This window comes from Kitasatospora sp. NPDC097691, assembly GCF_040302665.1.
Lineage (GTDB): Bacteria > Actinomycetota > Actinomycetes > Streptomycetales > Streptomycetaceae > Kitasatospora.
Map to the genome: position 1 here is coordinate 1 of NZ_JBEORY010000030.1, position 92,081 is coordinate 92,081.

A 92,081-nucleotide genomic window follows, 5' to 3' on the forward strand; every position below is an offset into this window, starting at 1 on the left:
CTGGTCGGCTGACACGGCGATGGGTCGAACGGCGGCGACCATGCGCTCGAGGACGTCGCCGCTGCGTCCGACGGGGAGGAAGTGCTCGGGGGTGAGCCGGCTGGTGGGCAGGTGCAGCAGCATGGCGTTCGGGCCACCCGCGAGGTTGACGGCGGTGTTCTGGTAGCCCAGGACGTGTATGAGGCCGTGCAGGGGGTGGTGTTGCCGACCGCAGTACACGATCGTGCCGGAGAACGCGGCCTCACTCGTCGAGATGCACATGCCCGGCACGGTAGCGCCCGTCCGCGGGCGGGAGACGGGGAGGGCCTGCACGACGGCGCGCTCAGTCGTGCCGGAGTGCGTGGACACCCGGATCACCAGGTCCGGGTGGACGGTCATGGTGATCCGGGCGGAGCTCGGAGGCACCACCCCCGTGGCTGCCTCCGAGCTGCGCCGGCTGCTCAGGCGGTACGGGACGTCGGCGGCGGGCCTCCGCGTCGTCCTGCTGCCTGTGGGTCGGTCAGTTGGCGGGTTCGGCCTCCAGTTTGTCGACGATGGTCGAGGTGAGGATGGCCGAGGCGTACTCGTAGCCCTTGCCGTCGCCGGCGCCCAGGGACGGGTTGCCCGCGGGCGGGAGGCCGTCGGGGCCGGCGGGCGGGAGGTCGGAGAGGAGGACCTCGCGCACACCGAGGAAGGCGCCGGTGGTCTTGTCGAAGATCAGGGCCACGCGCATGGTGCCGTTGGTGCCGACCACCGCGACGCCGTGCCGGCCTGCCGCGTCCGCCTCGTCGGCGACCACGGCCGTACCCGGGATCTTCGCGGCCGCCTCCATGAGCGCTCCCGCGACGGCGGGCGGCGCCGCGATGTTCTGGAAGATCATCTGGACGTCCGCGAAGGCGAACTGGTTGGACAGTTTCGGGGTCATCGGCATCCCCGACACCCGCTTGGCGCGGTCGAAGGAGAGCAGTTGCTGCAGGAGCTGCTGCGGGTCGGTGGGCAGGGAGGCGACGTACTCGTAGGTCAGGGCCTCGAAGCTCGCCGTCCGCGGGGCGCCGGGGATCTCCGACAGCCTGGCGGGCCACGGACTGCGTCCGTTGCCCATCGTCGGGTCCAGGATCAGGCCGCCGGACCTGCCGTCGACCGGGAACCAGGACGTGCGTTCGTGCTTGGTCTCGCGGGCGCCGTCCTGGACCTCCCGCCGGTAGACGAACTGGTCGGCCCGGGCCCCGGGGTCGGGGCTGCTCGCGACGGCCTTGGCGGCGTGGGCGAGCAGGCTGGCAGGGTCGGCCGGCCCGGGCGCGGGCGAGGCCGACGAGGTGGGCGACGCCGACGGGGTGGGCGACGCGGACGGGGTGGGGGTGGGGGTGGCCGGGGCGGACGAGGCCGACAGGGTCGGCGCCGCCGGGGCGGCGTTGCCGTGGTCGCGGTCCGGGATGGCCACCACGGTGGCGGCCGCCAGCGCGCCGACCGCCAGCGGGCAGGCGACCAGCCACACCAGCCTGCGCCGCGGCCGCGCCGCGTTCGTCTCGGCGGCGATCTCACTCATCAGATGCTCCTTCAGCAACCGTTGGCGGCCGGCGGGGAGCATCTCGGGCGAGTTGTTCATCGGGTCTCCTCCTGCAACGACCGGGCGGCTTCGAAGCCGCCACCCCGTACCTGTCCGGTGGCGGGAGCGGGTTCCCGGAATGTCGCCGGCTCGTGGAGCTCGTTCTCGGCGAGCGCGCGCAGCCGGGCCCGTGCCCGGGACAGGCGCGAGCGCACGGTGCCCACCGGGACGCCGAGCGCCTCGGCCGCCGACGCGTAGTCGAGCCCCACCCACACGCAGAGCCGGAACACCTCGCGCTCGGACCGGCGCAGCGCGGGCAGTGCGCGGCGCGCGGCGGCCAGTCGGTCGCCGTCGTCGATCCGGGCGACCAGCTCGTCGGCGAAGTCCGGTACGGCCTCGCGCTCGTTCAGGCGCGCCATCGCCGCCCGGTGGCGCCGGGCCGCCCGCGCGGTGTTGCGCAGGACGTTGGTGGCGATCCCGAAGACCCAGGGGCGCAGGTCGTCGTCGCCCGCGTGCAGTTTGGCGCGCAGGCGCCAGGCCTCGAGGAAGGTCAGTGACACCACGTCCTCGGCGGCCGCCCAGTCCCCCAGAGTGCGCAGCGCGTAGCCGTACACGGCCTGGGAGTGCGCGTCGAAGACCTCGCCGAGCGCGCCCTGGTCCCCGGCGCGTAGGCGCGCCCGTTGTGACAGTTCCATGTCCTCCCCTGTCCGCAGGCCGTGCGGAGTTCCGTGTGAGCCGCGTCACGTGCGGGTGGCCGGCGGGCCGTCGGCCCGCTGCTGCTCCCGGTGATGAGCGGCGCCTGCTGTCGGTGGTGCACCGCTGTCAGTGGTGCACCGCTGTCAGGGGTGCACCGCGCCGGTGCCGGCCGTCACCCGTCCGACCGGCGGCGAACACCGTTGAAGTGTCAGGGGGCGGCGGTCACCACGTCGTAGACGTACTTCGCCATGTCCAGGCCGCGCGGTTTCGCGAGGGAGGGATCGGGCGAACCCGCGGTCTGCATCTCGTAGGACACCTGGACGAGCAGGTTGTCGATGCGGAACATCACGTGGGCGTACCCGTAGTCCTTGCCCCTCGGGTTGGACAGGCAGAGGTCGTCAGCGAAGTCGTGCAGCCGCGGGGCGCTCCCGTAGAAGTCGCTCGTGCGCTCCTTCTCGAAGGCTGCTGATCCGTTGGCGGCGGACGAGAACCGGATCATCTGGACGTCCACATCGGCGGCCCAGGGATGGTCGGACCAGTAACCCTGCGTGCTCCACCGGCATCCGTGTGACTCCAAGGTGCCGGTGAGGAGACCGGCACCGGGTACTGCGTTGTCCTCGCTGCCGGTGTCCATATCGGGAATGATCGTGCCGGATCGGCTTCCCACCTTGTCGCAGATCTTGGGGACCAGGTCGTACCGCACAGCGGCCGGCGGCGGGCTCGCACTGGTCGGCGTGCTCGGGCCGGGGGTCGGGCTCGCACTGGGAGTCGCGGACGGTGTGATCGCGGAGGGCGTGATCGGGGAATTCGCCAAGCCCGGCTGCTGCCCGGCGTTTCCTCGGCCCTGCGAGAGCACGTACGGAACAGCGACGACCGCCGCGAGCAGAAGGGGCGTCACCACGAACACGACTGTCCTGCGCTTCAGGAGCGGCCTGGACGGCGGGTCGAGCACCTCGGTGGGTAGAGCTTCTGTCCGTGCGCGATCGCCAGGCGGCGCGTTCTCGGCAGTGGCAGTGGCAGTGGCAGTGGCAGTGGCAGTGGCAGTGGCCGTGGCAGCTCGCAGTCCCGCGGCGGCGCCGGCCGCGTCGAGGCGCACGCCGGGATCGCGTGCCAGCAGGCCGGCGATCGTCGGCGCCAGCACCCCGGCGCGCGTCATCGGCTCGGGGTCCCGGGTCACGACCGCCACGAGGGCGGCTGCCACGTTGTCGGCGGCGTACGCCGGCCGGCCTTCGACGGCGAAGTAGAGCGTGGCGCCCAGGGACCACAGATCCGCTGCCGGACCCGGCTCGGAACCGGCCAGCCGTTCCGGGGCGACATAGCCGACGGTGCCGAGCAGCGCCTGCGTCTGGGGCACGGTGGCGTCGGTGACCGACGCGATCCCGAAGTCGGTGAGCACCGCTCGGCCCTTGTCGTCGATCAGCACGTTCTGCGGCTTGACGTCAAGGTGCAGGACACCCTCGTCGTGCGCTGCCGACAGTGCGTCGAGTACCTGTGCGCCGACTTCGGCGGCCTGCTGCGGACTCAGCGGTCCGCCGGCCTTGACCTCCTGGTCGAGGGAACGCCCGGCGATGAAACGCATGACGATCCACGGCTGCCCGTCCTCCTCGAGGACGTCGTGCACCGCCACGATGCCCGGGTGCTCAAGGCGGGCAATCGCCCTGGCCTCGCGCATCGCACGCGCCCGCAGTCTGGCCTGCTCCTCGGCGTCGACGCCATCCGGGATGTGAAGCGCCTTGACCGCGACCGTGCGTCGCAGTTTCCGGTCGTAACCCCGCCAGACGGTGCCCATCCCGCCCGCGCCGATCGGCTCTGACTCCAGCACGTATCGACCGTCTGCGAGGCTCCGTCGTCTGCTCACGGCCAAACCCTACAACGGCCAATTCATTGAGGTGAGTTGTCGGTGTGCCGATGGATCAGGGCGGCCATGTCCTCGTCTGTCGGGACGTGGGGGAGGTGCGTGCCCGGGCGCGAGGGGTGTCGAGTTCTCGCGTCCGGGCACGCACCCGTCTTGGGTCACCTCGTTCAGACGGTGAGCAGGGCGGGGGCGGCGGCCTTGTCGACGGGCAGGAAGTCGTCGGGGACGGGGTACTGGCCGAGCACGTAGTTGAGGACGGCGGCGTGCATGGCCTCGACGGGGGCGATGGTGGCCGCGGTGGCGACGCCGCCCGGGCTGGTGACGTTGTAGGTCGCGAACAGGTAGGTCTGGGCGGCCTGGTCCTCCAGGGACAGGGCGAGCCTGGCGACGGTGGCGACGTCGGTTGCCGCGCCCAGGGCCTGGAGCGTGGCGGGCTGGTTGGACAGCGGGACACCGGTGATGGCGGGCTTGCCGGCGCCGGTGAGCACCGCGTTCCACGCCTCGGCGTGGTCGGCGTGCTGGCCCATGGCCGTGGTGATGAAGTTCGCCACGGCCGGCGGGACGGTGCCGAGCTTTCCGGCCTTCGCGGCGTCGAGGGCCATCTGGTAGGCGCCGACGGCCTGGTTCTCCAGCGCGGTGGCCAGCGCGACGACCCTCAGGTCGCCGGTGTACCGGCCCGAAGCGGAAGCCGCCGTCGAACCGCCGGTGCTGTCGGAAGCCGGCGGGGCGCCGGTCGACTTGCTGCCGGAGCAGGCCGCCAGGAGCAGCGCGGCCGCCGCGCCGCCGGCTCCGAGCACGAAACGGCGCCGGCCGGCGTCGCGCGGCTCCCCGGCCTGCCGGGCCCGGATCTCCTCCGTCAGATCGCGCGCCGCCGTGCGCATGGCGGGCAGCGTCTCCTGGTGCGCCTCGTGCATCTCGCGCGTCAGGCCGGCGAGTTCGCCCTCGCCGATCGGCAGGTTCCAGCCGCTCCGGGTGGTGGTCACTTGACGGCCCCTTCGCTGATCGGGGAAGCGTTGTCGGTCTTGTAGAAGGCGTCGGGGAAGCCGACGCCGCCGGCCGCGGCGGGCAGCTTCGCCGGGTCGACCGGGATGGTGATCAGGTCCGCGGCGTTGCCCGCGAGCAGGGCCTGCACCGCGAGCAGGGTGGCCCGGTGCTGGGCCTCGACGGGGGCGACCGAGGCGAACAGCTTGCGCAGGTCGAGGTTGCCCACCTGGCCGACGTTCCTGGCGTACGTCTGCGCGGCGACGTCCTCCAGGGTGATCGCCAGCTTGACCACGTCGGCCGGGGTCCTGATGCCCGGCAGGGCCTGGTCCACCACGGCCTTGTACGTCGGGTCGGGGCCGTTCTGGGCCCGGCCGCCGGCCTGGGTGGCGGCGGCGTTGAAGGCCTTCGCGTGGGCCTGGTGCTGCTGGGTGGTCTTGGCGATGAACGCGGCCACCGTCCTGTTGCCGTCCTTGATGAACGGCAGGCCGGCGGCGGTCTGGTAGACGCTGATCACCAGGTTCTCGATGGAGGCGGCGGTCTGCAGCGCCATGATGTCGTCGGCCGTGGAGCCGGACGGCGAGGGGGTGTCGGCGACGGCGCGGCTGCCGCCGAGGAGCGCGACCGTGCCGGCCGCCGCGGCGATCAGGCCGCCGCGCTGCCACCAGCGGCGCTGCGCCGGCTCGGCCGCCTGGCCGAAGTCGTCCAGCGCGCCGTGCGTGATCCGCAGCGCGTCGCTGTTCAGATCCTGCGACTGCTCGGTGAGTTCCTCAAGCAGCCGGGTGTCGATGTGCTCTGAAGGCATCGTTTTCCCGTCTCGGGCGGAGCCCGCCGCTCGCGGGCTCGTACGTCTGGCCTTCGGGGCCGCTGGGGGACCGGCTTGCCCGCTGAGTGCGGGATTCACCCGGGAGAGTGACCAGGCCGTGAGTGTCCGGATCCGCCGTCGGCGACGCCGGTCGCGCACCGGTTGCCCGGCCGGCGGCGGGCCGACCGGGAGACGGCTGGGCGCGCTGGGCTCAGGTGAAGGGCAGCAGCAGTACCGGTGTCGTGCTGGGGTGCGGCGAGCCGCCGGCGGGTTCCACGGTGACGCCGACGCCCCTGGCCTCGTCCAGCGGACCGGTGAGCAGCAGGGTGCCGTTCCCGCCGGGGAGGAGCCCGGCGGGCCTCATCGTCCCGGCGTCGTCGAACCACAACTGGTAGGTGGTGCCCGGAACCGGGGCGGGCAGGCCCGCGGCGAGGAAGGCCGCGCGGTCGCGGCTGGGCGACCACACCACGGTGCCCACGCCCCCGCCGGCGGTGGCACGGCCGGTGGTGGTCCGGGTGTCGGGCGCCGTCAGCAGGTCCGTGACCCGGTCCTGCCGGAGACTGAGCGCGGTCGCCCGGGCCCGGGCCCGGTCGGCCTCCTGGTGCTGCTGGACGGCGAGACCGCCGGCCCCGGCCGCGACCGCCAGGCAGGCGGCGAGCGCGAGCTTGGTCCAGCGGGGTGCCCTGCGCCCGGGGCGGGGGTCCGGCCCGGGGGCGGGCGCGGTGTGCGGGGCCTCCTGCCGGATGGTCGGCAGGGCCGCCATCACGTTCGCCTTCAGCGTCGGCGGCGGCACCTCGGACTGCGCGGTGCCGAGCCGTGCCAGGGTCGCGGCGAACTCGGCGACCTCCCGGGCACAGGCCGGGCAGCCGGCCAGGTGGCGTTCGAACTCGGCGTTCTCGGCCGGGTCCAGGGCGTGCGCGGCGTACGCTCCGGTCAGGGTGTGCGGGTCGGTGCTCATGCTTCCACCCCCAGGCAGTCCCGCAGCCGGATCAGTCCGTCGCGCATGCGGGTCTTGATCGTGCCCAGCGGCACACCGAGGACCTCGGCGACCTGCGGGTAGGTGTAGCCGCGGTAGTAGGCCAGCGTCAACGACTCCCGCTGCAGTTCGGTCAGCATCCTCATGCACCGCCGGACCTGCTCGCGTTCGAGCCTGCCCTCGACCTGCTCGGCGACCTCGTCGAACGCCGGGGTGTGAGAGGCGTCGGCCGCACGCCGGTCACGGTCGGCGGCGGCCTGCGCCGAGCGGACCCGGTCCACCGCGCGACGGTGGGCGATGGTCAGCACCCACGGCATCACCTCGCCGCGGTCAGCCCGGTAGCGGGCCGCAGTGCGCCACACCTCCAGCAGCACCTCCTGGGCGACCTCCTCGGACTGCGCCGGGTCGCACAGGACGCGCCGCACCAGGCCCAGCACCGGTCCGGCCACCACGTCGTACAGGCGGGAGAACGCGTCCTTGTCCCCCAGGGCGATCCGGGTGAGGAGGTCCTTCAGATCGGGTACCGGCCGGCCCGGGCCGGTCAGGTGGACGACGGCGTTCATCCGACCACCCCGCGGACGTGGTGGGCGGGCGGCGAGCCCGGCGGGCGGACGGCGGACATCACGGGCCTCCCATGACCACGGCCGGGGCATCCCGGCGAGCTGAACGGAACCGCTGACACCTGTCGTTCGAAGCGGCCGGGCCACCGGATTGGTCCCGGGCGGTCCGGGCAGCGGTAAGTGCCCCGCCGCCGACGCCGCGACCCTCCACAACGGCACGTACGACAACGTCCTCGGGCCCGGCGAACTGAACCCCGCCCTGCCCCAGGAAGCCACCGCACCCGCCCTGTGCGGCGCGCTCGACTGACCACCTGCCCCAGCAGCCGGGTCTCCGGCCGCACCGGCTGCCGCGGACGACCCCCGAACTGCTTCGCAGTCGGAGTCGGACCGGGGGCCAGGACGATCGGGGGACCGGACTGGAAGGCGAGCGCGTGCCCCGAAGCGGAAGCGAACCCCCGTCGAAACCCTGGAGGCTGCCGCGTGGCACGACAGGAACCCGCGCGCCGAACGACCCTGGAGAGAGGGCGTTCGGCGCGCGGGTTCGGCGAGTTCGGCGAGCTGAGCCGCTCCGGCTCAGCTGTCCAGACGGCGCTTGCTGAGCCAGGCGACCATCTCGGGGTCGTGGTGGTCGAAGAACAGGGTCCTGCCGGTGTCGAGTTCGGCGATGGCGGTCAGCTGGTCGTCGGTGAGCCGGAAGTCGAAGACGTCGATGTTCTGCGCCATCCGGTCGGGGTTGACGGACTTGGGGATGGTGACGACGTCGCTCTGGATCAGCCAGCGCAGCACGACCTGGGCCACGGACCTGCCGTGCGCTTCGGCGATGCCGGCGAGGACGGGGTTGGTGAACAGGCCGTTCCTGCCTTCGGCGAAGCCACCCCACGCCTGGTGCCGGACGCCGTGCTCGCGCATCAGCGCGTGGAACTCGGCGCGCTGGAAGAAGGGGTGGGTCTCGATCTGGTTGACGGCCGGGACGACCTCGTTGTTGAGGATCAGGTCCAGCAACCGGTCGGGGTAGAAGTTGGCGACGCCGATCGCCCGCGCCAGGCCCTCGCGGTTGGCGGCCTCCATGGCGCGCCACTGGCCGTAGACGTCGCCGAAGGGCTGGTGCATCAGGTACAGGTCGACGTGGTCCAGTCCGAGCTTGGCCAGCGAGGTCTCCAAGGCGCGGCGGGTGTTGTCCTGAGCCGGCGCGTCCTGGACCCACAGCTTCGTGGTGACGAACAGCTCCTGGCGCGGGATGCCGCTGGTCCTGATCGCGCGTCCGACGGCTTCCTCGTTGCCGTAGGCGGCGGCGGTGTCCAGCAGCCGGTAGCCGGCTGCGAGGGCCTCGGAGACGGCCTGCTCGGTCCTGTCCGCCGGGATCTGGTAGACGCCGAAGCCGAGGATCGGCATCCGGACGCCGTTGTCGAGGGTGACGTGCTGCACGGGGAATCTCCTGGAGGAGCTGGTGGTCGGGAAGACGGCGGAGCGATGGAACCCGGATCGGTGGATGCCGGGGAGGTGGGTGGTGCTCACGGCGTCATGAGCGCTCCATCATCCGCATGCCGGCTTCGTTGTGGGTGTCGCCGGCGGCCGGGGGGAGGGCGCTGAGGCGGGTGAGCTGGTCATCGGTGAGGCGGACGGTGTCGCTGCCGGCGTTCTCCTCGACGCGGGACACGCGGCGGGTACCGGGAATGGGTGCGATGTCGTCGCCCTGGGCCAGCAGCCAGGCCAGCGCGACCTGTGCCGGGGTGACGGCGACCTCGGCTGCGACGGCGGCGACCTGGTCGGCCAGGCGCAGGTTGTGCCGGAAGTTCTCGCCAGTGAAGCGCGGGTTGTCGGCGCGGAAGTCGTCCGGGTCGAACTGACCGGTGGAGCGGATCGCGCCGGTCAGGATGCCCCGCCCGAGCGGGGAGAAGGGCACGAAGCCGATGTTCAGTTCCCGCAGCACGGGCAGCACGTGGGCCTCGGGGTCACGGGTGAACAGCGAGTACTCGGACTGCACCGCCGTGACCGGGTGGACGGCGTGGGCGCGGCGGATGGTGTCGGGTCCGGATTCGGAGAGGCCGATGTGCCGGATCTTGCCCGCGGCGACCAGGTCGGCGAGGGCCCCGACGGTCTCCTCGATGGGCGTGCCCTGGTCGACGCGGTGCTGGTAGTACAGGTCGATGTGGTCGGTGCCCAGGCGGGTGAGGGAGCCCTCGACGGCGGCGCGGATGTTGGCCGGGCTGCTGTCGGTGGGCCCGGGGAGGCCCGTGTGGGAGACGAGGCCGAACTTGGTGGCGAGCACCGCGCGGTCACGGTGGCCCTTGAGGGCGCGGCCCACCAGTTCCTCGTTGGTGTAGGGGCCGTAGACCTCGGCGGTGTCGATGAGGGTGATGCCGAGGTCCAGGGCGCGGTGGATGGTGCGGACGGACTGGTCGTCGTCGGTGCCGGCGCCGGTGTAGCCGTGGGACATGCCCATGGCCCCCAGGCCGATGCGGGAGACGTCGAGGTCGCGCAGGTGGATGTGCTTCACGGGGGAGTCCTGTTCGTTCGCTGGTGGGGTCGGTTGCCGGACGCCGGACGCCGGACGCCGGACGCCGGTCGCCGGGTGCCGGCGGGTTCCATGTCCTTCAGCCAACACCGATCCACGGGTCGGTGGGGCCGCCAGGCAGACCCTGACGAGGTCCCCCACGCCCGGGTCCCGCGGGGAGCCCGGTCGTAGGGTCGGAACATGGACCGACGCAGCGAGATCCGCGACTTCCTCACCACCCGCCGGGCCCGCGTCACCCCCGAGCAGGCCGGCCTTGTCCTCTCCCCGCTCTCGGGCGCGCGCCGCGTACCGGGCCTGCGGCGCGAGGAGGTCGCGCAGCTCGCCGGCGTCAGTGTCCCGTACTACACCCGCCTGGAACGCGGCGACGCCCGCGGGGCGACCGACGCCGTCCTCGACGCCATCGCCCGCGCGCTGCTCCTCGACGACGCCGAGCGCGCGCACCTGTTCGACCTGGTCCGTGCGGCCAACGCCGCTGCCGCAAGTGCCGCCGCCCCGCCCCGGCCCGCCCGGCAGCCCGTCCGCCCCGGTCTGCGCAACCTTGTGGAGACGATCAGCGGCGTCCCGGTCTACATCCGCAACGGCCGCCTCGACCTGCTCGCCGGCAACACCCTCGCCCGCGCCCTGTTCGCCCCCGTCTTCGACAGCCCCGCCCGCCCCGCCAACTCCGCCCGCTTCACCTTCCTCGACCCCGCCGCCCCCGCCTTCTACCCCGACTGGGACGCCGTCGCCGACCAGATCGTCGCCACCCTGCGCGCCGAAGTCGGCCGCAACCCCTACGACAAAGCCCTCTCCGACCTGATCGGCGAACTCTCCACCCGCGGTGACACGTTCCGCCAGCGGTGGGCCCGCCACGACGTCCGCCACCACCGCGCCGGCGCGAAACGCATCAACCACCCCCTGGTCGGCCCGCTCACCTTCAGCTACGAGACCACGCAGCTCACCGCCGACGACGGCCTGTACCTCATCTTGTGCAGCGCTCCTGCCGGCAGCCGCGACGCCGAAGCCCTCGACCTCCTCGCCAGCTGGAACACCCCGCACCCTGCGGAACAGGAACAGGCCACACAGCCCTGACGCCTGCGCCTCGCTGAGCCGGACACGGCTGTTCGAGGGTTCCGCGGGCGAGGTTCAGGTCGACCGACCACGCGTGCGGCTCGGCCGCGGGATGGCCGAGCAACAGAGGACGCCTTCCTCGCAGTCAGGCCTGACGGGCGTAGGACGCGAGGCGTTCGGCGAGCGCGGTGACGAGGTCGCGCAGTTCGTCGGGGCGCTCGATGACGAACGGCCGGTCGAGTGCGGCGAGCAGCGGGGGCAGCCAGTCGAGCCGCTCCGCCCGCAGCTCGACGCGCAGCCAGCGCTCGGCCGTCCGGTCCTCGCCCGCCACGGGCGCGTGCTCTTCCAGGGTCGCGACGCTGGCGGGAAGGTGGGCGCGGACCTGTTCGACCGTTCCGTGGATCCGCAGGGTCACCTCGTGCCGGTACTCGGCCGTGGCGAACGCCGACAACACGCGCTGGGCCGGATCGGGACCCGCGGGCGTTTCGAAGGAGCCGGGCAGGGTCCGCACGTCCGCGATGCGATCGAGCCGGAAGGTCCGGTCCTGGTCGATCCGGGTGTCCTTGCCCGTGACGTACCACCGGCCCGAATGGGCGACGACCCCGTACGCGTGCAGCGTGCGTTCGCTGAGCCGTCCGTCGCGGTCGGTGTAGCGGATCGAGACCGGTCGGCGGTGGCGCACCGCGTCGGCGATGGTGAGCAGGACCTCGGCGTCCGGGGTGTCGAAATCTCCGGGCTGGTCCGTGAAGGCGAGAGCTTCCAGGAGGGTGTCGAGCCGGCGGGCGATGTGCTTGGGCAGCACCCGCCGGATCTTTGCCGACGCCGTCTCGCTCGCCGCGCGATCCGTCGTCGTCAAGCCTGCTCGGCGGCCGGCGATCAGGCCGAGCAGCACGGCCAGCGCCTCGTCGTCGCTGAGCATGAGCGGAGGCAGGCGATGCCCGGGGGCGAGCCGGTACCCGCCGTAGCGGCCGCGCACCGATTCCACGGGTACGTCCAGGTCGATCAGCTGGTCCACGTACCGCCGCACGGTGCGCCCTTCGACGCCGAGCCGGTCGGCGAGTTCGGCCACCGTCCGGATGCCGCCCGACTGCAGGAGCTCCAGGAGTGTGAGGACGCGGCCGGTGGGTCGAGGCATGTGCAGAAACCTACCGTGAATAGAGGACCGATTCTGTCCACTATTTCTCCTAGCCTGCGTTGTGCACGCCTCCAGTACAGCCAAGGAGATTCCGATGGACTTCGTCTCGATCCGCATCATCACCAGCGACGTCGCACGCCTCGTTGAGTTCTACGAACGAGCCACCGGGGCGCAGGCGACGTGGGCCACCGAGGACTTCGCCGAACTCAGGACCACGGGCGCCACCCTCGCGATCGCCGGCACCCGCACCGTCCCGCTGTTCGCCCCGGGCTCCGCCCGCCCGGCGGACAACCACAGCGTGATCACCGAGTTCCTCGTCGACGACGTGGACAGCGTCTACCAGAACCTGACCGCCTTCGTCACCGACTTCGTCACCGAGCCCACCACGATGCCCTGGGGCAACCGGTCGCTGCTGTTCCGCGACCCCGACGGCAACCTCGTCAACTTCTTCACCCCCGTCACCCCGGCGGCCATCGAGAAGTTCGCCCGCTGACGCCACGCGCGGCCACTCACCGGGAGTCCTGAGGTCCCAGGGCTCCCGGCGAACACGGCCTTCGGCAGCGGTTCGATCGGCTGCGTGGCTGATCGCGCGGCGATCGCGACTCGATGGGCCCTCCGATGCCGGCGCAACGCCGGACCGGCCGAGCGATGAACACTCGGCCGGTCCGGCGTTGCGCCGGGTTCTGGCTCAGGCAGGCGGACCGGAACTGCTGGCCGACGAGTTGACTGGGACGGATCTGACCACGCTGCTGCTGGAGGTCTTCCGTCGCCGCGCCGACCGGCTCACCCCGGCCGAGGTGATGCGGCGCTATCGCACCGACCGGTTCGTGACCCCGGCCCCGACACGGTTCGAGCACGTGCGACGAGCCGAAGACTTCCTGCTCTCGGCGCTGCCGGATGACTTCCAGATGCTCACCCTGGCTCCGCTCGTACCCCTGGCGGCGCATACGGCGGTGGCGACCGTCGACCCGCGCAAGGTCGTCGCCACCATTCGCGGCAGCGAGGTCGCGGCCGACCCGACCAACGCCCTGGCCCTGGAGGCAGCCCAGCGGTGGTCCCAGGCCCTGGCCGCCGATCCCCGCTCGGCCGTGCCGGTCCGGATAGCCGCCAGCCAACGAGTCGTGCGTGCCCAGCACTTCGACGCGCCCGGCATGCTCGCCCACTTCCAGCTGTTCGCCCTGGTGACCAGCGCCTCACCGGAAGCCGCAAGGAACGCCTCCTGATCAGCGGATTCGGCGTCGACCGACTCGCCACCACGCTGACGCCACCCACCGACACCGAAGCATCGTCTCCGGGCCGGGCCGATTAGCCGCGCCGGTACGCCGGTACGCCGGTACGCGACATCACGTGCCGACCGTGGACGGACCCGCTTCGCCGGGGGCTGCAGGCCGGAGCCGGGCCGTGGCCTGCCATTCACGCGGGGACATGCCGTACGTCGTCCGGAAGGACCGGCTGAAGTGGGAGGGGCTCACGAATCCCCACTGGTGGGCCACCGCCGACACGGCCCGCATGGTCCTGGCCGGACGGGACAGTTCGCGTCGGCAGCGTTCCAGCCGCTCGCGCTGTACCCAGCGGCTGACCGTCGTTCCCTCGGCGTGGAACAGCTTGTGCAGGTAGCGCACCGAGATGTGATGGGCTTCGGCGATCCGGGTGGGCGAGAGGTCGGGCTCACCCAGGTGACGCAGGATGTAGTCCTCGATACGGGCGAGCATGCCCCGCGCGGCCTGCGGAGCATGCTGGTCCGGCGCGCCCCGCAGGCCCTGACGCTCACGGACCAGTACCGCCAGCAGGTCGGCGGTGGTCAGGGCGAGCCGGTGTCCGGTGCCGGGGTCGAAGTCCGCCGCCTGTGCCGCGAGCCGGTTCAGGTAGCCGGCGATCAGTCCGGAGGTTCCCGAACTGCCGTTGAACACCGTCCCCGTGATGGCCCGCAACTCGTCGTCCGTCACACCGAGGGCGGCCTTGGGCAGCCGGAACGCGGTGAAGCGGACGTGTTCGGGCTGGTCCCGCTCGTAGGGACGGCCCGCGTCCGAGCAGGTGAAGCTGCCCGGTCCCACCAGCGCCTGCCGCCCGTCCTGAGTGAGTCGGGCGGTGCCCAGGTGCTGGAGGGTGACCGTCAGGAACTCCGCACCGCCCTGGGAGATGCGGCGCCTGCTGCGTGACACGGTCTGCGGGCCCGCCTCGACCTCGGATATCTGGAGCGGTCCGAGCCGCCGGCTGGTGATCGTTCCGACCGGGGAGACGCCCTCGTGCGCGATGAGGTCGAGCGGGACGAACGTGCCGGACACCAGTGCATGCCAGTGTCCGGCACGGTCGCGCGGTGACATCGCGGGGGACGGGTGCCGGGGCGCGGACGGGGACGGGTGCTGGGGCAGGGTGACGGACATGAAGGGCTCCGGGCGCTGTGCGGGTGGTTCCTCCACCCACTCTCGGGCCGATCGGTGCCTCAGCCATCCGTCACATGACTTGCGTCGTCACAGGCCGGGCCCGGGGCCGGTCTCCCGCTCCACGACGTCGCGCAGCTGGCTGCGCGAGGTCACGCCGAGGGCCGGAAAGGCCTGGTAGAGGTGGGTCCCGACGGTCCTGGGCGACAGGAACAGCCGCTCGCCGATCTCCCGGTTCGTCAGACCCTGCGCCGCGAGCCGTACGATCCGCTGCCGCTGGGCGGTCAGGGAGCGCAGCGCGCTGTGCCGGGGCGTGTCGACGGTGATACCCGCCGCCCGTAGTTCCGACTCGGCACGCGCCGCCCAGTGGCCGGCGCCCAGACCGTCGAAGATCTCACGGGCCTTCGTCAGGGCCGTCCGGGAGTCCGTGATCTGCCGCTGCCGCCGCAGCCACTCGCCGTACTCCAGCCAGACCTGGCCGCGTTCGAACGGCCAGCGCTGGCCGGCCGGATCCTCCAGTGCGTCGCGGAAGTGCGCCCCGGCGGCGTCCGGTTCGGCCAGGAGCGCGGTGGCCCGGAGCAGGATCTGCCGCAGCCGCGCCGATGCTCCGGCGCCGACCGCGGCGGTCACCTCCGTCAGGGCGGCCCGCGCCTGCCCGGCGTGGCCGGTGAGGACGGCGGCCGCTGCGTGGTCGGCGACCGCGTAACAGGACAGGTGATAGTGCACCGGTGCTCCCGAGCTGTCGAAGACGGAGCTCAGGTGCAGGTGGGCGGCGTGGTGGTCACCGAGGGCGGTGGCGGCGAGCGCGGCCGCCCGGCGGGCGCGGACCACGGTGGCGAGCGCCCGGGCCGGCTCGGTGACGGCCAGGGCCGCCGAGGCGTGGCGCAGCGCCGTTTCGGGTTCGCCGGTCACGGCGCACACGGTGGCGAGGGCGGTGAGCGCCCGCGCCGAGCCGAGGTTGCGGTGTCCGGCCAGGAAGCGTTCCGCGAGCCGTTCGACGCCGAGGCGCGCGTCGGCCCACCGGCCGCAGTCGAAGTTGGCCCAGGCCAGGTCCGCGGCGGTCATTCCCCCGTGGAAGTCGGCCGCGTCCTCCCACTGCGGGTTGACCATGTCGCCGAGCAGGCTCACCGCCGTCTCGGTCTCGTCCAGCAGCATGCCGAGGACGCCGAGGGTGTGGGTCTCGGTCGGGATGAGGCCGGGTGCGGCGGCGACCGAGGGCAGCAGGGCGCGTACGGCGTTCCCGTGGACGAAGGGGTCGGTGACGCCGATGTCCCACAGGTGGAAGGGCCGGCCGGCCGCGTCACCGTCGTCCGCCGCCCGGGCCGCCAGCATCGGCCGGATCCGCTCCCGCTGGGCGGCGATGCCCGAGTGGTAGACGATCCCGGTCGCGATGGTGGACACGTCCTCGGCGAGCCGTCCGGTGGCCGGCGGTTCCTCGCCGACGACGAGGGCGAAGGCCCGTTCCAGGCGCAGCATCAGCATGGCGATCAGCCCGTTCAGGGCGGTGATCCAGCTCGTCGCGGCCGGATCGAGAGCGAGGTGCGAGGCTTGCGCGCCGAGGGCCTCGGCCCGGTCCAGGTCCCCGACCAGGACGGCGGTGTAGGCCGCGGTCGACAGGAGTCTGGCCCGTTCGCCCGCGTCCGGATGGAGCTGGGCGGCCCGTTCCAGACCGGCCAGGGCTTCGGCGACGGCGCCCCGTCCGAACGTGCGCATGGCGGTGGCCTCCAGGGTCGCGGCGACCGCGGCGTCGGGGGCGACGGTCGCCGCCGACAACTGCCAGGCCCGCCGGTCGGGGTCGCCGCCGAGCGCGGCCGCCAGTGCCAGGTGCGCGCGCCGCCGCTCGGCGAAGGGGACGGCGCCGTAGACGGCGGAACGGACCAACGGGTGGCGGAACTCGATCCGGTCCGCCCGCACGTGTATCAGCCCCGCCTGCTCGGCCGGCAGCCACACGTCCAGGTCCGAGCCCGGCGGCAGTGCGGCCAGGACGTCCGACAGGGCCGCGCCTTCCGCCGCGGCCGCGATCAGCAGCGCCTCGCGGGTGGCCTGCGGCAACCCGTCGGCCTGGGCGGCGAAGGTGCTCTCCAGCAGGTCGGTGACCGGCACCGGCCCCACGGGCGGGAGCCGACCGTCCCGCGCCGTCTGTCGGGCCAGCTCGATGAGGGCGAGGGGGTTGCCGGCGGCGGTGGCCAGCACCTGGCGCCGGGCCGGGCCGACGGGCGGATCGGGTTGCGCACCGAGCAACTCCTCCGCCTCGGCCGAGGACAGGGCGGCCACCACCACCTGCGGCACCGTCGAGTCCAGCCAGTCGGGCCGGCGGGTGCCGCGGACCGCGACGAGCAGCCCGATCGACTCGCCCGCGAGCCGTCGGGCGAGGAAGCCCAGAGCCTGGCAACTTCCCTGGTCGAGCCACTGGGCGTCGTCGACGACGAGCAGCAGCCGACCCGCGGACGCGATCTGGGAGGCGAGCGTCAGCACGGCCAGGCTCACCATCATGGGGTCCGGTGGGGCGAGGTCCTCGCCGAGCCCGAAGGCACCGAGCAGTGCGGCCCGCTGGCGGGCGGGCAGGCCGTCGACCCCGTCGTCGAGGACGGGCAGCAGGAGCTGGTGGAGGCCGGCGAAGGCGAGTTCGCTCTCGGCGACGCTGCCCCGCACCCGCAGGACGCGGGAGCGTTCGCGTTCGGCCTCCTCGACCGCGGTGTCCAGCAGCAGGGTCTTGCCCACCCCCGCTTCCCCGAGCAGCAGAACGGCGGGCGACGCCGACCGAGGGGAGAGCGCTTCGGCGATGACCGCCCGCTCCTGTTGACGACCGATCATCATGGAACTCCTGAAACCGTGTGACGAAGACGAGACCGTCGGCCGTTCGAACGAACGGACGGGGTACGTCACCGCCGGAGCATATCCGCAGCACGGCGGCGGCGGATTCGGCACGAATAGCGGCCCCGTGGACCGGACGGCCACGGTCCGACCGAAGTCAGCGCGGCGTCACGGGAGTTCGTCGGACGGGTGCCAGCTGGTCGAAGCAGTAGTAGACGGCGAGGAGGGCATGCGTGGCGAGCATGGCGACGGGGCTGAGGAAGGCGATCCCGATCGTGGCCAGGTAGGCCAGGCCGCCGAGGCTGAAGCGGCGCATCGCGGCGTTCACGTCGGCTCGGGGGACGGGGGTGTGGAGGGCGCGGGCGTCGCGGGTGAAGGAGAGGAACAGCAGGCTGAAGGCGAGGCCCATGGCGACCATGGTGGCCGCGTAGACGGCGGCGGCGGTGTGGGCGTCGGTGTCCCCCGCGGTGAGGTAGGTGGCGAGCAGGCGGGTGGGGTAGGGGATGACGGAGACGGTGAGGAGGAGGAAGAGGTTGGCGAAGAGGGTCCGCCGGTCGACGCGGCGCGCGAGTGCGCACATCGCGTGGTGGTTGATCCAGATGATGCCGATGACGAGGAAGCTGACGAGGTAGGCGAAGTAGGAGGGCCACTGGTGGGCCAGGGCCCCGGCGAGGCTCTCGCCGTGAAGGCTGTCGGGTTCGGGAACGTTCAGGTCCAGGACGAGCAGGGTGATGGCGATGGCGAAGACGCCGTCGCTGAAGGCCTCCAGGCGGGCGGTGCTGAAGCCGGTGGCGTCCCGGCGGGACGGATCGGGTGCGGTGGTGTTCATGGGCTCTCCGGTGGAAGTTCGATGACGCCGGTCGGTGACAACTCTCCCGGTGGGGCGGGCGCACGCCCGCCGGGGTGATGTCGGCGGTGTGTCAGGCCACGTGCCACCGACGGCCCTCGCCGCCTGGCACGGGGTGAAGTCGGCGCCCTCCTGCCGACAGGTTCCCCCTCCTCTTCAGGGAGCAGATTGTGACGTCCACACTGCCGCCCTCCGGCGGTCTGCCGCCGCTCCCTTCCGGCGGCGGCGCCCGGGCCGAACCTCCCGTCCGTACGGTCCGAGGCCGCCGGGATGATCCGCCTCCGACGGGGAAGGGGACCGCCATGGACACCACCGGCACCTCCGCACCGATCTCCCTCGTCACCGGCGCCAACCGCGGCATCGGCCGCGAAACCGCGCGCCGACTCGCCGAACTCGGTCACACCGTGCTGCTCTGCGCCCGCGCCCCGCAGGCCGCCGAGGACGCCGCCGCCGACCTCTCCCGCAGCCGCGGCCTGCGCGGCACCCTCCTGCCCCGCACCCTCGACGTCACGGACGCCGCCGGTGTCCTGGAGCTCGCGCGCTCGGTCGACGCCGAGTACGGCCGCCTCGACGTACTGATCAACAATGCGGCGATCAACTACGACCCGGGCCGCCGGGCCGTCGACGTCGACCTCGACGAGGTGCGCCGCACCATGGAGACCAACCTCTACGGCGCATGGCAGGTCGCACAGGCGTTCGTCCCGCTGCTCCGCCGCTCCGCCCACCCGCGGATCGTCAACGTCTCCAGCGAGAGCGGCTCCCTCGCGTCCATGGGCGGCGGCACCCCGGCGTACGGCGTCTCCAAGGCCGCCCTCAACGCCCTCACCCGCACCCTGGCCGGCGAACTCCGCTCCGACGGCGTGCTCGTCAACGCGGTCTGCCCGGGCTGGATCGCCACCGACATGGGCGGCGCCGGTGGTGCCCCCGTCTCCACCGGCGCCGACAGCGTCCTGTGGGCGGCCACCCTCCCCGACACCGGCCCCACCGGTGGCTTCTTCCGCCACGGCCGCCCGATCCCCTGGTGACCACCCCGTCGGCCCGTGCGCCGCGGCCGCCGGATGCGGCAGCCGCAGGCCGCCCGGCCCCTCGGCCCTTGCGTGGGACAAGGAACGCTCGACGGCCGGCGGGCGCACTACCGGTCGGGCATCAACCGTCGAAGTTGGACCAGAAGATCCCGACGCCCGTACCGTGCTCGTCCCGGCCGACCAGGATGCTGTTCGACGTGAAGTCACAGGTGGGGAAGACCAGGGCGTTCGCGCCGCCCACCGGGTCGACGACGACGTCGATCACGGGGGTCCGGGAGCCGCTCTCCTGCTGCGCCGCGAACTGGGCCACGGCATGGGCCTCCGGGCTGTCGGCGTCAGTGAAGCCCGCGGTCTGGTGAAGAGCCCTGCCGATGGCCAGGTTGTCCGGGGTGCTGGAGTAGATCGCCGAGGCGTCCTCGCTCAGCATGTTGACGTCGTCCGACGCCTCGTCCCAGCTCGCATCCACCAGTGCCTGTGGGGTGGTACCGCCGGCGACCAGCGCGACCGCGGTGACGGTGGCGCCCCGCTCGTCGTCCCAGTCGTACGCCAGATAGACGTCGTGCAGCCCGTCGGCGATGACGGAGAACGTGTAGAACTCGGCGCCGTCGAGCCCGGCCACCGCCATCCCCCCGCGACTCGACAGCCGCCCCGCCAACGTGAACTCGCCCTGGTACCCGGGCCCGCCATCCGGATCGTTCGCCGTCAGAACTGCGTCGATCGCTTCGATCATCATCATGCCGGGAAGTGTGTCACCCACCCCTGACAGGCCGGTCGTACGGTGCCGTCCAGCCGCACGGCCACCCGCCCCCGCTGCTGAGCGCGTGCCGCAACTTCACGGGCCACTGGCGTGCTTGCGCCCGGCGTTCAGGTGAGTTCGCCGGGCCCGGGGTTGGGCGGTCGGCGTGTCGGGCGATTCCTTCGGGTGCGACCCGATATGGAGGTGGCGCGAGATGCCCGTGGCACCGGACCAGGCGTCCTGGGAGGCCGGGAACCACGGTCCGACGGATCGGCGGGACGGTCCTCACCGTGATGCCGGCCGACGGCGGGCGACCTCAGCTGCAGGGTGCAGCGCCGGGTCGTGAGGGCTGCCGGCGCGGCTGCCACGGCGGCCGGTGCCGTCCGCGTTCACCGGCCGCGTCGATGCTCAGGTGGACAGCGCTGCGTCGACGACGCCGCGCGCGCTTGCTGCGTCCCGCTGAGGGCCGGGCACCCGCCGAGTCCGTCTGCCGGCGGCCGGCCCGTGCGCTCCCTCCCACCTGCTCACGAAAGGAACAAGAGAGCCCGATGACCGACGACATCGCCTACGCGAAGATCCACCCCGCGATCGGGGTGGCCCGCATCGGCAACAGCACCCGCGCGGACGGCTGGTACTACGGCCCCGAGACACCCGCGCCCGAACCCGCCCCGGTCGGCTTCTACAAGGACGAGACCGGCGCGATCAAACGCCAGGCCGCCCGGTTTCGGATCTACGGCTACGACAGCTCCGGCCGGGTGGTGCGCGAGCTGAAGCCGTCCGAGGCCGGCGTGGAGGTCGAGTGGGCCGTGCACGTCGCCAACCACAAGGCGGCCTGGTACAACTTCGACCTCGCCCTCGACATCCCCGACATGAAGGGCAAGGCGTCCCTGCGCCGCAACAGCAAGATCGGCGGGGCCGACCGCCGGCGGCTGGTCATCGACCCCGGCCGCAAGACCCTCGCCCCCGGGAGCAAGGAGCACGTGGAGTTCAGCGGAGGCACCTTCCTGGGCGTCGACGTGCCGCTGGGCCGCATGCAGGCCGACGAGGAGGGACGGCTGGTCGTCCTCGGCGGCAGCGGCACCTCCGGTGCGCCCGGCGGCGAGGAACTGCACTCCTTCGGCAACAACGACGGCTGGTACGACGACACCTCCGACGGGCCGGTCACCGCCACCCTCAAGCTCAACGGCAAGGCCGTCGAGGTCAAGGGCGCCTGGGTGGTGGTCGGCCCGCCCAACTACGCCCCCGACGTGAAGACCCCGCGCACCCTGTGGGACCAGCTGCACGACGTCTTCCGGCCGCAGAAGCCGGTGGGCGCGACCGAGGAGGTGCTGTTCGAACGCGACATCAAGCCCATCCTGCACCGCTTCTGCGAACTCCAGTGGGTCAACAAGGGCTACGCCACCCACCACGGCTTCGGCGGACCCGAGGACTTCATGGCCCCCGCCCTGCTGGCGCGACTGGCCAGCACGGCCGAGCGCAACCGCGAGCTGCGCCGGCAGGTGTACACCGCGATGCGCGACCACGAGCGGGACGGGCTGTCGCCGCAGCCCTGGCCGTGGTTCTACGGCGACGGCATGGCCAGCAAGCCCAAGTCGCCGCTGCAGTACATGACGCTGTCCGACACCCAGATCGAGCAGTTGGAGAAGTGGGCCGCCGGGGAGTTCGGCACCACTGCGGTGCCCGACTTCCCGCGCCGCGTCGAGGACGCCCCGGTACCCGAGCAGCCCGGGCTGCTGGACCGCGCCGCCCTGGACTTCTGCCTCGCCGACGCCTTCCACCCCGGCTGCGAGGTCACCTGGCCGATCCGGCACACCACCATGTACCAGGAGCCGCTGCGGATCCTGCACCGCCCCGAAGGCCAGAGCGAACCCGACTACGGCCCGCAGCTGAGCGCCGAGCGGGCGCTGGGCGCGGACGGCCCGCTGCACGCCCAGGGCCCCGGCGACCTGACCCGCTGGATGGCGATCCCGTGGCAGACCGACACCGCCAGCTGCCGCTCCGGCTACGAGTTCAACGCCCTGCCCAAGGGCCGCTACGACCCCCACCTGCCGACCTTCTGGCCGGCCCGGGTGCCCAACCACGTCCTCACCGAAGCGGACTTCCGGATCGTCAACAAGGACGGCGGCGAGGCCGGTTCGGAGGAGGAGCGCCAGGACGCGTTCGCCCGGCGGGCGTCCTGGCTGCGCGGCCTGCGCGGCGAGTACAAGCAGCAACTCGCCCAGGCGGCAAAGGAATGGCACCTCTTCGGCATCGTGGAGACCCGCCGCTACACCGTCGGCGACGGCAGGTTCCCCGAGTTCGTCCAGGTCGAGTCGGTCCCCGGCTTCCCGCTGGAGGGCGTCTCGCCCGACCGCAACCTGGTCACCGTCCACGTCCCGGAGACCACCGCCCTGGACGCCGCCGCCTACGGTGGCGTGCTCGCCGAGGTCGTCGACCGGACCGGCTACAGCGCCGAGGAGATCACGGTCGGCTACATCGACAAGCTCGACCCGTTCGGCGAGGAATCCGCCAACGGCGGCGGCGCCCGCCCTGCCGACGGCACCACGTGAGGTCCGCCGTACTCGCCGCACCCGCCGTACTCGCCGCGCCGGCCGCCCCCGCACCGGCCGGCGCCCGCTACGACGTGGTCGTGGCGGGCGCGGGCCCTGCGGGTGCGGCCGCCGCCATCGCCCTGGTCAGGGCCGGCCGAACGGTGCTGCTCGCTGACGCCGGGCGCGGCCCGGACCCGGTCGGCGAGGCACTGCCCGCCGCCGCCCGGGTACTGCTGCGCGACCTCGGCGCGGACCGCGTCCTGGCGGAAGGCCACCTGCCCTGCCAGGCGAACCGGTCCGCCTGGGGTGGCCCCGCACTCGGATCGGTGGACAGCATCCTCGACCCGCACGGCCACGGCTGGCACCTCGACCGCAAACTGTTCGACCGTCAACTGCGGGAACAGGCAGGGGCGCAGGGCGCGGAGCTCGCCGCCGGAGCGGTGGCCCGGCCGCCGGACCGCGCGGCGGACGGCGGGTGGTCCGTGGAGCTGCGAAACGCGGCGGGCAACAGTACGGTCCGCTGCCGGTGGATCGTGGACGCCACCGGCCGACGCGCCTCCGTCGCCACCGCGTGCGGAGCGCGACGGCTGGTCCGGGACCGGCTGGTCGCGGTCCACCTCACCCTCGGACCCGCTCCGGCAACCGCCGACACCACCACCACCGTGGAGGCAACCCCCGACGGCTGGTGGTACACCGCCCCACTGCCCGACCGCCGCCGCCTGCTGGCCTGGTACACCGACGCCGACCTGCCCGCCGCCCGGACCGATCTGCCGACCGGCCTGACCGCCACCCGGCACATCGACTCCCTGGCCGCCCGGCACCCGTGGCCCCCCGGTGCGGCAGCCCGCCGCGCCCCCGCGCACACCGCCCGCCTCGACACCGTCCACGGTGACGGCTGGACAGCCGCCGGCGACGCCGCCGTCGCCTTCGACCCGCTGTCCTCGCAGGGCATCCTCACCGCCCTGTTCACCGGCCTGAGCGCCGGTCAGGCCGTCCACGCCCACCTCGGCGGCGACCCGCACGCCCTGGCCGGCTACGCGCACACCGTCGCCGCCGTCCGCACCACCTACCTGCGCAACCACCGCACCCACTACGCCGCCGAACAGCGCTGGCCCGAGCGGCCGTTCTGGCACCGCCGGCACAACCCGACCCACGAGGAGACCCCGTGACCACCGCACCCATGCCCGACACCGTCAGCGCCACCGCCGACCGGCACGGACACCGCTTCCTGCTGATCGGCAAGAAGACGATCTTCAGCTACCACCTGGGGCTGTACTACGTCCCGATCCACGCCTTCCAGATGATCACCAGGTTCGGGCTGCCCGACGGCCTGCGCGACACGTACCTGGCCGACCTGGCCGCCCACGAGGACCAGCAGGTCTACTACTCGCTGTTCACCGAGGGCCACTGGCCCCTCCAGGACATCGTCGACGGCAAGCGGACCTCGCTGCCGGTCGAACTCGAACGCGTCACCGTCGACGCCCAGGGCAACCGGACCTTCACCCCGATCCTCGATGCCGTCGACGTGACCTGCCGCAAGGAGGACGTCGTCCACTACCGGCCGCTCGACCCCGAGGCCGGCTACCCCGACTTCGTGACCGCCCTGTCCTTCGGCCAAGGCGACGAGGTACACCTCACCCACCGTCTGGCAGGCGCCCCGAACTGGGACGAGGTCATCACCACCGTCAACCCCCAGGGCTTCCAGCCCGGCGACCTCACCCCCGCGGCGACCGTCACCACCACGGTCAAGGACCCCCACGGAGCCGCCCCGAAGAGCCCGCTGACCACCGGCACCCGCTACGAGGGGAAGATCGGCGACCGCACGGTCGCCTTCACCGCCGGACGCCAGGGCTGGTGGAACAACACCTCCCTCAACAAGAAGTAACCCCACGGCACCGCCCGCAGGAGCCTCACCGGCTCCTGCGGGACCCGGCCGGCGCCACGCCGCTCCGCGCCGCCTCGAACCACCGGCGGATTCGGGCGCCGGGTGCCCCGGTCCCGCCCGAGTGTTTTTCATCGACCACGAACGGATGGAGTCCACCATGACCACGTGTCACCCCGCTGTCTGGACCCGCACGCACGCTGTGGCAGCCGCCTCGGCGGCGGCCCTGGTTCTTCTTGCGCCCGCAGCCGCGCACGCCGACTCACACGAGCGGACGGTCGGCCAGCACCGTCAGGGGCTGCGCTTCGTCTGCAACACCGTCAGCGCAACGTTCCCGGAGGGCCGGGCCGTCGGTTCCGGCAACTGCACCTCGCCCGTCGGCAATGGCCCCATCTATGACAGCTTCGTCCTCGCGGACAGAAGCGGCGAGATGGCGGTGTTCTGTTCCAACGTGCTCGTTCCCTCGGGGCAATCGGATGCCCCGGCCCGCATTGTCGGCTACCAGTGCGTCCCCATCGATGAGTGACAGGCTCGCAGGGCGCCGGGAGCGGGACTGACTGTCGCGACGCTCGGTGGCGCTTCCGTGCAGATTTCGGGCGGTCAGGGGCGGGGCGGTTGCTGCGGCGTCCTGTGCGAGGCCGCGGTTGGCGGGGCCCGTGTCGCCGACTGGCCCGGGCGCGGAGGGAGCTGTGCGGCGGCGGAGCGGCTGCGTTCGGACGGCGCGGGGCGTGTCGTGACGGGTGCTGCCGGAGCGCGTCCGGGCCCGGCCTGTATGTGTCGTTTGAGCCCGAAGGGTCGGGCGCCCGCGTGAGCGGGGTTCTTGGAGAGGAAGACGCAGATGCCGAACGGACTCGACCTGTGGAGTCAGAACAACCAGCTGGGGGGCAACTTCTCGGTGGAGACACCGGACGGGCACGGACGCGTGACGCTGGAGTCGCCGTTCAAGGCCTATGGTGCCACCAACCTTTCGGCGTACGACGCCGAGCTCTACGCGGGTCAGGACCAGTCCGGTGAGCCGCTTGAGACCGTCGGCCGCGGGCAGACCGCGCTCTTCCCGCGAGGGCAGAACATCGGATCGGTCAACTTCGTGCAGGACTGAGCGCCCCGGCCTGTGTCCGCCGGCTCTGCCGGGCCGGTGCGGCCGAGCGACTCGGCGGGCAGCGGGCAGCGGGCGGCGGGAAGTGGGCTGGCCGGCCATGCGGCCCGCGGTCCTTGACATCATCCCCCGGGCCCGGCTCCACCGGTCCCGGGGGATGATGTCATGTCATCGTGGCCGTCGCCGCGGAGAGTCGGGGCACCGGGCGGGAGTCGGTAGGCGGTTACGTCAACGGCGTTCGGGCGGGCGCCGCCCGAATCACCCTCGCTCTTTGTCGCCCGCGACGAACCGGCCGACCCTCCGGCGTGCACCCGCGTCCGTACTGTCGCCGGATCATCGGGCACCGGAGTGTGGCGCGGGGTGGCGTGGACGCGCCGCCCGGCGGCCTTCAATCCGCTGTCGGCCGATTGAAGTCCGAATGGGCCACGGGTTCCACCCGGGGGTGGGGATTCGGGGGCGATTGGCGGAGCATCGTCCGGAGTCGCATCTTTCGTGCACGCACTCTTGGGGTGGGTCCGACGGGCCCGACACATTCCAGTACTCAGGAGTACACACGATGCCTTTCCTGACGCCGACGGCCCGTATATCCGGATCGAAGACCGGAGCATTGTTGATGTCCGCCGGCTTCTCCTCTCCCGCCCGGTGCTCCCGCATGGCGGGCGTGGGACTGACTTGCGGCGCCGTCCTTATGGGCCTGTCCGCACCGCCTGCGCATGCCGCAGGCGGCCAGGGCTTCGGCCCGGGCGGGCAGTCCTTCACCGTCCCCGCCGGTGTCACCCGGATCGTCGTCGACCTCTGGGCCGGCGGCGCCGGAGGTGGCGGCGGTGGCGGCGGGAGCGCAGGAGGGGGCGGGGGCGGCGGAGGCGGCTCGCTGCTCAGCGGTGGCGGCGGCGGCGGGGGCGGGGGAGGGGGCGGCGCCGGGGGCAACGGTGGTGGCTCGGGAGGCGGGGGGCCCTATGTGCGGTGCCGTCTGGCGGTGAAGCCGGGCGAGAAGCTGACGGTCCAGGTCGGCAAGGGCGGCAAGGGCGGAAGCGGCGGCAGCGCCGGGAAGGGCGCGAATGGCGGGGCGGCAGGGTCGAGCCTCGGCACCTCGGGGGACGACGGCGGCAAGGGAAGGACCGGGGGCGCCGGCACGGCGGGAACGAACGGCGTCGAGACGGTGGTCAAGCGCGGGGGCGCCAAGATCGCCGTCGCGACGGCCGGCGTCGGGAACATCATCACCTCCAGCTGGGCGACCACCACCAACGCAGGCCACGCCGGGAACCCGGGCAGCGGCGGCCGGCACGGGACCGGCAACACGAAGGTCAGCGGCGCCGGAAAAGGCGGAGCGGGCGGTGCCGGGGGCAAGATCGGCCGGACGATGCCCACCGGACGGACGCTCGGACTGTTCGGATGCCTGGGGGCGTCATCGGAGCAGCTGGCTGCGGCCCTCGGTCCCATCAACTCGGGGAGCAATGCCGCTGCGGGATCCCAGGGAAAGTTCGGCGCGGACAAGGATGACCTCGGCGGCGGTTCCGGTGGGGCCGGTGGGGCGGGCGGGTTCGGCGGGGGCGGCGGAGCCACGGCCGTGACCCCGGCCAAGGGCGCGAGCGTCACACCCCCGGCCGGGACGGGCAACGGCGGCGCCGGAGGAAACGGCGGTGCCGGCGGCGCGGGAGGCCCGGGCGGCCGCGGAGGCGGCAGCATCACCAACAGCGGCAGCAACGCCGGTACACCCGGGGCCGCATCCCGCCAGGCCGCGGCGGGCGCCAACGGCTCCGCCGGCGGACCCGGCTATGCGTACATCAGCTGGTGATCCCACCCGGGACGCACGTCCATCGCGGCGATCACCGAACCGGTGGTGAAGTGGTCGCGCGGTGGCCCTGCCCGGCGGACGGCGACTGGCGGCGGTGTTCGCCGTGGCAACCGGTCCTGCTGCCGATGGTGCCGCCCGGCGCTGGCGAAGGGGTCACGTCGGCGACTCCGTACCGGCTGTGACGGGCAGTGGTACGGGAATCTGGCCGGTTCGGGGTCGGGCGTGTACGGCGCTTATCCGCTACGGCCGGATACCGCTGATCCGCACTCGGAGCCGGCGGTGCTTGCATAGCCTCTGCCCATGGAATGGTCACCGTTTGCGAGCACTGCCCTCGGCGCTGTCATCGGCGTCACGTCCACGCTCATCGCGGACCGGGTCAGGTGGCGGCGTGACCACCAGGACCGGCACCAGGACGCCAGGCGGGTGCTGTACGCGGAGTACCTCGCAGCGCTGTCGAGGACCTGGAACGAGATCCGCCAGGCCGCACGGAACGCCACGGCGCCCGCGGACGAGCGTGCTCGGGCCGCGGCGGAAGCGTTCAAGGCCGGGGGCGCCTACGAACTCCGGTACCAGGTGTCGATCACCGCGTCGGACGGCGTCGAACAGTCCTCCGTCGCAGCCTTCAGAGCACTGCGGGACCTGCGTGACCTGGTCGAGTCCGGCGTCGCGTACACCGAGCCGGAGTATCGGGAGGCCCGCCGGCACTGGGACCGGCTCTTCGGCGAGCTACGGCTGCGAATCCGCGCCGACCTCAACGGACCCTGAGCGCAGCAGGCCGGCGCCGCCCGCGTGCCCGGCGCCCGCGGTGCCGGCCGGGATCATGGGCAGCGGCGGGGAGGACTGCGAGTGCCGCTCCCGCTCCCGCGCCCGGCTGTGGCCGTTCGTCCGGGGCTTCTCGTCGGTGCTACCGGTGGGCCGCTTCCAGTACCTGTGTGACGAGGGAGACATCGGCCTTGGGGATCACGATCACGTGCTGCTCGTCGCCCGCCGCCAGGTCGAGGCGGGCCATCTTCGGGTGCGGTGTCTTCTGCTCCGACGGCGACAGCCGGAACGGACCCCGGAGGACGACGTTCTCGCGGGTGCGCTGGTTGCGCCAGGTCACCGTGTCGGCCGTGAGGTAGAGGTGGCCGGCCGCCGCGTGGGGAATGGTGCGTCCCTTGCCGATCGACAGCATCTTGACCGTGCCCAGCGTCGGGCTTGAGCAGAACACCTGCAAGGTGGTGCCTGCCCGGAGATCGGCCAGGTCCTTCTCGGTGCTCAGCCGCCGGATGCCGAACATCGAGAGAAGGGTGTCGGAGAGGGTTCTGGTTCCCGCGGCGCGGCGGATTTCGGTCGTCATGGCGCAGATCCTCTCAGGGACTGCCGGAAGGCTTGTGACCAGGGTGGTTCCCGAGATGCGGTGGAGCCGGCTGCGGGCTGCGAATCGCCCCCCGCCGGACAGCGTTGACCGGAACAAAGAACAGCCGTAGGACGGTGTCCGTGTTCGAGTGACGGGCAGCGTGTTGTGCCCGATCAGGCAGTACGGTCTGCCTTCAGGTCTCTGGTAGTGCCCTTTGCCGATCTGTTATTCAGGAGAATGTCCGTTTGCCGTGCGAGAGGGAGACCATGCACGCCCAGCACAGCACAACAACCAATGACGCCGAGAAAAGCCGTTCACCGGCCGGCAAGTCTGCACACCGGGCCGAATCTTCTCTCCTGGCCCTCCAGCGCAGTGTCGGCAACGCGGCGGTCGTCCAGATGCTCCACCGAGCCGGACCGCCAGGGGCCCAGGGGCGGCACCGGCAGGGCGACGACCACGGCCGCCGGCGGACCGAACAGGCCGTTCAGCGCTCCACCGTCCAGGAGGTCCTGCGCGCCCCGGGGCGTCCACTCGACCATGACACGCGCACCGAGATGGAAAGCCGGCTCGGCGCGGACTTCTCGGACGTCCGAATCCACACGGACGCGGCTGCGCAAGCCTCAGCAGCCGAAGTGGGCGCCCGCGCCTACACCTCCGGCCACCATGTCGTCATCGGTGACGGCGGAGGCGACAAGCACACCCTCGCTCACGAGCTCACCCACGTCATCCAGCAGCGCCGGGGCCCCGTCGCCGGAACCGACAACGGTACGGGGTTGAAGGTCTCCGATCCGTCCGACCGTTTCGAACGCGAAGCCGAAGCCAACGCCACCCGCGTCATGCAGCGGTCGGTCCTCCAGCCGGCGCGGACCGGGGGCGGAGCCGGCGGCGGCGCCCGCACCGGCGTACCGGTGCAGCGCGCGTCGGAGGAGGAGGACCGTCAGGCCGCCGAGGACCTCGCGAGCGCGGCACGCGAGCGCACCGAGCCTTGGGAGCGTGCGGAGTTCGAGCCCCACGACATGGAGATCGGCGCGGAGAAGACCGGTGTCCACATCGCCGGAGTCCAGGCGCCCACGGACGAGGTGATGGCGGACGGCGCCGCGTGGTCGGCCGTCGAGCTGGAGGAGAAGAAGAAGCTCCTGGGCGAGGCGATGGACACCGCGTTCCTCGAATGGAGTCGGCGGTACGACCCCGAGCACGTGTATATCTTCACCGCGCCGGAGTACTACTTCAGCGGCCAGGGCACCCACTTCCTGAGCGCGGACCAGGCGGCCGACGTGGACGAGTGGCTCGCCGGTCGCCTGGCGAGGCTGCCCAGCAACTACCTGGTGGTGCCGGGAACCATCGGCCGTCGGCGCGACCTCGACGAGCCCGAATCGAGCCGGGCGCGCACCGACCAGCGGGAGGGCCGGGAGCAGCTCCGGAACGAGGCGGAGGACGACGACAACTACTACGCCCTGGACATGGCAGAGGAGTTGCAGGACATCTGGGACCAGGGGCCTGCACTCGACGAGTCGGGCAACGTGACCGTGTTCGACAACTACGCACGTGTCTTCCAGGGCGGCCAGGATCCCAAGACCTATACGAAGCGTTTCGAGGCGCCGAGCCAGGGAGGCGCTCCGGACCGTTCGAAGGAGGAGATGAAGCAGGGATTCTTCGCCATCGGGAAGGAGAAATTCGAGACCACGGTGAAGGGCGTTCAGGTCCGGCTCGAAATATGCTCGGACAACGCTGCGGCGAGCCTGTGGACCGAACCGTACGAGGGTGTCCACATCCTGGTGGCGGCGAACTTCGGCAACGCGGGGGAAAGTCAGGCCGACATGCACGGGGACACCTTCGTCGTGGCCGACTCGGGAAAGGCCGAGCTGTTCGAGTCCGACAAGCCGCTTCCGCAGGCCAAGAACATCAAGGACGCCCGGTACAGCGCCGCCGAGCATCGGAAGATGACGAACAAGAGCGCGGAGGCGACCAGCAGGAAGGGCCCGGTTTCGCTGAACTTCTACCGCACGGCGACCCGGAAGCCCACCGCCCAGTAGCCGCCGCAGCCAAGGCGGTTCGGGTCGGGGCGCGTTGCTCGCCGGTGGCCTCGATCGCCGGTGGCCTCGATCGCGCCGACCCGGACGCTTGGCGACGGCGCTGCTCAGCGTGCGGGCTCGGGCTGTTCGGGGCGGGCGTCGAACGCGGCGCGGGCGCTGTGGATCAGGGCGGCGTGGTCGACGGCCCAGTCGGCGACGGCGGTGGTCAGCCGGCCGACCGAGTGCCCCAACCCGGTGAGGGAGTACTCGACTCGCGGGGGGACGGTCGGGTAGACGGTCCGCTCGACCAGGCCGTCGCGTTCCAGGGACCGCAGGGTCTGGGTGAGCATCTTCTGTGTCACCCCGTCGAGCTGGCGCCGCAGTCGGCCGAACCGCAGCGGCCCGTCCGAGCGGCGCAGCGCGGCGAGGACGTACAGGGACCACTTGTTGGCCAGCACTTCCACGACGGTGCGCGAGGGGCAGTCGCGGCGGTACGTCGCGAGGAGGTCGGCGGGGTCGCGACGCGAGACGGTATCCATGAGGTACCTGAATACCATTCAGGTACCTACTTCACAAGAGATACCGCCGGTGGCCAGGATGAACACGCCGCGAGGCGCCGGGAGCGGCCCGGTGCCCGCCGCCACCGACCTCAGGAGGTCCCCATGGACAGCGGTATGCGTACGGTCGTGGTCAGCGAGTACGGCGGCCCGCAGGTACTGCAGCCGGCCCGGCTGCCGGTGCCGGAGCCGGCCGCCGGCGAGGTCCTGGTCCGGATCGAGTACGCCGGCGTCAACCCGGCCGACTGGCGGATCCGCTCGGGAGAGGTACGCCGGTTCGGGACACCGCCGTTCACGATCGGCCTCGACCTCGCCGGCACCGTCGAGGCGGTCGGCCCCGGCGCCGACCGGTTCCGTCCCGGCGACCGGGTGTTCGGGGTGACGATGCCGCCCCGCGGCTCCTACGCCGGGTACGCGGCCGTCCCCGAGTCCCAGCTGGCCGCCGCTCCTCGACTCGGCGGCCTGCGCCACGCCGCGGCCCTCCCGGTGGCCGGCCTGACGGCCTGGCAGGCGCTGGAGCGGGCCCGGACGGTGCGTGAGGGCGCCCGGGTGCTGATCCACGGCGCGGCGGGCGGCGTCGGCCACCTGGCGGTCCAGCTGGCCAAGGCGCGCGGTGCCCACGTCACCGCCACCGCCCGCGCCGCCAACCACGCGTTCCTGCGCGCACTCGGTGCGGACGAGATCCTGGACTACACCACGGCCGACGTCGCCGCCGCGCTCGCCGCCGCCGACCGGCAGGTGGACGCCGTGATCGACCCGATCAGCGGCGGCCTCGGCCTGCGGTCACTGGAAACGCTCCGGCCCGGCGGCGTCCTGGTCGACGTGCGCGGCACCGGCCCTGACCGCACCGCCCTGCGCGCCCGCGCCGCCCACATCGGCCGCGAACTGGTCGAGTTGGCCTTCACCCCGTCTGCCCCGGACCTGGCCGCCCTCGCCTCACTCGTCGACCGGGGCCTGCTCCGGGCATCCGTGGCCCGCACCCTCCCCCTGGAGCAGGCCGCCGAGGCCCACCGCGCCGGCGAATCGGGCCGCAACCGCGGGAAGATCGTCCTGTCCGTCGGCCCCGGTACGGCGGGCGCCTGACGGCCGGGCCGACGCGGACACCTTGGCGGCCCGCGTGGCGGCGGGTCAGGCGTAGTCGGCGGTGGGCTGGGAAAGGCCGGGGCCACCGGCGTGCGGGGTCTGGACGTAGCCCTCCGGCGGCTTGGGAAGGGCCTGCAGGCAGGATGCGGAGCAGGCGTTGACCAGAAGCGGCAGGACGTCGGTGGCGACTCGCAGGGAGATCCACGCCTGGTGGATCTCGGCCCCTTCCAGCGATCGGTCACACACGCTGCAACCACGAACTGCCGTGGTACCCCAGTGCCCTGGGTCGACGTCGTCGAGGCCGAGATCCGTGGTCACCACGCGGGCGGGCTGGAGCGGGGGGAACGGTGGGCGGAGCTTCTCGTTGCCGTACAGTGCGCGCGTGCTCACGGTGCTGCGCTTCAGACTCGCGCATCGCGTCAGCTCGTACGGGAACCAGTGCAGCCGGTAGGACGTGTACGGGGTGAACTCCTGCAGGCTTTCCATGGCGCCGATCTCCGGAGGGATCCGAACCAGGTTGCTGCCGTAGAGGGTGAACTCCTTGACGGCGGTGAGCTTGGCGATGCTGGGAGGCAGGGTGACGATCTGGCGCCGCTCTTCGAGGCTCATCTCCGCCAGCGGTCGGAACACCTCCCGTCCGTCCGCGGCAGCTTCCTCGATCAGCGCAAGGAGGTGCTGCCAGGCCTGCGACGACGTGTCCTGCCGCTCATGGTGGAAGCGCACCCGCCGTCGGTTGCTCACCCGGCCCTGGTCGAAACAGGTGCACACGCCCCGGTAGGAGGCGCTGCCGCCCGGGGCCGGGTTCGACGTGTCGTTCCACCCGGTGGTGTGGTGGCCCGGCTCTGCTTCATTCGTCATGGCACACACGATACGAAGTCGCAGGCGAGCCGCATAGGTTGGGGTTACGGCTCCCGGGGCCGCGGCGGACGAGCGGGTGCGGACCACCGGTGCGGCTGTCCGGCGCGTCCTGGGTGAACAGGGCGATGGGGGCGGTCATGGGCGGGGCCTCGGAGGTGGTGCGGGCCGGGTGGTCGGGTGTCGGCGTGGTGGCAGGGGCACGAAGCCGCTGGTGCGGGCGGCGTAGTCGGCCCATCCGGGGCGCTCCGCGCCGAGTTGGCGTTCCAGCATCGGTTTGCCGCTGCCGAAGGCGAGCAGCCAGGTCATCAGGAGTGGGCTGAGGACGAAGGCCCAGCCGACGGGGGTGTCGGCGGCGAGCAGGAACAGGCCCCACCAGACGCAGGCGTCGCCGAAGTAGTTGGGGTGGCGGGTGTAGCGCCACAGACCGCGGTCCATGATCCGGCCGTGGTTGGCGGGGGCGGCCTTGAAGCGGGTGAGCTGCCAGTCCCCGACCGCCTCGAAGAAGAGGCCGAACGTCCACAGCGCGGTGCTCGCCCAGGCGAGCGTGCCGAGCGGGCGGGGAACGTACTGGGCGGCTTGGACGGGCAGGGAGACGAACCAGACGAGGGCGGCCTGGAGGAGGTAGACCATCCGCAGGGCGTACCGGGTGCGGGCGGGGCCTTCGGGTGCGCGGGAGAGCATCCGGGCGTAGCGAGGGTCCTCGGGGGCACCGCGGGCGCGCCACCAGATGTGCCCGGACAGCCGCAGGCCCCAGACGGTGACGAGGACGGTGGCCAGCAGTCGGCGCCCGGGGGCCCCGTGGCCGTCCGAGAGTGCGTAGCCGCTCAGCGCCACAGCGGTGAACGCGAGGCCCCAGGCGACGTCCACGCCGCGGTGGCGCCCGGTGCGCACGCCGACCGCGAACGCGGCGAGGAGGACGGCGAGGGCGACGGCGGCGGTGACGGCGAGGTTGAGTGCGAAGGCGGCGGCGTTCACGGGATGTCCTCGTACGAGTGGGTGGGCCGGACGGTGGGCACGGTCATCGGGGCGTCGGGTGAGGATCCGCTCCACGCCGCTGCGCCCGCAGGTGGTCGGGGGGTGTACGGCCGGGGGCCGTGCCGGTCAGGGCCGCCGCGTCCGTGCCGGCGCCTCGTCGCGGGTGAGGAGGATCTGGTGGACGTCGAGGTAGCCGGTGCGGAACCCGGCCTCGGAGTGGGCGAGGTAGAGCTCCCACATGCGCCGGAAGACCTCGTCGAAGCCGAGGGCCGCGACCTGCGGCGACCGTTCGGTGAAGCGTTCGCGCCACAGGCGCAGGGTCTCGGCGTAGTGCGGCCCGTAGGCGTCGGCGCGGGTCATCCGCAGCCGGGTGTGGCGGGCGGTGCTCTCCTCGATCGCCCGCAGGGACGGGATGAGGCCGCCGGGGAAGACGTACTTGAGGATCCACGTGTAGGTGCGGCTGCTCGCGAGCATCCGGTCGTGGGGCATGGTGATCGCCTGCAGTGCGACCCGTCCGCCTGGCGCCAGGACCCGGTCGAGGGCGTGGAAGTACTCCGGCCAGAAGGGGCGCCCCACGGCCTCGATCATCTCGACGCTCACCACGGCGTCGTACTCGCCTTCGGCGGCTCGGTAGTCGCACAGCCGGACCTCGGCCCGGTGGGCCTGGCCGGCGTCGGCGATCCGGCGCCGGGCGAGGGCGAGCTGTTCCTCGGAGAGGGTCAGGCTGACGACCCGGGCGCCGCGGGCGGCGGCGCGCAGGGCGAGTTCGCCCCAGCCGGTGCCGATCTCCAGCAGCCGGACGCCGGGGCCGACGCGGGCCAGGTCGAGCAGCCGGTCGATCTTGCGGTGCTGGGCGGCGGGCAGGCCCTCCCGGGTCGCGACCGGTCCATGGCCGGGGCCGGTGGGGAAGAGCGCCGAGGAGTAGGTCATCGTCGGGTCGAGGAACAGGGCGAACAGGTCGTTCGAGAGGTCGTAGTGCCGGTGGATGTTGCGCCGCGCGTTCGCCGCGGTGGACAGTTCCTCGTCCGGCGGGCGCCGGACGTAGAGTCGGCGCAGCCAGTGTGTGCCGCTGGGCACCAGGGTCTCGGGGGCGGTGGCGAGTTCGGTGAGGAGCGCGACGAGATCGGGGCTGTCCCAGTCGCCGGCCTGGTACGCCTCGCCGAAGCCGATCAGGCCGCCCTCGCCGACCCGGTGGAGGAAGGCCTGCGGGCGGTGCAGGCGCAGGACCGGTGCGTCGGGCGGGGCGGGCTGCAGGGTACGGCCGCCGGGGAGTTCGATGCGCAGGCCGCGCCGCGAGGCCACCCGGCGCAGCAGGCGTGCGGCGACGGCCGCGCGCAGCGGGGCGTTCGGCACCCGGGCGACGTCCGGCCAACGCGCGGGGTCGACGGGGAGGGCCGGCGGCGCTGCCGGGGGGACCGTGGTCGTCATGGGGTGGGCACCTCTTCCGTGGGCGTGGGGTTCTCGGCGGGCCGGGACGGACCGGTGGTCGGACGGGGGTGGACGGGCAGTCCGCTGAGCCACAGACGGGCGCCCTGGTAGCGGATGTGCAGGCTGACGGCCCAGGTGGCGAACGGGTGGGTGGCCGCGGCGCGCAGCAGGGCGGCGGGGCCGGCCGGCCGCGCGGTGCCCCGGACGGTGGCGGTGAAGGCGCGCCCGCCCCGGCGTTCCAGGTGGATGGTCAGGTGGAGCCGCTGCCCGGGTTCGGGCAGCACCATCCGGTAGCGGCCGTCGACGGGGAAGAAGGGCGAGACGTAGAAGTCCTTGACGCTCTCGCCGCGGCCTTCGGGGTCGGGGGGCAGCAGGTAGCGGTGCCGGCCGCCGTAGGTGTTGTGGACCTCGGCGACCGTGCACAGCGGGCTGCCTGCCTCGTCGCGGCACCAGTACACGGTCAGCGGGTTGAACACGTGGCCGAGCGAGCGGGCCTGGGTCAGCATCAGCACCTGGCCCGGGCCGAGCCGTACGCCGTGGCGGGCGAGGTAGCGCTGCAGGTCCTGGCGGATCGTCGGTGCCCCGCCGGTCGGGTCGAGGGTGTGGTCGTGCGGCCGGAACCGGGCCAGCGGCCGCAACGGCCTTGGAACGGGCGGGAGTCGGTCGAGGTCGACCAGCCACAGGTAGCCGCGGTGCCGGAACGACCGTCGCCGGGGTGTGGTGCGTACGTGCGTCGTGACGGTGTCGTAGAGGACCGCGCCCCACGGTCCGGGCAGGGTGGTCACGGCACGCTCACCCCGAGCAGGGCGTGGGCGGCCTCGACGCCGGAGCGGCAGCCGTCCTCGTGGAACCCCCAGCCGTGGTAGGCACCGGCGAACGCGGTGCGGGCGGTGGTGAGTTCGGGCAGCCGGCGCTGGGCGGCGACCGTGGCTGCGGTGTAGACCGGGTGCTCGTAGACGGTGCGGGAGAGCACCAGCTGTTCCGGGACCGGGTTGCCGCGGTCCTCGTTGAGGGTGACCAGGTAGTCGTCGGCGGTGTCCAGGTGCAGCAGCCGGTTGAGGTGGTAGCTGACCCGGACCCGGTCGGAGGGGGCGGTGCAGTGGGGCATCCGGTAGTTCCACGATCCGCGCGCCGCCCGCGCGGAGGGCAGCACCGTCGGGTCGCGGTGCAGCACCGTCGGATTGCGCGAGTAGGTGAAGGCGCCGAGGACCTCGAGCTCGGCGTCGGTCGGGTCGACGAGCAGGCGCAGGGCCTGGTCGGCGTGGGTGGCGACCACCATCGCGTCGGCCTCGGTACGGCGTCCGTCCCCGGAGACCACGGTGACGCCGTCCGGGTGCCGGCGCACCGCACGGACGGGGGTGGACCGGTGGACGACGGTGAGCCGCTCGGCGATCTTGTCGACGTAGGTGCGGGAGCCTCCGACGACGGTGCGCCAGGTGGGTGAGCCGGTCACGGAGAGCAGGCCGTGGTTGTCGAGGAACGCGAAGAGGTAGCGGGCCGGGTAGTCGCCCGCCAGGTCGGGGGCGCAGGACCACACGGCGGAGACCACCGGGGTCATGAAGTGGCTCACGAAGTACGGCGAGAAGCGCTCGGCGGTGAGGAAGTCCCGCAGGCTCGGGTCGCCCGCTCCGGGGTCGGCGAGCAGGCGGCGCGCCCGCCGGTGGAAGCGCGGCACCTCGGCGAGCATCCGCAGGTACCGGCCGCGCGCCAGGGCGTCGGGCCCGGCAAGCAGGCCGGCCGGTCCCCGTGCGCCCGCGTACTCCAGACCGCAGCCGTCACAGCGGACGGACATGCTCATCTCGCTGTCCCGGGTGCGGACGCCGAGCTCCCGGAACAGCCGTACCAGGTGGGGATAGGTCCGCTCGTTGTGCACCAGGAACCCCGTGTCCAACGCCAGTGTCCGCCCGTCCCGAGCGGTCGCGTGCTGGGTGTGGGCGTGGCCGCCGAGCCGTCCGTCGGCCTCGAACAGCTCCACCTCCACGCCGGAGCGCGACAGCGTGTACGCCGCGGTGAGTCCCGCCACGCCGGAGCCCACGACGGCCACCCTGCGCGGACCTGCGCCGCCGGCAGCCGCGGCCACGGACCGGTCGGTGACGACGGCCGGGGTGGTCGTGAGGGCCGGGTCGGTGGAGATGGCCGGGTCGGTGGAGACGGTGTCGAACATGGTCACGAGAGCCCTCCCGAGGGGCCGCGGCGCGGCCGCAATGTCGTTGCACCCAACCTTCGGAACCGGCTCGGGCATGGATTGGCCCCGCTTCCGGTGTGAGGAACTCGGTGTGAACGGACTCGGTGAGAACGGTGCGCGGTGACCCCGATGTTCAGCCCGTGACCGCCCGTTCCAGGAGGTCGACGGCGGCTGCGAGGGTGCGGGGAGTGGCAGTACCCGCCGGCGGCCGGGCGCGGGCCCAGCCGGGACCGGCGCACACGACCAGCGCCCGGCTGCGGGAGCCCTGCGGACCCCACGTGCTTCGGCACACCCGGCGCGCCAGCTCGCGGTCCGCGGTGTCCCGGCCCTGGGACCAGATCATCACCGCACCCGGGCCGATCCGGTGGACGGCGTCGAGCAGCGCCCGCGGCGGGACGGCCGCGCCCAGCATCCGGAAGGGAAGGGCGCGCTCCGTGAGCGCGGCGGCCGTGGCCTCCAGCGGAAGGGTGTGCTGCTCGGCGGGCGTCGCCACCAGGAGAACGGGCCGGACGGGCCGGGTGGCGAGGGCCTTCACCGCCACGCCGCGCAGGGCGCTGGAGACGTGCCACGACAACAGGTGCTCGACCTCCACGTACTGCTCGCCGTCGGCCGCCCACTTGCGGCCCGCTGCCCGCAGGGCGGGCATCATGACCTCCGTCCATGCGTCGATCACCCCGAGTGCCCCGACCGCTTCGCGCAGGATCCTGTCGACCTCCGGCGCATCGAGGCGTACCGCCGCCCGGGCCAGGCCCCGGCACTCGGGGCGTACCGTGCCCACCCGCAGGGCACGGCTTCCGCCCGGTCCGCGACCGGCGAGGACGCCGCCCGGCTCTGCCGTTCCAGGCTCCGGACCGGCGGCGGACCGGCTGCTGTCACGGCTTGCGGCGCGGCGCCCGGCCAGCGCGGCCCGGGCGGCTTCGGCCGGCGGTACCCCGCGGGCCGTCAGGCGGCACATGGCCTCCAGGACGGCGATGTCCCCGCGGCTCCAGCGGCGATGGTGCCCGGCCTCACGGTCGGCCGGGCCGATGCCGTAACGGCGTTCCCAGGAGCGGACCGTCATGGGTGACACGCCCAGGCGCCGGGCCACGCCTCCGGTCGGCAGGCCCACGTCCTCCATGGGGTCCTTCGCTCCCGGTGGGCCGCCGCCGCGCGGTCCGGCATCGAGAGTCATGGCTTCCTCCCGCGTTCGGTGTGGCCCGGGCTCATGCGCAGGAGGGTTCGACCCGGGCCAGGAGCGGCACGAGCCGACCTGACGTGAACTCACGACCGCGCTCCGGGTCGTGACCGCGTTCCGGCTCACGACCGCGTTCCGGCTCCGTCCCGGTCCCTCCGGCGTTGCCGGTGGAACGATGCCTCCATGGTCGCCCTCCCGGCGCCTTCCGCCCAGTCGCAGCGTTTTCGCACCGTCGCGCGAGACCCCCGGCCGTACGTACCGGTTCGGTGCTCACCAGCCTGAGGTATCCGGGCCGCCCTTGAACGCAATGCCGTTGCCCCAGACAGGCGGTGGGAGGCGAGGACGTCCGCAATGGCCAACCGGCGGCGACTGTGAAAATCGCTGGCCGATCACCGGAGCACGGTGATAGATATCCGGCGTGGAAAAGAATCTTGAGTTCCCTGACCTGCTGCGACTGATCGATGAACGGTCGAGCGCTTTCCGCGACGCGGTCGCCGCCGCGCCCAGTCTCGACGCACCGGTGCCGACCTGCCCCGGCTGGACGCTGTTCGATCTGGTGAAGCACCTGGGTGGGGGAGATCGTTTCTGGGCCGCCATCGTCGGCGCCGGGCCTGCCGACGCTCCCCCGGCCGAGGCCGCCGCTGCGCGCGCCGCTCTGGAACTGCCGCGGGAGCGTGAGGCCCTGCTGGCCTGGTTGGCCGCGTCGACGCAGGTTCTGCTGAGTGCTCTGCGCGAGGCAGGACCGGAGGGCGGCTGCTGGACGTGGTGGCCTGCGTCGCAGTCACCGCAAACCTCGGGCGGAGTCGCCCGGCACCGGGTCCAGGAGAGCGCGGTGCACACCTACGACGCGCAGCTCGCCGGGGGCGCCCCGCAGCCGCTGCCGGTCGAGGTGACACTCGACGGTGTGGAGGAGTTCCTGTTCACCGTCTGCGGAACGCCGAGTGCCTGGCCGCACAAGCCCACGGCCTTCGACTTCCACGCTGCCGAGGGCCACTCCTGGCGCCTCACGGTCGACGGCGACGGCGCCCGCTCCGCCCGCATACCCGCGCCCACTGCCGCGACCGGCGAGGACTCGGACGCAGCCGGCGCCTCCGTCCATGGCACGGCCAGTGAGTTGGTCCTCTACCTGTACGACCGTATCCAGGCCGACTCCTTGCGCGTTGACGGAGACGCAGGACTGCTCGACCTGCTCCGAGCCTGGGAGCCGGAGGAAAAGTAGGACGTAGCGGGGGTGGTCGGCCGCGCCTCGAGCCGGTAGGACGCGACTCTTCGCCGGGTTCGTCAGTCGCTGCGCCGGGCTCAAACCCGCGAGGCGGCCTGGGCGTCACCACTATCAGGTGCTACTTCCTTGATCAGGAGTTGCACCGAAGACCGTTCAGACGCCGTCCCGGACAGTCGTCACGCCGTGACGCCTACCGGGACGGCTCCTGAGTGGCCTCCAGGCGCTCGCGCCACGCACTGGTGCGGCAGGCCGGAGAGCAGAACCGAGAGTACAACCGCTTGCGGACGCTGATGATCCCGTTGCACTGCTCGCACCGGCCCGCGCCGAACACGGTGTCGCTGAAGATGACCGCGGTGCCCCTGCTGATCAGCAGGTCCCGGCGCCGGCGCCGGCGCCAGGCCCGCTTGCGGCAGTCCGGCCCGCAGAACGGCTTCCGGGCGGGCGCGTCCTTCGGAGCGCCGTCCGGCACCACGGGCAGCGCCGAATCCGTCGGGTCACGCCACCAGGGTCACAGCCCCACCGTGCAGCGGCTCGACCACGCAGGCCCAGTCGAACCATCACTGCCTCGGACCGGCCAGGTCGACCAGGACCTCCCGGGCGGCCCGCGCGCCCGAGGCGAGCGCCCCCTGCACCGAGCCCGTGGCCCGGTGGTCCCCGCACACGTAGCGCCCCGGCGCGAACCGCGTGGCGCGGCTGAGCAGGAGCGGTGCCGGCCCGGCCGGCAGCGCCTCGGCGATGCGGTACTCGGCCAGCTGCTCCCACGCCGAGGTGTCCGCCCGGAACATCGTGCCGGCCCGCGCCCGGGCCGCCCGCTCGTCCGCGCCCGTCCCCAGGACCGAGGTCGACACCAGCGCCCGCCCGTCCGGCGAGCAGCCGGGGACGACCTCCGACAGCACCACCGTGTTCAGCACCTGCCGACCCGCGTCCACGACCAGCGTCGGCTCGCGCAACGGGCTGACCGGCGCCGCGTGGTAGAAGGTCGTCACCGCCCGTGACGCCGGTACCTCCAGGCCCGGCAGCAGCCGGGCGGCCTGCGCCATCCCGGTCGCCACCACGACCGCGCGGGACGCCAGCACCGAGCCGTCCGCGAGTGCCACCCCGTCCGCCGTCACCCCCTCCACCCGCGTGCCGAGCAGCAGCCGGTCCTGCGGCAGCCGGGCCGCCAACTGCCGCGGCACGGCCCCGATGCCCTCCTGCGGCAGGCACAGACTCCCGCGGATCATGCTGCGCCACACCAGGTGGAACAACCGGCTGGAGGTCTCCAGCCCCTCCTCCAGGAACACCCCGGCCAGGAACGGGCCGAGCACCCCGTCGACGGTGCGCCGCGACACCCCGGCCCGCCGCAGCGCCCGTGCGGTGCTGGTCTCCGGCAACCGCTTGAGCAGGGCTGCGGGCAGCGCCGCCGCACCGACCCCCAGCAGCCCCAGCGCGGCCAGGTCGCGCAGCGGCAGCAGCGCGCCGGGCAGCAGGTCACCGGCCTGGCCCGGGCACCTGGTCGGATCGACCACGCGGTGCGAGCCCCGCGCGTCGGCCAGCAGGAACCCGGGCGTGAACGGGCGCAGCCCCAGCGCACGCAGCTCCAGACGGCGCCTGACCTGCGGGTAGGCGGTGTTGAACACCTGGAAGCCGCGGTCGAGCCGGAACCCCCGGACCACGTCGGTGCGCATCCGCCCGCCCACCTCCTCGGCGGTTTCCACGACCAGGACGTCCCGGCCGGCCGCCGTCAGGTCCAGTGCGCAGGCCAGACCGGCCAGGCCCGCGCCGACCACGACGACCTCGGTCACTGCACTCCGGCTCATCGCACTCCACCTTCCCGACCCGTGTCCGATCCCGGCCGGCACGCGGCCCGGTGGGCGTGCGCCGGCGAGCGCAGGCCCGCAGTCAGGCCCTGCAGCGACCCGCCGGCCGGCAGCCGTCCGTCGACGTGGTGTGTCATTGGTCTTCCTCGGTCTTCCTCCCGAGCCGCCGTACGGTCCCGATCCATTCGGAGCCCGGCGGACGAACGGATTGGACCCGGTGCGCCCGCCGCCGCGGAGCCCTTCGGTCAAGAAGGGGCCGCAGGCCTCCGGCGGGGGCTGCCCGTCACGGCGCAGGCGCCGGAAATCGAGGATCGTGCTGCCGTCGGCGGCTTCCGTGTTTCCCCGGATTTCCCTGCCGACAGGACTCGGCCTCGGTTGTCCGTGGTTCTCCGGCGGGACTCAACGGCCAGGCGTACCAAGCACCTTGCCACTCGTCATCGCCGGTCGCACACTGCTCGGTATGGGGGACTCGTCATGGCTGATCGCTGCCATCACCGGTGCGACCGCGGTCACCGCAAGCTGGACGACGGGCCGCCTGTCGGCCAGGTCGGCCCGCCAGACGGCCGAGCTCAATGCTGCCGAAGACCGGCGCGGACACACCAGACAGGCCCGTCGCGCCGCGTACCTGGAGTTCATCGCCTCCATTCACGTCACGGGAAACCTCCACGGCAACGCGATGGCACTGTTTCGCGGGGCGACCCATCCCGAGTGGCGGACCGTACTCGCCGGGATCCACAAGGACCTCCGGGGCAACTACCACGACCGGTTCCTTCCCGCACTCGACATCGTGTGCCTGGAGGGTCCCGATGATGTCGCGGAAGCCGCCACGGCCGTCCGTCCCGCTTCGACCAAGGTCTTCAAGCTCGTGGAGAACATCCTGCGAGGCCCCGGCGACCCAGCCGAGCTCCCCGCGAGCTGCGCGGACCTCTGGGACATCGTGGAAGCGTTCACCGACACCGCACGACGCGCCCTGAACACGTAGCCCCGCGCGGGCCCGCCACGAGGGCAGGCCGGGGCGAGCCGGCCTCGGGTGGGAGCCCGGTGCACTCGACACACGCTGAGCCGTCGACCACCGGCCCCGACGCGGCCGGGGTTGGGGCCGGGGCGCCGAACCCCGGTATCGAGTCCCGCTGTTCGTCCCGATCGTGCCGGTGGCGGGGAGGGGCGTGCGGTGCCGGCTGGTGCCCGGTGTGGAACGGGCCGAGGCGGTCGGGTCGTTCACGGCCGTATGCGCCTCGGCCTTCGTGGTGCGGAAGGTGCGGTGGACCCGTTGTCCACCCGGTAGGTCCGGGTTTCGCGGAAGGGCGCGAAGCGGGACGCTTTTCGGGGCCTCCTCAGGCGGTCGCCTCGAGGGTGTCGTCGAGCCAGTCGTAGATGCGGGCCTGGGTCAGGCGCATGGCGCCGGGGTGGCAGTGGGCGCCGGCGCCCTCCTCGGCGGTGAAGACCATCAGGGTCTTGGGGCAGGTGAGGTGGTCGTAGAGCTGTTCGGGCTGGCCCTGGAAGAACATGTCCTCTTCGGCGTCGCAGACGAGGGTGGGGCACTGGATCCGTTCGGCGATGCCGCCGGCGAGGCTGTAGTCGAGGTAGGAGGCGTTGAAGGCCCGCGGGGTGTCGACGCCCATGACGTACATGCCGTGGTTGATCGCCCAGCGGGCGATCGGGTCCCTGGTCATGATCTCGTCGAGGGCGGCGTCGAGTTCGGGAGCGGACTGGGCGCGCAGGAGCCGCTCGGCCTCCTCGCGGGTGCCGGGGACGTTGCGGACGGAGGTCTGGCCGAGGTCGTAGAGGCCGTCGACGGCCACCAGCGCGGCCAGGCGGTGCTCGAACGCCGCGGCCCTGGGGGCGAGGACGCCGCCCATGCTGATGCCGAGGAGCGCGATGCGGTTGTTGTCGACGTCCGGGAGGGTCTCGGCGAAGTCCACGACGGGGGTGATGACGTTCTCCCAGTCGGGGCGGAAGACCAGGCCCTCGTGGTGGCGCGGCCCGGGCATGCCGGGGCCGTCGAAGACCAGCACGGTGTAGCCGCGTTCGACGCCGGCCATCGCCCCGAAGAAGTGCAGTTCCTCGGCGGTGCCGTCGAAGCCGTTGTGCATGATCAGCGTCGGCCGCGGCGTCCCGGAGTCGTCGACGCGGTACAGGTAGCCCGGCAGGGTGGTGTCCTCGTACGGGATCTCGACGGGCTCGATGACCGGGGTGAACAGCGCGGCCGCCGCCCGGAAGCACGCCACGCTGCGGTCGTAGGCGTGGTCGTGGCGGGGGTCGCAGGGGTGGCCGTGCAGGAAGAACTCGGCCGACCGGTAGTAGTTCGACGCCCGCAGGAACCCGTCCCGGGCGCTGATCCGGTGACCGGCCGCCAGCGCCTTGTCGGCCTCGCCGGCGACGCGGTCGGCGGTGGCCATCCACTCGGTGTACCAGCTGGCGTAGTCGCCCTCGACGATCCGCTCGCCGGTCGAGACGACCTCGCCGAAGTCCGCGCCGCCGTAGGCGATGTGGCTCATCGACCGGAGGGTCTCGTACCAGAACTGGATGTTGTTCGGGAACAGCAGCTGCTTCATCACGCACTCTCCTTCGCTCACAAGCACAGATTTGTGCTTGTGAGTGGAACTGTAGACCCCGCGGGCCGCGGAAGCAAATATTTGTGCTTACGATGGGGGCATGCCTCAGAAACAAGAGTCCGAACGAGTCCGCAGGAGCCCTGAACAGGTCCGCGCGGCCGTCCACCAGGCGGTCGTCGACCTGCTCTCCGACCCGCAGGGCGAGGAGCTCAACATCCCCGCGATCGCGCAACGCGCGGGCGTCAACCACACCAGCGTCTACCGGCGTTGGGGCAGCCTCGACGCACTCCTGGCCGACACGGTCACCACCCGCCTCGAACGCAACTCACCGCTGAACGACACCGGCTCGCTGCGCGGCGACCTCCTCGCCTGGGCCCGAGCCAGCGTTGCGAGCATCCGCACGTCCGAAGGGCGCGCCCTCGTGCGCGCCGTCGTCCTGTCCATGCCGACCGGCGCCCAGGCCCCCGGCGAGCGTGCGCAGCAGTTCCAGCGCCGAATGCACTCCATCGAGCAGATCCGGCAACGTGCGGCGGCCCGCGGCGAGGACCCGCCGCCCCCGGAGCAGATCCTCGACCAGCTCGTCGCACCGTTCTACATCCGGGTCATCTTCGGCATCGACCTGCCGGCCGACGGCTACCCGGAGCTCCTCGTCGACAGGTTGCTCGGCAGCGGCGAGGGCAGCGGCAGCTGACCCGGGCGCCGGGCCTGCCGGCGCTGTCGGCTCAGCCCTCAGCCCTCAGCCCTCAGCCCTCACCCTCGGCCCCGGCACCGGGTGCACCGTCGCGCCCCCGCAGCGCGGCGCGGGCCGCCTCCGCGAGGCGGCGGGCGTCCTCCAGTGCCTCGTCCAGTGCCGGCAGCCGGGGTCGCACGTGCGGGCCGACCGCCTCGATGGCCAGCTCGGCGTCCTTCGCGGCCCGCGCCGGATCCTCGGCGAGGAGGGACTCACCCCGCAGGACGCGCAGCAGTGCCACGGCGTGGCGCCCCGACAGCGTGCTGTCGTCGTGCGGGCCGAAGACGCGTTCCTGGTGGGGCCGCAGGGCCTCGGCGAGCTTCAGGGCCCGGTCCAATTGGCCCGCCGTGGCGTAGGCGTTGACGAGGTTGCCGGCGGAGATCAGGGTGTCCGGGTGGTCCCGGCCGAGGATTCGCGACCGGAGCGGCAGGACGCGCTCCGCGATCTCGACGGCCTCGTCGTGGCGCCCGGTCCGCCGGTACGACACCGCGAGGTCGGCGAGGGCCTTGAGGGTGTCCGGATGCTCGGGGCCCTGGACCCGTATCCGGTCCATCACGACCTGCTTCCGCAGGGTGAGGGCTTCCTCGTCCTGCCCCGTCGCGGCGTACGAGGAGGCGAGGGAGGCCCGGACGGCCATGGTGTCGGGGTGGTCGGGCCCGAGGATGCGCTCGGAGACCTCCAGCACCTTCTCCTCGATCTCCATCGCGTCCGTCAGGCGCCCGGCCTGGGCGTAGCTGGAGGCGAGGCTCGCGAGTGCGATGAGCATGCGGGGGTGTTCGCCCGTGCCGAGCAGGTTCAGGAGTTCGACGACGACCCGTTCCTTCAGGGCGAGTGCTTCCTCGTACCGTCCGTTGATCTCGTAGGTGAGGGCGAGGTTGTTCCGTGAGTTGACGGTGTCGGAGTGCAGCGGGCCGAGCACCCGTTCCCTGGCGGCCAGGACGTGTTCCTTGAGCGTCACCGCGTCGCTCTCGTAGCCGACGTCCGTGTAGGAAGCGGCGACGGAGCTGAGCGCCGTGAGGGTCCTGGGGGCGTCGGGGCCGAAGAGGCGCTCGTGCTCGACCGCGACCCGCTTCCGGAGGGCGAGGGCCTCCGCGGCGCGGCCGGCCAGCGCGTAGGAGGCGGCCAGGTTGCTCTGGGAGGCGAGGGTGCGCTCGTCCTCGGGACCGAGTTCGGCCAGGTCGGCCTCGACGTCCCGCGACCAGTGCTCGACGGCCTCGGCGTGCAGTCCGGCACCGAGGAGACTCAGCCCTGCTCTGTCGCGCAGCGCGAATCCCGGGAAGAGCCGGAGGACCTCGGTCCCGACCGTGTCACGCAGGATCCCGGTGTTGGCCCGGAGGCTGGCGGCGAGGCGGTGGTCGAGGTGGTCCTCGTGCGGCCAGAGCTGGTGCATCGCGAACATCACCGCGGACTGGACCGGGGTCGGCTTCGGGGTGGTGTCCCTGGCGGCGCGGGCGGTCAGGGCGTGGATGGAGACCTCCCGGTGGGCGGCCACCGTGCCCCGCCGGGGGACGTCGACCCCGGCCGGGTAGCTGCTGATCAGGTTGTAGGTGTGCAGGACGGCGAGGGCGGTGAGCGCCTCGTCGGCGGTGACCGGCGGGGGTTCTCCCGGTTCGGCCGGCTCCGCGTCCGGCGCGCTGCCGGGTGCGGTCGAACCGGGCACCGCCGCTCCGGCGGCGCGCTGCTTCGCGAGGTACTCGGTCACCGCCCTGGTGGTCCAGAGCTCGCGTGGGTGTCCGGCCGGGTCGAGCAGGGCCGCGAGCCGGACGGCCGGGACGGCGAGGCCCTTGGGCTCGGTCTGCTGGGCGGCGTCCAGCGAGATCAGCAGCGCCGCCGTGACGGGCCGCCCGTACAGTTCGGTGTCCGCCTCGGGCGGCAGCACGGCGTCCAGGGCACGGGTGCGCTCCCGGAAGAGTTCCAGGTAGGCCCTGCAGGTGCGCTGCTGATTGACCATGTAGGCGGCGGCGTGGGCGAGGGCGAGCGGCAGCCGACCGAGCGCCTCGGCGAGCTCCTCGGCCTGCGGGTCGAGCAGGTAGGGGTAGCCGGCGGTGGTGAGGCGTTCGCGGAGGTAGGCGACGGCCTCGGCCGCGTCGTAGACGTCGACCGGGACGACGGCCCGCCCTCCGCCGGAGGCGTGGGCGCCGCGCTGGCGGGTGGTGGCGAGGACCCGGCCGTTGCCACGGCGTGACCGCCCGGGCCACCGCGGTCCGGTGGCGGTGAAGTCGGTGACGTCGTCGAGGACCACCAGCCAGCTGCGCTCCGTGCTGCTGAGCCAGTTGAGGAAGCGCTGGGCGTCCTGCGCGACGCGGTCGGGGGCGTTGGTGGCGCCCGGCAGCTGGACGGCGGCCGCGGCCTCGGCGTACGCGAGGAGGACGGAGACCGGGTCGGTGGCGGCCGCCCAGACCACCACGTCGACGCCGTCCTCCAGGGCCTGCCAGGCGTAGTGCGCGGCCAGCTGGCTCTTTCCGACCCCACCGCCCCCGGCGAGGACCTGGGAGAGCACCACGGTCTCGTTCCCGGCCCGCACGCGGTCGATCGCCTCGCGCACGGCGGTGCGCGGCTGGAAGGCGCTGGCCAGGATCGGGATGACGCCGACGGACACCGGCCATTCCGGTGGCGCGGGTGGCGGCAGGTGGACGGTGACGGTGTGGCCCTGGACCACCGGACCGTTGACCGTCGAGTTGTCGATCCGGTTGACGACGACGTTCACGTCGCCATCCGCCTCCGCGCCGTCCTGCGACCGCTTCGACGGCATCGCTTCGTTCATGATCTGATCCTCCGTCAATCATGTGACGGCGCACATCCTTGCGCGGGACACCGCCGATCGGCACGGGTTCGGCCGAACTCGCCCACCGCATCCCGCCCGCCGGGCACCCGCACGTCCGGGAACACGGCAGCCCCCGCCGGGCGCGATCGTGCTCCGGCGAGGGCCGCCACCGCGTGCGACCGGATCCTGTGCTCCGGGTCGTTGGCGAAGGCCTTGCGCTGGGCGGTGGTCCGGGTGGCGGCGCCGACCGGCGGGGAGCGTCATTTCGGGCGCGCGATATTCGGAGGCATGTGGCGGCCGTGACTCGTATCGTGTGCGCGCGACGATCGTCCGTTGGTGGGGAGAAGTGTGCGGTCCGAGGAACACGTGGCGTGGGGGCGGGACTTCCCGGTCCGGTACCTCCTGGTGCGGGAGTACTACGACGACGATGACGAGAAGGCGGGGGAGCTCTGGGGGCGGTGCGCGGAGGTCGAGGGACTGTTCATGGACCCGCCGCCGCTGCCGCGTGAGGTCCTGACGCTGCGCGGTTGCCCACGCGAGAGCGGGCTGTCCCGGGCCGTCCTCCGGTCGTCCGATCCGGTGCGGCTGCTGGGCGACGTGAACCTCTTCATCCACCCCGAAGATCCCATGACCGACAGCCCCCGGTTCTGGGAGCTGGAGAACGTGGCCGTCCTGGCCCACCGGCCCACGCTCGGTGATCCCGATCGCGTGGACATCACCGTCGGTGCCGGCGTCGAGGACGACTGCGGCCCGCAGCTCGAGCCGGCCCCGCAGATCGACCTGTGGGCGAGCGCTCTGGTGGCCGCCGATCCGGCCGGTAGCTGCCTCTCGATCGACGGCCTGTCCGGACCGCGTCCGCAGGGGCAGATCCAGCCGCTGCATCTGATCGGCTGCGAACCCGCCGAACCCCTGCTGGCCGAACTCCGCTCGCCACGGCAGGAGGGCGACCAGGTCCTCGCGTTGTGGGCGGTGGACCGCAACGGCCGTCGGATGACCCAGTACGACCTCCACTTCCGCTCCGGTGACGCCCGCCCGTCCGTCCTCGGCGGGACCCTGGTCGACATCACCGTTCCCGACCCCAGCGGCGGCGGCCGGCACGACCCGTGGCTGGCCGACCGCCCCACCCTGGCAGCCTGCCGGGTCTGGGAGGCCTGGTACGACGGAATCCCCACCCGGCCCAACCAGTGGGCCCCGTTCGACGCCGCGGGCAGGTCCGAGTGGCTCAAGCTCACCAGCGTCGGACCGTACGGGGTGGGCATCGGTCGCTCGGGCGGCACCTACGATCTCGACGGACGGCACGTCACGGACCGCCTCGGCCTGCTCCTGGCACTCGGCGAGGCCCTCCTCGGACCCGGTGCCAACTACGGACAGGGCCTTGAGTCGGTCAAGGACTATCTGTTCGGCGGACCTTCCGTCGTACCCCCGTTCACCCTCGTCTGGCACCATGCCGACGTGGCTCGCACCGCTCTTGCCGAGGACGTCCTCAACCCTCGCACCGACCTGTCGTACTTCGATGAGGCCGTGGACCTCCTGAGGACGTACCGCGTCACCGTCGTACTCCGGTGACGGCAGCTTCCCGGTCCGCCCGACCCTCCCCGCAGGGCCGGGCGACTCCCCGGTCGCCGTGATGCGAAGGTGTCGAGAATCCCGACGAGCCCGGCCCATTCAGGGGCGGGTCGGCAGGTCGTCCGATGGTGAGCGATGAGGCAGGCGGGACAGGACGGGCAGCGAAGCGAACTCCCGTACGACGAGGACGTCTTGACCGCCGACGCCACCACTGCCGATCGCGGTGGAATGCGGGTCAGGGCGCCCGGATCGGCGCTACGCTCGCGGACAGGACGGAAGTGAACTTCCCTTGAAGGGAGTCCCCATGACCACTGCCCTCCGCTTCGAGGACGTCGTGGAGAGGAACCGTCACCTCCTCGACGATCCGGTGGCACACCGCCAGGCGGTCGAGCGGTCCAACCGCTTCGCGCTGCAGAACGGCCTGATCAAGATCCCGCCGCTGAAACTGCTCGGCAACGCGGTATCCCTGACGGCGTACCAGACTGGTTTCCGGAACCAGGGCTCGCGCGGCACCTGCTACGCCTTCGCCGCCTGCGCCGCGCTGGAGGCCGCGTACAAGCGCAAGTACGGCGTCGAACTCGACCTCTCGGAGCACTTCGCGTTCCACCTGAACAAGGCCGGGGAGCTCTACCCGGACTACGTCGGCAACACCACGCCGCACGAGAACAACAGTTCCTACTGGGGCTTCCAGGGCAGCTCCGACATCGTCGACAAGCTCGCCAGGTCGGCGATCCCGGTGGAGTCGCTGGCCCCCTACCTCGACGGCCCGGCGATGGACCGGCTCAGGATCGACACCCCGGCGAGCGGGTCGCTCGACTGGACCTCCTCGCAGGAGCAGTTGGACTCCTTCGAGTTCCACGAGCGGCACGTGCCCACCGCGGCCCGCCTGGCCGCGACGTACCGGGTGACCGACCACGGTGCGCTGCCGGGCTCGCCCACGCCCGCGCAGGTCGAGGCGGTCATCGCGGGCGGCCACGAGGTGGTGGCGGACGTGCCGGGCCACTGCATCCTGATCGTCGGCTTCGACCGCGACCGACGCGTCTACACGGTGAAGAACTCCTGGGGCGAGGGCCACTTCATCGAGCTCTCCTACGACTCGGCGGACTGGCCGATCCTCGGCGGCCGGTACGTCATCGACGTCGACGCCAGGGACGCCGCCCCGCAGACCGCGGCCTGCTGGGTCGGCCGCTGGCAGATGGACCACGACGGCTGGCGCGGCGAACTCGTGATCCGGCGCACCACCGACTACCGCCGCGGCGCGGGCGACCCGACCAAACTCGGCAACTACTACCGGGACGGCCGGCGCTGGGACGTCAACGGCACCACCACCCAAGGCGGCCAGGGCCTGCAGTTCTGGATCGCCGACACCACCGACAGGGTCCAGCCGGGAGCCCGGGAGGGGCAGGAGTTCCAGGCGTACGTGTTCTCCTGGGACCGGGCCGACGCGGCGGGCTCCACCACCTGGAGCGGGATGCCCTTCGGGGTCAGCCTCTCGCGCTCGGCCCTACCCGGTACGCCGACGCGGGGCTTCGCCGCCAACGACTGGATCGGCCGCTGGGCCATGAACCACGACGGCTGGAACGGCACCCTGCAGATCACCTCGGCCGCCCCCTTCGGCGCCTCCTACACCACCTTCGACGGCCGGACGCTCCCCGTCAGCGGCGGCCCGGACGGTTCCCTGCCGCACGTCCTGAACATCACGATCCCGTTCTCGCCCGACAACATCCAGCCGTTCCAACTCCTCGCCCACACCTGGGAGAAGGACGTGTTCTCCGGCCTCACCCAGTGGGGAGGACTGCACTTCGGCGTCCGGGGCCGCCGCAGCTGACCGACGCACCGTGCCCCGGAGGGTGGGGAGCGGGGTGGGCACGCCTGGCGGATCCGTCCAGGCCGGAGGGCGGCGCAGGCCGGGGCGGAGGCCGGCATCTCCGCGACGGTCGGCATCTCCGCGACGGTCGGGCTCGCCTCGGGGGCCAGGCGCAGGGACGGCGAACGCCTTCCGGCGATCGGCCCCGTGTCTGACGGTCAGTCATCTACAGTACGGAGCCGACTGCTTTCCACCGGTGGAGGGCTGAGGGCCGGGCCGCCCAGCGGGCCGCGCCGGGGATCGGGGTGGGTGGTGGGCGGGGATCTGGTCCGGGAGTCGGCCCGGGCGGGGCGGGTGGTCCTGTGGGAGGAGTCCGCGCGGGACGGCGCGCAGGCCAAGACGCTGATGACAGCCGGGTTCCGGGTGCGCCTCGCGCGGGAGCAGGGGCGGATCTTCGGTGCGGACGGGCCGCGGCACGTGGTGTTCGCGGCGGGCTTCCCGGCGGTGTGCGGGGAGGAGTTCGAGGCGGTGCGGCGGGTCGCGGTGGAGGCTGAGGGCGCGGTCAGCGTCGCCGCCGTGTGCCGGGGGACGGCGGCGGACGTGAGGCAGGCCCTCGCCAGTGTCGGGGGTACGGCGCATGCCCGGGTCATGGTCGTCGTGCCGGCGTCCGAGGCGATGGCGCAGGTGATGACCCATCGGGCGGCGCGCGAGGCCCTGGAGCAGGGCGTCGCACTCGTCAAGGACGCCAAGGACGTCGACGACCGGGTCGCGGTGGACGTCTGCCTGGCGGACGCCTCCCGCGCCGACCACGCGCTGATGGCCGCGTACGCGGAGGCGCTGACCGGGGCGGGAGCCGGGACCGTGGTCCTGGCCGACACCGTCGGACACCAACTCCCTTGCGATGCGGCAAAGATGTTCACCACGGTGGCCGCAGGGGCCGGCGAGGAGGCGGTCCTCGCCTCCCACCTGCACAACGACCTGGGCCTGGGCCTGGCCAACACGCTGGAGGCGCTGCGGGCCGGGGCGCGGGTGGTCGCAAGTTCCTGGCTGGGCATCGCCGAGCGCAGCGGCATGGTGGCGACCGAGCAACTGCTGTTCCTGCTCGCCCACCACCCCGAGCGCGCGGCACAGCTGCTGGGCACGGATTCCGGTGCCTGGTGGACGGCCCCGGACCTCACCCGGCTGCCGGGCATCGCCCGGATGGTCGCCGAGGAGACGGGAGTGCCGCTGAGTGTGACCACACCGATCGTCGGTACCGGTGTCGGTACGATCTCCACCGGTACCCCGTTCGTGCATCCGCGGCTGTTCCAGCCGTTCGACCCCCGGGAACTGCTGGGGATCCCGCCGAGCGTGGTGCTCACCCACCTCGCCAGCGCCCGCGTGGTGAAGGCGGTGGCCGCCCGGCTCGGCCACGACCTGGACGACGCGCAGGCGCAGGCCGCGATGCGCTGGGCGAAGGCGCGCGCGTACCGGACCGGCCGGGCGGTGGTCGACGACGTGGCCTTCGGCGCCTACCTCGACGGGCTGCGCACTCCGGTGACGGGAGACCGCTGATGACGGCGAACCGGGCGCCCGCTCCTGACCTGGGCACCGTCGACGTCGACGGCGCCCGGGCTGCCCTGCGGCGGGGAGCGGCGGTGGTGCTGCCGAACCCGGCGCCGCTGACCTCCGTCGTCGCCGCGACCGACCCGCAGGCCGTCAACACCGCCAAGGGCAGGCCGGCCGGGCAGGCCGTCGCCCTCTGGGCCCACGACCCCGACACCGCCACGGCACTGGCCCCCGTCCTCGACCTCGACCCGCGCCTGAGCGCCGTGGCCCGCCGGCTGCTCGCCGACGAGCTGGTCACCCTGCTGGTGCCGCTGCGGTCCGGCGCCCGTGGGCCGTCCTGGCTGTCACCGGCCACCCGGGACGGCTGGACCCTGCTCTTCGGCGCCCGCTGGACACCTCTGCTGCCCGTCCTCGCCGACCATCCGGTCCTCTACGTCAGCAGCGCCAACCGCACCGGGCACCCGCCCGCCGGCTCGGCCGCGACCGCTGCCGCGATGTTCCCCGCGACGGTGCCCATCCTCGGCTCCGCCTCCCTCACGGGCGCCGACCGGGAGCCCGCCGAAGGCCCTCGCGCGGCGACCACCACGCTGCGTCTGCACCCGGACGGGCGGATCGACCTCCACCGTCACGGCGCCCAGGACCGGCCGTACCCGGCCCATGGCCACTTCCTCGACCACATCCGTCGCGCCTACGCCACCGCGGGCGGCGACAGCCCCGACAGCCCCGCGGACACGTGAGGTGCTGACTCACTGCCGACTTTGCGACTGGCCGTCAGATCGGCGCGCGCCGGCAGGTCTCCGTCGTAGGGGCCGCTGCACGCGGGTCCGGCTCAGCGACCGCCCACGAGCGCGAAGGCGAAGGCCAGACGGCGGTCGATCCATTCGGCCTTCACAGTGACCTTCGCACTGCCTTCCGAGGTCATCACCACCGCGTCGTCGGCCCGCCACTCCAGCGTGCGGGGCTTGGACGGCTGGTCGCCACCCTCCGCGCCGAAGTCGGCCAGGGCGTCGAGGACACCGAGCGTGAACCGGCCCGCTGCCCGCCCGAGTGCGTCCTTCGCCGAGCCGCCCGCGACCCACTGGTTACGGCCGACGATCGTGGGGCGGCCGGGCTGGTCGATGGCCCAGGTGTGGCGGAACGGACGCTTGGGCGGAAGGCGGCGAAGGGTTCCGATGAGTCGGCCCTGTCCGTCGTGAACCGGATGGTGCCGCTCGCCGTCGACGTCTCGCGGTTCGCTGACGTAGCAGAGCAGGCGGTCGGCGTCGACGTCTTCGAACAGGGCGAGCAGAGGCACGGCGGGCGCGGGGGCCGAAACCGGTGTCCGCAGTGCGGAAGAGGTGGCGACGTAGGCGCAGGGGGCGAGGACGCGGTCGTTCTTGCCGCCCCTGGCCACCCGGACGGCGCGCGGGCCCCAGCCGATCCGGTTGCGCGTGGGGGTGGCCGGCCGCTCGACATCGCTGATCACGAACTCCCTGACCCGTTCCCAGTCCACGGGCTCGACGCGGGGTTCCGCAGTGTTCTTCCTGTCCCTGCCGAAGCGCATTTCCGTCCCCAGGCCGTCCGGCTGATCGGTGCCCCACCCTATGCGGTGCCGCCGACGAATGCGGCGGTGCCGTCCGCTGTGCGGAGGCCGGGCCGCTCTGGTTCCACCCGGTGCACCAGGTAGCGGCCGCCTTTCGGGCCCAGCCGCACCGGGCTCGGCTCGTCCGGCTTCGAGGAGTTGGCGCGCGGAGTCCCGTAACCGATGACGCTGGTGCGGAAATCCGGTCGACAGGCGACCTGCGAGGCACTGAGATGGCCCCAACTGCCTGCCGCACGGGGCGGGTCGACTCCAGGAGCTGCTCTTGGCAACCGAGAGAACCGCGGACATCCGCCCCGCGGTCGATGCCTCACTGGCCAGACGGCTGGTCGACGCGCAGTTCCCGCAGTGGGCCGAGCTGCCCCTGGAACTGCTCGACCCGGCCGGCTCGGACCATGTGATCTACCGGTTGGGCGAGGAGCTGTCCGTTCGGCTGCCCCGTCATGTCGGCGCCAGCGGGCAGGCCAGGAAGGAGGCTGAGTGGCTGCCACGGCTCGCCCCGCACCTGCCACTGGCCGTCCCGGTACCGGTGGGGGTGGGGGAGCCCGACTTCGGCTATCCGTGGCCGTGGGCGGTGTCCCGTTGGCTGGACGGCGAGGTGGCGACCGTCGAGGCACTGGCCGATTCCTCCGAGGCCGCCGTCGAACTGGCCGGGTTCCTGGCCGCTCTTCAGCGGTTCGAGCCCGAGGAGATCCCGGCCCGGGGTGCCGGCGAGGGTCTCACCGTCCGGCCGCTGGTCGCACGGGACCGGGCGACGCGTGCCGCCATCGCGAAGGTCGACGGCGCGTTCGACGCTGCGGCCATGACCGAGCTGTGGGACGCGGCGATCGGCGCCCCCGGATGGGATGGTCCTCCGGTCTGGTTCCACGGTGACCTCCACACCGGCAACCTGCTGACCGTTGACGGCCGCCTCAGCGCAGTCATCGACTTCGGCGGCCTCGGCATCGGTGACCCGGCCTGCGACCTGACGATCGCCTTCACCTTGATGTCGGCCGGGAGCCGGGCCGCTTTCCGTGCCGCGCTCGGCGTGGACGACGCCACCTGGATCCGGGGCCGCGGCTGGGCGCTGGCCACGGCCCTCAACGCCTACACCCACTACGCCGCCGTCAACCCCCGGGTCGCCGCGCAGACCACCCGTCAGATCACCGAGGCCCTCATGGGCTAGGTGTGCATCTGCCGGAGTTCGGTCACACCTGGCTCTCGGTCTTCTGCTTGAGGCGTTCGTAGGGGGTCTGGCCGTCGCCCCGGTCATTTCCCTCGCCGTCACCCGGACCTCGCCCGTTACCGCGACCCTCGCCTCGACCGTCCTCGCTCGGTTCGTTGCCGGCGCTGCTATCGCACACGTTGCTTGTTTTGCATGCTAGCTTGTTATGCATGGTACCTGGCATCGCAAATGAGGGCGCCGACGGTGCCGTGGACGGACCGGTGGCGACGCAGCTCCGCAAAGGCGTGCTGGAGTACTGCGTGCTCGCGTTGCTGCGCGACGAGCCGCGCTACGGCGTCGAGTTGCTGCAAGAGCTCGGACGGTTCCCGACACTGGCGACCAGTCAAGGCACGATCTATCCCCTGCTGTCACGGCTGCGGCGGGCCGGACTTGCCGACACGTTCCTGCGCGACTCGGCCAGCGGGCCGTCCCGCCGCTACTACACCCTCACCGATGCCGGGCGCAGCGCGCTGAAGGAGTTCGCAACGCTGTGGCCCGCCTTCCGTGAAACCGTCGACCACATACTCGCCCCGGGAGACACCCCGTGAACAACGCCACCGAGCACCCCCTGGTCCGCGCCCACCTCGACGCCGTCGAGCGGTTCATCGCGCCTCTGCCCGCCGAACGACGCCGCGAACTGCTCGCCGACCTGCGCGAACACGTCGAGGTCGCGCTTGCCGAGAGCGACGCCGCCGACGAGGGCGCCATCCGGCACGTGCTCGAACAGCTCGGCAGCCCCCGGCGGATCGCCGACGCCGCGCTCGCCGAGGACGGTCGTGCCCTACCCGAGCCGGAGACCAGCCGCCGCACGACGACGACCCTGGTCCTCGCCGTCCTGGCGATGCCGTTGCTCCTGGTCCCGGTCCTCGGGCCCGGCCTCGCGTTGGTCAGCGCCGTCGTCGCGGCGGTTCGGGTCGCGAAGTCCCCGCAGTGGACCGGACGGGAGAAGAAGCAGGCCACGCTGCTCCTGCTCAGCCCGATCGTGCTCACGCCCCTGGCGGCCGTCGCCGTTGCCTCCTCCGCGGGACTGACCCCAGCCGGCGTCCTCGGTGCCTGCGCGATCGGGTTCTGCCCGACGCTCGGCGCCGCGTTCCGCCTCGCCCGCTCCGCCGCCCGGCTGCGCTCCGCCGCCTTGGCGGCCTGAGCCCCGCTGTTCAGTGGGCGCGGCGCCCGGGCCCGGGGGGAAGCTTCCATCCGAGCGCGCACCAGCGCCGGAGCCGCGGCCCGGAGGCGTGAACACGCGGCCGGCGTCCCCGGTGTGCCGGACGCCGCCATCCGGCACACCCGGGGACCCGCGTCGCGTGCAGGGCGTAGGTGACGGCCGATGACCCGGGCTGCCGCCTGGGCGTAGCTGTTTCGAGGGCGCCGGACTGCTGACCGTCCTCAGCGCTTACCGAAGTGCACGGCGGGGAAGGCGCCCGCTGCTCTGAGGGTGGCGGAGAATCCGCCTGCCAGTTCGGTGAGGCGGGCGGTCGCGGTGGGGCCGAGGTGGTCGTACGGGGCGGCGTCGAGGCGGTCGGTGAGTACCTCGGTCTCGTCGCGCAGGGCCGTGCCCGCCTGCGTGAGGTCGCCCGCCTCGTCCAGCAGGCCGCGCTCGCGCAGTTGCTCGCGGGCGGTGTCCCACTGCTGTGCGGACCACCCGCGGGTCTGCATGAACAGGGCCGATGTCGGTGCCGTGCCGGTGGCGTTGTGCAGCACCAGAGCCTCGATGCCGGACAGGCCGGCGATCGTGAGGGCGGCGAGGTGGCCGTCACCCCGGTGTTCCCGCAGCAGTGTCGCGGCGTGCCACAGGGCCAGGTGCGGTTCTTCGGGTACGGGGAGGCCGGCGTTGGCGGCGTAGAGCGGCCGTGCCTCTCTGCGGCAGGCTTCGGTGGCGCGCAGCGCCAGTTCGGCCGCCTCCCGTATCTCCGTGGACGTGAGGGCGTCGTTCCCGAGTAGCCGCCGCAGTGTCCGGTCCGCGCCGCGCAGCCGTGCCGTGAGCACCTCCTCCGGTGTGGTGACGGTCCACGCGGCGGGGATGTACCGCTGTACGTGCTCGTGGTTGAAGTTGTAGAACGTCGCGGTGACGGTGCCCGCGTCGACGGCCCCGAGCGGTGCCGCGCGGCTCGCGAGGTAGGCCATGGGTCCGCGCTCCAGCCCGAGTGCCGCGAGTTCGTCCTGCGGCTCCGGTGCGAAGTACACCGATGCGTGCAGGGGGTTGACGGCGTTGTGGCAGTGGCGGCCCGTGCTCGCTTGGAAGGACGTCATGTGGTGGCTCCGATGTCGGTGGTCGGTTGGGGTCGTGCGGCCGGGCGGGAGGGGCGGGTCATGATTCGGGTCATGATTCGTTCGCGGGTTCGTGGTGGGGGCAGTCGGTCAGTCCGGCCGCGGTCTGGGTGAGGTGCCGGGTCAGGACCTCGGCTGCGGTGTCGGCGTCACGGGTGAGGGCCGCCTCCTCCAGCCGGCGGTGTTCCAGGAGGCCGTCCCGGTCGGGGTTGCGGTGCGCCGACCAGCGGCGGGCCAGCTCGCTCGCGGTCCACATCCGGTCGAAGGTCTCCAGCAGGACGGGGTTGCCGCACGCCTCCAGCAGGGTGCGGTGGAAGAGGCGGTGGGCTTCGGCCCATGCGCTGCTGTAGTGCCTGCCCTCCTCCGGTGCGTACGCCGGGGTGCGGGCCAGACGGTGGTGGGCGGCTCGTACGCGGGCTTCCCAGTCGATGTCGCCGCGTTCGACGGACATGCGCAGCATGGCCGGTTCGATGGTCCGGCGGGCCTCCGCGATCTCCTGCCAGCGACGGTCGGAGAAGGTCGGGACGGCGAAGCCGCGGTTGGGCAGCCGGTCGGCGAGGCCCTCGCCGACCAGCCGCACGAGCGCCTCCCGGACGACGGCGAGGCTCACGCCCTGCTCCTTGGCGAGGTCCTGGGGTTTGAGGGCGTCACCGGGGGCGTGGTCCCCGCGCATGATCGCATCCCGCAGGTGTGTGTGGACCTGCTCGGAGAGCATCGGCTTGCCCGCGGGGGGCGAGGTGTGGATCGTCTGGGTCATGGTCACATGATAGACGATCAGATCGATAATCGATTATCCGTTTTATCGTCGATCTCCGGCATTGCCGGACCTCGCCCGTGACTGTTGGAGTACGCCGCCGAGCGCGCCGAGCGCGCCGAGCGCGCCGAGAGCTCAGAGGCCGAGGTGAGGCCTTCGGCGGGGTTGAGACCGCGCGCGCCGATGTGCACCTCCGCACGCTCCGCTACGCGCTCTGCCGGACGGGCGGGGATGCCGCCGATCATGAGGCCGACCGGGGTCGATCGGCAGCGAACGACCGTGACGGAGCGGGGCGTTCGGTGTCGTCCCGCTCCGCCTGCACAGCCGCTGTGACCGGCCCCGGGACCGTAGCGCTTCCAAGGGCACCACCTGGAGGATCGACATGACCACCCGACTGCGACTGCGACTGCGACTGCGACTGCCGCGCCACGTCGTCGCCCTGGCCGCGGCTCTCCTCATCGCCGTGTCCCTCATCCCGCTCACGGCCACCGGCGCGCGGGCGGCGACCCCGATCTGCATCAGCGGTGCGTTCCAGTACGACTACCAGTCCGCCGAGGACGGAACGGCCAAGCCCACCCGCACCAAGCCGCTCCGAAACGCCAACGTCGAGCTGTGGGGCGCCGAGGGCAACGAGGACGGACACTCGCTCGGCGTCTGGGGGTTCACGGGGGTCGACGACGGGAGCTTCAACCTCTGCTACACGCCCACGACGACCACCTCGCTGAGGGTGGTGTGGGCGCAGGCCTGGTCGCAGAGCAGTCGTCTGTGGCGGGTCCTCGACTACAACGCCCAGTACTACACCCTGCAGTCGCCGACCTATCTCCACGTCACCGCCAGCAGGAACGTCGGCACGACCAAGCCGCCGGCCGCCACCGCCCGAGCCTGGCACGCCTTCGACACCATCAACCCCCTGTGGTGGTACCGCGCGAACCCTGCGAGCATCTGCTGGTCCGCCCACGAGCTCGACAACAACAACTGCACCGAGCTCAACATCTACTGGGCCGACGGCAACGACAAGGCCTCCTACGACCCCGACTACAACCAGCTGATCCTCGCCGGCACCGTCCCCGACTCCGAGCACACCGTCCTCCACGAGGCCGGCCACTTCCTCATGAACCGCCTCTACAACGGAATGTTCCCGAAGTCCGACAACTGCTCATCGCACTACATCCCGACCGTCAGCTCCGAGACGTGCGCGTGGACGGAGGGCTTCGCCGACTCGGTCGCCGCCTACGTGCTCGGCGACAACCGCTACGTCTTCAGCAACGGGACGAGCACCGAGTTCACGTACGGCAACGGCTGGCAGGTCGGCGACCAGGTCCAGGGCAACGTGGACGGCTCGCTGCTCGACCTCTGGCGCAACGTCGACGGTGACTGGGACAGGAGCATCGCCGCGATCACCGCGAAGCAGCCGGCCACGTTCTCGGCCTACTTCAACACCGTCCGCCCGGCCGCGAACCCGCCGCTGGCCACCGGCAGCGCGGCACTCGCCCCGCTGGCCCGGCACACCATCGACTACGGCCCCACCATCATCGGCGACGGCAAGTACCACAGCCTCACCAACGGCAGCGGCCTGGCCCTGGAACGCTACGGCTCGTGCAGCGCCACCAGCGGCGCGAACGCCAGCCTCGGCACCCTCGACACCACCCGCAGCTGGCAGCGCTGGAAGGTCGACGCGAACCCGGACGGCACCGCGCGGATCTCCGACGGCTGCACCCAGCCGCTCACCCTCACCGCACCCTCCTCCACCAACGGCGCCGTCACCCTCAAGGCCTTCGACCAGGCCAACGGGTACCAGAAGTGGCAGATCACCAAGGCCAACGGCACCCTGCGGCTCACCAACCCGCAAACCGGATGGGTCCTCGACAGCACGAGCATCACCGTGGGAGCCACCGCCGTCGCCAAGCCGCCGAGCGGCGCGAACTCCCAGTCCTGGGCCCCGCTCGCCTGACCGACCTCGGCCGTCCCGCCGGCCTCGCAAGAGGTCGGCGGGACGGCCCCGTGGTTGTCCCCGCCCAGCGCCCGGCCCGCGAGGACACGGCCCTCAACCCGGCCATCCGACAGAGCATCGACGGAGCTCTCGCGACCTCTGGTACCTCCGCTGACAGCAGCGGGGCACTATGCCCGCCCTCGCCCGCGCGGACACCGAGTGGACGATCGTCCGGACACCCGGATACGCCGTCGGAGGATGTGTCGCGGCCCGCCCGGGCGGCTCGGGTCAGTAGGGGGCTCCCAGCCGTGCCAGATCCCTGTGTAGTCGAGGGGGCCGCCATCTTCTCGCCCGTCTCCGTCACACGCCGTGCCGCTCTACAACTGCAGAGCCTGACCGCGCGGTTCCGCGCTGTCCGCCCTGCTGGCTGCGGTGAGAGGGAACTCGGGGCACCGTTAAGTCGCCTTGTCCGGAGTGCCCGTTTCCCCCAGGTCCCCCCCAGCTCCACCGCACCCGCTACGTGGGGTGTGCTGCTTGCCCGGCCAACACGTCACCGCGCATGGCGAGGTCATCCGGAGCGATTAGACCGGCAGGCACGGGGCGGGTTCCTTGTCGCAGTTGGCCCAGTGGGCAGGGTTGGTTGCTCCGCCCAGGTCGTACAAAAGCCGCTGCGACACGTGGGCGGGCAGAGCCTCGACCGTGAACGGTTTGCCCTGATTGTCCACCTTCGTGGTGAACTTACCCTCGGGGGTGAGGTAGTCGACCCGGAACTCCCAGGAGCAGACCTGCCCGGTGATGCCGCCGACCTGGACGGCGATGTCCCCGGGCGTGATGGCCTGGCCGAGGTCGAGCTTGTGATGGGCGAAGTAGTCCACACCGACCGCGAAGCCTTCGTCATCGAGCTCCACCGCCGGGGTGCCGGGTGGCACGGCGACGGACAGGAAGACGCTCGGCACGCTGCCCTCACCCGCCGACGGGGCGCGAACGGAACTGACGGCCCGGCTGGGGCTGCAGGAAACGTCGGTGATCCCGATGCTCTCGATGGTCACGGACGAGGAACGGTCGCTGGTGAAGTGCAGGCGGTAGCTGTCTCCGCCCACCATGCCCTGGTGTTCCCGCTGCTGGATCGACTTCATGGCAGGGTCATCGGTGTTGGGCGAGGTCTTGGGTGCGTCGCCCTCGGGCAGCAGCCGGGCGCCCAACGGCTCCAGGTACGCCCGCACCCCGGCGAGGTCCTCCGGCTTGAACAGCGCGAGCCCCGCCTGCTCCGCCCGGGTCAGAGGCCGGTCCAGCACGAAGGTCCAGACGCCGTAGCGACGCAGGTCCGGTCCGTCCACCACCACCTGGAACGGGACGGTCTGCCGGTCGAGGTCCTTCCCCGCCTGCCGCTGGACCGCGGCATCCCCCGCCGCAGTCCGGCCGCTGTACCAGTGCTGGCCCACCACGACAGCCGCCGCGAGCGCCAGCGCGAGGACTATGCCGCCGACGGCACGGGCCGGCGTGATCCGACGCCCAGGGCCGCTGCCGGGACCGTTGTAGAAGGTGATCGGCGCGTTGACATCCCGGCCCGCGCGATGTCGGGCCGTGATGCTGCTCGCCGCCCGCTCCCTGAGCTCGGCCACCTCCCACCGCAGCGCCCCCAGCTCCCACTGGTCCTCCGCGAGCTGCTCCCCGTGCCCCGCGAGTGTGGACTCGGTCCGTGCCAGAGCGTCGAGTGCTGCAGCCAGCCGCCGCTGCACCTCGGCGGCGGCACGGTCATCCCGGACCCGGCCGATCTCGCTCCGCAGCTGCGCCAGCTCGTCCGCCACCCAGGCCAAGGGTCGAGCGGCGTGAGCGGCCTGCGCCAGCCCCTCCAACTCCGCCCGCGCCCGGGCCTGCGCCTGCTCACCCAGCCACTCGGCGACCATCGCGAGGAAGCCGGGCACCATCTGCCGGGGAGCGGTGATCCGCAGCTTGCCGTTGAGGTACTTGCTGTACTTCTCCTCCGACCAGCGGAGCCGTTCGGCCTGGTCCTTCTGCAGCATTCCGGCATTCCTGAGCTGCCCGGACCAGCGCTTGAGCGCTGCTGCCAGGGCGAGGTCTGCCTCGGACACGCTACTGCCAGGATCATTCTGTGCCACGGTCGCTCCCAGGAATTCAGGTTGCCCAAGCTTTGACAACTCTTGCCCCTCCCCGCAACTCCCCTGCTCAGGTTGGCTTGTGACCATGAGTCAGAACACATCAAAGCGCCGGCGGCGCCGAACATCCGCGCCCTCGAAGCTGGTACAGGCCGCTGGAGCCGTGCCGGTCCTCACAGGGGCCCCGTGGTGGTGCGTCGCCCTCGGCATCGTCTGCGCCACCCTGCTCGGGTTGGCGACCACGCTCTTCCCCCAGAACAGCGCAGACCGCCGCGCGGTGCTCCAGAGCTGGACTGATGTCAGGCGACGTCGAAAAGGCGGCGTGGCTGAGACGCCTCCCGCGCCTCGTGCAGTCGGGCACCGGCCGTTGAGCAACAAGGGCAAGGGCGCAGCTCCTGCTCCCTCGACAGGCGGTAGGGCCGCTCGGCCGTCGCGAGCTTCCTCAGGTTCCAGCGCGCCGTGAAGGCCGCCGTCGACGCCTCGCGCCGCTCGAACCCCGCACGTGCGGCCTGCCGGCTCCTGGCCTCGCCGGCGGTCTGTGCCACGGGCGTCTTGACCGGGTCGGCCTTCTCCACCTCACCGACGACGGCCGACCCGGCGGTGCCCGCTACTTCGGGGGTTGGGTGGAGGCCACCAGGTTGGGGCCGGAGATCTGGTCGGCCTCGGAATCAGGGAAGCGGCTACGGATCCGGGGCTGTAGGCGGTGCGCTGCTCTGCTTCCTGCCCACGATCTTCTTCCCGATGTCGACGCCTTGGCTGGCGGTGGGACGTTCATGGAGGTCTTCACGCTCCGGGAGCCGAGAGTGCAGGCTGTCTGCTCGGGGCGCGCCACCCGAGCACGACGAGGCTGTGACTCCGCCTTCAGGCGGACGTTCCGGCAGCCGCGGGTACGCCACGGCCCGTCACGGGATCGGGCGGAGCATGGAGTCGTAGCGCGGTCCATCCGGGTAGGGCTGCATGGTGCCCATCCGGGAGTAGCCCCACCGCTCGTAGAGCGCCCGCACCCGCGGGTGGTCCTCCTGGACCAGGAGGTGGGAACGGTCCTCGATCCGGTGGGACAGCAGTTCCTCGTGCAGGGTCCGTGCGATGCCCGTCCCGCGCCAGCCCGCACGAACCATCACCTCGCACAAGGCGAAGGTGCGGGTGTCGGTTTCCTCCAGCAGCTCAGCCGGCGCCGCGGTGATGAGACCGCCCCACTGGTAGGCCGCGGTGCGCGCGAACCCGTAGGCGTAGCCGATCGCCTCGCCGTTGATCTCGCCGAGGACGCAGCCCCAGCGCGACCCGGCGGCATGCCGACGAAGGCGTTCCGCGAACCGCTCGACGGAGAAGAACGGGTCGACGTCGGCCTCCTGCGCGTACACCTCCGAGTAGACCTCGATCAGCTGCTTTTCGATGACGGGAAGGGCATCGGTGGTGTGGTAGCTGACGGTCAGGGCGGCGGCCACGGGGTGCTCCGTATGGTGTTGGGCGGCCCGGGAGGGCCGGATGTGGCTGACGGGGGGTCTTGCCTTCAGTGGCTCCTGAGGAGTGGCCGTCCGGCTCTCCGGGGCACCCTGACCGCTGATTGAGATCTGCGTCCTGGTCGCTGTTTACGGAGCTGACGGCGGGGTGTTCCTCGGGCCGAGGAGAGTGCTGGTTTCGGCGTGGGGAGCGTGGGATGACACAGCAGCGGGCCCGGAGCTGGGTGGGGATCGACGCGGGCAAGGGCCACCACGGGGCGGCGGCCGTGGACGAGTCGGGTTCCAGGTCTGGTCGAAGATGGACCAGGAGTGTGTCCAGTCGGGTCGAGCGGGAGCAGGGACTCTTCCCCAGTCGCGCTTGGCTCAGACCGCGCACCTCCGGATCATCGCCACGAGCGGCGGTGCGTCCGGATTGGGCTGGACCTCGTTGATGGCCGAGTAGCCCCAGGACTCGTACAGCGCGAGCACTTTGCCGTCGCCGGCGGCGGAGTTCACCATCAGGGTGATCCGCTCCTCGGGGCGGTTGCCTGCGAGGTCCTCGTGGATGCGGCGGGCGGCGCCCGTGCCGCGCCACGGTGTGCGGACGCCCAGCTCCTTGAGGGCGAAGACCGGGTGGGCGGTGAGCTCGGGAGCCAGGGGCTTGGACATCCGGGTCCACCAGCGGTCGCCGGAGCGGATGGTGTTGCCGTAGGCGTAGCCGATCGGCTCGTCCTCGTCGTAGCCGATGACGGCTTCGAAGCCGGGCTCGTCGCTGTGGCGGTCGAGGCGCTCGGCGAACGTGGCGACGGCGTAGTTGGGGAGGTGGAGCAATGGCGCCCGGACGTCCGCGTAGAGGCCGATCAGCGTCTGGCGTGCGAGGGGGGACAGCTCGGTGAAGTGGCGCAGGTCCGGCTCCGTCACGCGGGTGTCCTTCGGTTGTCGTGGGTGTACTGGTCCCAGAGTTGCGCGTGGGGACTGTTCGGTGCCACGTCCAGCAGGGCCGAGCCGAAGCGGTCGAGCATGCCGGCGACCCGCGGGTGCGCGGCCAGCCCTGCCGGGATGGCCATGGCGGTGGTGACGGCGGGTTCGAGATCGCCCTGGCCGAGCTGGGCACGAGCCAGTCGGGCGTTGGTGATGGCACGGCTTCGCTGCATGTGAGGACGGAGCAGGCCAAGGCTGCGGTGCGCGTGGGACTCGGCGTCCTCGTACCGGCCGAGCGCCAGGTAGGCGGCGAGTGCGAGGGAGTCGAGTTCTGCCTGGTCGTAGTGCGCCGCCAGCCAGACCGGGCGGATGTCGCCGGTGCCCGCTCGGTCGAGCGCATCCTGGGCGCGGCTGACGGACCGGCGGACGGCATTCACGTCACCGGTCAGGCCGTGGATCGCCGCGTGTCGAGCGTGGCCGAGGGAGGCGAACAGAGGGTCGCGGCAGGCGATCGGCAGGTTGCGGGCGACGTTGTTGGCCGCGAGGGCGTCGTTCGGCTTGCGCAGGTGCCGGAAGAGGCTGCCGGCGTGAGACCAGATGCGGAACTGGATCGCGGCGTCCCCGGACATCGCGGCCAGGCTCGCGGCTCGTTCGTGATGGCGCAGTGCGGTGTCGAAGCGCCGGCCGTCGATGGCGGCCCACATGGCGGAGGACATGAAGGACGCGGAACAACCGAAGAGCGCGGCGCGGACGCGTTGGCTGGCAGCCCCGTGTTGCTGGAGGTCGAGTGCCTCGTCGGCAAGCGCTTCGGCGCGCGTTTCGATGCTGAGCTTGCCTCCGTGCCGATGGTCGCTGGCGATCACGTCGGCGAACCGGGTGTTCAGCCGTTCCACGTCGCTGTGGCCGATCCTGCGAGGCGCTGCGATAGCGGGGGAGCCGACCGCGAGGGCGGTTCCGGTCGCGGCGGTCATGAAAGATCGTCGCTTCACATCATCCTCCGGGTGCGCGCGATTGCCTCTGCCGGGTTGGACGAACCCGAGGTCTGGACCAGTACACCCGAATACTGCCCTGAGTGCTTCCCGGTGTTTGACCGGTGGCCAACTGGTCTTTCCCGTAAGCCAGTTGTAGACAGTTCGCTCTGATACAGTGCCCGGTTTTCCCGTCAGGCAGCCGATCTCCAGGTTCACGCGGTCGGCCAACTCGGCGTGGGTCAGGCCGAGGTCGTCCATGAACCGGCGAAGTGCGAGGTTATCCGCCATGTGCACAAAGTAGCGCCGCGACTACCCGGGCGCATGCCTTCGAGTAATGGAAAGGTCAAGTTTTCCGGGTGCCCGCGAGTACGGGCCGTCGAGTTCTTCCTGACCCTCAGTGCTCCGAGGGTCGTTGACTGGATGCAGCCGTCCGGAGGCTCCGGCTGACCAGTGGACCTGCACGTGTGTGCCTGTGGCGCCAACTCGCCCTACAACCAGGAGACTTCATGAAGGATCGCCACGGCGTGGAGCGTCGCGGGCTGCAGAGGGTGGTCGTGACCGGAGCGGCCGACTTCATCGGCTCTACGAGGCTTCGGTGACCGCCGTGCTGTTTTCCCCCGAGCGGTACGCGCGAAGCGGCCGGTTCACCCAACGGATCTTCGAGTCCGTCCTCGCCGGCTGCTTGCCGCTGGTGCCGGCCACCCTCCGGGGTGCCGACGCGGTCGTGCCGCGGGAGCTGGTCGTCACCAGCGGTCCCGACGTGCTGGCCCACCGCCACCGCCCTCGCCCGCAGGAATTTCCGGGGGCGTGAAGTCGCCCGCCAGGCAATGTCCTATCCGCAGTCGTGTGACCGGCTGTTGACTCTCTGTCGGCAGTCGGCAATCGGGGCGAGGAACACCAGCCCCGAGGGGAACGGCCAGCTGACCCGCGCCTCCGCAACGGCGCGGCGGTGCGGGCCGACGCCCCGACACAGGGCCCTTCCGGGCTCTGCGGCGGCTCGATCATGCACCGGCACTGCCGGAGACCGGCAACCACCCAGGAGGGGCACGGTCATGAGCGACGGTAACAACCACGGCAACGGCAACGGCAACCAGCACGAGAACCCCGACAACGAGGCCCAGGGCAACGAGAACCACGGCGACGAGTAGCCGGTGACCTCCCGGGCCCCACCACCACTTCGGGGGCTCGGGAGGTCCCACTCCCAGGAAAGGCAAGACCAGAGGTGAACCAGATTCCCCCGGCGCGGCTGCCCGCCGTCAGCCCCACGCGCGGACGCCACCGGCGCAGGCAGGCACACGCCTTCAGCACGGCCGCCCACTCGCCGGACGTCAGCCCGGACGGACGCATCCTCTGCGTCCCGTCCGAGAGCAAGGCCCTGGCCCGCGCCGGGGTGCTCAACCGGCTCGTCACCGGGCTGCGCAGGCCCGTCCAGCAGAGGTGGCAGCCGTGACCAAGGCACCGCCCAGCTCGCGGCATCCGCTCGGCATCACGCGAGCTGTCTGGGCCGTCGACAGCGGGCCCGACGCCATCGCCCCCCTGCGGGAGAACGCCACCCGCGTGCTCAGGAGCTGGGGGCTCGAACCCGACGGCGACCAGCTGTTCGCCGTCCTCCTGGTCCTGACCGAGATGGTGACCAACTCCTCCGTCCACAGCGGCTCCGGGCTGATCGATGCGGAGATGTGGCAGGACGGCGACCGCATCACGGTCACGGTCGAGGACACCGGCCGCGAGGCCCCGGTTCAGCGCGTCGCCGGTCCTGACGACGAGTCCGGGCGCGGTCTCTTCCTGGTCCGCTGCTACTCCGAGTCGAGCGGCTGTGAGTGCCGGCCGACCGGCAAGCGGATGTGGGCCGTGATCGGCCCCAACCCGGACCCCGAGGACAACGCCCTCCTCCTGGCCGCTCTGGGCGAGTCTCAGCCCGCCGTGTGACCCCCGGCTCCCGTCCCATCCCGCTGGGGCGGGCCGGGCCCGCGCCCGTCCATCTCATGCGGCGTGCGGCGCGGCCGGCGGCTCCTCCCTTGGTCGGCGGGCAGGAGGAGCCGCCGAGCCCCCTACCGACATCTTCGAGGACAAGACGACCGTGATCAGGAACTCGTTCACCGACTCGCGAATAGCGGCACCCGCGCCATGCCTGTTCGGCACAGGGCATAAGCCGGTTCCTCGGCCGGGTCGGACGCCGCTCACGGCAGGCTGCAGCGTGGGAGCCGCGGTCTTGCTGCGGCTCCCACGTGGAGGGATTCGATCAGGGCAGCAGGTGGCGGGCCAGGTTCTCCCAGTGGCGGATGGGGGCGATGCCGGGTGTGGGGGTGAGGAGGTGGAGGCTGACGTGGTCGGCTCCGGCGTCGAGGTGCTCGTGGACACGGCGGGCGATGTCCTCGGCATTGCCGTGGGCCACAATCGCGTCAACGAGTCGGTCGTCGAGCGTGTCCACGTCCTGGTACCCCAGGTCGTGCAACAGCGCGCGCCGATTGGGCAGGGCTGCTGCGGCGGTGGCTGCTGCCAGTTCGGCTGTCCGGGAACGGTCGGGGCTCAGGACACACAGTTGGGTCACGGCCAGAAGGGCATCGGGCCCGAGCGCCGCCCTCGCGGTGCGGGTGTACTCGACGGGCATGCCCAACACGCTGGCACCCCACGCGCGTTCGGCGGCGAGCGCGAGCATTCCCGGGTCCAGGGCCGCGAGCAGGCGATGCTGCGAGGCCGTCGTGTCGGGTGGACCGAACGGGGAGGTGTCCAGCGTGTCGAGGTAGGCGCGCATCGCGGCCGGCGGCGGGTCGAAGCGGTGACCGCGGATGTCCTCGGCGAGGCTGGGGTGGCTCTCCCACAGCGCGAGCAGGAACCGCCCGGGGAACGCCTCCTCCAGGGTGCGCTGGGCGGCGGCGGTCGTCACCGCGTCGCGCGCGTAGATGTCGGTCATGCCGGCGGCCACCGTGATCCGCCGGGTGGTGGACAGCAGGATCGCGGCCTGCGCCATGGCCTCGCGCCCTGTGGTCTCGGCGAACCAGAGGGTGTCGTAGCCGAGATCCTCGATTGCTGCCGCGGCCTGGCGAACCGCTGCCGCGGGGTAGCTGTCGAGGTCGCCCGCCCAGATCCCGATGCGCCCGAGGTCGTGCTTGCGCCCGTTCATGCGTTCTGCCCGGCGGTGGGCTGGGTGGCCAGGAAGGCGGCGATCTGGGCGGCGCCGGTGCGCTCCAGCCAGGTACGGAGGTTCATCGCTTCGGGGTGGATACGGCGGGTTGCGGTGATGTCCGCGCGATAGCCGCGTTCGTTGAGCCACTCGTTGGCGAACGCGAAGTCCTCACTGAGGGCCCGGATCGTTTCGATCGGGATCCGGACATACGGCAGCGGGTGTCCGAGTGCGTTCTCGATGGCCGCGGCGATCCGGACCGGCGTGAGTTCGTCGCCGGCCAGGGCGACTTCGCGACCGATCCAGTCCTCGGGCCGGGAGAGGGCCAGCGCGGTGACGAAGCCGACGTCGTCCACGGCCATGATCTGCTGCGGGACCTCGGGTGCGAGGGCGGTGGTCAACGCCCCGTTCTGTAGGGCATAGGCGCCGGTGAAGTTCTCCATGAAGGAGACCGGCCGCAGGATCGTCGCGGGCAGACCGAGTGCGGCGATGTGCTGCTCGATCCGCCACTTGCTGACCAGGTTCTGCGGCAGTGTTTCGCTGCCGTGACGGTCCGCGCCGGCAACCGAGGTGAAGACGAAGTGCTCGATACCGGCGGCATGCGCAGCCTCGGCGACGTTGATTCCCCAGCGGACCTCATCCTCGGCGCTGAAATCCGGCGCGGTCCCGGGGGAGCCGACCGTGGGCTGGACGCTGAACATGCCGTATGCGCCGTCGGCCGCGGCGATCAACGAGGCGACATCCTCCATCTGCGCGCGCACGATCTGCGCACCGGCGCTCGCCAGCTCCTTGGCCGGCGCCCCGTCCGGGTCGCGGGTGAGTGCGCGCACCTGCCAGCCGCTGCCGAGCATGTGCCGTGTCACTGCCCGGCCCTGCAGGCCGGTCGCCCCCACCACCACGACGGTCTTTCCTGTCGGTTCCACGAATCTCCCCGTGTCGCATGCCGACGAGGACCCACACCCGTTAACTGGGGTGGCCCTCCGTTTATTGGTCGCTACGATATGGAGAGCCACCCCAGTTAGCAAGTCGTCAGGAGTTCCCGTGCCCAAGAGCGCAGCCGACCCGGCTTCGCGGCCGATGCGTGCCGACGCACGCCGCAACTACGACCGGATCGTGGCCGCCGCCGAGAGCCTGGTCGCCGAACAGGGCGCCGAAGCCTCACTGGAGGAGATCGCCCGACACGCCGGAGTCGGCTCGGCCACGCTCCACCGACACTTCCCCTCCCGGCAGTTGCTCCTGGAAGCCGTCTTCAAGGGCCGAGTGGACGCCCTGTGCGCCAAAGCGCGTGACCTGCTGCCCGACCCTGATCCCGGAGCCGCACTCGCCGGCTGGCTCCGCGCCGTCGGCGCACACGCCGTGGCCAACCGCGGCCTGGGAGCATCACTGATGCGCGGCGCCCGCGACGGCGACCCGACACTGGGAAGTACCTGCCACGCGATGATCACCAGCGCCGGCGACGAACTCCTCGACCGCGCCCGCCACGTGAACGCCGTACGCCCCGATGTCACCATCACCCAACTGCTCAAACTCGTCAGCGCCATCGCTTTGGCCACTGAGGCGGACCCCGACGGCCCGGGCGAGGCCGACCGGCTGCTCGACCTGGCCATCGACGGGGTGCGCGCGCGCTGAAGCTCCATCCCGCAGCCAAGGAGCGCAACGCCTTTCTCGGTCGGTCTGATTCGACATCGAGTAGTCCCCCGTCCGCAGGCACGGAGGAGGGCGCTCGACCTGCGTCCAACCCGTCATGCGGCTGTGGCTGCCGTGCCGCCCGGAGCGCGGAGGAACTCGGGGCCACCGAGCTCCGGGACGCGCCTGGGCGGCTGCTCTGCCTCTGTGTGGGCTGCTCAGTGCCTGTGCGTGGTGAGGACGGCAGTGATGAGTTCCCGGCGGCTGCTGACACCGAAGCGGGCGAAGACCGCGGTGAGGTGTTCCTGGACGGTGTAGGCGGAGATGTGGAGCCGACTGACGATCTCGCGGGTGGAGCAGCCCTGGAGCACCAGGGCGGTCACACGGTTCTGCGCGGGGGTGAGCCCGTGGGCGGCCAGGAGCAGGGATCCGATGTCGGTGGAGGGGGTGGGTTCGATGACCACGCAGATCTGGTCCCCGGCAGGGCCTTGCAGGCGGGTCGAGTGGAGGGTGAGCCAGTGGCCGTCGCTGGCTTGCAGCCGGACGGATCCGTGGCGGTCCGAGGGCTCCCGCTCCGGCGCTCTTGGTGCGCGTGCTGGTGGCGGCGAGGCCAGGCGGGCCGCCACGGAGTGGACGGGCAAGGGAAGCCCCTGTGGCCCGGGTGCCGGCAGGCGGGCGAGCCAGTGTTCGGCTTCCGGGTTGATCGAGACCGGTCGGAGTTCCGTGTCGAGCAGGATGACGCCGGGTGCGCCCGGGGCGCCGGGGACGCCCGGTGTATCGGGACCGTCGCGCGTCACCCTCTCCCGGATCACGCTGCTGCGCAGGCCTTCGGCCAGGTGCGGGGCGAGCTTGCCGAGGGTGGCCAGTTCCTGCCCGGAGAATCCGGCTTCGGCATCCGCCCGGTGCAGGCACAGGACTCCCCAGCATTCGTGCCCGGCGATCAGGGCCGCCCGGAGCTCGTCACCCAGCCCGAGGCCGGCCATGATCTCCCGGTAGCGGGGGCTGTCGGTCCGCCGTCCCCGGGTTGCCCGGTCCAGCGTGGTCACCGTGTCCGGTCCCCGGGCGAGTGCGGTGAACTTGTTGACGTCCTCGCGTGCGAACTCGTTGTCCAGGAAGAGCGGGCCGGCGTCGGCCAGCGGTTCCTGGGCGACGGCCGAGGTGAACAGCAGGGTCGCGGGGTCGACGGCCGCGAAGAACGCCGCTTCGACGGGGAGGATCCCGGGCAGGCGGCGCAGCACCTCGGTGGTGAGCCCCGGCAGGTCCAGACCGGCGTGACAGCTGTCGATCAGCCGCTCGGCGTGTCGCTCCTGGATGCTGGTGCCCACGGCTTCGACGCTACGCCGGGACGGGTGTCGGCACGAGCCCGAGCTGGCGCAGCAGGCCGAGATCGTCCAGTCGTCCCCAGCGTTCGACGATCCGGCCGCCTCTGACACGGAAGATGTTGATTCCCTTGAGGACCACGGTGCGGCCGTTGCCCTCCACGCCCATCACCTCGCCCTGCTGGGTGCCCGAGGCGGTGAACTGCTCGACGACCAGGTCGCCCTCGCCGACCAGGAGGCCCGGGTCGGAATGCCAGTCGGGAAACGCCTCCCGGAACATCGCGCCGGCGGCCCGCATGCCCTCGCGGTCCGGGCCGACGCCCACGGGAGGGTCGTGGTCGACGTAGTCCTCGGCGAGGTAGGTGTCGACGGCTGACAGGTCACCCCTGGTGAACAGGGCGTCGATGAAGGCCGTCACTGTCTGCTTGTTCTGCTCGATGGTGTCCATACCGGACATCCTCGACGCGCGAAGCCCCGCCGGGTACCCCAACTCGTTGGGGTACCCGCCCGCCCGCCTGCCCGCGCTCGCCCGGCCCGGCTCGGTGCCCGGCGGCCTGTTCCGCCGGGAGCTGTCATCACGGGCGGGTGGTGGCTGAACCTGCTCGCGCCCGATCGGGCCGATGAGGTTACGAACCCTGCGTGAACGCGGCGGCGTGGTCTGTGGCCCACTGCCGGAACGTTCGCGGCGCCGTCCCGAGGATCTCGGCCACCGTACTGGTGACGTACGCGGGCTGTCCGACCGCCGCGCTCCAGCAGGCGAGCAGCATGTCGATGACAGAGGCGGGCGCCGCACCCTCCGACAGGCTCCGGAACTCGTCGGGCGTCATCTCCTCGAATGCGATCTGTCGCCCCAGGGCGTCACCGATGGCGCCGACCTGCGCGGCGTGGGTCAACGATTCGGGGCCCGTGAGGACGTAGTCGCCTCCGACGTATCCGTCCTGACAGAGGGTCCGTGCCACGACGGCGGCGACGTCGCGGTCGTCGACCGGTGCCGCCTCGGCGGCTCCGTAGGGCCACCGGACGAGCTCGCCCTTCCGGATCGCGGGCGCCCACCAGGCCAGCGAGTTCGACGCGAACATCCCCGGCCGGATGATCGTCGACGCCAGTCCGGCGGCCGCGATGAGCCGCTCGATGTCGGCGTGCATCGCCGCCATCGGGTTGGGCTGCTGGAAGAAGGGATGCGGCGTCCGGTGCGGGGAGGAGAGGAAGACGACCCGCCGCACGTGGGCTGCCAGCCTCTCCACGACTGCCGCGGCGGTCTGGGGCGGTGCGGTCCAGACGAGGAAGACCGCACCTGCGCCGTCCAGGGCCGGGTCGAGCGACTCGGGCACGGTGAGGTCGCCGGCGAAGACCTCGACCTTCGCCGGCAACACGGCCGCTGCCTCGGGGCGGCGGATGAGGGCGCGGACCGGCACGCCCGAGTCGAGGAGTCGGTCGATGACGATGCGGCCGATCCGGCCCGTCGCCCCGGTCACGAGCACGGGGGAAATGTCTGTCGGACTCATGCCATCCATAGAAACATTACTCGGTTAAAAAGACAACTCAGTAAGGAATTTCGCGACGGCCGGAAGGGTGAGCCGAGGGGATCGTGAGCACACAAGGAGGAGCGGCCGCGCGACGCCGCCGCCGACACGGCCGTAAAGCAGTGGACAGCCCTCCGGCTGCTGGGACGGAGTTCCTGCTGCCGGACGGGCGTCGGAGGGTGCGTCCGGCGGACGGGTGGCAGGGCTCCGCGGATCGGGGTGCCGGCGTTGACGGCCGAGGTCGATCGTGCGGCCACGGCCCGGCCGCCGGAAAGATCATCCGTCCGCGCCCACTCGCCTGCGACGTGTGACGGAGGTCACGTGAGAGTCAGAACCTGCACGTCGCGGCGCGCGTCTGGCTGGTGTGAGATCACGCAGGAAAGCACCGGAGGAACTGGACGAGGAGCGCCTCGTCCGATTGGTGGCCAAGGGCGACCGGGCGGCGTTCGACGAGCTGTACCGACGCACCGCGCCCTGGCTGGCGGTGCGGCTGCGCCGCCGCTGTGCGGACGAGCAGATCGTCGCCGAGGTCATGCAGGAGACCTACCTGGCAGTGTGGCGCGCCGCGGGCGCGTTCGCCGGCAGCGCGGTCGGCGGGACGGCCGTCGGGTGGGTGTGGACGATCGCGGCGCGCCGACTCGTCGACGCCTTCCGCCGCCGCGCCCACCACGCCGAACCCCCCGCGACCGCCGCCGGGCGGACGGTGGTGCCCGCGGCCGAGGACGAAGCGCTCGCCGGAATCGTCGGCGGTGACGTCGGCGACGCCCTGCGGCGGCTCGCGCCGGAACTGCGCGAGGTGCTGCAGGCCACGGTGCTCGACGGCCTCTCCGTCCGGGAGACCGCCGTCCTGCTCCGACTGCCCGAGGGCACCGTGAAGACCCGTGCCCGCCGGGCCCGGATCGCGATGAGGGAGGCACTGACATGAGAGAGCGGACCGTCAACGGCCGGGCCGGGCACGGCATCCGCCGAGCGGCGCGGGACGTCCACGCCGACAGGGACCACGCGTCGCAGCTGTTGATCGAGGCCTACGCGCGCGGCGACGCTGCGATCGCAGCGGACACCGTGTGGGCGCTGGAGGCCCATCTGGAGACCTGCGCGCCGTGCCGCAGCCGGCTGGCCGCCTCCGTGGCCGACGGGGCACCCGACATCGCCGCGCTCCTGGACACCGTCCGGGCCGGACTGGAACCCCAGCTGGACACGGTCGGTCCGGCGTCTGCCCGCCGCCGCCCGGGGTGGGTCCCGGCCTGGCTGACGCCGGTCACGGCCCCGTGGCTGATGATGACCGTCGCCGTCACCCTGGTGGCGTTGCTGCTGGACACGCTCGCGGCGCCGACGTTCTTCGGCGGCACCTCCCCGCTGGTGGCGGTCGCGCCCGTGCTGCCGCTGTGCGGCGTCGCCGCGGCGTGGTCGCGCGCGTTCGACCCGGCGCACGAACTGACGGCCTCGACCGCCCGGGCCGGCCTGCCGCTGCTCCTCAGGCGCACCACGGCGGTCCTCCTGGTGGTGCTGCCCGGTCTCCTGCTCGGCGGCCTGCTGACCGGGACCACGACGGCCGCCCAGTGGCTGCTGCCCTCCCTCGCCTTCACCTCCACCGCCCTGGCGCTGGGCAGTGTGGTCGGTGTGACCCGCGCCGCCGTGGGGGTGGCGGCCGCATGGGGCGCCGCCGTCGTGGTTCCCGCGTGGACCGTCGGCAACGTCCCCCTCGCCCTGCAACTCCTCCTGGGGCCGGACCGGTTGCCCGTGTGGGGGCTGCTCCTGGCGCTCGGGACCGGCGCCGTGATCGCCCGCAGGAACGCGTACTCGACGCTGTGAACCCCCTCGACGCTGTGAACCCTTCTTCGACGCTGTGAACCCGTCCTCGACGGTGAACACCTCCTTGACGCTGAACCCCTCCTTGACGCTGTGAACCCCTCCTCGACCCCCGAAAGGGACCGCATGAAACCCCTGACCAGCGCGGCCGACACCGCGCCGAAGACCTACGCCTGGGAGATCCGGGCCGGCGGGCTGAAGGTCCGCGTCGGACGCAAGAAGATGGCCGTCGACGGGCTCGACCTCTCCCTCGGCACCGGCACCCACGGTCTCCTGGGACCCAACGGGGCAGGCAAGACCACCCTGATCCGGACGCTGGCCACCGTACTGCGCCCCACGGAGGGCGAACTGGAGCTGCTCGGCACCCCCGTCGGCGGGCTGGCCGACCACCGGGCCCTGCGGCGCCGGATCGGCTACCTGCCGCAGGACTTCGGCTACTACAAGCGCTTCACGGTGCGCGAATTCGTCGAGTACATGGCCTGGTTGAAGGAGGTGCCGAAGGCGGAGGTCCCTGCGGCCGTCCAGCGGGCCGTGGAACGGGTGGGTCTCGCGGACCGTGCCGACCACCGGATGAGGACCCTGTCCGGCGGCATGGTGCGACGGGCCGGCATCGCCCAGGCCATCGTCAACGACCCGGCGGTGCTGCTGCTGGACGAGCCGACGGCAGGTCTGGACCCGGCACAGCGAATGCGTTTCCGCGAACTGCTGCAGGAACTCGGCCGGGACACCTGCGTGGTGGTCTCCACCCACCTGGTCGAGGATGTCGCAGCCGCCTGCTCGGACGTGGTGCTCTTCGCCGACGGCCGGCTCGTCTTCCAGGGCACGCCGGACGACCTGGCCGCGGCGGGAGGCCCCGAGCACCCCGGCGACAGCCCCCTGGAGCGCGGCTACTCGGCGCTGCTCCGCGACTCCGGCCGGCCGGGAGGCATCTGGTGAACGTGTACGGACGTGTCCTGCGCACCGAACTGAGGCGTTCCGCCGCCCCGTGGCCCGGCGCCGTCGTCCTCGTCGGCAGCCTGGCGGTCTTCTTCCTGATCGACGGGATCTGGTGGAAGGGCACCGCCGGGTGGACGGCCCAGTGGACCTCCATGGCCATGTGGACCCGCTACCTGCTGGGCTTCTGGTTGCCGCTCGTGGTGGGCATCGGCGCGGTGTACGGGCTGCGGGAGTCCCGTTCGCGGATGACCGAACTGCTGGTGACCACACCGCTGCCGGCCTGGCGCCGTGCGGCGCTCCCGGCCGGCGCGACGGCGCTCGCGCTGGCGGCGGGCTTCGGCCTGCTGGTCCTCGCCGGAGGGGTCCAGGTGGCGCTCGGCCGGACCGACTACGCGCCGTCCGGCTGGCTGCCGATCTCGCTGGTGGCGGTGCTGGCCCTGGTCGCGGGGGCCGTGTTCGGGATGGGCGTCGCACGGGCGCTGCCCCACGTGCTCACCCCGCCCGCCCTGGTGGTGACCTTCGTGCTGCTGGTGGGCCTCCTGCGGCCGCGCACGGAGGGTCTGGTGCCGTCGGGCAGCGCGCCGAACCGGCTCGTCCTGCTGTCCCCGGTGGTCGCGGAGCCGCGGGAGATGCTGCTGACCCTGTCCGGCGCCGTGCACCTCGGGCAGACGCTCTGGCTGCTCGGTCTGCTCGCCACCGGTGTCGCCCTGCTGTCGGCCGTGACCCGGCGGGCTCGCCTGCTCGCGGTGCTGCCCGTCCTGTCCGGTGCGGTCCTGGCGCTGCTGGTCCTCCCGGCGGAGCCGCGCGACAGCTACGTCGTCGACACGGCCGCTGCCGCCCCGGTCTGCGACGGACCGGTCTGCGTGACCCGGGCGAACCGCGCCCGTCTGGACGAGCTCGCGGCGCGCGGCACCGAAGCGCTGAGCGTGCTGCGCGGCGTCCTGGGCGACCGGGCTCCGCACACGGTGCGCGAGGACAGCAGGCTGCGCGCGCTCGGCGACGTCCGCGAACTCTCCGAGGACGTGGTGCTCGTCGACTTCGACGAACGGGTGTTCGCCGACGCGAAGGGTGAGGCACTGACCCGCGCCCTGATCTCCCAGGGGCTGGCGCCGAGTTGCCGCGGGAACAACGACCGGGAGGGCGGCGGAGGCGGTGACGTCGCGCTCCAGAGCATCGCCGTGAGCTGGGCTCTGCACGACCCACAGCTCCGACCGCTGATCGAGAAGGGCACCGACGCCTACGCGCAGAAGACCTGGGCGGACGCCGACGCGGCTTGGCAGAAACTGATGGCGGTCTCACCGGAGGAACAGCGCTCCAGGATCATCGGACTGCGCGCCGGCGCCTTCTCCTGCGCGCCCGGCGATCCGCTCCTGCTGCTGGCGGGGGAGGCGTCCCGATGAGGTGGTTGAACCTGTACGCCCGGTCACGGCAGATGCCCGGATCGGCCGCCGCGGTCGCCCTCGTCACACTGGCGGTGTGGACCCTCGTCGAGCCCGGCCCGGCGGACGTGGCGATGGCGGTCCTCGTCCTCACCGCGCACGTGGCGGCGGCCTCGGTCGGGCTCGGCGGGCCGGACGTGGTGCTGGAGCGGACGGCGGCGATCCGGTGGATGCCCCGCCGAGTGGCGCACGTCCTGCTGATCGGTACGGTCGCCGCCGTGGCGCTGCTGACGGTCCAGACGGTGGGAACGAAGCTCGCCCCCACGGGGGTCGTCGTCCGGGACACCGCGGGCCTGGTCGGTCTGGCCGCTCTCGGGGCCGTACTGTGCGGCGCGCACTTCGCCTGGACCCTGCCGACCGGCTGGCTCGGCTTCACCCTCTTCGTCCCCACGCCGGACGGCACCGTCGGGGAGATCGTGAACTGGATGCTCTTCCCGCCCGGCACGACGGCGTCGGCCTGGACCGCGTGGGTCCTGTTCGCGACCGGCACCGCGGTGTACGCCGCGACGGGGCCGCGCCGCTGACCATCCGGCCCGTACGCCAACGGTGACCACGCCGCCGGTGCCCCGTCGTCGATGTGCTGGAGCAGGCTGCGCGCGACGACACGGTCCTTGCCCGACGGCGTCGCCCGGAACCCGTGCGTCCACAGCGCGTGGGCGGCCTGCCGCTCGGCCTCCTCCAGACCCGTGGACTCGGCCGGCAGCCTCGCGCCCCTCGTCGACGAGGAACCGGCGGACCGGATGACGCATGCAGAGGTGGCACTGGGCCCGGCCCGGCCGCTCCCGTGCCGGGCACCCGCCGGTCGCGCTGGTCGTCACCGGCGCCGGACCGGTCGCGCTGGCGAGGCGCCAGGAGGCGGTTGCCGAGCTGTCGGCCGGGGGTGGCCGCGTGCCCGGCCGGAGTTCTTCGCCGGCCGGGCCGGGGGGCCTGGTGTCAGGCGGTGGTGAGCTTCCAGCGCTCGTTCGGTGACGAGGGGCCGACGATGTCGTGGACCCCGATGGGTGTTCCGGCGTCCTCCTTGCGGTAGGCACCGACGTAGACGTCGTCGGTGTGGTCCTCGATGGTGTGGCCGGAGCGAAGGAGGGGCTCGCCGCGGAACTGGGAGTTCTGGAAGGTGAAGTCCTGCGTGGTGTTGTCGGGGTCGCAGGGCAGGGTCTGCAGGTACAGGAACCTGCCGTCGGGGACGACCTGCAGGCACTTGTCGGGGTAAGCGGCCGGGCGGATCCGGCGGGTGGTGGTGTCGACGTTCCAGGTCTGCCAGGTCTTGTGGCCTTCGGTGCAGGGGCGGGTGGTGACACCGTAGGGCTGGGCGTGCCCGGTGATGGTGTTGACGAACCCCGAGCCCTCCACGGTCAGGCACTGGCCGTGTTCGGCACTCTTGATGAACTGGCCGGCGTCCTGGGCGTTCGCCGGCGTGACGGAGGCGGAGCCCGCCAGGGCGAGCCCGGCCGCGAGGGTCGGCAGCATCTTCTTGATCATGACCGGTCCAACGATCATGCCGGGCTCGGGACACCATCGAACGGGTTGCCGATGCCACGCGGACGGGGCGTGACGCCCGATCTTGGTGACGGTTGCCGCGCCTCGGTGGCGCCTGTCGCGCTTCGCCACGAACTCGATCGCCGAGCAGAAGGCCTCGGCACAGCTGGACTCGAACAGACATTCGAATTAGTTTGGGAGTGTGACCAGCGCCGTTCCCTTCTCCCGCCCCGCGCACCCCGCCCCGGTGCCCGGCGACGCCGAGCGGGCACCGCGCGAGCTGATGACGCTGCCCGGCGCCCACCGGGACGTACGGCGCTGGCGCCTGGTCGAGATCCGTCAGGGCGGCCGGTGGCGCCCCGGGCTGCTGACCGTGTGGCGCCGCCCGCCCGGCAGCGCGGTCTGGGTGGTCCACGTGCGCTGGGCCGACGACGCGACGGCCGACGGCATCGACGCGTGGGGCTGGTTCCTCTTCGACGAACACCGCATCCGCCCCCTCCCCGAGCCCGACAATCCCGCACCGGCCCACGAGCCGTACTACGGCACCTGGCGCGACGCCGTCGCCGTCCCGCGCGAACTCGCCGGCCCACCCACCGCCACGCCCGACGAGTCCTGCTGGCGCCTGGCCTGGCTGCGCACCGGCGGAGGATGGCGCTCGGCGCTGGTCACCGCCCGGCGCCGACCCGGCCCCGGACTGCCGTGGATCGCCTACGCCAGGTGGGGCGAGGACAAGGACGCTGCCTGGGTGATCGCCGACGACATCGTCGTGCGCCCGCTGCCCCGGACCGAGCACACGGCCGCCGTCACGCCGCCGGCCGCCGGCGCGGCCCGCGACGAGACGGCCCACCCGTGACCACAGTGGCCCGGTCGGCGGCAGAGCGCCGCCTGCGCCTGGCCGACCTCCTGGACCAGACCTCGCCCGACACCCGCGCGCGCCGCGCCGCTGCCCGGACCCTGCCCGTCCTCGGACAGGTCGCCGCCCGTGTTCCCGCCGGCCCCGGCTTCCCCTGCCTCAGGTGGCGGGCACTCCGACCGTCGACCATGCCTTGAGGAGAGCCTGGATCTCCTCGCCGTCGTCGCCGTACAGGCTTCGGGCGCTCGCGACGGTCAGTCGCGCGAAGTCGGCGAACGAGGCGTCGGAGGCGAGTTCGCCCCCGGTCAGGGTGGCGTACCAGATGTGTCCGGCCCGCTCCCAGGCGTGACCGCCGAGGGTGGTGGCCAGCTGGTAGAAGGCGTGGTTGGGGATGCCGGAGTTGATGTGGACGCCGCCGTTGTCCCGGGGGGTCCTGACGTAGTGGTCCATGGAGGCCGGCTGGGGGTCCTTGCCGAGCAGATCGTCGTCGTAGGCCGTGCCCGGGGCCTTGAGGGAGCGCAGCGCCGTGCCGGGGAAGCCCGGGCCGAGCATGTCGTTGCCGATGAGCCAGTCCGCCTGGTCCGCGGTCTGGCCGAGCGCGTACTGCTTGACCAGCGAGCCGAAGACGTCCGACACCGACTCGTTGAGTGCGCCGGACTGCCCGTAGTTCTCCAGGTTGGCGGTGTGCTGGATGACGCCGTGGGTGAGTTCGTGGGCGATGACGTCCAGCGCGAGGGTGAAGTCGAGGAAGAGGTCCCCGAAGCCGTCGCCGAGGACCACCCGCTCGCCGTCCCACAGCGCGTTGCCGTACTTGTCGCCGTAGTGGACGGTGGCGTCGAGCGGAAGCCCGGAGCCGTCGATCGACCGCCGGCCGTACACCTTGAGGTAGAAGTCGAAGGTCGCGCCGAGCCCGTCGTGTGCGCGGTTGACCGTCTGGTCCTTCGAGGGCTGGTCGCTCTCGGCGTGCACCTTCGTGCCGGGGGTTCTGTCCTGGTGCCCGGCGTCGTAGACAGTCCGTTGCGGCTTGTCGGACGGGGTGCCGCCGGGGGTGTCGTTGCCCCGGGTCGATGCGACCCGTCGTTGGGTACGCAGCGCGGCGTCGTGTTCGAGTGTCCGCCGGGCCGGCTCGTACACGACCGGGTCGTCGGACTGGGCGAGCTTGTCGAGGATGTGCGGCGGGATGATCGCGCACACGGGTGTTGTGGTCTCCATGCACCGAAATCTGCCACAGGGTGATCGCGCTGTCGCTCGGCGCGACCGGGCTTTGGTCGTCCCGGCCGACTGTTGAACTCGTAGCGCGCCTGACCTGCGCCGCGCCCGGCTGGATGGGGCTGCCAGTCGGCCTGCGGTGAGACAGATGAGACAGCCGGACTGTTGGCGTGATCAATTCAGGTGAGGGGTGGTGCCGGGGGCTGCGGTGTAGGCCGTCAGGGTCAGGCCGGGCTGTGCCGGTAGCTCCATGGCGTCGAATTCGAGGGTGAGGTCGCCGACGGCGGGGTGGTGGAAGGCTTTGCGGCCGCTGTGGTGCAGGCGGACGTTGTGTTTGGCCCAGGCAGTGCGGAACTCCTCGCTGCGGGTGACGAGTTCGCCGATCAGCCCGGTCAGTTCGGCGTCGTGCGGGGCGCGGCCGGCCTCGGTGCGCAGCAGGGCGACGGTGGTGTTGACGCCGACTTCCCAGTCGGGGAAGAAGTCGCGGCCGGCGGGGGTGAGGAATTGGGTGCGGGCGATGTTGGTGGTGCGCGCGGTGGGGTGGGGGAACAGGGGGAGTAGAGGGCGCGGGCCGAGGGTGTTGGTGTCGAGGCGGCCGTTGCGGATGAAGGCCGGGGAGCCGGTCATGGAGGCCAGGACACGCAGGACGCTGTCCGGGAGGGCTCCGGCGGGGCGTTTGTGGCGGCGGGTGGGGCGTTTGGCTGCGGCGCGGGCGAGGTCGAACAGGTGGGCGCGTTCGGCGTCGTCGAGTCGGAGGGCGTTCGCGACGGCGTCGAGGACTTCTTCGGAGGCGCCGGCGAGGTGGCCGCGGTGCTCGGCTTCCTCGTCGTCACCTTCGGCGCCGTCGTCGTCAACGTCACCCTGCCCTCGATCCGGCGAGACGTCGGCGGAGGTATCACCGGCCTGCAGTGGGTGCTGGACGGCTACACGCTGATGTTCGCCGCGCTGCTGCTGTCGGTCGGCTCCCTTGCCGGCCGGATCGGCGCCCTCCTCGCCCGGCCCGCCGGCTACCTGACCGGCATGCGCGAAAGCCTGCTCATCGCCGCCGCCGTCACCCTCGCGGCAGCCGCGGCCAGCTTCCACCTTGCACCGAAAGCCACTCGCGGTGTGCCCGTCGGTCGGTTCCGACGGGGGTCGGCTGACGGACGTGGGGGCGGTGGCGCCGGTGACGGCGCCACTATCGGGTGGTCCGACGGCCGCTGTTGCGGAACCGTGCGCCACCGAGCGCGAGGGCGATGAGGAGGACCAGGATGCCGACGAACAGTAGGTAGAGCAGGCCTTTCGCGGCCACGCCGATGAGGCCGAGCACGATCGCGACGAGTACCAGGAAGAGGATCCAGGCCATGAGGTGCACCTCCGGTCGGCGATCTGACGGCGCGGGGCCCGCCGGTGAGCACCGTGCCCGGCGGCCGGGCGGTTCGGCTCCGGGCGGGCTCCGTCGTCCACAACTGTCGGAGGCGGGTGCCCATCCGGCGGCAGTTGACGCATCGCGTCGGCGTCCGCCTCGGGGAGGTGGTCGCCATGGCACACGACGCGCCCCGCGGGGCGCCGGTCTTCCCGGACCGTTCGGGCCGATGGTGAGGAGGAGGCCATGGTGGTGGAGCGGCAGACCGGACTCGGCCCCACAGGCGCCCCCGCCTTGCGGAGTGCGCGGTCCGTGAGGCCGGCGGGCCTGATCCACGTCCTGGATTCCGGAGGCTGCCCGATCCCGGACACCGCAGCCGGCGTCCGCAGAGCGGGTGGCCGAGGTCAGCCCCGGGGCGTGGTGGATGCCGGATTCTCGTGGTCCGGTCGCGGGTCCTGGCGCAGGAGGGCGGCGAGGAGCTCGGAGACGGTGGGGCCGGCGTCGGCGGGGTGGCGCAGGTGCTTGCTCGCTATGACGCTGTAGTGGTTGGTGCGGCCGCGGCGTTCGTGGCTGAGGTATCCGGCCTGTTCGAGGTCGGTGATGATGCGCTGGACGGCCCGTTCGGTGAGCAGGCAGAAGGCGGCGATGTCGCGCACCCGGATGCCGGGGTCGCGGGCGATCTGGACCAGGACCCGGGCGTGGTTGGTCAGGAAGGTCCACTGCCGCTCGGGCGCCGTTCCGTTCTCCATGCCTCCACGATAGGACCTTGGTTTCACGGCAATCAAAACCGGACAGCAGATTCGTGTAATGGTTGACATGTTCGGCAATCGGGCGAACAGTGGAGGAACCGCAGCCCGTACCGCTTCCGCAACCTGTACCGCGCGGCGGCCCCGTGTTGGGAGATGGTGTGCCGTGGATCCGATGAGCAGGGACGAGCTGGAACGGCTCAGGGCCCGGCTGGCCGAGCGGATCGGCCCGCCACGCGGGCACGGCGAGGACGCCGACCCGATGGAGCCGCTGCGCCGGCAGGTGCGCCACGCGGTCACCGGCATCGACGCCTACCTCACCGCGGTCGAGGCGGGAAACGGCACCCTTGTGGGGCTGCGCGAGCGGGCCCTGGACCTGTGGCTGGGCCTGGAACGGATCGTCTCCGAGCGGCCCGACCCGTCCACCGACCCGGGCCGGGTGCCCGCGCAGCCCGCGCCCCTTGAGTGAGGAGAGCACCGTGCTCGCCTGCCTGAAGTCCGAGACCGTCCGCGTCGGCGACGCGCTCGTCTGCTCCTTCGCCGGCGACATGACCCTGGACACCGAGGACATCGCCGACCTGGCGCTGGCCGCCGCACTCGACCATCGCCCCGCGCTCCTCGCGATCGACCTTTCCGGCGTGGAAGCGTTCACGTGCACCGGCCTCAACCTGCTCCTGGCCGCCCGCAGCCGCGCGCTGGACGAAGGCGTCCCGCTCGTGCTGACCGCACCCTCGCGGCAGGCGTTGCGGGTGCTGAAGCTCACCGAGACCGACACACTGTTCCGCGTTCACGCCACCACCCACGATGCCCTCCGCCTGTCCACGGTCCCCGCCTGAGCGCATCGCCCCACCCGCTGGGTGGGCAACGCGGCAGCGGCCCGTGCACACCGGAGCCCACCTGCCGCCGGAGCGCGGCCGCGCCGGCAGCCCGGCACATCGTCCGTGAGCAGACCGCTCCGGCGGCCGGCGAGGGCCTCAGCCTGACCGGAGCGCCCGGGCGGGGAGAGGCGAACGGTCGAGACCGGCCTCGGCCGCGAGCCTGCCCGAGGTCTTTCAACAACCGGTGCGGCGGGCGGCGGCACGGGAACGGTGATCGGTTGACGACGCGTCGGCTCGGCGGGGTGCTCTCCCGCAGCGTCCGGCTGTCAGGGCAGGGCGACCGCCGGGCCCGTGCGTTCGGTGGCGATCCGGATGGCGAAGCCCGTCAGGGCGGTGCCCATCGCGTAGCGGTGCAGGCGCTGCCAGAGCGGGTGTCGGGCGAAGAACCCGGCGACGGAGCCGGCCGTCACGATGAAGAAGGCGTTGCCCGCGACACCGACCGCGATCTGGGTCAGTCCCAACACCAGCCCCTGCAGGCCGACGTGGCCGCGTGCCGGGTCGACGAACTGCGGCAGCAGCGAGATGTAGAGGATGGCCACCTTGGGGTTGAGCAGGCAGGTGAGGAAGCCCATCATGAAGAGCTTGCGGGGCCCGTCCGGCGCCAACTCCTGGGTGCCGAAGGCGGATCGGCCGCCAGGACGGACGGCCTTCCAGGCCAGCCAGAGCAGGTAGCCCGCGCCGGCCAGCTTGATCGCCAGGTAGATCTCCGGCACCAGCGCGAAGACGGTGGCGATCCCGGCGGACACCGCGAGGAGGTAGGCCAGGAAGCCGAGGCAGACGCCGGCCAGCGAGGTCAGCCCCGCCCGGCGGCCCTGGGAGATCGAGCGGGAGACCAGGTAGATCATGTTCGGCCCCGGTGTCAGCACCATGCCGAGTTCCACCGCCGCGATCCCCGCTATTGCTCCCGGCCCGATCACAGCACTACCTCCGTACGCCCGTTCGTCTGGGCGCAACCTAGCAGCTCAGGGCCATGTGACGCTCCGTCGGGGCACTCGCTGCGGCGGGTCAGGAGTTCTCCCACGTCACCGTGAAGGCGGTCCCGGACCCGGTCAGAACGCCCGGGGTGGCCTTGAGGGTGCCGTCCTCCCTCTTCATGGTGATGGTGGTCGGGTCGAGGTCGCCGAACGGCTTTCCGTTGGCGCGGCACCTGTCGAAGGCGATCGGGACCACACCGGCGGGCATGCACTGTGAGCCGGATCACGGTTGAGGTTGACCCTGGGGCAGGGTGGAGGCTCGTCACAGCGGCAGGGCGCCGCACCCGGCACCACCGATGTGAAGGAGAACCATGTCCGTCAACCTTTCCGTTCAGGGGCAGGACCGTCCGCAGCTGCAGACGGCGATCGAGGAGCTGGTCGAGGCCGGATTCCTCGGCATCCAGCTCCGGGTGAACGACGAGCAGGGCGAGTGGGTCGGCAGCGCCGGTGTGCGGGAGCTGGGCCGCAGCGCCGAGCCGCTGACGGAGGGGCACTTCCGGATCGGCAGCAGCACGAAGAACTTCGTCGCCACCTCGGTGCTCCTGCTGGTGGCCGAAGGCCGGATCGGCCTGGACGTCCCGGCCGCCGACTACCTGCCGGAGTTCGGCCTCGACCGGCGGATCACGGTGCGGATGCTGCTGCAGCACACCAGCGGGATCTTCAACCACACCGGCGAGCTCTACGAGGACGGGACGATCGTGCCGGGGGTCCCCTGGCAGGGCAAGGAGTGGGTGGACAACCGGTTCAGGACCTACCTGCCCGAAGAGCTGGTGCGGCTGTCGCTGTCCAGGCCGGCCCGGTTCGCGCCGGGCGCGGGCTGGAGCTACGCGAACACCAACTACGTGCTGGCCCGGCTGGTGGTCGAGAAGGTCACCGGCCGTCCGTTCGCCGAGGAGTTGCAGCGGCTGGTCCTGGGGCCGCTGGGGATGACCGGCACCGTGGCGCCGGGAGCCTCGCCGGAGCTCCCCGAGCCGCACAACCACGGCTACTACCGCTACGAGGACGCCGGGCAGGAGCGGACGGTCGACGTCACCCGGCAGAACCCGTCCTGGGTCGGCGCCGGTGGCGACATGATCTCGACCACCCGGGACCTGCACACGTACTTCTCCGCCCTGATGGGCGGCCGGCTCCTGCCGGCCGGGCTGCTGGCCGAGATGCGCACGCCGGAGGCGACCGTCGGCTACGGCCTGGGGGTGTTCGCGCAGGAGGCGGAGGGCGGCACCGTCTTCCACCACCACGGCGCCACCATGGGCTCGGCGGCGCTGATGTACGGCAGCGCCGACGGCACCAGGACCCTGACCGCCGGGCTGACCTGGGTGGACGACGCCGACCTGTCGATAGCACCGGCCTTCGGGAGCGCCCAACAGCGTTTCCTCGACGAGGTGTTCCGCGTCAAGCCCGGCCGATGAGGAACGGGTCACGATCGGGCAGGCGGCGGCGTTCGCCGGCGTCACCGTCAAGACGGTGCGGCACCACCACGAGCCCGGCAGCTACCCGGCGACCTGCCGGGCGGCGTGGCCCCAGGGCCGGGGCGCGCACACCAGCCCGAGCAGGCACCCCGCCACCAGCCCCGCACCGTGGTTGTTCCGCAGCAGACACAGGAACAGCCCACAGGCCGGGATGAGCAGAACGAACCACGAGACCTGCCACCGCCCGCGCAGCAGACAGCCCACGGCCAGGGCGCCCAGCAGGCCGCAGATGGCGACCGAGTCGCCGCCGCCGCTGGGCGACCAGCCCGACAGGCTCACCACGTGGGCCGCCACGCCGGAGACCAGGAACACCGTCAGGCTCCACCCGCGCCCGAGCACGGACTCGGCCACCGCCCCGATCACCAGCAGGGCCGAGAGGTTCATCGCGATCTGCGCCCAACCCGAGGACTGCACCAGCAGCGCCGTCCCGGCCCGCCACCACTGACCGTCCGTCAGCGCACCCGGGCGGCGCCCCAGCTCACCGATCACCGACGGAGCCACGGACTGGACCACCGCCATCACCGCCATCACCACGAACAGCGCGGACGTGACCCACGGCCGCCGCGCCCACGCCGCGCGGACCACCGCCACCACCTCGCCCGGCCCGCCGCCGTCCCCGGCCGCGGCTCCCCCCACGAGTACCAACGTCCGCAGCCCCACACCCACCACCACGGCAGCGCTCGCGTACAACCCGATCACATGCGGCGACATCGCCCCACCCCCGTTCGACACCCCGGGGCACACCGCCCCGGCCGACCGCCCATCCTTCCGGTGTGACCAGGCCGCCCGCCAGAGCCGAAGATCATCGGGCGGGCGTGACATCCGTCATGCCGATCCGCCGCTCACACTCGGACCGGGGAATCCCGGGCCGCGGTGCGGGGCACCGCGGCCCGGGAGCCGATCGCCTCGGCGATCACAGCTCTCGACGGAGCCGTCGCCGTCCTCGACCGGCACGTCCCGGCCGCCTGCCGTCAGGACTTGGCCGGCTGCCTCATCGACCTCGGCCGCATCGACGAGGCCGTGGCGGTCCTCCGGCAGCGCAGCCCCCCAGTGGCCCGAACCGGCGCCCGGCCACGTGGTAGGGCGAGCCCCCGGTTCCGACCGTCCGGCACGCCTTCTCCTGAACGGTTTGACGGGCGGTTTGCGTCCTCGCTGCCACGGGCCGGTCATGATCTTGCGGGTGTAGTGTCTTCGAGATGTGCCGATGCGGACTTCGTCGGGGTGGAGCGCACGGCAGACGGCGGTCGACTTTGGGGGTCAGATGCCGGCGGTTCGGCGGATCATGTCGCGCAACGCTCGCTTCCAGCAGTGGGAATCACTGCTCGGCAACCGCAACAAGCGGACGCGGGCTGGAGAGTTCCTGGTGCAGGGCGTACGTCCGATCTCCTTGGCGGTCCAGTACGGCTGGCCCGTCCGGGCGTTGATCTTCGACTGCAAGCGAAAGCTGTCGCGGTGGGCGGAGGAACTGCTGCGGACGGTCGACGCCGAGCGGATCGCCATGGCACCCGAGATGCTGGCGGACCTGGGGGAGAAGAACGAGAGCGCGCCGGAAATGGTCGCCGTGGTGGAGATGCCGGCCGACGATCTGAGCCGGCTGCAACGGGCCGGGAGCAACTTCCTGGGTGTCCTGTTCGACCGGCCGACCAGCCCTGGCAACATCGGCAGCATCATCCGGTCCGCGGACGCCTTCGGTGCGCACGGGGTCATGGTCTCGGGCCATGCCGCGGACGTGTACGACCCCAGGGCGGTTCGGGCCAGTACGGGATCCCTGTTCGCACTGCCCGCCGTGCGCGTGCCGTCGCCCGACGACGTGATGGCCTGGGTCGGCAAGCAGCGGGTCCACGGGCAGTCGATCGCCTTGGTCGGCACCGACGAGAAGGGTGACTGCGACGTCTTCGACTTCGACTTCACCCAGCCGGTGCTGCTGCTGATCGGCAACGAGACGTCGGGGCTGAGCAACGCCTGGCGGGAGTTGTGCGACCACACGGTCAGCATTCCGATGCACGGCTCGGCGAGTTCTCTGAACGCGGCGAACGCCGCGACCGCGGTGCTGTACGAGGCTTCGCGGCAGCGGCTCGCCGCCGTGAATCGCCCGGCCTCGCGCGTCGATCTCGCCGACCGGCGCTGCAGCGGGGCACCGACACCCTGACCATGGGAGGGACTGACCCCCCCCACACACACACAGGGACCGACACCTGCGGCGCCGGCTCCCGTCCCTCGCGCGGCGCCTCCTGCTCTCCTCGATGGGGTGCAGCGGTACCCGGCGAGCCACGCCGTATCCAGGCTCTTCCATTTCGTTCCTCGTAAGGCGAAACGTGGCCGGGACACGGCGTGTTCTGCCTGTCAGTCCAGGTCGGCGTCCGACGGAAGCGGCAGGGAGGCCCCATGTGTCGAGGTGGGCGTCGGCCTCGGAGGCTTCGGCGGCTTCGAGGGGGCCGGTTTCGAGGTGGGCGTCGGCTTCGGAGGCTTCGGCGGCTTCGGGGGTTTCGAAGGGGCCGGTGTCGAGGTGGGCTTCGGCGGCTTCGGTGGCTTCGAGGGGGCCGGCTTCGAGGTGGGCGTCGCCTTCGAGGCGGACGGCGCCGGGCGGCGGTCCGTGGTCTGGGCGGCAACGGCGTTGCCGTGGGCGTCGTGCGGTGGAGATGCGCCGGCGACGCTGACGGCAACGCATCCGGTAGCCAGGATTCCGGCTGCCGCAGCTATGGCGATTCCTGCTTTCATCATTCCTTTTCCGGGGATGGGCTGTTGGGCTGTTGGTCGGGTGGGCCCGCGGCCGGGGGAGGGGGCACCGCGGGCCTTGGCGATGTGCGCCGGTACACGCGGTGACCTCTGGTCACCAGTCGGCGGAGGCGTGTCGGAGCAGGTCAGGGGCGGGTGAGAATGGTCGCCGCTGGCCCGGTGGGACGGCTGTGGTGGGCAGAGCCTGCGGCAGGACGACACCGCTCAAGACCGACCACACCTCCGGTGGAACCACGGAGGCTTGGGCCCCCGATGGTGGAAACGCCCGTCGAACCGTCCTGGGTTCACCGTCCTCATTTGTGGTCGTGCAGGAAGGCGGGGATCTCGTCACGAGTCGGGTAGTTCGGCAGGGGCGCCGGCTTGTCCTGAAGGAACGCGGTGATGACGGCTGCGGCTCGGTCGTCGTTGTCGTCGAGGCCGTTCCACATGTGGTGTCCGACTCCGGGCATGTACTGCGTGCGCTGGATGGCGGGGTCGTCGGCGAGGATGGTGGTCTCCCATTGACGGACCTGGGAGGAGCATTCGGCGATCATCAGCATCGCGGGGGTCCGGGACTGCCTCAGTTGTGGTGCGATGGAGGGCGAGTCCTTCACCGTCTGCTGGATGCGGAGGCTGGCGGCGGGGCTGAAGGAGAAGTTCTGCGCACTGTCCTCGACGGGGATGCGGTGCGCGTCGCGCGCGCAGTAGGCGGACGCGGTGTCGCTGCCGAGGTCGGCGGCGGTGAACGCGTTGTCGCCTTCGGCCTGTCCGACCAGTGCGTTGTGAGGGGTGAGGAGCCCGAGTCGCAGGAGACCGAACGCCACGGCGTACCGGGGGACGTTCGTCGATCGTGGTCCGGTCATGGCCGGTGCGAGGTCGCGCGCGGACTCCCGTCCCTTCTGCCCGGTGATCCCGGTGGTGGGACCGTCCACCGGGCCGGGTTCGGCGATGATCGCCCGGTGCAGGCGCGTGGCGGCGTCGGGGTCGGCCAGGGCCCGGGTGAGCACGACCGCGCCTGACGAGAATCCGAGGACGTCGGTCGTGCCCCTGCCCAGGCGGTCGATGAAGGCGGTGAGGTCCTGGACCGACCTGGAGATCGTGTACTGGTCCATGGGGAGCAGGTCGCTCCGTCCGCCGCCGGCCTGCTCGTAGGTGTAGACGTCGTAGCCCTGCTGCGCGAGGAGCTGCAGGAACCGGTGGTCGAGCAGCGAGATGCCGCGGACCGGTCCTCCGTTGAGGTACACGAGCGGGATGGCATGCCCGGCGTCGGGCTTCGCGGGCGGGTAGTGGTACACGGCGACACGGCTGCCCGTGGCCAGGCTCCAGTGCTCCGTGGCCACGAAGGGCAGGGCCGGCGGGTACTGCCGGGCCGTGGGCGCGGTCGGGACGCACACCGACGCCGTCAGCGCCGCCGCCGCGATCACCGGCAGGAACGGCACGAGCCGCGCCGCCCGGGTGCGACGGCGACTCCGCCACAGTGCGGCTGCGGTTCCGACTCCGAGGGCCAGTAACCATGCGGCGAGCCCTGAGCCTGCCCCGTCCGTGAGGACGACGAAGGTGAGGAAGGCGACGACCAGCGTCGCGAAGGCCGCCAGGGCCAGCGACATGCGGCCGGCCAGGCGGATGGCAGAGGTGGGCAAGGCGGACCCCCAAAGTTTCGGAACGCTGTTTCAAAACGACGTTATCAGAGGGGGTAGGCTTCTGGCCGTGGGTAGGCCCAGAACAAACGACGAGGCCGTCAAAGAGCGGCTTGTGGAGTGCGCGACCGAGATGCTCGCCACCCGTCCGCGGGAGTCGGTCACCGTCCGCGCCGTGGCCGCTGCGGCCGGGACGTCGACAACGGCGGTGTACTCGCTGTTCGGCGGCAAGGACGGGCTGATCGGCGCGGTGCGCGACGAAGCCGTTGCCGGCCTGTTCGAGGCCGTGACGGCGGTGCCGACCTCCGAGGACCCCCTCGCCGACATCTACGCACTGGCCGTGGCATACCGGCGATGGGGGCGCGAACACAGCAACCTGTACTCGGTGCTGTTCGGTGGAGTGCAGTCCTTCGAACCGTCGGAAGCGGTCGGTACGAGTGACCCCATCGGGCCGCTCACCGCAGCGATCGACCGGGCCGTGACAGCGTCCGACCTCGACGGCCCGGCAACGTCGATCGCCCTCTCGCTCTGGGTGACCCTGCACGGGCTTGTGACACTCGAACTTGCCGGGGCATTCGACGCGCCCACAGCGCAGGCCGCGTTCCGGTCGACGATCCACGCCACGCTGCGCGGCTGGGCGACTCCGGCGGCATTCAGCAGACTTCGCCAGAGCGAACTGGCTCCTTGACAGAGCTGGGCAACGGCCTCCGAAGCGGCGTCAGGCTTTGGAGGCAATCCACTTGGTGTCCGGTGCCACCCCGTAGCCGAGGGAACCGGCCATGGTGGGGCCCGCCGGGTCCACCGCGAGCCGATGCAGGCCTCGGCCTGCGTCGGCTGCGGCCGGTTTCGGGGCACAGGGAAGCACGAGTCGGGGTCGCAAGGCTCTCAAACGCCCAGCCTGGATAAGGGCCCGGGTCATCCCCCAGGGCAGCGTCGTTCTGTGGATGTGTCCGGTTTGGTCACGTGATGCAGAGGGTGGCGAGCGGGCGGTGGGGGTCGCGGGCATGATGGCGGAG

90 protein-coding genes and 1 pseudogene are annotated in these 92,081 nt (G+C 72.2%); 41 read left to right on the plus strand and 50 right to left on the minus strand.

Translation table 11 applies throughout. From position 1 onward, the window contains the following. From ABTY56_RS21490 to ABTY56_RS21535, 10 genes and pseudogenes are all read right to left on the minus strand, one after another. Nucleotides 1-261 (minus strand): annotated as a pseudogene (locus ABTY56_RS21490) (hypothetical protein); the annotation flags it as partial. Nucleotides 262-499: 238 nt separating this feature from the next. Continuing rightward, nucleotides 500-1,525 carry a CU044_5270 family protein gene (locus tag ABTY56_RS21495; protein WP_350630555.1) on the minus strand — a complete coding sequence of 342 codons (1,026 nt, stop codon included), beginning with the start codon at nt 1,523-1,525 and terminating at the stop codon, nt 500-502. Nucleotides 1,526-1,581: 56 nt separating this feature from the next. Next, a complete protein-coding gene (locus ABTY56_RS21500) occupies nt 1,582-2,220 on the minus strand; it encodes an RNA polymerase sigma factor (RefSeq protein WP_350630556.1) in 639 nt (212 codons plus the stop codon). Between the two features lie 209 nt (nt 2,221-2,429). After that, nucleotides 2,430-4,043 carry a serine/threonine-protein kinase gene (locus tag ABTY56_RS21505; RefSeq protein WP_350630557.1) on the minus strand — a complete coding sequence of 538 codons (1,614 nt, stop codon included), beginning with the start codon at nt 4,041-4,043 and terminating at the stop codon, nt 2,430-2,432. A 200-nt stretch (nt 4,044-4,243) separates the two neighbouring features. Continuing rightward, complete coding sequence (locus ABTY56_RS21510) at nt 4,244-5,059, minus strand: ferritin-like domain-containing protein (protein WP_350630558.1); 816 nt, start codon at nt 5,057-5,059, stop codon at nt 4,244-4,246. Beyond that, nucleotides 5,056-5,862 carry a ferritin-like domain-containing protein gene (locus tag ABTY56_RS21515; protein ID WP_350630559.1) on the minus strand — a complete coding sequence of 269 codons (807 nt, stop codon included), beginning with the start codon at nt 5,860-5,862 and terminating at the stop codon, nt 5,056-5,058. The genes ABTY56_RS21510 and ABTY56_RS21515 overlap by 4 nt, the downstream gene beginning before the upstream one ends. A gap of 211 nt (nt 5,863-6,073) precedes the next feature. After that, nucleotides 6,074-6,820 (minus strand): anti-sigma factor, encoded by a 747-nt coding sequence (locus tag ABTY56_RS21520; RefSeq protein ID WP_350630560.1) that lies wholly within the window; start codon nt 6,818-6,820, stop codon nt 6,074-6,076. Continuing rightward, the gene (locus tag ABTY56_RS21525) at nt 6,817-7,401 is read right to left on the minus strand and encodes a sigma-70 family RNA polymerase sigma factor (RefSeq protein ID WP_350630561.1); all 585 of its coding nucleotides are present in this window, start codon (nt 7,399-7,401) and stop codon (nt 6,817-6,819) included. The genes ABTY56_RS21520 and ABTY56_RS21525 overlap by 4 nt, the downstream gene beginning before the upstream one ends. A gap of 570 nt (nt 7,402-7,971) precedes the next feature. Then, complete coding sequence (locus ABTY56_RS21530) at nt 7,972-8,823, minus strand: aldo/keto reductase (protein WP_350630562.1); 852 nt, start codon at nt 8,821-8,823, stop codon at nt 7,972-7,974. Between the two features lie 94 nt (nt 8,824-8,917). Continuing rightward, nucleotides 8,918-9,895: an aldo/keto reductase gene (locus ABTY56_RS21535; protein WP_350630563.1), complete on the minus strand. Its 978-nt coding sequence runs from the start codon at nt 9,893-9,895 to the stop codon at nt 8,918-8,920. Between the two features lie 198 nt (nt 9,896-10,093). On the opposite strand from ABTY56_RS21535, the gene ABTY56_RS21540 reads away from it, so the two are divergent. Further along, the gene (locus ABTY56_RS21540; RefSeq protein WP_350630564.1) at nt 10,094-10,984 is read left to right on the plus strand and encodes a helix-turn-helix transcriptional regulator; all 891 of its coding nucleotides are present in this window, start codon (nt 10,094-10,096) and stop codon (nt 10,982-10,984) included. Between the two features lie 124 nt (nt 10,985-11,108). Here ABTY56_RS21540 and ABTY56_RS21545 read toward each other — a convergent pair whose 3' ends face one another. Next, nucleotides 11,109-12,098 carry a helix-turn-helix transcriptional regulator gene (locus ABTY56_RS21545; protein ID WP_350630565.1) on the minus strand — a complete coding sequence of 330 codons (990 nt, stop codon included), beginning with the start codon at nt 12,096-12,098 and terminating at the stop codon, nt 11,109-11,111. A 94-nt stretch (nt 12,099-12,192) separates the two neighbouring features. Here ABTY56_RS21545 and ABTY56_RS21550 point away from each other — a divergent pair, with 94 nt between their 5' ends. Further along, nucleotides 12,193-12,591, plus strand: coding sequence for a VOC family protein (locus tag ABTY56_RS21550; RefSeq protein ID WP_350630566.1), 399 nt, complete (start codon nt 12,193-12,195; stop codon nt 12,589-12,591). Nucleotides 12,592-12,769: 178 nt separating this feature from the next. Further along, nucleotides 12,770-13,321: a hypothetical protein gene (locus ABTY56_RS21555; RefSeq protein ID WP_350630567.1), complete on the plus strand. Its 552-nt coding sequence runs from the start codon at nt 12,770-12,772 to the stop codon at nt 13,319-13,321. A gap of 120 nt (nt 13,322-13,441) precedes the next feature. On the opposite strand, the gene ABTY56_RS21560 is transcribed toward ABTY56_RS21555, so the two are convergent. The 3 genes from ABTY56_RS21560 to ABTY56_RS21570 form a co-directional block, all read right to left on the minus strand. Continuing rightward, on the minus strand, nt 13,442-14,422 hold the full coding sequence (locus ABTY56_RS21560) for an AraC-like ligand-binding domain-containing protein (RefSeq protein WP_502893161.1): 981 nt from the start codon (nt 14,420-14,422) through the stop codon (nt 13,442-13,444). Nucleotides 14,423-14,569: 147 nt separating this feature from the next. Beyond that, nucleotides 14,570-17,293, minus strand: coding sequence for a helix-turn-helix transcriptional regulator (locus tag ABTY56_RS21565; protein WP_350630569.1), 2,724 nt, complete (start codon nt 17,291-17,293; stop codon nt 14,570-14,572). A 157-nt stretch (nt 17,294-17,450) separates the two neighbouring features. Next, entirely contained in the window at nt 17,451-18,122 is a 672-nt protein-coding gene (locus ABTY56_RS21570) for a TMEM175 family protein (protein ID WP_350630570.1), read from the minus strand. A 320-nt stretch (nt 18,123-18,442) separates the two neighbouring features. On the opposite strand from ABTY56_RS21570, the gene ABTY56_RS21575 reads away from it, so the two are divergent. Beyond that, nucleotides 18,443-19,165, plus strand: a complete 723-nt coding sequence (locus ABTY56_RS21575) for an SDR family NAD(P)-dependent oxidoreductase (protein ID WP_350630571.1) — start codon at nt 18,443-18,445, stop codon at nt 19,163-19,165. Between the two features lie 121 nt (nt 19,166-19,286). Here ABTY56_RS21575 and ABTY56_RS21580 read toward each other — a convergent pair whose 3' ends face one another. Continuing rightward, nucleotides 19,287-19,901, minus strand: a complete 615-nt coding sequence (locus tag ABTY56_RS21580) for a hypothetical protein (protein WP_350630572.1) — start codon at nt 19,899-19,901, stop codon at nt 19,287-19,289. A gap of 548 nt (nt 19,902-20,449) precedes the next feature. Here ABTY56_RS21580 and ABTY56_RS21585 point away from each other — a divergent pair. The 7 genes from ABTY56_RS21585 (at nt 20,450) to ABTY56_RS21615 (ending at nt 27,970) form a co-directional block, all read left to right on the plus strand. Beyond that, entirely contained in the window at nt 20,450-22,450 is a 2,001-nt protein-coding gene (locus tag ABTY56_RS21585) for a LodA/GoxA family CTQ-dependent oxidase (RefSeq protein WP_350630573.1), read from the plus strand. Then, nucleotides 22,447-23,601, plus strand: coding sequence for a tryptophan 7-halogenase (locus ABTY56_RS21590; protein WP_350630574.1), 1,155 nt, complete (start codon nt 22,447-22,449; stop codon nt 23,599-23,601). The genes ABTY56_RS21585 and ABTY56_RS21590 overlap by 4 nt, the downstream gene beginning before the upstream one ends. Next, nucleotides 23,598-24,317, plus strand: a complete 720-nt coding sequence (locus ABTY56_RS21595) for a hypothetical protein (RefSeq protein WP_350630575.1) — start codon at nt 23,598-23,600, stop codon at nt 24,315-24,317. The genes ABTY56_RS21590 and ABTY56_RS21595 overlap by 4 nt, the downstream gene beginning before the upstream one ends. Before the next feature lie 157 nt (nt 24,318-24,474). Next, complete coding sequence (locus ABTY56_RS21600; protein WP_350630576.1) at nt 24,475-24,840, plus strand: hypothetical protein; 366 nt, start codon at nt 24,475-24,477, stop codon at nt 24,838-24,840. 312 nt (nt 24,841-25,152) lie between these two features. Then, nucleotides 25,153-25,413 carry a hypothetical protein gene (locus ABTY56_RS21605; RefSeq protein WP_350630577.1) on the plus strand — a complete coding sequence of 87 codons (261 nt, stop codon included), beginning with the start codon at nt 25,153-25,155 and terminating at the stop codon, nt 25,411-25,413. A 553-nt stretch (nt 25,414-25,966) separates the two neighbouring features. Then, complete coding sequence (locus tag ABTY56_RS21610; RefSeq protein WP_350630578.1) at nt 25,967-27,205, plus strand: hypothetical protein; 1,239 nt, start codon at nt 25,967-25,969, stop codon at nt 27,203-27,205. A 300-nt stretch (nt 27,206-27,505) separates the two neighbouring features. After that, nucleotides 27,506-27,970, plus strand: coding sequence for a hypothetical protein (locus ABTY56_RS21615; protein ID WP_350630579.1), 465 nt, complete (start codon nt 27,506-27,508; stop codon nt 27,968-27,970). Nucleotides 27,971-28,109: 139 nt separating this feature from the next. Here ABTY56_RS21615 and ABTY56_RS21620 read toward each other — a convergent pair whose 3' ends face one another. Continuing rightward, complete coding sequence (locus ABTY56_RS21620) at nt 28,110-28,544, minus strand: hypothetical protein (protein ID WP_350630580.1); 435 nt, start codon at nt 28,542-28,544, stop codon at nt 28,110-28,112. A gap of 266 nt (nt 28,545-28,810) precedes the next feature. On the opposite strand from ABTY56_RS21620, the gene ABTY56_RS21625 reads away from it, so the two are divergent. After that, on the plus strand, nt 28,811-30,577 hold the full coding sequence (locus ABTY56_RS21625; RefSeq protein WP_350630581.1) for an eCIS core domain-containing protein: 1,767 nt from the start codon (nt 28,811-28,813) through the stop codon (nt 30,575-30,577). Nucleotides 30,578-30,681: 104 nt separating this feature from the next. Here ABTY56_RS21625 and ABTY56_RS21630 read toward each other — a convergent pair whose 3' ends face one another. Then, nucleotides 30,682-31,095 (minus strand): winged helix-turn-helix transcriptional regulator, encoded by a 414-nt coding sequence (locus tag ABTY56_RS21630; RefSeq protein WP_350630582.1) that lies wholly within the window; start codon nt 31,093-31,095, stop codon nt 30,682-30,684. 123 nt (nt 31,096-31,218) lie between these two features. On the opposite strand from ABTY56_RS21630, the gene ABTY56_RS21635 reads away from it, so the two are divergent. Then, nucleotides 31,219-32,196 (plus strand): NADP-dependent oxidoreductase, encoded by a 978-nt coding sequence (locus ABTY56_RS21635; RefSeq protein WP_350630583.1) that lies wholly within the window; start codon nt 31,219-31,221, stop codon nt 32,194-32,196. Between the two features lie 45 nt (nt 32,197-32,241). Here the strand turns inward: ABTY56_RS21635 and ABTY56_RS21640 are convergent, their stop codons facing one another. The 6 genes from ABTY56_RS21640 to ABTY56_RS21665 form a co-directional block, all read right to left on the minus strand. Further along, nucleotides 32,242-33,054 carry a leucine-rich repeat domain-containing protein gene (locus ABTY56_RS21640; RefSeq protein WP_350630584.1) on the minus strand — a complete coding sequence of 271 codons (813 nt, stop codon included), beginning with the start codon at nt 33,052-33,054 and terminating at the stop codon, nt 32,242-32,244. A 135-nt stretch (nt 33,055-33,189) separates the two neighbouring features. Further along, on the minus strand, nt 33,190-34,029 hold the full coding sequence (locus ABTY56_RS21645; RefSeq protein WP_350630585.1) for a DUF1295 domain-containing protein: 840 nt from the start codon (nt 34,027-34,029) through the stop codon (nt 33,190-33,192). Nucleotides 34,030-34,155: 126 nt separating this feature from the next. Then, a complete protein-coding gene (locus ABTY56_RS21650) occupies nt 34,156-35,457 on the minus strand; it encodes a class I SAM-dependent methyltransferase (RefSeq protein ID WP_350630586.1) in 1,302 nt (433 codons plus the stop codon). Beyond that, on the minus strand, nt 35,454-36,233 hold the full coding sequence (locus tag ABTY56_RS21655; protein WP_350630661.1) for a DUF1365 domain-containing protein: 780 nt from the start codon (nt 36,231-36,233) through the stop codon (nt 35,454-35,456). The genes ABTY56_RS21650 and ABTY56_RS21655 overlap by 4 nt, the downstream gene beginning before the upstream one ends. Nucleotides 36,234-36,238: 5 nt before the next feature. Continuing rightward, a complete protein-coding gene (locus ABTY56_RS21660; RefSeq protein WP_350630587.1) occupies nt 36,239-37,627 on the minus strand; it encodes an NAD(P)/FAD-dependent oxidoreductase in 1,389 nt (462 codons plus the stop codon). Between the two features lie 148 nt (nt 37,628-37,775). Next, nucleotides 37,776-38,759 (minus strand): MerR family transcriptional regulator, encoded by a 984-nt coding sequence (locus ABTY56_RS21665; protein ID WP_350630588.1) that lies wholly within the window; start codon nt 38,757-38,759, stop codon nt 37,776-37,778. Nucleotides 38,760-39,234: 475 nt separating this feature from the next. Between ABTY56_RS21665 and ABTY56_RS21670 the strand changes: the two genes are divergently transcribed. Continuing rightward, entirely contained in the window at nt 39,235-40,035 is an 801-nt protein-coding gene (locus ABTY56_RS21670) for a maleylpyruvate isomerase family mycothiol-dependent enzyme (protein ID WP_350630589.1), read from the plus strand. A gap of 193 nt (nt 40,036-40,228) precedes the next feature. On the opposite strand, the gene ABTY56_RS21675 is transcribed toward ABTY56_RS21670, so the two are convergent. Then, nucleotides 40,229-40,507: a hypothetical protein gene (locus ABTY56_RS21675; protein ID WP_350630590.1), complete on the minus strand. Its 279-nt coding sequence runs from the start codon at nt 40,505-40,507 to the stop codon at nt 40,229-40,231. An 88-nt stretch (nt 40,508-40,595) separates the two neighbouring features. Beyond that, nucleotides 40,596-41,837: an NAD(P)/FAD-dependent oxidoreductase gene (locus tag ABTY56_RS21680; protein ID WP_350630591.1), complete on the minus strand. Its 1,242-nt coding sequence runs from the start codon at nt 41,835-41,837 to the stop codon at nt 40,596-40,598. Between the two features lie 460 nt (nt 41,838-42,297). Here ABTY56_RS21680 and ABTY56_RS21685 point away from each other — a divergent pair, with 460 nt between their 5' ends. Then, on the plus strand, nt 42,298-42,819 hold the full coding sequence (locus tag ABTY56_RS21685; protein WP_350630592.1) for a hypothetical protein: 522 nt from the start codon (nt 42,298-42,300) through the stop codon (nt 42,817-42,819). A 352-nt stretch (nt 42,820-43,171) separates the two neighbouring features. Here ABTY56_RS21685 and ABTY56_RS21690 read toward each other — a convergent pair whose 3' ends face one another. Further along, nucleotides 43,172-44,392 (minus strand): alpha/beta hydrolase family protein, encoded by a 1,221-nt coding sequence (locus ABTY56_RS21690; protein ID WP_350630593.1) that lies wholly within the window; start codon nt 44,390-44,392, stop codon nt 43,172-43,174. A gap of 100 nt (nt 44,393-44,492) precedes the next feature. Here ABTY56_RS21690 and ABTY56_RS21695 point away from each other — a divergent pair, with 100 nt between their 5' ends. Beyond that, nucleotides 44,493-45,083, plus strand: a complete 591-nt coding sequence (locus tag ABTY56_RS21695) for a TetR/AcrR family transcriptional regulator (protein ID WP_350630594.1) — start codon at nt 44,493-44,495, stop codon at nt 45,081-45,083. A gap of 52 nt (nt 45,084-45,135) precedes the next feature. Here ABTY56_RS21695 and ABTY56_RS21700 read toward each other — a convergent pair whose 3' ends face one another. After that, nucleotides 45,136-47,886, minus strand: coding sequence for a tetratricopeptide repeat protein (locus ABTY56_RS21700; protein ID WP_350630595.1), 2,751 nt, complete (start codon nt 47,884-47,886; stop codon nt 45,136-45,138). 348 nt (nt 47,887-48,234) lie between these two features. On the opposite strand from ABTY56_RS21700, the gene ABTY56_RS21705 reads away from it, so the two are divergent. The 4 genes from ABTY56_RS21705 (at nt 48,235) to ABTY56_RS21720 (ending at nt 53,544) form a co-directional block, all read left to right on the plus strand. Beyond that, nucleotides 48,235-49,452, plus strand: coding sequence for a barstar family protein (locus ABTY56_RS21705; protein WP_350630596.1), 1,218 nt, complete (start codon nt 48,235-48,237; stop codon nt 49,450-49,452). 304 nt (nt 49,453-49,756) lie between these two features. Next, the gene (locus ABTY56_RS21710; RefSeq protein WP_350630598.1) at nt 49,757-51,280 is read left to right on the plus strand and encodes a hypothetical protein; all 1,524 of its coding nucleotides are present in this window, start codon (nt 49,757-49,759) and stop codon (nt 51,278-51,280) included. 288 nt (nt 51,281-51,568) lie between these two features. Next, nucleotides 51,569-52,813: a hydroxymethylglutaryl-CoA lyase-like TIM-barrel protein gene (locus ABTY56_RS21715; protein ID WP_350630599.1), complete on the plus strand. Its 1,245-nt coding sequence runs from the start codon at nt 51,569-51,571 to the stop codon at nt 52,811-52,813. Continuing rightward, entirely contained in the window at nt 52,813-53,544 is a 732-nt protein-coding gene (locus tag ABTY56_RS21720) for a hypothetical protein (RefSeq protein WP_350630601.1), read from the plus strand. The genes ABTY56_RS21715 and ABTY56_RS21720 overlap by 1 nt, the downstream gene beginning before the upstream one ends. A gap of 92 nt (nt 53,545-53,636) precedes the next feature. Here the strand turns inward: ABTY56_RS21720 and ABTY56_RS21725 are convergent, their stop codons facing one another. Next, nucleotides 53,637-54,272, minus strand: coding sequence for a hypothetical protein (locus ABTY56_RS21725; protein WP_350630603.1), 636 nt, complete (start codon nt 54,270-54,272; stop codon nt 53,637-53,639). Nucleotides 54,273-54,651: 379 nt separating this feature from the next. Here ABTY56_RS21725 and ABTY56_RS21730 point away from each other — a divergent pair, with 379 nt between their 5' ends. From ABTY56_RS21730 to ABTY56_RS21740, 3 genes are all read left to right on the plus strand, one after another. Continuing rightward, a complete protein-coding gene (locus ABTY56_RS21730) occupies nt 54,652-55,551 on the plus strand; it encodes an aminoglycoside phosphotransferase family protein (protein WP_350630604.1) in 900 nt (299 codons plus the stop codon). Nucleotides 55,552-55,760: 209 nt separating this feature from the next. Next, nucleotides 55,761-56,138, plus strand: coding sequence for a PadR family transcriptional regulator (locus ABTY56_RS21735; RefSeq protein ID WP_350630606.1), 378 nt, complete (start codon nt 55,761-55,763; stop codon nt 56,136-56,138). After that, a complete protein-coding gene (locus tag ABTY56_RS21740; RefSeq protein ID WP_350630608.1) occupies nt 56,135-56,734 on the plus strand; it encodes an HAAS signaling domain-containing protein in 600 nt (199 codons plus the stop codon). Before ABTY56_RS21735 ends, ABTY56_RS21740 begins: the two co-directional genes overlap by 4 nt. Nucleotides 56,735-56,973: 239 nt before the next feature. Here ABTY56_RS21740 and ABTY56_RS21745 read toward each other — a convergent pair whose 3' ends face one another. From ABTY56_RS21745 to ABTY56_RS21755, 3 genes are all read right to left on the minus strand, one after another. After that, entirely contained in the window at nt 56,974-57,837 is an 864-nt protein-coding gene (locus ABTY56_RS21745) for an SCO6745 family protein (protein WP_350630610.1), read from the minus strand. 70 nt (nt 57,838-57,907) lie between these two features. After that, nucleotides 57,908-58,612, minus strand: coding sequence for a GntR family transcriptional regulator (locus ABTY56_RS21750; protein ID WP_350630612.1), 705 nt, complete (start codon nt 58,610-58,612; stop codon nt 57,908-57,910). Between the two features lie 17 nt (nt 58,613-58,629). Beyond that, the gene (locus ABTY56_RS21755) at nt 58,630-58,854 is read right to left on the minus strand and encodes a hypothetical protein (protein WP_350630614.1); all 225 of its coding nucleotides are present in this window, start codon (nt 58,852-58,854) and stop codon (nt 58,630-58,632) included. Nucleotides 58,855-58,991: 137 nt separating this feature from the next. On the opposite strand from ABTY56_RS21755, the gene ABTY56_RS21760 reads away from it, so the two are divergent. Next, entirely contained in the window at nt 58,992-60,560 is a 1,569-nt protein-coding gene (locus ABTY56_RS21760; protein WP_350630616.1) for a ricin-type beta-trefoil lectin domain protein, read from the plus strand. 560 nt (nt 60,561-61,120) lie between these two features. Here ABTY56_RS21760 and ABTY56_RS21765 read toward each other — a convergent pair. The 5 genes from ABTY56_RS21765 to ABTY56_RS21785 form a co-directional block, all read right to left on the minus strand. Continuing rightward, nucleotides 61,121-62,632, minus strand: a complete 1,512-nt coding sequence (locus ABTY56_RS21765; protein WP_350630618.1) for a hypothetical protein — start codon at nt 62,630-62,632, stop codon at nt 61,121-61,123. Between the two features lie 323 nt (nt 62,633-62,955). Beyond that, nucleotides 62,956-63,231 (minus strand): hypothetical protein, encoded by a 276-nt coding sequence (locus ABTY56_RS21770; protein ID WP_350630620.1) that lies wholly within the window; start codon nt 63,229-63,231, stop codon nt 62,956-62,958. Nucleotides 63,232-63,558: 327 nt separating this feature from the next. Further along, on the minus strand, nt 63,559-64,101 hold the full coding sequence (locus tag ABTY56_RS21775; RefSeq protein WP_350630622.1) for a GNAT family N-acetyltransferase: 543 nt from the start codon (nt 64,099-64,101) through the stop codon (nt 63,559-63,561). Between the two features lie 378 nt (nt 64,102-64,479). Beyond that, nucleotides 64,480-65,016, minus strand: coding sequence for a GNAT family N-acetyltransferase (locus tag ABTY56_RS21780; protein ID WP_350630624.1), 537 nt, complete (start codon nt 65,014-65,016; stop codon nt 64,480-64,482). Continuing rightward, complete coding sequence (locus ABTY56_RS21785) at nt 65,013-66,275, minus strand: NsdA family TPR-like regulatory protein (RefSeq protein WP_350630626.1); 1,263 nt, start codon at nt 66,273-66,275, stop codon at nt 65,013-65,015. Before ABTY56_RS21785 ends, ABTY56_RS21780 begins: the two co-directional genes overlap by 4 nt. Nucleotides 66,276-66,591: 316 nt before the next feature. On the opposite strand from ABTY56_RS21785, the gene ABTY56_RS21790 reads away from it, so the two are divergent. From ABTY56_RS21790 to ABTY56_RS21800, 3 genes are all read left to right on the plus strand, one after another. Beyond that, nucleotides 66,592-66,798 (plus strand): hypothetical protein, encoded by a 207-nt coding sequence (locus ABTY56_RS21790; RefSeq protein ID WP_350630628.1) that lies wholly within the window; start codon nt 66,592-66,594, stop codon nt 66,796-66,798. Between the two features lie 411 nt (nt 66,799-67,209). Continuing rightward, a complete protein-coding gene (locus tag ABTY56_RS21795) occupies nt 67,210-67,437 on the plus strand; it encodes a hypothetical protein (protein WP_350630630.1) in 228 nt (75 codons plus the stop codon). Continuing rightward, nucleotides 67,434-67,916, plus strand: a complete 483-nt coding sequence (locus tag ABTY56_RS21800) for an ATP-binding protein (protein ID WP_350630632.1) — start codon at nt 67,434-67,436, stop codon at nt 67,914-67,916. The genes ABTY56_RS21795 and ABTY56_RS21800 overlap by 4 nt, the downstream gene beginning before the upstream one ends. 313 nt (nt 67,917-68,229) lie before the next feature. Here ABTY56_RS21800 and ABTY56_RS21805 read toward each other — a convergent pair whose 3' ends face one another. Both ABTY56_RS21805 and ABTY56_RS21810 read right to left on the minus strand, forming a co-directional pair. Further along, nucleotides 68,230-69,111 (minus strand): TIGR03620 family F420-dependent LLM class oxidoreductase, encoded by an 882-nt coding sequence (locus tag ABTY56_RS21805; RefSeq protein ID WP_350630634.1) that lies wholly within the window; start codon nt 69,109-69,111, stop codon nt 68,230-68,232. Beyond that, nucleotides 69,108-70,010, minus strand: a complete 903-nt coding sequence (locus tag ABTY56_RS21810) for an NmrA/HSCARG family protein (RefSeq protein ID WP_350630636.1) — start codon at nt 70,008-70,010, stop codon at nt 69,108-69,110. The genes ABTY56_RS21805 and ABTY56_RS21810 overlap by 4 nt, the downstream gene beginning before the upstream one ends. A 142-nt stretch (nt 70,011-70,152) precedes the next feature. Here ABTY56_RS21810 and ABTY56_RS21815 point away from each other — a divergent pair, with 142 nt between their 5' ends. Beyond that, nucleotides 70,153-70,740, plus strand: a complete 588-nt coding sequence (locus tag ABTY56_RS21815; protein ID WP_350630637.1) for a TetR/AcrR family transcriptional regulator — start codon at nt 70,153-70,155, stop codon at nt 70,738-70,740. A gap of 215 nt (nt 70,741-70,955) precedes the next feature. Here the strand turns inward: ABTY56_RS21815 and ABTY56_RS21820 are convergent, their stop codons facing one another. Further along, entirely contained in the window at nt 70,956-72,062 is a 1,107-nt protein-coding gene (locus ABTY56_RS21820) for a LuxR C-terminal-related transcriptional regulator (RefSeq protein ID WP_350630638.1), read from the minus strand. A 10-nt stretch (nt 72,063-72,072) separates the two neighbouring features. Continuing rightward, nucleotides 72,073-72,504 (minus strand): ester cyclase, encoded by a 432-nt coding sequence (locus tag ABTY56_RS21825; protein WP_350630639.1) that lies wholly within the window; start codon nt 72,502-72,504, stop codon nt 72,073-72,075. On the opposite strand from ABTY56_RS21825, the gene ABTY56_RS21830 reads away from it, so the two are divergent. Then, nucleotides 72,494-72,652 (plus strand): hypothetical protein, encoded by a 159-nt coding sequence (locus tag ABTY56_RS21830; RefSeq protein WP_350630640.1) that lies wholly within the window; start codon nt 72,494-72,496, stop codon nt 72,650-72,652. The two genes, ABTY56_RS21825 and ABTY56_RS21830, sit on opposite strands and share 11 nt — an antisense overlap. A 30-nt stretch (nt 72,653-72,682) precedes the next feature. Here ABTY56_RS21830 and ABTY56_RS21835 read toward each other — a convergent pair whose 3' ends face one another. Then, entirely contained in the window at nt 72,683-73,561 is an 879-nt protein-coding gene (locus ABTY56_RS21835) for an NAD(P)H-binding protein (RefSeq protein ID WP_350630641.1), read from the minus strand. Nucleotides 73,562-73,943: 382 nt separating this feature from the next. On the opposite strand from ABTY56_RS21835, the gene ABTY56_RS21840 reads away from it, so the two are divergent. The 5 genes from ABTY56_RS21840 to ABTY56_RS21860 all read left to right on the plus strand — a co-directional run bounded on the left by ABTY56_RS21840 (nt 73,944) and on the right by ABTY56_RS21860 (nt 78,287). Beyond that, nucleotides 73,944-74,504 (plus strand): RNA polymerase sigma factor, encoded by a 561-nt coding sequence (locus ABTY56_RS21840; protein WP_350630642.1) that lies wholly within the window; start codon nt 73,944-73,946, stop codon nt 74,502-74,504. An 89-nt stretch (nt 74,505-74,593) separates the two neighbouring features. Next, nucleotides 74,594-75,391, plus strand: coding sequence for a zf-HC2 domain-containing protein (locus ABTY56_RS21845; protein WP_350630662.1), 798 nt, complete (start codon nt 74,594-74,596; stop codon nt 75,389-75,391). A gap of 123 nt (nt 75,392-75,514) precedes the next feature. Then, entirely contained in the window at nt 75,515-76,324 is an 810-nt protein-coding gene (locus tag ABTY56_RS21850; protein ID WP_350630643.1) for an ABC transporter ATP-binding protein, read from the plus strand. 2 nt (nt 76,325-76,326) lie between these two features. Next, nucleotides 76,327-77,724: a hypothetical protein gene (locus ABTY56_RS21855; protein WP_350630663.1), complete on the plus strand. Its 1,398-nt coding sequence runs from the start codon at nt 76,327-76,329 to the stop codon at nt 77,722-77,724. After that, a complete protein-coding gene (locus tag ABTY56_RS21860; protein ID WP_350630644.1) occupies nt 77,721-78,287 on the plus strand; it encodes a hypothetical protein in 567 nt (188 codons plus the stop codon). Before ABTY56_RS21855 ends, ABTY56_RS21860 begins: the two co-directional genes overlap by 4 nt. A gap of 409 nt (nt 78,288-78,696) precedes the next feature. On the opposite strand, the gene ABTY56_RS21865 is transcribed toward ABTY56_RS21860, so the two are convergent. Continuing rightward, nucleotides 78,697-79,260, minus strand: coding sequence for a ricin-type beta-trefoil lectin domain protein (locus ABTY56_RS21865; RefSeq protein WP_350630645.1), 564 nt, complete (start codon nt 79,258-79,260; stop codon nt 78,697-78,699). 181 nt (nt 79,261-79,441) lie between these two features. Here ABTY56_RS21865 and ABTY56_RS21870 point away from each other — a divergent pair, with 181 nt between their 5' ends. After that, on the plus strand, nt 79,442-80,092 hold the full coding sequence (locus ABTY56_RS21870; RefSeq protein WP_350630646.1) for a hypothetical protein: 651 nt from the start codon (nt 79,442-79,444) through the stop codon (nt 80,090-80,092). 159 nt (nt 80,093-80,251) lie between these two features. On the opposite strand, the gene ABTY56_RS21875 is transcribed toward ABTY56_RS21870, so the two are convergent. The 4 genes from ABTY56_RS21875 to ABTY56_RS21890 form a co-directional block, all read right to left on the minus strand. Next, a complete protein-coding gene (locus tag ABTY56_RS21875) occupies nt 80,252-81,304 on the minus strand; it encodes a M4 family metallopeptidase (protein ID WP_350630647.1) in 1,053 nt (350 codons plus the stop codon). Between the two features lie 171 nt (nt 81,305-81,475). Then, the gene (locus ABTY56_RS21880) at nt 81,476-82,384 is read right to left on the minus strand and encodes an MmyB family transcriptional regulator (RefSeq protein ID WP_350630648.1); all 909 of its coding nucleotides are present in this window, start codon (nt 82,382-82,384) and stop codon (nt 81,476-81,478) included. Between the two features lie 94 nt (nt 82,385-82,478). After that, nucleotides 82,479-82,646, minus strand: a complete 168-nt coding sequence (locus ABTY56_RS21885; RefSeq protein WP_350630649.1) for a hypothetical protein — start codon at nt 82,644-82,646, stop codon at nt 82,479-82,481. 404 nt (nt 82,647-83,050) lie between these two features. Then, nucleotides 83,051-83,395: a helix-turn-helix transcriptional regulator gene (locus ABTY56_RS21890; RefSeq protein WP_350630650.1), complete on the minus strand. Its 345-nt coding sequence runs from the start codon at nt 83,393-83,395 to the stop codon at nt 83,051-83,053. 172 nt (nt 83,396-83,567) lie between these two features. On the opposite strand from ABTY56_RS21890, the gene ABTY56_RS21895 reads away from it, so the two are divergent. Both ABTY56_RS21895 and ABTY56_RS21900 read left to right on the plus strand, forming a co-directional pair. Continuing rightward, entirely contained in the window at nt 83,568-83,861 is a 294-nt protein-coding gene (locus ABTY56_RS21895; RefSeq protein ID WP_350630651.1) for a hypothetical protein, read from the plus strand. Beyond that, a complete protein-coding gene (locus ABTY56_RS21900; RefSeq protein ID WP_350630652.1) occupies nt 83,854-84,228 on the plus strand; it encodes an STAS domain-containing protein in 375 nt (124 codons plus the stop codon). Before ABTY56_RS21895 ends, ABTY56_RS21900 begins: the two co-directional genes overlap by 8 nt. 308 nt (nt 84,229-84,536) lie before the next feature. Here the strand turns inward: ABTY56_RS21900 and ABTY56_RS21905 are convergent, their stop codons facing one another. Next, on the minus strand, nt 84,537-85,139 hold the full coding sequence (locus ABTY56_RS21905) for a LysE family translocator (RefSeq protein WP_350630653.1): 603 nt from the start codon (nt 85,137-85,139) through the stop codon (nt 84,537-84,539). A 136-nt stretch (nt 85,140-85,275) separates the two neighbouring features. Further along, on the minus strand, nt 85,276-85,452 hold the full coding sequence (locus tag ABTY56_RS21910) for a hypothetical protein (protein WP_350630654.1): 177 nt from the start codon (nt 85,450-85,452) through the stop codon (nt 85,276-85,278). Between the two features lie 103 nt (nt 85,453-85,555). Between ABTY56_RS21910 and ABTY56_RS21915 the strand changes: the two genes are divergently transcribed. After that, entirely contained in the window at nt 85,556-86,653 is a 1,098-nt protein-coding gene (locus ABTY56_RS21915; RefSeq protein ID WP_350630655.1) for a serine hydrolase domain-containing protein, read from the plus strand. Nucleotides 86,654-86,734: 81 nt separating this feature from the next. On the opposite strand, the gene ABTY56_RS21920 is transcribed toward ABTY56_RS21915, so the two are convergent. Beyond that, nucleotides 86,735-87,424: a rhomboid family intramembrane serine protease gene (locus tag ABTY56_RS21920; RefSeq protein ID WP_350630656.1), complete on the minus strand. Its 690-nt coding sequence runs from the start codon at nt 87,422-87,424 to the stop codon at nt 86,735-86,737. Between the two features lie 550 nt (nt 87,425-87,974). On the opposite strand from ABTY56_RS21920, the gene ABTY56_RS21925 reads away from it, so the two are divergent. Then, a complete protein-coding gene (locus ABTY56_RS21925; protein ID WP_350630657.1) occupies nt 87,975-88,862 on the plus strand; it encodes an RNA methyltransferase in 888 nt (295 codons plus the stop codon). A 246-nt stretch (nt 88,863-89,108) separates the two neighbouring features. Further along, nucleotides 89,109-89,588 (plus strand): hypothetical protein, encoded by a 480-nt coding sequence (locus ABTY56_RS21930; RefSeq protein WP_350630658.1) that lies wholly within the window; start codon nt 89,109-89,111, stop codon nt 89,586-89,588. Between the two features lie 154 nt (nt 89,589-89,742). Here the strand turns inward: ABTY56_RS21930 and ABTY56_RS21935 are convergent, their stop codons facing one another. Continuing rightward, nucleotides 89,743-91,068, minus strand: coding sequence for an alpha/beta hydrolase (locus ABTY56_RS21935; protein WP_350630659.1), 1,326 nt, complete (start codon nt 91,066-91,068; stop codon nt 89,743-89,745). 67 nt (nt 91,069-91,135) lie between these two features. Here ABTY56_RS21935 and ABTY56_RS21940 point away from each other — a divergent pair, with 67 nt between their 5' ends. Continuing rightward, nucleotides 91,136-91,753: a TetR/AcrR family transcriptional regulator gene (locus ABTY56_RS21940; RefSeq protein ID WP_350630660.1), complete on the plus strand. Its 618-nt coding sequence runs from the start codon at nt 91,136-91,138 to the stop codon at nt 91,751-91,753. Nucleotides 91,754-92,081 lie beyond the last annotated feature (328 nt).

Bases quoted from the DNA above. Each gene is read 5' to 3' on its own strand.
- ABTY56_RS21495 (WP_350630555.1), bottom strand. From the start codon at position 1,525: ATGAGTGAGATCGCCGCCGAGACGAACGCGGCGCGGCCGCGGCGCAGG.
- ABTY56_RS21500 (WP_350630556.1), bottom strand. From the start codon at position 2,220: ATGGAACTGTCACAACGGGCGCGCCTACGCGCCGGGGACCAGGGCGCG.
- ABTY56_RS21515 (WP_350630559.1), bottom strand. From the start codon at position 5,862: ATGCCTTCAGAGCACATCGACACCCGGCTGCTTGAGGAACTCACCGAG.
- ABTY56_RS21520 (WP_350630560.1), bottom strand. From the start codon at position 6,820: ATGAGCACCGACCCGCACACCCTGACCGGAGCGTACGCCGCGCACGCC.
- ABTY56_RS21525 (WP_350630561.1), bottom strand. From the start codon at position 7,401: ATGAACGCCGTCGTCCACCTGACCGGCCCGGGCCGGCCGGTACCCGAT.
- ABTY56_RS21540 (WP_350630564.1), top strand. From the start codon at position 10,094: ATGGACCGACGCAGCGAGATCCGCGACTTCCTCACCACCCGCCGGGCC.
- ABTY56_RS21545 (WP_350630565.1), bottom strand. From the start codon at position 12,098: ATGCCTCGACCCACCGGCCGCGTCCTCACACTCCTGGAGCTCCTGCAG.
- ABTY56_RS21550 (WP_350630566.1), top strand. From the start codon at position 12,193: ATGGACTTCGTCTCGATCCGCATCATCACCAGCGACGTCGCACGCCTC.
- ABTY56_RS21560 (WP_502893161.1), bottom strand. From the start codon at position 14,422: ATGTCACCGCGCGACCGTGCCGGACACTGGCATGCACTGGTGTCCGGC.
- ABTY56_RS21565 (WP_350630569.1), bottom strand. From the start codon at position 17,293: ATGATCGGTCGTCAACAGGAGCGGGCGGTCATCGCCGAAGCGCTCTCC.
- ABTY56_RS21570 (WP_350630570.1), bottom strand. From the start codon at position 18,122: ATGAACACCACCGCACCCGATCCGTCCCGCCGGGACGCCACCGGCTTC.
- ABTY56_RS21575 (WP_350630571.1), top strand. From the start codon at position 18,443: ATGGACACCACCGGCACCTCCGCACCGATCTCCCTCGTCACCGGCGCC.
- ABTY56_RS21580 (WP_350630572.1), bottom strand. From the start codon at position 19,901: ATGATGATGATCGAAGCGATCGACGCAGTTCTGACGGCGAACGATCCG.
- ABTY56_RS21585 (WP_350630573.1), top strand. From the start codon at position 20,450: ATGACCGACGACATCGCCTACGCGAAGATCCACCCCGCGATCGGGGTG.
- ABTY56_RS21600 (WP_350630576.1), top strand. From the start codon at position 24,475: ATGACCACGTGTCACCCCGCTGTCTGGACCCGCACGCACGCTGTGGCA.
- ABTY56_RS21605 (WP_350630577.1), top strand. From the start codon at position 25,153: ATGCCGAACGGACTCGACCTGTGGAGTCAGAACAACCAGCTGGGGGGC.
- ABTY56_RS21610 (WP_350630578.1), top strand. From the start codon at position 25,967: ATGCCTTTCCTGACGCCGACGGCCCGTATATCCGGATCGAAGACCGGA.
- ABTY56_RS21615 (WP_350630579.1), top strand. From the start codon at position 27,506: ATGGAATGGTCACCGTTTGCGAGCACTGCCCTCGGCGCTGTCATCGGC.
- ABTY56_RS21620 (WP_350630580.1), bottom strand. From the start codon at position 28,544: ATGACGACCGAAATCCGCCGCGCCGCGGGAACCAGAACCCTCTCCGAC.
- ABTY56_RS21625 (WP_350630581.1), top strand. From the start codon at position 28,811: ATGCACGCCCAGCACAGCACAACAACCAATGACGCCGAGAAAAGCCGT.
- ABTY56_RS21630 (WP_350630582.1), bottom strand. From the start codon at position 31,095: ATGGATACCGTCTCGCGTCGCGACCCCGCCGACCTCCTCGCGACGTAC.
- ABTY56_RS21635 (WP_350630583.1), top strand. From the start codon at position 31,219: ATGGACAGCGGTATGCGTACGGTCGTGGTCAGCGAGTACGGCGGCCCG.
- ABTY56_RS21640 (WP_350630584.1), bottom strand. From the start codon at position 33,054: ATGACGAATGAAGCAGAGCCGGGCCACCACACCACCGGGTGGAACGAC.
- ABTY56_RS21650 (WP_350630586.1), bottom strand. From the start codon at position 35,457: ATGACGACCACGGTCCCCCCGGCAGCGCCGCCGGCCCTCCCCGTCGAC.
- ABTY56_RS21665 (WP_350630588.1), bottom strand. From the start codon at position 38,759: ATGGAGGACGTGGGCCTGCCGACCGGAGGCGTGGCCCGGCGCCTGGGC.
- ABTY56_RS21680 (WP_350630591.1), bottom strand. From the start codon at position 41,837: ATGAGCCGGAGTGCAGTGACCGAGGTCGTCGTGGTCGGCGCGGGCCTG.
- ABTY56_RS21685 (WP_350630592.1), top strand. From the start codon at position 42,298: ATGGGGGACTCGTCATGGCTGATCGCTGCCATCACCGGTGCGACCGCG.
- ABTY56_RS21690 (WP_350630593.1), bottom strand. From the start codon at position 44,392: ATGAAGCAGCTGCTGTTCCCGAACAACATCCAGTTCTGGTACGAGACC.
- ABTY56_RS21695 (WP_350630594.1), top strand. From the start codon at position 44,493: ATGCCTCAGAAACAAGAGTCCGAACGAGTCCGCAGGAGCCCTGAACAG.
- ABTY56_RS21700 (WP_350630595.1), bottom strand. From the start codon at position 47,886: ATGAACGAAGCGATGCCGTCGAAGCGGTCGCAGGACGGCGCGGAGGCG.
- ABTY56_RS21710 (WP_350630598.1), top strand. From the start codon at position 49,757: ATGACCACTGCCCTCCGCTTCGAGGACGTCGTGGAGAGGAACCGTCAC.
- ABTY56_RS21720 (WP_350630601.1), top strand. From the start codon at position 52,813: ATGACGGCGAACCGGGCGCCCGCTCCTGACCTGGGCACCGTCGACGTC.
- ABTY56_RS21735 (WP_350630606.1), top strand. From the start codon at position 55,761: ATGGTACCTGGCATCGCAAATGAGGGCGCCGACGGTGCCGTGGACGGA.
- ABTY56_RS21745 (WP_350630610.1), bottom strand. From the start codon at position 57,837: ATGACGTCCTTCCAAGCGAGCACGGGCCGCCACTGCCACAACGCCGTC.
- ABTY56_RS21750 (WP_350630612.1), bottom strand. From the start codon at position 58,612: ATGACCCAGACGATCCACACCTCGCCCCCCGCGGGCAAGCCGATGCTC.
- ABTY56_RS21755 (WP_350630614.1), bottom strand. From the start codon at position 58,854: ATGATCGGCGGCATCCCCGCCCGTCCGGCAGAGCGCGTAGCGGAGCGT.
- ABTY56_RS21760 (WP_350630616.1), top strand. From the start codon at position 58,992: ATGACCACCCGACTGCGACTGCGACTGCGACTGCGACTGCCGCGCCAC.
- ABTY56_RS21785 (WP_350630626.1), bottom strand. From the start codon at position 66,275: ATGGCGGATAACCTCGCACTTCGCCGGTTCATGGACGACCTCGGCCTG.
- ABTY56_RS21805 (WP_350630634.1), bottom strand. From the start codon at position 69,111: ATGAACGGGCGCAAGCACGACCTCGGGCGCATCGGGATCTGGGCGGGC.
- ABTY56_RS21830 (WP_350630640.1), top strand. From the start codon at position 72,494: ATGGTGTCCATACCGGACATCCTCGACGCGCGAAGCCCCGCCGGGTAC.
- ABTY56_RS21825 (WP_350630639.1), bottom strand. From the start codon at position 72,504: ATGGACACCATCGAGCAGAACAAGCAGACAGTGACGGCCTTCATCGAC.
- ABTY56_RS21835 (WP_350630641.1), bottom strand. From the start codon at position 73,561: ATGAGTCCGACAGACATTTCCCCCGTGCTCGTGACCGGGGCGACGGGC.
- ABTY56_RS21850 (WP_350630643.1), top strand. From the start codon at position 75,515: ATGAAACCCCTGACCAGCGCGGCCGACACCGCGCCGAAGACCTACGCC.
- ABTY56_RS21860 (WP_350630644.1), top strand. From the start codon at position 77,721: ATGAGGTGGTTGAACCTGTACGCCCGGTCACGGCAGATGCCCGGATCG.
- ABTY56_RS21865 (WP_350630645.1), bottom strand. From the start codon at position 79,260: ATGATCGTTGGACCGGTCATGATCAAGAAGATGCTGCCGACCCTCGCG.
- ABTY56_RS21875 (WP_350630647.1), bottom strand. From the start codon at position 81,304: ATGGAGACCACAACACCCGTGTGCGCGATCATCCCGCCGCACATCCTC.
- ABTY56_RS21885 (WP_350630649.1), bottom strand. From the start codon at position 82,646: ATGGCCTGGATCCTCTTCCTGGTACTCGTCGCGATCGTGCTCGGCCTC.
- ABTY56_RS21890 (WP_350630650.1), bottom strand. From the start codon at position 83,395: ATGGAGAACGGAACGGCGCCCGAGCGGCAGTGGACCTTCCTGACCAAC.
- ABTY56_RS21895 (WP_350630651.1), top strand. From the start codon at position 83,568: ATGAGCAGGGACGAGCTGGAACGGCTCAGGGCCCGGCTGGCCGAGCGG.
- ABTY56_RS21905 (WP_350630653.1), bottom strand. From the start codon at position 85,139: ATGGTGCTGACACCGGGGCCGAACATGATCTACCTGGTCTCCCGCTCG.
- ABTY56_RS21910 (WP_350630654.1), bottom strand. From the start codon at position 85,452: ATGCCCGCCGGTGTGGTCCCGATCGCCTTCGACAGGTGCCGCGCCAAC.
- ABTY56_RS21915 (WP_350630655.1), top strand. From the start codon at position 85,556: ATGTCCGTCAACCTTTCCGTTCAGGGGCAGGACCGTCCGCAGCTGCAG.
- ABTY56_RS21920 (WP_350630656.1), bottom strand. From the start codon at position 87,424: ATGTCGCCGCATGTGATCGGGTTGTACGCGAGCGCTGCCGTGGTGGTG.
- ABTY56_RS21925 (WP_350630657.1), top strand. From the start codon at position 87,975: ATGCCGGCGGTTCGGCGGATCATGTCGCGCAACGCTCGCTTCCAGCAG.